Source organism: Nocardioides houyundeii, assembly GCF_002865585.1.
GTDB classification, from domain to species: domain Bacteria; phylum Actinomycetota; class Actinomycetes; order Propionibacteriales; family Nocardioidaceae; genus Nocardioides; species Nocardioides houyundeii.
Window position 1 is genome coordinate 3,726,167 of record NZ_CP025581.1, and the last position, 112,038, is coordinate 3,838,204.

General features: G+C 71.4%; 110 protein-coding genes, 1 tRNA gene, 4 pseudogenes and 3 CRISPR repeat arrays (2 of these 118 only partly in view). Of the genes and pseudogenes, 45 read left to right on the forward strand and 70 right to left on the reverse strand.

Annotation, left to right across the window (positions count from 1 at the left end; translation table 11 throughout):
* Nucleotides 1-594: the 5' portion of a GNAT family N-acetyltransferase gene (locus C0R66_RS17895; protein ID WP_101525847.1), read on the reverse strand. It extends 6 nt beyond the left edge of the window; only the first 594 of its 600 coding nucleotides appear in the window; its start codon is at nt 592-594; its stop codon lies beyond the left edge, outside the window.
* Nucleotides 595-820: 226 nt separating this feature from the next.
* Here C0R66_RS17895 and C0R66_RS17900 point away from each other — a divergent pair, with 226 nt between their 5' ends.
* Entirely contained in the window at nt 821-1,450 is a 630-nt protein-coding gene (locus C0R66_RS17900) for a hypothetical protein (RefSeq protein WP_101525848.1), read from the forward strand.
* Nucleotides 1,451-1,464: 14 nt separating this feature from the next.
* Here C0R66_RS17900 and C0R66_RS17905 read toward each other — a convergent pair.
* Nucleotides 1,465-1,538 (reverse strand) — tRNA-Gly (locus C0R66_RS17905).
* A 119-nt stretch (nt 1,539-1,657) separates the two neighbouring features.
* Here C0R66_RS17905 and C0R66_RS17910 point away from each other — a divergent pair.
* Entirely contained in the window at nt 1,658-2,158 is a 501-nt protein-coding gene (locus C0R66_RS17910) for an SHOCT domain-containing protein (RefSeq protein WP_158648126.1), read from the forward strand.
* A 101-nt stretch (nt 2,159-2,259) separates the two neighbouring features.
* On the opposite strand, the gene C0R66_RS17915 is transcribed toward C0R66_RS17910, so the two are convergent.
* Entirely contained in the window at nt 2,260-3,036 is a 777-nt protein-coding gene (locus tag C0R66_RS17915; RefSeq protein WP_101525849.1) for an MBL fold metallo-hydrolase, read from the reverse strand.
* Nucleotides 3,037-3,082: 46 nt separating this feature from the next.
* Nucleotides 3,083-3,916 carry a helix-turn-helix domain-containing protein gene (locus tag C0R66_RS17920; protein WP_199286740.1) on the reverse strand — a complete coding sequence of 278 codons (834 nt, stop codon included), beginning with the start codon at nt 3,914-3,916 and terminating at the stop codon, nt 3,083-3,085.
* 86 nt (nt 3,917-4,002) lie between these two features.
* On the opposite strand from C0R66_RS17920, the gene C0R66_RS17925 reads away from it, so the two are divergent.
* The 6 genes from C0R66_RS17925 (at nt 4,003) to C0R66_RS17950 (ending at nt 8,429) form a co-directional block, all read left to right on the forward strand.
* The gene (locus tag C0R66_RS17925) at nt 4,003-4,554 is read left to right on the forward strand and encodes a VOC family protein (protein WP_101525851.1); all 552 of its coding nucleotides are present in this window, start codon (nt 4,003-4,005) and stop codon (nt 4,552-4,554) included.
* A gap of 98 nt (nt 4,555-4,652) precedes the next feature.
* Nucleotides 4,653-5,243 carry a hypothetical protein gene (locus C0R66_RS17930; protein ID WP_101525852.1) on the forward strand — a complete coding sequence of 197 codons (591 nt, stop codon included), beginning with the start codon at nt 4,653-4,655 and terminating at the stop codon, nt 5,241-5,243.
* Nucleotides 5,243-5,740, forward strand: coding sequence for an RNA polymerase sigma factor (locus C0R66_RS17935; protein WP_101525853.1), 498 nt, complete (start codon nt 5,243-5,245; stop codon nt 5,738-5,740). Before C0R66_RS17930 ends, C0R66_RS17935 begins: the two co-directional genes overlap by 1 nt.
* 76 nt (nt 5,741-5,816) lie before the next feature.
* Entirely contained in the window at nt 5,817-7,106 is a 1,290-nt protein-coding gene (locus C0R66_RS17940; protein WP_101525854.1) for an HNH endonuclease signature motif containing protein, read from the forward strand.
* A gap of 160 nt (nt 7,107-7,266) precedes the next feature.
* On the forward strand, nt 7,267-7,896 hold the full coding sequence (locus C0R66_RS17945) for a hypothetical protein (protein WP_101525855.1): 630 nt from the start codon (nt 7,267-7,269) through the stop codon (nt 7,894-7,896).
* On the forward strand, nt 7,893-8,429 hold the full coding sequence (locus C0R66_RS17950; protein WP_101525856.1) for an RNA polymerase sigma factor: 537 nt from the start codon (nt 7,893-7,895) through the stop codon (nt 8,427-8,429). Before C0R66_RS17945 ends, C0R66_RS17950 begins: the two co-directional genes overlap by 4 nt.
* A gap of 135 nt (nt 8,430-8,564) precedes the next feature.
* Here the strand turns inward: C0R66_RS17950 and C0R66_RS17955 are convergent, their stop codons facing one another.
* The 4 genes from C0R66_RS17955 to C0R66_RS17970 all read right to left on the reverse strand — a co-directional run bounded on the left by C0R66_RS17955 (nt 8,565) and on the right by C0R66_RS17970 (nt 12,764).
* Entirely contained in the window at nt 8,565-9,119 is a 555-nt protein-coding gene (locus tag C0R66_RS17955; RefSeq protein ID WP_114423552.1) for a DsbA family oxidoreductase, read from the reverse strand.
* Nucleotides 9,116-10,495 (reverse strand): cytochrome P450, encoded by a 1,380-nt coding sequence (locus tag C0R66_RS17960; RefSeq protein WP_240311746.1) that lies wholly within the window; start codon nt 10,493-10,495, stop codon nt 9,116-9,118. Before C0R66_RS17960 ends, C0R66_RS17955 begins: the two co-directional genes overlap by 4 nt.
* Nucleotides 10,496-10,674: 179 nt before the next feature.
* Complete coding sequence (locus C0R66_RS17965) at nt 10,675-12,147, reverse strand: DUF6297 family protein (RefSeq protein ID WP_101525857.1); 1,473 nt, start codon at nt 12,145-12,147, stop codon at nt 10,675-10,677.
* The gene (locus C0R66_RS17970; protein ID WP_101525858.1) at nt 12,144-12,764 is read right to left on the reverse strand and encodes an ABC transporter ATP-binding protein; all 621 of its coding nucleotides are present in this window, start codon (nt 12,762-12,764) and stop codon (nt 12,144-12,146) included. Before C0R66_RS17970 ends, C0R66_RS17965 begins: the two co-directional genes overlap by 4 nt.
* Before the next feature lie 71 nt (nt 12,765-12,835).
* Here C0R66_RS17970 and C0R66_RS17975 point away from each other — a divergent pair, with 71 nt between their 5' ends.
* From C0R66_RS17975 to C0R66_RS17990, 5 genes and pseudogenes are all read left to right on the forward strand, one after another.
* Nucleotides 12,836-13,759 carry an NAD-dependent epimerase/dehydratase family protein gene (locus C0R66_RS17975; protein WP_158648127.1) on the forward strand — a complete coding sequence of 308 codons (924 nt, stop codon included), beginning with the start codon at nt 12,836-12,838 and terminating at the stop codon, nt 13,757-13,759.
* 20 nt (nt 13,760-13,779) lie between these two features.
* The gene (locus C0R66_RS17980; RefSeq protein WP_101525860.1) at nt 13,780-14,796 is read left to right on the forward strand and encodes an LLM class flavin-dependent oxidoreductase; all 1,017 of its coding nucleotides are present in this window, start codon (nt 13,780-13,782) and stop codon (nt 14,794-14,796) included.
* Between the two features lie 420 nt (nt 14,797-15,216).
* Nucleotides 15,217-15,603, forward strand: a pseudogene (locus tag C0R66_RS20365) (HNH endonuclease family protein); the annotation flags it as partial.
* Between the two features lie 299 nt (nt 15,604-15,902).
* A complete protein-coding gene (locus C0R66_RS20370; protein WP_422385620.1) occupies nt 15,903-15,965 on the forward strand; it encodes an excalibur calcium-binding domain-containing protein in 63 nt (20 codons plus the stop codon).
* A 110-nt stretch (nt 15,966-16,075) separates the two neighbouring features.
* Entirely contained in the window at nt 16,076-16,345 is a 270-nt protein-coding gene (locus tag C0R66_RS17990; RefSeq protein WP_101525861.1) for an excalibur calcium-binding domain-containing protein, read from the forward strand.
* Between the two features lie 38 nt (nt 16,346-16,383).
* Here C0R66_RS17990 and C0R66_RS17995 read toward each other — a convergent pair whose 3' ends face one another.
* On the reverse strand, nt 16,384-17,094 hold the full coding sequence (locus C0R66_RS17995) for a hypothetical protein (RefSeq protein WP_101525862.1): 711 nt from the start codon (nt 17,092-17,094) through the stop codon (nt 16,384-16,386).
* 178 nt (nt 17,095-17,272) lie between these two features.
* Between C0R66_RS17995 and C0R66_RS18000 the strand changes: the two genes are divergently transcribed.
* Nucleotides 17,273-17,674 carry a hypothetical protein gene (locus C0R66_RS18000; protein WP_101525863.1) on the forward strand — a complete coding sequence of 134 codons (402 nt, stop codon included), beginning with the start codon at nt 17,273-17,275 and terminating at the stop codon, nt 17,672-17,674.
* A 6-nt stretch (nt 17,675-17,680) separates the two neighbouring features.
* On the opposite strand, the gene C0R66_RS18005 is transcribed toward C0R66_RS18000, so the two are convergent.
* The 7 genes from C0R66_RS18005 to dctP form a co-directional block, all read right to left on the reverse strand.
* Nucleotides 17,681-18,508 (reverse strand): hypothetical protein, encoded by an 828-nt coding sequence (locus tag C0R66_RS18005; RefSeq protein ID WP_158648128.1) that lies wholly within the window; start codon nt 18,506-18,508, stop codon nt 17,681-17,683.
* 101 nt (nt 18,509-18,609) lie between these two features.
* On the reverse strand, nt 18,610-19,509 hold the full coding sequence (locus C0R66_RS18010; protein ID WP_101525865.1) for an alpha/beta hydrolase: 900 nt from the start codon (nt 19,507-19,509) through the stop codon (nt 18,610-18,612).
* Nucleotides 19,510-19,573: 64 nt separating this feature from the next.
* The gene (locus C0R66_RS18015; protein WP_241901512.1) at nt 19,574-20,443 is read right to left on the reverse strand and encodes a GNAT family N-acetyltransferase; all 870 of its coding nucleotides are present in this window, start codon (nt 20,441-20,443) and stop codon (nt 19,574-19,576) included.
* 110 nt (nt 20,444-20,553) lie between these two features.
* Nucleotides 20,554-21,600 (reverse strand): NAD(P)-dependent alcohol dehydrogenase, encoded by a 1,047-nt coding sequence (locus C0R66_RS18020; RefSeq protein WP_101525866.1) that lies wholly within the window; start codon nt 21,598-21,600, stop codon nt 20,554-20,556.
* Nucleotides 21,601-21,706: 106 nt separating this feature from the next.
* A complete protein-coding gene (locus C0R66_RS18025; protein ID WP_101525867.1) occupies nt 21,707-23,182 on the reverse strand; it encodes a TRAP transporter large permease in 1,476 nt (491 codons plus the stop codon).
* Nucleotides 23,182-23,826, reverse strand: a complete 645-nt coding sequence (locus C0R66_RS18030) for a TRAP transporter small permease (RefSeq protein ID WP_101525868.1) — start codon at nt 23,824-23,826, stop codon at nt 23,182-23,184. The genes C0R66_RS18025 and C0R66_RS18030 overlap by 1 nt, the downstream gene beginning before the upstream one ends.
* Nucleotides 23,827-23,849: 23 nt before the next feature.
* Nucleotides 23,850-25,112 (reverse strand): TRAP transporter substrate-binding protein DctP, encoded by a 1,263-nt coding sequence (gene dctP, locus C0R66_RS18035; RefSeq protein ID WP_101525869.1) that lies wholly within the window; start codon nt 25,110-25,112, stop codon nt 23,850-23,852.
* Nucleotides 25,113-25,316: 204 nt separating this feature from the next.
* Between dctP and C0R66_RS18040 the strand changes: the two genes are divergently transcribed.
* Nucleotides 25,317-25,748, forward strand: coding sequence for a nuclear transport factor 2 family protein (locus tag C0R66_RS18040; RefSeq protein WP_101525870.1), 432 nt, complete (start codon nt 25,317-25,319; stop codon nt 25,746-25,748).
* A complete protein-coding gene (locus C0R66_RS18045) occupies nt 25,745-26,518 on the forward strand; it encodes an SDR family NAD(P)-dependent oxidoreductase (RefSeq protein WP_101525871.1) in 774 nt (257 codons plus the stop codon). Before C0R66_RS18040 ends, C0R66_RS18045 begins: the two co-directional genes overlap by 4 nt.
* A gap of 15 nt (nt 26,519-26,533) precedes the next feature.
* On the opposite strand, the gene C0R66_RS18050 is transcribed toward C0R66_RS18045, so the two are convergent.
* Entirely contained in the window at nt 26,534-27,061 is a 528-nt protein-coding gene (locus C0R66_RS18050) for a DinB family protein (RefSeq protein WP_101525872.1), read from the reverse strand.
* A 10-nt stretch (nt 27,062-27,071) separates the two neighbouring features.
* On the reverse strand, nt 27,072-27,638 hold the full coding sequence (locus tag C0R66_RS20035; RefSeq protein ID WP_101525873.1) for a GNAT family N-acetyltransferase: 567 nt from the start codon (nt 27,636-27,638) through the stop codon (nt 27,072-27,074).
* Between the two features lie 53 nt (nt 27,639-27,691).
* Between C0R66_RS20035 and C0R66_RS18060 the strand changes: the two genes are divergently transcribed.
* A complete protein-coding gene (locus C0R66_RS18060; RefSeq protein WP_101525874.1) occupies nt 27,692-28,636 on the forward strand; it encodes a methylenetetrahydrofolate reductase in 945 nt (314 codons plus the stop codon).
* On the opposite strand, the gene C0R66_RS18065 is transcribed toward C0R66_RS18060, so the two are convergent.
* The 3 genes from C0R66_RS18065 to C0R66_RS18075 are packed head-to-tail and all read right to left on the reverse strand — an operon-like array spanning nt 28,633 to nt 31,909.
* Nucleotides 28,633-29,442, reverse strand: coding sequence for a hypothetical protein (locus tag C0R66_RS18065; protein WP_158648129.1), 810 nt, complete (start codon nt 29,440-29,442; stop codon nt 28,633-28,635). The genes C0R66_RS18060 and C0R66_RS18065 overlap by 4 nt on opposite strands.
* Entirely contained in the window at nt 29,439-30,650 is a 1,212-nt protein-coding gene (locus tag C0R66_RS18070; RefSeq protein ID WP_101525876.1) for a hypothetical protein, read from the reverse strand. Before C0R66_RS18070 ends, C0R66_RS18065 begins: the two co-directional genes overlap by 4 nt.
* Nucleotides 30,647-31,909 (reverse strand): hypothetical protein, encoded by a 1,263-nt coding sequence (locus C0R66_RS18075; protein ID WP_101525877.1) that lies wholly within the window; start codon nt 31,907-31,909, stop codon nt 30,647-30,649. Before C0R66_RS18075 ends, C0R66_RS18070 begins: the two co-directional genes overlap by 4 nt.
* 130 nt (nt 31,910-32,039) lie before the next feature.
* Here C0R66_RS18075 and C0R66_RS18080 point away from each other — a divergent pair, with 130 nt between their 5' ends.
* The 3 genes from C0R66_RS18080 to C0R66_RS18090 all read left to right on the forward strand — a co-directional run bounded on the left by C0R66_RS18080 (nt 32,040) and on the right by C0R66_RS18090 (nt 34,035).
* Entirely contained in the window at nt 32,040-32,531 is a 492-nt protein-coding gene (locus tag C0R66_RS18080) for an FBP domain-containing protein (protein ID WP_101526364.1), read from the forward strand.
* Between the two features lie 83 nt (nt 32,532-32,614).
* On the forward strand, nt 32,615-33,076 hold the full coding sequence (locus C0R66_RS18085) for a VOC family protein (protein ID WP_101525878.1): 462 nt from the start codon (nt 32,615-32,617) through the stop codon (nt 33,074-33,076).
* 32 nt (nt 33,077-33,108) lie between these two features.
* A complete protein-coding gene (locus C0R66_RS18090) occupies nt 33,109-34,035 on the forward strand; it encodes a YitT family protein (protein ID WP_101525879.1) in 927 nt (308 codons plus the stop codon).
* A 73-nt stretch (nt 34,036-34,108) separates the two neighbouring features.
* Here C0R66_RS18090 and C0R66_RS18095 read toward each other — a convergent pair whose 3' ends face one another.
* The 3 genes from C0R66_RS18095 to C0R66_RS18105 all read right to left on the reverse strand — a co-directional run bounded on the left by C0R66_RS18095 (nt 34,109) and on the right by C0R66_RS18105 (nt 36,284).
* Nucleotides 34,109-34,345, reverse strand: a complete 237-nt coding sequence (locus C0R66_RS18095) for a hypothetical protein (protein WP_101525880.1) — start codon at nt 34,343-34,345, stop codon at nt 34,109-34,111.
* Nucleotides 34,342-35,229 (reverse strand): sigma-70 family RNA polymerase sigma factor, encoded by an 888-nt coding sequence (locus tag C0R66_RS18100; RefSeq protein ID WP_101525881.1) that lies wholly within the window; start codon nt 35,227-35,229, stop codon nt 34,342-34,344. The genes C0R66_RS18095 and C0R66_RS18100 overlap by 4 nt, the downstream gene beginning before the upstream one ends.
* Nucleotides 35,230-35,357: 128 nt before the next feature.
* Nucleotides 35,358-36,284, reverse strand: coding sequence for a DUF6910 family protein (locus C0R66_RS18105; RefSeq protein ID WP_101525882.1), 927 nt, complete (start codon nt 36,282-36,284; stop codon nt 35,358-35,360).
* 122 nt (nt 36,285-36,406) lie between these two features.
* On the opposite strand from C0R66_RS18105, the gene C0R66_RS18110 reads away from it, so the two are divergent.
* Nucleotides 36,407-37,306: a GNAT family N-acetyltransferase gene (locus C0R66_RS18110; RefSeq protein ID WP_101525883.1), complete on the forward strand. Its 900-nt coding sequence runs from the start codon at nt 36,407-36,409 to the stop codon at nt 37,304-37,306.
* 7 nt (nt 37,307-37,313) lie between these two features.
* Here the strand turns inward: C0R66_RS18110 and C0R66_RS18115 are convergent, their stop codons facing one another.
* Nucleotides 37,314-38,132, reverse strand: a complete 819-nt coding sequence (locus tag C0R66_RS18115) for a GTPase domain-containing protein (protein ID WP_199286741.1) — start codon at nt 38,130-38,132, stop codon at nt 37,314-37,316.
* A 110-nt stretch (nt 38,133-38,242) separates the two neighbouring features.
* Between C0R66_RS18115 and C0R66_RS18120 the strand changes: the two genes are divergently transcribed.
* The gene (locus tag C0R66_RS18120) at nt 38,243-38,932 is read left to right on the forward strand and encodes a response regulator transcription factor (RefSeq protein WP_101525884.1); all 690 of its coding nucleotides are present in this window, start codon (nt 38,243-38,245) and stop codon (nt 38,930-38,932) included.
* A gap of 3 nt (nt 38,933-38,935) precedes the next feature.
* The gene (locus C0R66_RS18125; RefSeq protein WP_101525885.1) at nt 38,936-39,592 is read left to right on the forward strand and encodes a sensor histidine kinase; all 657 of its coding nucleotides are present in this window, start codon (nt 38,936-38,938) and stop codon (nt 39,590-39,592) included.
* A 33-nt stretch (nt 39,593-39,625) separates the two neighbouring features.
* On the opposite strand, the gene C0R66_RS18130 is transcribed toward C0R66_RS18125, so the two are convergent.
* The 6 genes from C0R66_RS18130 to C0R66_RS18155 form a co-directional block, all read right to left on the reverse strand.
* Complete coding sequence (locus tag C0R66_RS18130) at nt 39,626-39,922, reverse strand: hypothetical protein (protein WP_101525886.1); 297 nt, start codon at nt 39,920-39,922, stop codon at nt 39,626-39,628.
* A 34-nt stretch (nt 39,923-39,956) separates the two neighbouring features.
* Entirely contained in the window at nt 39,957-40,331 is a 375-nt protein-coding gene (locus tag C0R66_RS19170) for a hypothetical protein (RefSeq protein ID WP_101525887.1), read from the reverse strand.
* A gap of 212 nt (nt 40,332-40,543) precedes the next feature.
* Complete coding sequence (locus C0R66_RS18140) at nt 40,544-41,335, reverse strand: SRPBCC family protein (protein ID WP_101525888.1); 792 nt, start codon at nt 41,333-41,335, stop codon at nt 40,544-40,546.
* A complete protein-coding gene (locus tag C0R66_RS18145) occupies nt 41,332-41,910 on the reverse strand; it encodes an ArsR/SmtB family transcription factor (protein WP_101525889.1) in 579 nt (192 codons plus the stop codon). The genes C0R66_RS18140 and C0R66_RS18145 overlap by 4 nt, the downstream gene beginning before the upstream one ends.
* A 107-nt stretch (nt 41,911-42,017) precedes the next feature.
* Complete coding sequence (locus tag C0R66_RS18150; protein ID WP_101525890.1) at nt 42,018-44,852, reverse strand: amidase; 2,835 nt, start codon at nt 44,850-44,852, stop codon at nt 42,018-42,020.
* A 146-nt stretch (nt 44,853-44,998) separates the two neighbouring features.
* A complete protein-coding gene (locus C0R66_RS18155) occupies nt 44,999-45,829 on the reverse strand; it encodes a sulfurtransferase (protein ID WP_101526366.1) in 831 nt (276 codons plus the stop codon).
* A 111-nt stretch (nt 45,830-45,940) separates the two neighbouring features.
* On the opposite strand from C0R66_RS18155, the pseudogene C0R66_RS20375 reads away from it, so the two are divergent.
* The 3 genes and pseudogenes from C0R66_RS20375 to C0R66_RS18165 form a co-directional block, all read left to right on the forward strand.
* Nucleotides 45,941-46,261: pseudogene (locus C0R66_RS20375) on the forward strand (class II glutamine amidotransferase); the annotation flags it as partial.
* Nucleotides 46,262-46,319: 58 nt separating this feature from the next.
* On the forward strand, nt 46,320-46,772 hold the full coding sequence (locus tag C0R66_RS19765; RefSeq protein ID WP_241901514.1) for a class II glutamine amidotransferase: 453 nt from the start codon (nt 46,320-46,322) through the stop codon (nt 46,770-46,772).
* Nucleotides 46,773-46,846: 74 nt separating this feature from the next.
* Complete coding sequence (locus tag C0R66_RS18165) at nt 46,847-47,461, forward strand: hypothetical protein (protein ID WP_158648131.1); 615 nt, start codon at nt 46,847-46,849, stop codon at nt 47,459-47,461.
* A gap of 166 nt (nt 47,462-47,627) precedes the next feature.
* On the opposite strand, the gene C0R66_RS18170 is transcribed toward C0R66_RS18165, so the two are convergent.
* The 7 genes from C0R66_RS18170 to C0R66_RS18200 form a co-directional block, all read right to left on the reverse strand.
* A complete protein-coding gene (locus tag C0R66_RS18170) occupies nt 47,628-48,065 on the reverse strand; it encodes a hypothetical protein (protein ID WP_101525892.1) in 438 nt (145 codons plus the stop codon).
* A gap of 78 nt (nt 48,066-48,143) precedes the next feature.
* The gene (locus tag C0R66_RS18175) at nt 48,144-48,716 is read right to left on the reverse strand and encodes an MOSC domain-containing protein (protein WP_101525893.1); all 573 of its coding nucleotides are present in this window, start codon (nt 48,714-48,716) and stop codon (nt 48,144-48,146) included.
* A 31-nt stretch (nt 48,717-48,747) separates the two neighbouring features.
* The gene (locus tag C0R66_RS18180) at nt 48,748-49,473 is read right to left on the reverse strand and encodes a hypothetical protein (protein WP_101525894.1); all 726 of its coding nucleotides are present in this window, start codon (nt 49,471-49,473) and stop codon (nt 48,748-48,750) included.
* A 17-nt stretch (nt 49,474-49,490) separates the two neighbouring features.
* Nucleotides 49,491-50,759 carry a glutathionylspermidine synthase family protein gene (locus C0R66_RS18185; RefSeq protein ID WP_101525895.1) on the reverse strand — a complete coding sequence of 423 codons (1,269 nt, stop codon included), beginning with the start codon at nt 50,757-50,759 and terminating at the stop codon, nt 49,491-49,493.
* A complete protein-coding gene (locus tag C0R66_RS18190) occupies nt 50,759-51,217 on the reverse strand; it encodes a DUF350 domain-containing protein (protein ID WP_101525896.1) in 459 nt (152 codons plus the stop codon). The genes C0R66_RS18185 and C0R66_RS18190 overlap by 1 nt, the downstream gene beginning before the upstream one ends.
* Before the next feature lie 28 nt (nt 51,218-51,245).
* Entirely contained in the window at nt 51,246-51,638 is a 393-nt protein-coding gene (locus C0R66_RS18195) for a hypothetical protein (protein WP_240311749.1), read from the reverse strand.
* Nucleotides 51,635-53,017, reverse strand: a complete 1,383-nt coding sequence (locus C0R66_RS18200; protein ID WP_101525898.1) for an APC family permease — start codon at nt 53,015-53,017, stop codon at nt 51,635-51,637. Before C0R66_RS18200 ends, C0R66_RS18195 begins: the two co-directional genes overlap by 4 nt.
* A gap of 185 nt (nt 53,018-53,202) precedes the next feature.
* Between C0R66_RS18200 and C0R66_RS18205 the strand changes: the two genes are divergently transcribed.
* On the forward strand, nt 53,203-54,078 hold the full coding sequence (locus C0R66_RS18205; RefSeq protein WP_101525899.1) for an AraC family transcriptional regulator: 876 nt from the start codon (nt 53,203-53,205) through the stop codon (nt 54,076-54,078).
* A 29-nt stretch (nt 54,079-54,107) separates the two neighbouring features.
* On the opposite strand, the gene C0R66_RS18210 is transcribed toward C0R66_RS18205, so the two are convergent.
* From C0R66_RS18210 to C0R66_RS18220, 3 genes are all read right to left on the reverse strand, one after another.
* Nucleotides 54,108-54,785 (reverse strand): superoxide dismutase family protein, encoded by a 678-nt coding sequence (locus C0R66_RS18210; protein WP_101525900.1) that lies wholly within the window; start codon nt 54,783-54,785, stop codon nt 54,108-54,110.
* 279 nt (nt 54,786-55,064) lie between these two features.
* The gene (locus C0R66_RS18215) at nt 55,065-55,709 is read right to left on the reverse strand and encodes an NADPH-dependent F420 reductase (protein WP_101525901.1); all 645 of its coding nucleotides are present in this window, start codon (nt 55,707-55,709) and stop codon (nt 55,065-55,067) included.
* A 103-nt stretch (nt 55,710-55,812) separates the two neighbouring features.
* A complete protein-coding gene (locus C0R66_RS18220) occupies nt 55,813-56,463 on the reverse strand; it encodes a maleylpyruvate isomerase N-terminal domain-containing protein (protein ID WP_101525902.1) in 651 nt (216 codons plus the stop codon).
* Nucleotides 56,464-56,831: 368 nt separating this feature from the next.
* Here C0R66_RS18220 and C0R66_RS18225 point away from each other — a divergent pair, with 368 nt between their 5' ends.
* Entirely contained in the window at nt 56,832-58,073 is a 1,242-nt protein-coding gene (locus C0R66_RS18225; RefSeq protein ID WP_101525903.1) for an oxygenase MpaB family protein, read from the forward strand.
* Here C0R66_RS18225 and C0R66_RS18835 read toward each other — a convergent pair.
* The 14 genes and pseudogenes from C0R66_RS18835 to dnaB all read right to left on the reverse strand — a co-directional run bounded on the left by C0R66_RS18835 (nt 58,070) and on the right by dnaB (nt 75,577).
* Entirely contained in the window at nt 58,070-58,390 is a 321-nt protein-coding gene (locus C0R66_RS18835; protein WP_158648132.1) for a hypothetical protein, read from the reverse strand. The two genes, C0R66_RS18225 and C0R66_RS18835, sit on opposite strands and share 4 nt — an antisense overlap.
* 203 nt (nt 58,391-58,593) lie before the next feature.
* Nucleotides 58,594-59,354: a CRISPR direct-repeat array (repeat unit 29 nt; unit sequence GGAAGCACCCCCGCGTGAGCGGGGAGGAC).
* Nucleotides 59,355-59,523: 169 nt separating this feature from the next.
* Nucleotides 59,524-60,324 (reverse strand): IS21-like element helper ATPase IstB, encoded by an 801-nt coding sequence (gene istB / locus C0R66_RS18230; protein ID WP_101525904.1) that lies wholly within the window; start codon nt 60,322-60,324, stop codon nt 59,524-59,526.
* Nucleotides 60,324-61,550 carry an IS21 family transposase gene (gene istA, locus C0R66_RS18235; protein WP_114422859.1) on the reverse strand — a complete coding sequence of 409 codons (1,227 nt, stop codon included), beginning with the start codon at nt 61,548-61,550 and terminating at the stop codon, nt 60,324-60,326. The genes istB and istA overlap by 1 nt, the downstream gene beginning before the upstream one ends.
* Nucleotides 61,551-61,612: 62 nt before the next feature.
* Nucleotides 61,613-62,678: direct repeats of the CRISPR family, unit length 29 nt; unit sequence GGAAGCACCCCCGCGTGAGCGGGGAGGAC.
* A gap of 91 nt (nt 62,679-62,769) precedes the next feature.
* Nucleotides 62,770-64,022: a CRISPR direct-repeat array (repeat unit 29 nt; unit sequence GGAAGCACCCCCGCGTGAGCGGGGAGGAC).
* Nucleotides 64,023-64,052: 30 nt separating this feature from the next.
* Nucleotides 64,053-64,397: a type I-E CRISPR-associated endoribonuclease Cas2e gene (gene cas2e / locus C0R66_RS18240; RefSeq protein WP_101525905.1), complete on the reverse strand. Its 345-nt coding sequence runs from the start codon at nt 64,395-64,397 to the stop codon at nt 64,053-64,055.
* The gene (gene cas1e, locus C0R66_RS18245) at nt 64,394-65,386 is read right to left on the reverse strand and encodes a type I-E CRISPR-associated endonuclease Cas1e (RefSeq protein ID WP_101525906.1); all 993 of its coding nucleotides are present in this window, start codon (nt 65,384-65,386) and stop codon (nt 64,394-64,396) included. Before cas1e ends, cas2e begins: the two co-directional genes overlap by 4 nt.
* Before the next feature lie 84 nt (nt 65,387-65,470).
* Nucleotides 65,471-66,148, reverse strand: a complete 678-nt coding sequence (locus tag C0R66_RS18250; protein ID WP_101525907.1) for a type I-E CRISPR-associated protein Cas6/Cse3/CasE — start codon at nt 66,146-66,148, stop codon at nt 65,471-65,473.
* Complete coding sequence (locus C0R66_RS18255) at nt 66,121-66,846, reverse strand: type I-E CRISPR-associated protein Cas5/CasD (RefSeq protein ID WP_101525908.1); 726 nt, start codon at nt 66,844-66,846, stop codon at nt 66,121-66,123. Before C0R66_RS18255 ends, C0R66_RS18250 begins: the two co-directional genes overlap by 28 nt.
* A 5-nt stretch (nt 66,847-66,851) precedes the next feature.
* Nucleotides 66,852-67,856, reverse strand: coding sequence for a type I-E CRISPR-associated protein Cas7/Cse4/CasC (locus C0R66_RS18260; protein ID WP_241901686.1), 1,005 nt, complete (start codon nt 67,854-67,856; stop codon nt 66,852-66,854).
* Nucleotides 67,823-67,957, reverse strand: coding sequence for a hypothetical protein (locus C0R66_RS20040; protein WP_277869190.1), 135 nt, complete (start codon nt 67,955-67,957; stop codon nt 67,823-67,825). Before C0R66_RS20040 ends, C0R66_RS18260 begins: the two co-directional genes overlap by 34 nt.
* Nucleotides 67,958-67,983: 26 nt before the next feature.
* Nucleotides 67,984-68,610 (reverse strand): type I-E CRISPR-associated protein Cse2/CasB, encoded by a 627-nt coding sequence (locus tag C0R66_RS18265; RefSeq protein WP_101525910.1) that lies wholly within the window; start codon nt 68,608-68,610, stop codon nt 67,984-67,986.
* The gene (locus tag C0R66_RS18270) at nt 68,607-70,211 is read right to left on the reverse strand and encodes a type I-E CRISPR-associated protein Cse1/CasA (protein ID WP_158648135.1); all 1,605 of its coding nucleotides are present in this window, start codon (nt 70,209-70,211) and stop codon (nt 68,607-68,609) included. The genes C0R66_RS18265 and C0R66_RS18270 overlap by 4 nt, the downstream gene beginning before the upstream one ends.
* Before the next feature lie 95 nt (nt 70,212-70,306).
* Entirely contained in the window at nt 70,307-72,157 is a 1,851-nt protein-coding gene (gene cas3, locus C0R66_RS18275; RefSeq protein ID WP_158648136.1) for a CRISPR-associated helicase Cas3', read from the reverse strand.
* 275 nt (nt 72,158-72,432) lie between these two features.
* A pseudogene (locus C0R66_RS19770) lies at nt 72,433-73,329 on the reverse strand (CRISPR-associated endonuclease Cas3''); the annotation flags it as partial.
* An 817-nt stretch (nt 73,330-74,146) separates the two neighbouring features.
* The gene (dnaB, locus tag C0R66_RS18290; RefSeq protein WP_101525914.1) at nt 74,147-75,577 is read right to left on the reverse strand and encodes a replicative DNA helicase; all 1,431 of its coding nucleotides are present in this window, start codon (nt 75,575-75,577) and stop codon (nt 74,147-74,149) included.
* A gap of 457 nt (nt 75,578-76,034) precedes the next feature.
* On the opposite strand from dnaB, the gene C0R66_RS18295 reads away from it, so the two are divergent.
* Nucleotides 76,035-77,366, forward strand: a complete 1,332-nt coding sequence (locus tag C0R66_RS18295; RefSeq protein WP_101525915.1) for an MATE family efflux transporter — start codon at nt 76,035-76,037, stop codon at nt 77,364-77,366.
* A 161-nt stretch (nt 77,367-77,527) separates the two neighbouring features.
* Here the strand turns inward: C0R66_RS18295 and rplI are convergent, their stop codons facing one another.
* The 4 genes from rplI to rpsF all read right to left on the reverse strand — a co-directional run bounded on the left by rplI (nt 77,528) and on the right by rpsF (nt 79,261).
* Nucleotides 77,528-77,974 carry a 50S ribosomal protein L9 gene (rplI, locus tag C0R66_RS18300; RefSeq protein WP_101525916.1) on the reverse strand — a complete coding sequence of 149 codons (447 nt, stop codon included), beginning with the start codon at nt 77,972-77,974 and terminating at the stop codon, nt 77,528-77,530.
* A 14-nt stretch (nt 77,975-77,988) separates the two neighbouring features.
* Nucleotides 77,989-78,225 carry a 30S ribosomal protein S18 gene (rpsR, locus tag C0R66_RS18305; protein ID WP_101525917.1) on the reverse strand — a complete coding sequence of 79 codons (237 nt, stop codon included), beginning with the start codon at nt 78,223-78,225 and terminating at the stop codon, nt 77,989-77,991.
* 68 nt (nt 78,226-78,293) lie between these two features.
* Nucleotides 78,294-78,869 carry a single-stranded DNA-binding protein gene (locus C0R66_RS18310; RefSeq protein WP_101525918.1) on the reverse strand — a complete coding sequence of 192 codons (576 nt, stop codon included), beginning with the start codon at nt 78,867-78,869 and terminating at the stop codon, nt 78,294-78,296.
* A gap of 101 nt (nt 78,870-78,970) precedes the next feature.
* A complete protein-coding gene (gene rpsF / locus C0R66_RS18315; protein ID WP_101526367.1) occupies nt 78,971-79,261 on the reverse strand; it encodes a 30S ribosomal protein S6 in 291 nt (96 codons plus the stop codon).
* A 226-nt stretch (nt 79,262-79,487) separates the two neighbouring features.
* Here rpsF and C0R66_RS18320 point away from each other — a divergent pair, with 226 nt between their 5' ends.
* Nucleotides 79,488-80,405, forward strand: a complete 918-nt coding sequence (locus C0R66_RS18320) for a serine/threonine-protein kinase (RefSeq protein ID WP_158648138.1) — start codon at nt 79,488-79,490, stop codon at nt 80,403-80,405.
* A gap of 48 nt (nt 80,406-80,453) precedes the next feature.
* Complete coding sequence (locus tag C0R66_RS18325) at nt 80,454-81,260, forward strand: deoxyribonuclease IV (RefSeq protein ID WP_101525920.1); 807 nt, start codon at nt 80,454-80,456, stop codon at nt 81,258-81,260.
* A gap of 13 nt (nt 81,261-81,273) precedes the next feature.
* Here the strand turns inward: C0R66_RS18325 and phoA are convergent, their stop codons facing one another.
* Nucleotides 81,274-82,746 carry an alkaline phosphatase gene (phoA, locus tag C0R66_RS18330; RefSeq protein WP_101525921.1) on the reverse strand — a complete coding sequence of 491 codons (1,473 nt, stop codon included), beginning with the start codon at nt 82,744-82,746 and terminating at the stop codon, nt 81,274-81,276.
* A 194-nt stretch (nt 82,747-82,940) separates the two neighbouring features.
* Here phoA and C0R66_RS18335 point away from each other — a divergent pair, with 194 nt between their 5' ends.
* Nucleotides 82,941-84,122 carry a lipid II:glycine glycyltransferase FemX gene (locus C0R66_RS18335; protein WP_277869141.1) on the forward strand — a complete coding sequence of 394 codons (1,182 nt, stop codon included), beginning with the start codon at nt 82,941-82,943 and terminating at the stop codon, nt 84,120-84,122.
* Nucleotides 84,119-85,180, forward strand: coding sequence for an alanine racemase (locus C0R66_RS18340; RefSeq protein ID WP_101525922.1), 1,062 nt, complete (start codon nt 84,119-84,121; stop codon nt 85,178-85,180). Before C0R66_RS18335 ends, C0R66_RS18340 begins: the two co-directional genes overlap by 4 nt.
* Nucleotides 85,181-85,511: 331 nt before the next feature.
* On the opposite strand, the pseudogene C0R66_RS19775 reads toward C0R66_RS18340, so the two are convergent.
* Nucleotides 85,512-86,627 (reverse strand): annotated as a pseudogene (locus C0R66_RS19775) (glycosyltransferase family 87 protein); the annotation flags it as partial.
* Nucleotide 86,628: 1 nt separating this feature from the next.
* Complete coding sequence (locus C0R66_RS18350) at nt 86,629-88,884, reverse strand: transglycosylase domain-containing protein (RefSeq protein WP_101525923.1); 2,256 nt, start codon at nt 88,882-88,884, stop codon at nt 86,629-86,631.
* 138 nt (nt 88,885-89,022) lie between these two features.
* Between C0R66_RS18350 and C0R66_RS18355 the strand changes: the two genes are divergently transcribed.
* Nucleotides 89,023-89,598, forward strand: a complete 576-nt coding sequence (locus C0R66_RS18355) for a PadR family transcriptional regulator (protein ID WP_101525924.1) — start codon at nt 89,023-89,025, stop codon at nt 89,596-89,598.
* A 44-nt stretch (nt 89,599-89,642) separates the two neighbouring features.
* Nucleotides 89,643-90,728 (forward strand): inositol-3-phosphate synthase, encoded by a 1,086-nt coding sequence (locus C0R66_RS18360; RefSeq protein WP_101525925.1) that lies wholly within the window; start codon nt 89,643-89,645, stop codon nt 90,726-90,728.
* Nucleotides 90,729-90,790: 62 nt separating this feature from the next.
* Here C0R66_RS18360 and C0R66_RS18365 read toward each other — a convergent pair whose 3' ends face one another.
* A complete protein-coding gene (locus tag C0R66_RS18365; RefSeq protein ID WP_199286744.1) occupies nt 90,791-91,672 on the reverse strand; it encodes a 1-aminocyclopropane-1-carboxylate deaminase/D-cysteine desulfhydrase in 882 nt (293 codons plus the stop codon).
* Nucleotides 91,673-91,799: 127 nt separating this feature from the next.
* Nucleotides 91,800-92,282, reverse strand: coding sequence for an SRPBCC family protein (locus tag C0R66_RS18370; RefSeq protein WP_101526369.1), 483 nt, complete (start codon nt 92,280-92,282; stop codon nt 91,800-91,802).
* Nucleotides 92,283-92,427: 145 nt separating this feature from the next.
* On the opposite strand from C0R66_RS18370, the gene mgtA reads away from it, so the two are divergent.
* Nucleotides 92,428-95,076, forward strand: coding sequence for a magnesium-translocating P-type ATPase (mgtA, locus tag C0R66_RS18375; RefSeq protein WP_101525926.1), 2,649 nt, complete (start codon nt 92,428-92,430; stop codon nt 95,074-95,076).
* A gap of 175 nt (nt 95,077-95,251) precedes the next feature.
* Here mgtA and C0R66_RS18380 read toward each other — a convergent pair whose 3' ends face one another.
* Entirely contained in the window at nt 95,252-96,673 is a 1,422-nt protein-coding gene (locus tag C0R66_RS18380; RefSeq protein WP_101525927.1) for a CCA tRNA nucleotidyltransferase, read from the reverse strand.
* An 86-nt stretch (nt 96,674-96,759) separates the two neighbouring features.
* Here C0R66_RS18380 and C0R66_RS18385 point away from each other — a divergent pair, with 86 nt between their 5' ends.
* From C0R66_RS18385 to trxA, 7 genes are all read left to right on the forward strand, one after another.
* On the forward strand, nt 96,760-98,988 hold the full coding sequence (locus tag C0R66_RS18385) for a DUF6049 family protein (protein WP_158648139.1): 2,229 nt from the start codon (nt 96,760-96,762) through the stop codon (nt 98,986-98,988).
* Nucleotides 98,985-100,703, forward strand: a complete 1,719-nt coding sequence (gene murJ, locus C0R66_RS18390; RefSeq protein WP_240311751.1) for a murein biosynthesis integral membrane protein MurJ — start codon at nt 98,985-98,987, stop codon at nt 100,701-100,703. The genes C0R66_RS18385 and murJ overlap by 4 nt, the downstream gene beginning before the upstream one ends.
* A 70-nt stretch (nt 100,704-100,773) precedes the next feature.
* Nucleotides 100,774-102,645 (forward strand): protein kinase family protein, encoded by a 1,872-nt coding sequence (locus C0R66_RS18395; RefSeq protein ID WP_101525929.1) that lies wholly within the window; start codon nt 100,774-100,776, stop codon nt 102,643-102,645.
* Nucleotides 102,642-103,385, forward strand: coding sequence for an RNA polymerase sigma factor SigM (sigM, locus tag C0R66_RS18400; protein ID WP_101525930.1), 744 nt, complete (start codon nt 102,642-102,644; stop codon nt 103,383-103,385). The genes C0R66_RS18395 and sigM overlap by 4 nt, the downstream gene beginning before the upstream one ends.
* Nucleotides 103,382-104,176: a hypothetical protein gene (locus C0R66_RS18405; protein ID WP_101525931.1), complete on the forward strand. Its 795-nt coding sequence runs from the start codon at nt 103,382-103,384 to the stop codon at nt 104,174-104,176. Before sigM ends, C0R66_RS18405 begins: the two co-directional genes overlap by 4 nt.
* A 108-nt stretch (nt 104,177-104,284) precedes the next feature.
* Nucleotides 104,285-105,295 carry a thioredoxin-disulfide reductase gene (gene trxB / locus C0R66_RS18410; RefSeq protein ID WP_101525932.1) on the forward strand — a complete coding sequence of 337 codons (1,011 nt, stop codon included), beginning with the start codon at nt 104,285-104,287 and terminating at the stop codon, nt 105,293-105,295.
* Between the two features lie 86 nt (nt 105,296-105,381).
* Nucleotides 105,382-105,705: a thioredoxin gene (gene trxA, locus C0R66_RS18415; protein WP_101525933.1), complete on the forward strand. Its 324-nt coding sequence runs from the start codon at nt 105,382-105,384 to the stop codon at nt 105,703-105,705.
* Here trxA and C0R66_RS18420 read toward each other — a convergent pair.
* Nucleotides 105,680-106,339, reverse strand: coding sequence for a GNAT family N-acetyltransferase (locus C0R66_RS18420; protein WP_101525934.1), 660 nt, complete (start codon nt 106,337-106,339; stop codon nt 105,680-105,682). The genes trxA and C0R66_RS18420 overlap by 26 nt on opposite strands.
* Before the next feature lie 88 nt (nt 106,340-106,427).
* On the opposite strand from C0R66_RS18420, the gene C0R66_RS18425 reads away from it, so the two are divergent.
* On the forward strand, nt 106,428-107,570 hold the full coding sequence (locus C0R66_RS18425; RefSeq protein ID WP_277869142.1) for a pyridoxal phosphate-dependent aminotransferase: 1,143 nt from the start codon (nt 106,428-106,430) through the stop codon (nt 107,568-107,570).
* Nucleotides 107,571-107,696: 126 nt separating this feature from the next.
* Nucleotides 107,697-108,482 (forward strand): lysophospholipid acyltransferase family protein, encoded by a 786-nt coding sequence (locus C0R66_RS18430; RefSeq protein ID WP_101525935.1) that lies wholly within the window; start codon nt 107,697-107,699, stop codon nt 108,480-108,482.
* A gap of 293 nt (nt 108,483-108,775) precedes the next feature.
* Here the strand turns inward: C0R66_RS18430 and C0R66_RS18435 are convergent, their stop codons facing one another.
* From C0R66_RS18435 to C0R66_RS18450, 4 genes are all read right to left on the reverse strand, one after another.
* The gene (locus C0R66_RS18435) at nt 108,776-109,684 is read right to left on the reverse strand and encodes a ParB/RepB/Spo0J family partition protein (RefSeq protein WP_241901515.1); all 909 of its coding nucleotides are present in this window, start codon (nt 109,682-109,684) and stop codon (nt 108,776-108,778) included.
* Nucleotides 109,685-109,849: 165 nt separating this feature from the next.
* Entirely contained in the window at nt 109,850-110,848 is a 999-nt protein-coding gene (locus C0R66_RS18440; RefSeq protein WP_420818791.1) for a ParA family protein, read from the reverse strand.
* Nucleotides 110,849-111,247: 399 nt separating this feature from the next.
* The gene (gene rsmG, locus C0R66_RS18445) at nt 111,248-111,943 is read right to left on the reverse strand and encodes a 16S rRNA (guanine(527)-N(7))-methyltransferase RsmG (protein WP_101525937.1); all 696 of its coding nucleotides are present in this window, start codon (nt 111,941-111,943) and stop codon (nt 111,248-111,250) included.
* 79 nt (nt 111,944-112,022) lie between these two features.
* Nucleotides 112,023-112,038: the final stretch of a Jag family protein gene (locus C0R66_RS18450; RefSeq protein WP_158648140.1), read on the reverse strand. It continues 539 nt past the right edge of the window; only the last 16 of its 555 coding nucleotides appear in the window; its start codon lies beyond the right edge, outside the window; it ends in the stop codon at nt 112,023-112,025.

The following is a 112,038-nucleotide window of genomic DNA, read 5'->3' on the forward strand; positions in this document are numbered from 1 at the left end:
GTCGATGCGCATCACGACGCGGCGGGGTGTGGGTCTGCTGACCTCTCGGAGCCCGGCGGCAGCGAACGTGTCGTAGGTGCCGACGTGGAGCTCTTCCGCGATAGCGCCGGCAGTGGTGCGAACCGGATAGCTCTCGAGGGCCCGGGCGCCGCCTGCTCGGGCGAAGTCCACGGCGGCTCGGGCCAACGCGCGGCTCACCCCACGGCGTCGGCACCCGGCCCGAGTGAAGAGACAGGTCACCGCCCACACATGCTCGTCGTCGGGATCCTCCGAGCGACCAAGCCACGGCACCTTGTAGGCGCGCGCCAAGCCGTCGTACCTGGAGCGCGGCTCGACCGCGCACCAGCCGACCGGCTCGTCGGCGAGGTAGGCCACCAGACCACTGGTCGCGCTGGATCCAGGGTCACCGCAGTTGGTCTGCTCACGCAGACGATCCGCGCGCACTTCGGCCGGCACCGAGGCGAACGACTCGCGCGGCGCGAGCTTGTACCGCTGGCACTGGCACCGCGACGCCGCGCCTCGCGTTCCGAAGACCGCCTCCAGGTCCTCGCAGCGTGCTTCGTTGGCGGGCACTACGGCAACGTCGGCGTCCACCCTGGCAATCCTGTCACCGCTCAGCGCGCCCCGCCATCGTCAGTGCGTCGGTCAGCACAGGGACTTCACGATCGGGGCCCCTACGTTCAGTCGGGCTGAGCGTCAGGACGCCGTGGAACGTGATGATGCCTTCGGATCCGCCTTCATCGACAAGCCTGCACATCGGATGCAACCCTCCTCGACGTAGGTGCGTCCAGGCAATGACAACTACCTACGGGGGCAGAACATGAACGCCAGCACCACCTTGATGGGCACGTCCTTCGCCGCGGCCGCACTGCTCGCGGTCACGCTCGTGCCGGCCGCCACGGCGGGTGCCGCCACGGCCGTCGGGAGCGAGGAGCGGGGCGCCGTGGCGCGGACCAAGCTCACGTTCACGGTCGAGGACTGCGAGGGCTGCGAGCTCCAGCTGAGCAGCGCGCTCGGCACCATCGCCCAGGCCAACGCCGGCAAGGTCGACATCTGGAGCTCCAAGACCCGCACCGTCTCTGACGGCTCGGTCACCCTCAACGTCGCCACCAAGCGCACCCGGGGCCTGTCGGTCGCGGTCCGCGCGCCGTGGGAGGGGTTCACCGGCTACCGCACGACCGTGGCCTGGCGCTACGGCGGCATGGCGCAGGGCGACCCGGTCACCCTGGAGCAGGCCGTCACCAAGAAGAGGGCCTCCGCCTGCTGGGAGGGCGTGCGGAGCCGCAAGGTCACCGTGCCGCTGGTCGTGGCGAAGGTCCGCGTCGACGGAGTGAAGAAGAGAGTTAACGGCAGCATCGCGTTCGTGCCGACCACGCAGAGCTGGCTGCGTCCGATGCGCGAGGTCTGGGACGGAGTCCTGGGCTCCCAGGACGTCAACATCTGCCACTGAGCCGGGAGGCTGGCTGGAGCGGACGCGAGGATTTGAACCTCGACCCCTTCCCTGGAAGGGAAGCGTGCTGCAACTACACCACGTCCGCGAAGCCAGCCTCTGACGAGCCCGGCGCACCAAAGTATGGACCAACCTCGGGCCGCCCGGGCGTCAGGGGCCCCGGGGACGATCCTCGTCACCGGGTGCCGAGATCGCTACTGTCCTCGCATGGCGATTCGTGGGCGCGTGCTGGCCGGTCAGTACGTGGACGCCACGATCACGCTCAGCCTCAAGGGTGACCTCGGGCTCCACCTGGGCCTGCGGAGGCTGCCGAGGCTGACCTCGGCCGAGGTGGCTCGGTGGGAGCGCATCGAGCGCGACCGGCAGCCACGGCCGGGATACGACGTACTGCCGGACTGGGTCCGCAGCTGCGCGCTCGCGGTGCGGGACGCCGCCCGCGGCCAGCGGCACACCGTCCGGGTCGAGTGGAACGAGGGCGAGCCGTCGATCATCGAGCTGCCCACCAGGTTCTTCATCCACTTCGCGGTGCTGCTCCAGGACCGCGAGGTCGGCTCCGCGGCGCGGCCCACCAGCGCCGTGGTCACCGGCTCGGCGCCGCCGCTCGACCCGGTGGCGCAGATCGAGCGGCTGGCCACGCTCCGCGACCAGGGCGTCCTGACCGAGGCGGAGTTCGTCGCGAAGAAGACCGAGCTGCTGGCCCGGGTCTGAGCCTCACACCCGCTCGAGCAACCGCTCCGACTCCACGACCGCCATCGACAGCGTCCGATAGCCGAAGTACCTCTCCGCGGCCGCCAGCAGCTCGTCGCCCGTCACAGCGTCACGGTCTGACCACGTCGTACCGTCTGCACCCGGTCGCCGTACCCCGCCTGCTGGGTACGCCGTTCGAAGTCCGCCAGCGGGGAGCGGAAGACCCCGTAGTCGTCGTAGTGCACCGGGATCGCCGTCTTCGGCTGCACCCGCTGCAGGAAGTCCATCCCCTGCACGTCGTCCATGGTCACGGTGTGGAACAGCACCCGGGTGCCGCCCAGGTGGACGACGGCGACGTCGATCTCGGGATGCCGACGGGCGATCTCGCTCAGGTGGTCCCCGGTGAGGGTGTCGCCGCTGACGTAGACCCGGCGGCTCACCTCGCCGCCGACCCGGTGGGTGAGCAGGCTGCCCATCACCGGCGGCAGCAGCGCCCCCATCACCCCGCGGGCGTGGATCCCGGGCAGCGACTCCACCGTGAGGGTCTCCCCGTCGCGGGTCAGGGTCTGGGACTCCCAGGTGCGCAGCCCGCGGGCGTCGAAGTCCCAGCTACGCAGCTTGCGCGCCGCCTTCTCGGTGGTCAGCACCGGCTGCGTCCGGGCCAGCTCGTGCCGCGCGATCCGGTCGAAGTGGTCCCCGTGCAGGTGCGAGAGGACCACCGCGTCCAGCGGCGGCAGGTCGCCGGGCTGCATCGTCGGCTCCGTGAGGCGCTTGCTCCATAGGCCCTTGCCCAGGTAGGCGCGCTGCCCCTGGTGCAGGAAGTTGGGGTCGGTGAGCAGGGTGAAGGAGCCGAGCCGGATCAGGGTGGTGGCGGTGCCGATGAACGTCAGCGTGTCCATGGCGCGCCCCGTACCCAGCAACGCGCCCGGCATGACCTCGGCGGGCCTAGGAATCTGGTGACCTCTCCCGGTGCTGGCTGCGATAGGCGCTCGGGGTGAAGCCGAGCACGGAGCGGAAGTCGCCGGCCAGGTGAGCCTGGTCGGCATACCCGAGGTCGGCGGCGACCGCGGCGAGGTCGGTAGTCGGCTCGCTGCGCAGCAGCTCGACGGCCTCCTGGAGGCGGCGCCGCCGGATCATCGCGGCCGGCGACAGGCCGACGTACTGGACGGCGAGGCGCTGCGCGGTGCGCACCGAGACCCCCAGGTGCTCGGCCACCTGCTCCACCCGCACCACCTCGGGGTCGGAGTCGATGAGGTCCGTCATCGCGTTGGCCAGCAGCGCCGCCTCGTCGGTCCCCGCCAGGCTCGGTCCCCGGTCGACCAGCCAGCCGGTGAAGGCGGCGACCGCGCGATCGCGTCGGTCCTCGGGCGGCTGGCCGCTGATCATGGCGGCGACCACGGGCGCGTGCAGGTCCGGCAGGTCCAGCCTCAGGTAGTCGTCGCGCACGGCTCCCGGAGCGTCCGTGACCAGTCGTACGGCGGCCGGCCGCAGCAGCGCCCCCACCGCCCAGCCGCGGCCGGTCAGGTCGCGGTGGGAGGCGCGCGTGGTGGGACCCGCGAGCGCCACGAACCCCGGCTCGACCACCAGGTTGCTGGCGGGGAACGAGATCACGTGCTGCCGCGAGCTCCGACCCGGCGCCAGGTCCCACTCGGGGATCCAGAACCACCGCACCAGGTGTGCCACGCTCTCCGGCGGCGACAGCCGGTGGAACGACGGCAGGGACGCCGGATACAGCACTCCCCGGCCGTCGTGCTGCGGGTCCTCCACAGGCTTTTCCACAGCTCTGAGCCTAGGGCGTCTCTCGAGAGACCCGTTGTCGCAAATCTCCAAGCCGGAGAGGGTGGGGCGTCCCTAGCGTCGGGGGCATGACTTCCAGTGACCAGACCCAGCAGGACACCACACCCCGGGCTGCGCACGGCACGCACACCGACCACGGGATCCCGCACGGCTCGACCAGCATCACGCCGTTCCTCTGCGTCCCGGACGCTCGCGGGGCCATCGACTTCTACCGTGACGTCTTCGGCGCCCGCGTCGTGGACGTGACCGAGATGGGCGGCCAGGTCGCGCACGCGGTCCTCGACTTCGGCCACGGCATGCTGCAGCTCGGCGAGCCGGCACCGGACTACCACCTGGTGGCACCGCCCGAGGGCGACGACGACTGCTACTCGATGGGGCTCTACTGCGCCGACGTCGACGCCGTGGTCGCCCGGGCCGAGGCCGCCGGCGCGGTGCTCCGTGAGCCGCTGAGCACCTTCGTCTCCGGCGACCGGTTCGCCAGCATCCGGGACCCGTTCGGGGTGCGGTGGTCGGTGCTGACCCGGGTAGAGGACCTCTCCGAGGACGAGAGCGCGGCGCGGGTTGCGGAGTGGGCGGCGCAGCAGGCGAGGGGAAGTGAAAGCACCGTTTCATCGGCTTGATGGGTGCGTTCACATCCCGCCACGTGGCTCGGTTGGACGTTCGGGCACCCTCGGTACATGTACGTGGTGATCACCCCCACCACAGCGAAGGACCCACCATGACGCCATTCGACGAGCGACTCGCCCGTTCCGCACCCCAGCTGCCTGCCGACACGACAGAGCTCGACCGCGAGCTCGGGCTGGTCATCGCGGCGGCCGAGGAGCAAGCGACCCGGCGCCGCACCCGGCGTACCTGGGTGGGGGTCGCCGCCTTGGTGGCTGTCGGAGCGACCGGCGTCGGCGGGGCGGCCGCGGCCGGCAACCTGACGTGGTTCGACGGAGCCTGGTCTCGTGGCACGGTGACCACGTCGACGGGCGCGGAGTGCGACGTGATGTTCGACGCCAAGCCGCTGGTGGACCCCGCCCACCCAGTCGCAGCCCCGGCCCGGGCTGCCGCTGTGACCGCGGCGCGGGACTTCCTCGCCGCGCTGGACCTGGCGAGCATCGACCTCGAGGCGGCGATCCGCGACCTGCCGCCCAGGAGCACGGTCGACGCCGAGGCGGGCTCGGCGCAGAGCGTCGAGGACCACGAGACCCTGGCACTGATGGCCGCGGTCGAGGAGCGGGTCACGACGGAGCTCGTCCGTCAGGAGCTGCCCGCGCATGCCGTCAGCATCTGGATGGGCTCCGCCTGCGCGGACGGCGAGTGATGCGTGCCGCTGAGACCGCCGCGGCACGGGCCGCACTGCGGGACGCATCCAAGGACCTCCTGGCCTACTTCGTGCGCAGGGTGACGACGCCCGAGGACGCCGCCGACCTCCTCGGCGAGACGATGCTGACCGCCTGGAGCCGCATCGACAAGCTGCCCGAGACACCCGAACGGCAGCGCATGTGGTTGTTCGTGATCGCAGCGCACACCCTGAGCAACCACCGCCGCACGGCTCAACGCCGACTCGGGCTCACCGAGCGGCTGCGCACGGTGCTGTCCACCGCGGCCGGCCCCGCGGACACCGAGGGGTCGTACGCCGTTCGTGACGCCGTGCTCCGCCTGCACGAGGCGCAGCGGGAGCTGGTGATGCTGGTGCACTGGGAAGGGTTCACGCTCGTGGAGGCTGCCGAGCTGCTCGGGCTCAACGCCTCAACCGCGCGCAGTCGCTACGCGGCCGCGCGCGCCGCGCTCCGGGAGGCGCTCGTGGAGGCGTTCTGAGAAGTTCCCCAATTTGTGTGAACATGTGTTCGAATAGGCGCCTAGAACTGTCGGTGGCTGACTCTAGGTTTGAGTCATGACCTGGTCCGCGACCCCCACCGAGACCCATCCGGTGCTGGGCTGCGCGGCGGTGGTGACCCGGGCCGTGGAGTCCGTCGCGGACGTCGAGCCGGTCTTCATGAGCACCGGCGACAAGGAGCGGGCGCTGGTCGAGCTGGCCCGGGCGCGCGACCTGGTGGATGCGCTCTGGCTCCGAGTGGTCGACTCCGCCGACGACGTCGCCGAGCTCTCCGGCGCCAAGGACGTCGCTGCGTGGCTGGCCGCCAACGCGAAGGTCGACCGCGGGGTCGCCGTGGGCGCCCAGCGGCTCGCGGCCTCCCTGGACGGGGACTGGCGGGCCACCGGTACGGCGGTGCATGCGGGCCGGGTCTCCGTCGCACAGGCCCGAGTGATCACCCGGTGTCTCGACGACCTGGTGGCCGCGGGGCGGGAGCACCCCGAGTGCGCCGTGTCGTCCGAGGTGCTGCACCGGGCGGAGGCCACACTGGTCGAGCTGGCACGGGACCACTCCCCTTCCGAGCTGCGCCGACTCGGGGAGAAGATCCTCTCCGTCGTAGCACCCGAGGTCGCGGACGAGGCTGAACGACGTCAGCTCGAGGCTGCGGAGCGGAAGGCCTCGTCGGCGACCCGGTTCTTCGTCCGCCGCCGCGGCGACGGGTCCTCCGACGTCTCGGCCCGGATCCCCGACGCCGTCGCGGCCCGGCTGAAGACCTACCTCGACGCGTTCACCTCCCCCCGCACCGACCAAGGGCCCCGCAGCGCGGTGCTCGATCCGGCGACCGGCACCAAGCTGCCGTTCGACCGGCTCCAGGGGGAGGCGTTCTGCGCCCTGCCGGAGTGCCTGCCCGCCGACGTGATGCCGCTGCACGGGGGATCGGCCACGTCGGTGGTGGTGACCATCGACTTCGAGAAGCTGCGCGACGGCGTCGGCGAGGGCGTGACCCTGGACGGCACCCGGGTCACCGCCGAGCACGCCCGCAAGCTGGCCTGCAACGCCGGCATCATCCCGGCGGTCCTCGGGACGGACTCCGAGGTGCTGGACCTGGGTCGGCGCAGCCGGTTCTTCACCAAGGCGCAGCGCCTCAAGGAGGCACTGGAGCACCCCAGCTGCCGGGCCGACGGCTGCTCGGTCCCCGCGACGTTCTGCGAGGCGCACCACTGGCGCACCCCGTGGAGCAAGGGCGGCACCAGCGACCGCGGCGACATCAAGCTGCTCTGTCCCTGGCACCACCATCGGGCGCACGACACCAGCTACCTGACCAAGCACCACCCCGACGGCAGTGTCCGGTTCCACAAGCGGCGGTAGGCCGGACCAACCGAGGCCAGCCGGACTCATGCCCCGGCCCATTCCCCGCCGGCCCCCAGCGGAGAAGCCCCAGCCGGTGAAGCTTGGCATTCCGGAGATCCGATGGACAGTAGGTGCTCTGCTGGACACGTAGGGGTTGAAACCCACCGAAGGAGACCCCGTGGACCTCGACGACCTGCTTGCCCGTGCGGCACCTCCCCTGGCAGCGCGCACCCCAGCCCTCGATGACGACCTGCGCGGGCTCGTGCGCGAGAGCGAGCCGCGGGCACGTGCGACCAGGCGGCTCCGCCTGGCGGTCAGCGCGGGCGTGGCAGCGAGCGTCATCGGCATCGGGGTCGCCGGCGCGGCCGTGGCGATGAACCACGGAGCGCTGTGGTTCACCACCACCAGCTCCGGAGACGCCTGCGAGATGGAGTTCGACGTGCAGCCGGTGGGCCCGCAAGAGTCCGCCAGTGGCGAGCCCGCCACCATCCTCCAGGGGCGAACGGCGTGGCCGAGCCAAGCGGAGCAGGAGCGGGTCGCCGAGGAAGCCCGCGCCTTCCTGTCCTCCTACGACTTCGACGCCGTCGACCGTGAGGCCGCGATGAAGGAGTTCGACGCCGAGCAACGGCGCATCATCGCGCGGGCCGCTCCCGGCGAGGCCCAGCCTTTGCTGATCGGGGACGACCTCGAGATGCATGCGGTGTCGCGCGGGGTTCTCCAGGACCTGGGCGCTCATCTCGAAGGTCTGGGGCTGGACCCGTTCGTCGTGAACGTCGGCGTCGGCAGCTCCATCGGGTGCACCGAATGAGCGCCGACTCCCTGCGAGCGGCACTCGAGGCGACCGCCGCGGACCTGTTGGCCTACTTCGAGCGCCGGGTGCTGGTCCGGGAGGACGCGGCCGACCTCCTGGCCGAGGTCATGCTGCAGGCGTGGAGGCGGGTCGACCAGCTGCCCGAGGCCGCGGAGCGACGGCGGATGTGGCTGTTCACCATCGCCGCCCACGTGCTTTCCAACCAACGCCGGGCGTCACGGCGTCGTACCGCGCTCGCCGAACGGGTGAGGCACCACCTGACGGAGTCGCACGTCCCGGACCACGCCGAGGCGCTCTCAGTGCAAGCCGCCGTGCGTGACCTGGCGGTCGCGCATCGGGAGCTGATCATGCTGGTCCACTGGGACGGGCTGTCCCTGGCCCAGGCGGCTGAGCTGCTCGGCCTGAACCCGTCCACGGCCCGCAGCCGGTATTCGGCTGCTCGGTCGACACTGCGTGAGGCGCTGGCAGAGACTGCCGAGGGCGCCGCCGTCGCCGCGCCAGCGGTGGCCCGGGGCACCGCCGCTGGCTGATCGATGCGCCCGGGGATGCGACCAAGGGACGCGACGAGGGGATGCGACCATGGGCCGATGCGCGTCGCGCGCCTCGATCACGTCAGGTCTCGCGGTCAGGCCCCGTGGTCAGGCCCCGTGGTCAGGCCCCGTGGGTCAGGCGCCGCACCCGCACGAGCCGCAGGCGCCGCCGCACGCCGAGGCGGTGCGCTCCTCGGGCGTCTCGTTCTCGTGGTCGCGCGCGTAGTTGAGCGCGGAGAGGTAGACCGCCGTCGGCTGCGCGCCGCCCACGCCGTACTTGCGGTCGATCACCAGGTACGGCGCCTCGGCGAAGCCGATCTGCGCGGCCGTGGCCTCGTCCACGCGTACGTCGTACCCGTGCTCGTCGGAGTCGAGCAGGGCCTCGGCGGCCGCCGGGTCCAGCCCCGCCTCACCCGCCAGGCGCAGCAGCACGGCCCGGTCGGTGGAGGACTCCTCCTCGGTGACGAAGGACTTCATCATCAGCTCGCGGGCGACGTCGCCGCGGCCGGTCGTGCCGGCGAGGTGCAGCAGCCGGTGCGCGTCGTACGTGCTGGGCCGGTCCACCTGGTAGGAGTGCCAGACGATCTGCACGTCGTCGGAGTGCTCCCACTCCGCCAGCGCGGACTCCCAGGCGACCTTGGCGAGATAGCTGTCGAGATGGGCCACGTCGGCCCAGATGTCGATGATCACCCCAGAACGGTACGCCGGACCTCCTCGTCGGGGCTGATCGAAGCCGGCTGCAGCCGCACCGGCAGGCGCGAGTAGCCGCGCAGGATGCGGGTGGTGCGGCGCCGGGCGCCCGGTACGACGGCCAGGTCGGGGAACCGGTCGAACAGCACCCGCAGCCCGACCTCGCCCTCCATCCGGGCCAGGGTCGCGCCCAGGCAGTGGTGCCGGCCGGAGGAGAACGACTGGTGCTCCCGGGCGTTGGCGCGCGCGACGTCGAACCGATCGGGGTCCTCGAAGATCTTGGGGTCGCGGTTGGCGCCGGCGAGCAGGGTGGTGACCAGGGTGCCCGAGCGGATCCGGCGGCCCGCGATCTCGGTGTCCTCGGCGGCCTGCCGGGCGGTGAGCAGCACCGGCGGGTCCAGTCGCAGCACCTCCTCGACCGTGTTGGGCCACAGCTCCGGTTCGCGTCGCAGCCGCTCCAGCTGGTCGGGGTTCTCGTGCAGCAGCCGCACCCCGTTGCCGAGCAGGTTGACCGTGGTCTCGAAGCCAGCCACCAGGACCAGGCCGGCGGTGGCGCGCAGCTCCTCCTCGCTCAGCCCGACGCCGTCCTCCTGGGCCCGGAGCAGCTGGCTCATCAGGTCCTGGCCGGGGTGACGCCGCAGCTCGGCCAGGTGGCTGGTGAGCCAGGCGTCGAACTCCCGCAGCGCCTTGTCGACCGTGCGGAACTCGTGCCAGGACAGACCCAGGTCGAGGCTGGCGGCGGCCGCGGAGCCAAGCTCCAGCACCCGCGGGCGGTCCGCCTCGGGGACGCCGAGCACCTCGCTGATCACCGTCACCGGCAGCTGGCTGCAGTAGGCCGGGACCAGGTCGACGGGCCGGGTCGGGTCGAGCTGGTCGAGCAGGCCGTGGGCGATCTGCTCCACCCGGCCGCGCAGCTGCTCCACCGCGCGCCCGGTGAAGACCCGGGTGACCAGCCGGCGGTAGCGGGTGTGGTCGGGCGGCTCGGTCACCAGCAGCGAGGGCGGCCGGACCGGGTGCATCACGTCGGGGGTGGACCACACCAGCAGCTTGCGGAGCGGGCCGCGGGACGGCTCGGGCAGGCCGGTGACGAAGTACCGGCTGGTCAGCACCTCCTTGACCACGGCGTGGTCGGCGGTCATGTGCGCCAGCCCCGCCCGGTGCAGCGGCCCGGAGGCACGCACCTGCTCGATGACGTCCCAGAGCTCGTCCTCGCCCTGCTCGGCGCCGGCCACCACCAGCTGGCCCTGCAGGTCGCCGCGACGGGCCGCCGTCCGCATCACGAAGCGCGGCAGCCCGTGGGCGACCGCCCAGTGCACGGGGGTCCGCACCCGGTTCAGCACGGGGGTCCGCACCCGATCCAGCACGGGGGTCCGCACCCGATCTAGCACTGTGGTCCTGGCCCGATCCAGCACAGCTGCTCCTGGGGATGTCGTGTGGCGCTTCCATCGCGAGAGTACGCCGCCAGGTAGGTCGCGGACAGACCCCACGCGCCGTGTCTCACGCCAGGCTCAGGCGCTGACCCAGGCGTTGACTCAGGCGCTGACTAGGCACTGCCTCAGCGCTCGCGGCTGGCTTGCCACGCCAGGGTCGCCGCGGCCAGCGCCAGGACCGTCGGGTCCGGCCAGACCACCATCAGCACCGCGAGGCCCAGGGCGAGGTCCGGCCCGTGCAGCGCGGCCGCGACGAGGCCGAACGGGAGCGCCCCCATCGGGGTGGAGACCACCACTCCGGGCTCCTGCTTCGGCACGTCGCCGGCGCGCAGCGTGGCGGCGAGGCCGGCGATCGCCAGGTGGGCGCCCGCCCAGGCCGGGGCATCGACCAGCAGCATCGTGGGCACCGCGACGAGGGCGGCGGCCACCGCGGGGACCGGGGTCAGGGCGAGGGTGACGCTCACCGGGGAGAGCGGCACCATGCGGCGCAGGCCGGGAGAGCCCACCCAGGTCCGCAGCCCCTGCCCGGCCCGGCGCGCAGACCAGGCGCTCAGCAGCGCGGCGCTGAGCACCGCGGCGCCGTACCCGAACCCCTCACCGGCGACCAGGCACAGCGGTACGGCGACCACGATGCTGACCAGCACCGAACGCCACCGCCGCCGGGTCTGGACCAGGTCGGCGGCGAAGAACGCCGTGGCGCCCCGGCCGTGACCGCGCCGGGAGGCGAAGCGGCCGGCGCCCCGGTCGCGGCGGCGACGCTGTAGCTGCACCACCAGGGTGTCGTCCATCATCAGTGCCGAGCCGGACACGGCGTCGACCACCTCGCGGCCGCGGGCCAGCTGGACGTCGCTCAGGTCCCCCAGCCGGCCCAGCGCCCGGTGCAGCAGCACTGCGTCGAGCAGCACCAGCGCGACCGGCAGCAGCCACCAGAGGTCGGCGACGCCGCCAGCGGCGCCGGGCTCGGGCATCCCGGCCGCGCCCAGCAGCACCCAGGTGAGGACGACCAGGCCGAGCGCGACCAGCGTGCGGCCCAGCGTCCGTCCCGGTTCCCGGACGCCGCGCGTCTCGGCTCGCTGCCGGACAAGAAGCAGCAGCGGTACTCCCGCTCCGACGGTCGCGCCGGTGGCCAGGGCGAACAGCTGCGCGGTCCCGGTAGGGCTCCCCGCGGCCGACCCCACCACCACCAGGAGCCCGGCCACGGCCCCAACCGCGGCGCCGCCGGAGACGACACCCAGCAGCGGGCCGCGCAGCAGCACCCCACGGTCGGCGGTGGTGCCGAGCAGCCAGCGAGCCACGGGCCGCTCCGCCGAGACCGGGCCGACCGCACCGAACAGCAGCACCAGGGCGCCGAGGGCCAGCAGCGCGGTGGCCAGGGCGGCGTACGTCGGGTGCTCCTGCAGGGCGCAGGCGCGGGCGCAGTTGCGGCCCAGGAAGGTCTCACGGGCGAAGGAGAGCACCCAGACCGAGATCAGCACGGTGCTGAACGCGGTCACGTAGAGGTCGGTGAAGCGCTCGCCATCCTCGCGGGACGCCGAGCGCACCGCGCGCAGCCGCCGCAGCGCGTCGCGGGCGGCGACGTCGTCCCCGCCCCAGCTCACGCCGGTTCCACCACGACGACGCGGGCGCCGCTGCTGGTGACCAGGTCGCCCTGGTGGCACGCCATCACCACCGAGCGTCCCTCCGCGGCCTGCTCGGCCAGCCACTCCCCCAGCCAGGCCCGACCGGCGGCGTCGAGACGCTGCTCGGGCTCGTCGACCAGCAGCAGCCGCCAGGGCCGGACCAGGGCCACGGCCAGCGAGAGCCGCTGGCGCTGCCCGGAGCTCAGCGTCCCCGGCACCTGGTCGGCCACCGCGGTGAGCCCGAGCTCGACGAGGGCGTCGCGGACCACCGCCGCGGGCTCCTCGACGCTGTCGGCCCGGGCCAGCAGGTCCAGGTGCTCGGCCACGGTGAGGTCGGCGAACCAGGCGGTGTCATCCAGCAGGGCGAGCACCTCGCCGCGGACGTCGGCGTCGCGGGTGTCCAGCGGGTGGTCGTCGAGGGTGATCTCACCCGCGTCGAGCGCCTCGGCCCCGACCAGGCAGCGCAGCAGAGTGGTCTTGCCGGCGCCGTTGGGGCCCACCAGGGCCACCACCTCGCCGGCGGCGACCGTCAGCTCGAAGCCGGACAGCACGGTTCGTCCCCCGAAGGACTTGGTCAGGCCCGACACCTTCAGCACGGGTCGATCCTGTCACCTCGCGCACTCGGCGGCGCTGGGAGGCATGCAGCGGGGTTCCGTAGGCTCACCGCATGGAGCAACCCCAGCCGCCCGCCGCCCCTGGGCAGCACCGCGGTGACGTGCTGCTGGTCGGCTGCGGCGACCTCGGGGCCGACGTCGGCCTGCGGCTGGCCCGGCAAGGACATCGGGTGCTGGCGCTGCGCCGCCGGGCCGAGCTGGTGCCCGCGCCGCTGGTCGGGCTGGGCGTCGACCTGACCCGGGAGACGCCGACGCTGCCGTCCCCGGACTCGATGGACCTGCGGCTGCTGGTGGTGGCGCTGACCGCACGCCCGCGGACCGAGGAGGCCTACCGGGCGACGTACGTCGACGGGATGGCGCGCGCTCTCGACGCGCTGGACGCGGCCGGGCAGCGCGTGGCGCGCGCGGTGCTGGTCTCCTCCACCGGGGTGTACGGCGACGCACCGGGGACGGGCGCCGCTGGTGAGCTCGTCGACGAGGAGGTGCCCGCGCGGCCGGCGGACGGACCGGCGCGGATGCTGCTGGCGGCGGAGGAGCTGTTCGCGGCCCGGGTCCCGGGCGGCACGGTGCTGCGGCTCTCGGGGCTCTACGGGCGCGGGAGCGCGCGACTGCTGGAGCAGGTGCGCAGCGGCTCCGTCGGCGACCCGGACCGCTGGACCAACCGGATCCACCGCGAGGACGCCGCCGCGGCCGTGGTGCACCTGCTCGCCCGGGCCCAGCAGCCCGACCCGTTGTACGTCGGCACCGACGACGAGCCCGCGCTGCTCGGCGACGTCGCGGCGTACCTGGCCTCGCTGCTCGGCGTGCCCGCGCCGGCTGGAGTCGCCACCGCCGTCGCGCCGGGCACCAGGCGGCGGGGCAGGCGGCCGGGCAGGGGGCGGGGCAAGCGGCTGAGCAACGCCCGGCTGCGGGCCACGGGGTGGGAGCCGGCGTACCCGACCTATCGCGAGGGGTACGCGGCGGGAAGCCTTCAGTGACGTCCGGTGTTGGTTGAACCATGAAGAACATCGGATTCCTCTCGTTCGGTCACTGGACCCCGTCGCCGCACTCCCAGACGCGCTCCGCGGCCGACGCCCTGCTGCAGTCGATCGACCTGGCCGTGGCGGCCGAGGAGCTGGGCGCCGACGGCGCCTACTTCCGGGTGCACCACTTCGCCCGCCAGCTCGCCTCGCCGTTCCCGCTGCTGGCGGCCGCGGGTGCGAAGACCAGTCGGATCGAGCTCGGCACCGGCGTGATCGACATGCGCTACGAGAACCCGCTCTACATGGCCGAGGACGCGGGCGCCGCCGACCTGATCTCGGGCGGGCGACTCCAGCTCGGCATCAGCCGGGGATCACCGGAGCAGGTGATCGACGGCTACAAGTACTTCGGCTACACCCCCGAGGGCGATGACCACGCAGGCATGGCCCGCCGGCACACCGAGGTGCTGCTGGAGGTCCTGAAGGGCGACGGCTTCGCCCAGCCCAACCCGCGGCCGATGTTCCCCAACCCGCCCGGGCTGCTGGGGATCGAGCCGCACTCCCCGGGCCTGCGCGAGCGCATCTGGTGGGGCGCCGGGTCCCGGGCCACCGCCCAGTGGGCCGGCGAGATGGGGATGAACCTGATGAGCTCGACCCTGCTCACCGAGGACACCGGGGTGCCGTTCCACCAGCTCCAGGCCGAGCAGATCCAGATGTTCCGCGACTCCTGGAAGGCCGCCGGGCACGCCCACGAGCCGCGGGTCTCGGTGAGCCGCAGCATCTTCGCCCTGGTCAACGACCAGGACCGGGCCTACTTCGGGCAGGAGGGCACCGGCCAGGACCAGGTCGGCAACCTCGAGGGCGGCCGGGCCCGCTTCGGCAAGTCCTACGCCGCGGAGCCCGACGTGCTCGTCGAGCAGCTGGCCGAGGACGAGGCGATCGCCGCGGCGGACACCCTGCTGCTCACCGTGCCCAACCAGCTGGGGGTGGACTACAACGCGCACGTGCTGGAGAGCATCCTGAAGTACGTCGCTCCGGGGCTCGGCTGGCGCTGACGCCCAGTCAGGGGACGGCGTACCCGATTAGATTCTGCGGCCGTTGACGCGCGACATTGCCCGATGTCCGGCGAAAGGGGCGCTCGCCGGGTGATCATGCCGGGTGATCATGTCGGCAGCGGTCGAGCCGCGGAGCAAGTCGTGAAGCTGAGAGGCGTCGTCGTCGGCGTCGTCGCCCTTGTGGCGCTGGGCCAGTGCCTGGCCGACCCGGAGACCGAGACGGGGCCCGGTCCCGGGCCCGAGTCCGGCGCCACGCCGAGCTCGACGCCGACCCCCTCGGCGAGCCCCACCCCCAGTCCCTCGCCCACCGCCTCGCCCACCGCCTCGCCCACCCAGTCGCCGACCGCGTCCCCGACCGGCGTACCCCAGGGCTCGGCGGCGGCCGCGCTGGCCCTGCTCCCGGTGAAGGGGCGGGCCCCGATGACCGGCTACGAGCGGGACCGGTTCGGGCCGTCCTGGCTGGACGCTGACCGCAACGGGTGCAACACCCGCAACGACGTGCTGGCCGAGCACCTGGTCGAGGTCGTGCTCGAGGCCAACGGCTGCACGGTGACGGCCGGCCGCTATGCCGAGCCCTACACCGGACGACAGGTCGACTTCGTGCGAGGACCGGGGACGCTGCTGGACATCGACCACGTGGTCGCGATGGGCAACTCCTGGGCCACCGGCGCCTTCGCCTGGGACATCAAGAAGCGGGCGGCGTTCGCCAACGACCCGCTCAACCTGCTGCCGGCCGACGCCAGCGCCAACCGGAGCAAGGGCGACGGCGACGCGGCGACCTGGCTCCCGGCGTACAAGCCGTTCCGGTGCGAGTACGTCGCCCGGCAGGTGGCGGTGAAGGCCAAGTACGGGTTGTGGGTCACCGCCCCGAGCGCGAGGCCATCTCCCGGGTGCTGGGCTCCTGCCCGGGCCAGGGCGTGGTGCCCGACGTGTGGGCAGCGCCCACGGCCGTGGACCACGACATCTCCGAGCCTGCCGCACCTGCCAGCCCAGCACCTGCCAGCCCGAAGCCCGCCAGCCCGAAGCCGGTCGGCCCGAAGGCGCCTGTCCCGGTGTGGTTCCAGAACTGCGACGCCGCTCGCGCCGCCGGCGCTGCGCCGGTCCTGGTGGGAGACCCGGGCTACGGCCGGCACCTGGACCGGGACGGCGACGGCAGCGGGTGCGAGTGACCGGACTGGACCGCGTGGCGCCGGGGACGACGAGTCCTGCCATTCCACCCACGGCGAGCCCCGCCCAGCCCTAGCCTGAGCCGAATTCCACCTTCGTGAAGAGGACTCTCATGCTCGTTCGCACCCTTGCCGCCACTGCCGCGATGTCCGCCCTGAGCCTGGGCTTCGCCGTGCTGCCCGCCGAGGCCGCACCGCCGGCGCGCACCTTCAAGAACTGCACCGAGCTCAACAAGGTCTACAAGCACGGCGTCGGCAAGCCGGGTGCCCGCGACCGGTCGAGCGGCAAGTCGGTCAGCACCTTCGTGCGCTCGCTGGCGCTCTACAACGCCAACGCGAAGTCGGACCGCGACAAGGACGGCGTCGCCTGCGAGAAGGCGTGATCGACTGACCTGCCCGCAGGCATCTGCCCCGGTGCTGTCTAGAGGTTGACCGCCTTGCGCAGCCAGCCCCGGGGACGGGCCACCGGCACCGAGACCCCCGCCTCGGCAGGGTCCTCCTGGAGCCGGCGAGCGGTGTCGATGGCGACCTCGAGCAGCTCCCGCAACGGCTGGTCGCAGTCCTCCGACGCGGCGCTGACGCCCTTGACCGCGCACCGCATGACCGTGGGCGCGATCCGGGCGCGGAACGACTTCTCGCTGATGGTCCGGCTGTTGCCGAACTTGCGGGCCCACCGGGTCTCCCCCGGCACCAGGGCCAGCACCTCGTCGATCTCCTCGACGCTGAGGCACGCCCCACGCAGGTCCTCGGGCACGGGACCGAGGGTCTCCATCATCCGCTGCGTCGAGAGCAGCCCCGCCGCCAACGCGCGTTGGGAGGCCTGGGGGACCCGGGTGATGGCGTGGGAGGCGACCGCGGCGGTCACCGCAGCCTCCCAGCGCAGTCCGGTGCCTCGTAGCCCCACCACCGACGGGACCAGGATGGCGAGGTCGGAGCGATGGCGGTCGCTGCTGTTGTCGTTGACCAGCCGGGCCAGCTCCGCGAGCAGCGGATGCGTGCACTGGGGATGGTCGCTCCAGCGCTCGCCGGCGAGGTGCGACGCCATCTCCATGAAGCACGCCCCCTTGCTCGGCCTGCGGTGGCTTCCTCGGGAGAGGATCGGCATGCTGTCGGGTGTCTTCATCGCGCTCATGGGCATTCCTCCTGAAAATCCAGCGTGCGCCCGATCGGCCAGCGGATCAAGGGCCAGAGGACCCGGTTTCGCCTGCCGCACTCGCGAGTTCCAGCTGACCAACCAGTACGGCGACCTGCACAGGATCTCCACGGGATCTCCGCCGCTCCCGACCACGCCGAGCCCTAGCGTCGAGGACATGGAACTCAACGGCATGAATCTCCCGGGCCTGAGCACGGCACGGGGCTGCTACCGGCTGGGGCTGACGCTGACGGTGCTGACCGCGCTCTTCCTGGTCCTGGCCATCGGCGCGCTGGGCCTGATCGGCGCGGGCGGGGAGGCGGACCGGCCCTACCTCGCGGTGCTCGCGGTCGGCGTGGTGGGCGCGGTGCTCTCCCGGCTGCGGGCCTCCGGCATGGCGCTGACCGTGGCGGCGATGGCCCTGGTGCAGGTCGGCGTACCGGTGGTGGCATACCTGGTCGGCGACACCGACGGGCTCTCCCGGGGCCAGAAGCTCGACGTCGTCGCGCTCACCGCGATGTACGTCGTCCTCTTCGGCGCCGCGGCGTGGCTGTTCCGGCGTGCCGCCGAGCTGGCCTGAGCGACGTCAGGGGGTAGGGACGACTTCCAGGGGGGCGGGTGCCGGGGCCACGGGGACCGACTCCGTCGGCGGCGCGGTCGGCGTGGGGGCCGGAGCCTCTTCGACGGTCTCCGACGGGGTCGCGCTCGGCGACGGGGTGGGGGTCGGCGTGGCCTCGTCGGTGGCCGGGGCGCTGGGGCTGGCCTCCTCGCTCGGGGTCGAGGTGCTGGTGGGCGCCTCGGACGGTCGGGGAGCCTCCCGCTCCTGCTTGCCGCCGCCGTCGTTGGTGACGCTGCCGATCGAGGTGCGGCCGTCGCCGCCCCCGGTGCGCGAGGCGACGCTGCGTCCGGTCACGACCTCGAAGGCGGTGATCGCGACCAGCACCGCGATGAAGAGCGCGACCGCGGTGATCCCGATCCGCTTCCAGGGCAGCTCCGCCAGCCGAGCGCTGAGCGGCGCGGGGCCGGGTTCGGCAACCGTCGCGTCCAGCCGGGTCTTGGCCTCCTGGAGGCGCCGGTCGGCGGCGTGCAGGTGGGCCTCGACGGCCGTGTCGTCACCGGCACGGCGACCGGCCCGACGTACCTCTGCCTGGGCGACGCCGACCTTGCCCAGCGTGACCTGCTGCGCCTTCGCCACGGTTTCCTTGCTGCGGGCCAGGCCCGCGGAGTAGAGCGCGGTGCCGATGGTCGCCGCGATGCTGCCGAGAGCCGCGCCGATGATCGTCCCTGCCGCACCGAGGGTCGAGAGAAGGACGGAAGTCGTGACTGCGGCCAGGGCGCCGGCCACGGTCTTCAGCCAGTCGATGTCGAGCTTGTTCGCGGGTGCTGGGCGTGCGGGCAGTTCAGTGTCAGGCATCCCCTCCACCATGCCAGCGGAGAACAACCGGGTTGAGCCTGGCCCCGGTCGGCGCGTGAGGTATCTCTCGGCGTCCCGGAGGGCCGGGGACGCGCTCGCGCTCAGCGCTCCCGGGCGACCTGGAACGACGTACGCACGTGGGCGGCGATGTCGTCCCGCGCCCGTCGTCCCTCGGGCACCGGCAGCAGCGCGTAGACGTGCAGCGCCCCCTCGAGCTCGGTGTAGCGGAAGGACGGCTCACCCGACATCCGGTCACGCACCAGGCGGCAGTCGGGCAGCGTGATGTCGCGGGTGCCGACCCACAGGGCCAGGGGCGGCAGCGCCGAGAAGTCTCCGTGCAGTGGGCTGACGGCGGGATCCTGCAGCGGCGTCCCGGCGGCCCAGGCCGCCGCGATCGGGACCAGCCCGGCGCGGCTCAGCCACGGGTCGACCCGCTCCACGACCGGGATCTGGGGGTTGGCCATCGCCAGGTCGAGCCAGGGCGCCAGGGCGGTGACGCCGACGAGCGCGGACCGGGTCGCGGGTGCTGCGTGCTGGGCGGCCAGCAGCGCGAGGCCGCCGCCGGCGGAGTCCCCGACCAGGTGGACCAGCGACCCGGCCTGGGCGAGCTCGGCCACCACGGCGCTCGCCAAGGCCAGCGCCTGGGCCGCGTCGTGCTCGGGCGCCAGCCCGTAGATCGGGACGTGCACCGGGCAGCCGGTCCGGTCCGCCAGGTGGGCGACGAACTGCCACTGCTGGGACACGATCTCGCCGACGTAGGCACCGCCGTGCAGGTAGACCACCGCGCCTGCCTGGCTGCTCGTGCGGGGATGGACCACGTGGACGGTGAACCCGGAGACCTCGTACCGCTCCAGCAGCCGGCCGGAGCGCAGCGACCTCGGCGGCTCGGCCGAGCCCTTGGCGCGCGCCAGCCGAGCGCGCCCCGCCTCCTGCGTGGCGAGGTGCGGCTTGAACACCACGGAGAACAGGATCGCGAGTCCGCGCATCTGCCAGCTGGCCATGCCCGGACTGTACGGGTGGTACGCCGCCACAACCGGGCATCTGCACCCGCGAGGCGGCGCGAGCTCAGATGCTCCCGAGCCCCTGGCGCTGCAGTCCGTCGGAGTCGAAGTTGGCCGGGTCCAGCCAGCGCTCGTGCCGCGCCCGGATCGCGGGCCACTCGGAGTCGAGGATGGAGAACCAGTCGGTGTCGCGGGTGCGGCCCTTGATGACCATGTGCTGGCGGAAGCGCCCCTCGTAGGTGAACCCGAAGCGCGCGGCCGCCCGGCGGGACGGCGCGTTGAGGGTGTCGCACTTCCACTCCACGCGGCGGTAGCCCAGGTCGTCGAAGACGTGCCGGAGCAGGAGGTGGATGGCCTCGGTAGCAGCGGCGGTGCGCTGCATCCCCCGGCCGAACAGGACGCCGGAGATCTCCACGACCCCGGAGGAGGGGACGCAGGGGAAGAACGTCGCCAGGCCGGACGCGATGCCGCCGACGGGGACGAAGACCTGGGTGACGCTGTCGGTCCTGGCGGCCAGGGCCCGCACCAGCTCCTCTTCGACCTCGGCCCTCGACGTGGGGAACGGGACCGGCCGGTAGGTCCACAGGGACTCGTCGCCGGGTCGGCACAGCGAGGCGTAGAGGGCGTCGGTGTGCCGCTGGTCGATCGGCTCCGCGGTGACGTAGCGGCCGGCGAGCTCGACCCGCTCGGGCATCGGGCGTGGCGACCACTCGGGGACGAGAGCGCCGACGGACTGGCCGTGCGCGTTGGTCTCCACGACCGCGACGGTAGCGGGCTGCGTGCCGGGTGCGCTGCTGAAGGCTCCGTAGCGGGACGTCTTCTCGCCGGGGTCGGCCGCGGTGACAGCGCCGGCCAGGGCTGAGCCCGCCGCGCCGTCGGTCCAGCCGCCCCTGCGGGTGTCGAGCGCCTTGAGGACGCCGACGTACCTCCTCATCGCTTCACCGCGGCGAGGAGCGCGGCCGGGTAGAGCGGGCACAGGGGCATGGGTCGGACCCTAGAGCGCCCAGCACCCGCTCTACCTAAATTTGATGAGATTGCTCAGATTCAGGACAACGTGGAGGTATCGATCACGACGCGGTAGTGGACGTCGCCCGCCACCACCCGCTCGTACGCCGCGTCCACCTCGTCTGCCGAGATGGTCTCGATGGTGGCCCCGATGCCGTGCTCCGCGCAGAAGTCGAGCATCTCCTGGGTGGCGGGGATGCCCCCGATGTTGGAGCCGGCCAGCGCGCGGCTGCCACCGACCAGGGCGCCGGGCGGCACCTCGAAGGCCGACGGCGGGAGACCGACGTTGACCAGCGTGCCCATCGGCTTGAGCAGGCCCAGGTAGGTGCGGATCGGCAGGTCGGCGCTGACGGTGTTGACGATCACGTCGAAGCTGTTGCGCAGCCCCTTGAGGACCGCCGGGTCGCCCGTGGCGGCGTACGACGTGGCGCCCAGCTCGCGGGCGTCCTCGCGCTTGGCGTCGGTCCGGCTCAGCACCGTGACGTCGGCGCCCAGGGCAGCGGCGAGCTTGACGGCCATGTGGCCCAGCCCGCCGAGGCCGACCACCGCGACCTTGGAGCCGGGGCCCACGCCGTAGCGGCGCAGCGGCGTCCAGGTGGTGATGCCGGCGCACAACAGGGGTGCGGCCTCGTCGAGACCGATGCCCTCGGGGATCCGCACCGCGAACCGCTCGGAGACGACCACGCGCTTGGCGTAGCCGCCCTTGGTCTCCTCGCCGTCGTAGCCGCGGCCGTTGTAGGTCATCACCGCACCCTTGGTGCAGAACTGCTCCTCGCCGTCCTTGCAGTACTCGCACTCGCCGCAGCTGTCGACCATGCAGCCGACACCGACGCGGTCGCCGACCTTGTGGCCGGTGACGCCCGCCCCGACCGCGGCGACCGTGCCGGCGATCTCGTGTCCGGGGACCATGGGGAAGATCGCGGGCCCCCACTCCTCACGGACCTGGTGGATGTCGCTGTGGCAGATGCCTGCGAAGGCGATGTCGATCAGGATGTCGTCGTCGCGCAGCTCGCGGTGCTCGACGGTGCGGGTCTCGAACGGCGCGCCGGCGGAGGGCGCGACCAGGGCACGGGTGGTCGTCGTCATGCCCTTAGTGAACCCGGTGCCCGGTAGCAGTGCTGATGCCGGTCGGGTGTCGGAAAGGCAGGAAGCCCCGGCCGAGCGGCCGGGGCTTCCTGTTCTCAACGACTTCTCACTTCATCAGACCGGGCAACCACAGCACGTAGTCCGGGAAGAACACGATCGTCAGCGCGAAGGCGATGGTGATCGGGTAGAACCAGGCGATGCCCTGGATGACCTCGCCCAGCGTCATCGGGACGCCGGCGTCCTTGGCGATCCGATGGACGATGTAGAGCAGGATCCCCACCGGCGGGGTGAGCACGGCCAGCTCGCCCATCAGGACCGCGAACACTCCGAACACCATCGGGTCCACATCGAGCGTCATGGCGATGGGAAGCAGGATCGGCACCGTGATGAGCATCATCGGCACCGGGTCCATGAAGGTGCCGAGCACCAGGTAGAGCACCAGCACGAGCAGCATGAACCCGACGGCGCCGACGTTGGCGTCCTGCAGGTACTCGGTGAAGACCTTGGGGATCCCGCTCAGCGCCATGAAACGGCCGAAGATGGAGCCGCCGATGATGATGAGGAAGATGCTGCCCGAGGTGACGACGGTGCTGTGGATGGCGCCGCCGACCGAGCTGCGCAGCATGCCGAAGCCCTTGGTGGACAGCACCATGAGCGCGGCCGCGACGGCACCGAACGCGCCGGCCTCGGTCGGGGTGAAGGTGCCGGAGTAGAGCCCACCGAGCACCACGCCGACCAGGACCACCACCGGCCAGATCCCGGCGCTCTCCCGCAGCCGCTCCTTCCAGGGCTGACGCTCGCCACCCCGCGGTGGGGCCAGCCTCGGGATGGTCAGCACGATCGCGACCATGGCCACCGCGTAGAGCACGTGCAGCAGGATGCCCGGAAGCATGCCCGCCATCAGCTGCTGGCCGACCGGCACCTGGGCGATGCCGGCGTAGATCACCAGCAGGATGCTCGGCGGGATGAGCTGCCCGCCGGTGCCGGCCATCAGCACCGCGCCGGCGGCGAAGCGGCGGTCGTAGCCCGCCTTCACCATTTCCGGGATGCCGGTGCGGCCCAGCGAGTAGACGATGCCCACGGTGGACCCGCTGGCCGCACCCATCGCTGCTCCGGCGAAGTTGGTGCTCACCGCCAGACCGGCCGGCGTCCGGCCGACCATGGCCCGGACGGCGCGGTAGATGTCGGCGCCCAGTCCGCTGCGCTCGAGCAGGATGCCCATCAGCACGAACATCGGGATCACGCTCAGAGTCCAGCTGTTGGCGCTGGACCACGCCACGTCGTGCAGGCTGTTGATCGCCCCGTTGGTGCTGCCGGTGACCGCCCACAGACCGAGCAGCCCCACGCCACCCAGGGCCATGCCGACCGGCACCCGCAGGAACATCAGCCAGAGCAGGGCGACCAGGGCCGCGGCACCGATGTTGAGCGGGGTGGCCCCGCTGAACATCACGAACACGCAGTAGGCCAGGACCACGGGGCTGGTCAAGGCGAAGACGGCCGCGGCGCGGCCGCCCCGTCCGATCCGTCCCGGCGCCTTTCCCACGACCTCGGGCCCGGAGTCGGGACCAGCGAGCAGGGTCATCAGATGCTCCTCGTGTCGGGGGCGATCGGCGCCGAGGCGTCGTCGCTGATCGCGGCGAGCTCACGGTCGACCTCGGAGACCGGCGACTCCGACGGGTCTGCCCGCAGGGTCTCGATCGCGGAGAGCAGGCAGGCCAGGGTGAAGCCGGCGAAGCCGAGCGGGACCATGAAGCGCAGAGGCCACAGCGGGAGGTCCCCGATCGGGGCGTACTCCCCGGCTTCCATCTGCTCCAGGGCTTCGAGCCACCCGAACCAGGCGAAGAGCGCCCCGACCACGGCGACGGCCACCAGCACCAGCGCGTCCACCGCCTGGCGCAGGCGCCCGGGGACCGCATCCATCACGAAGTCGACCTGGATGCGGCCACCGGTCCGCTGCGCGAGGGCGATGCCGGTGAAGGCGATCGTGGTCATGAACCACGACGCCACGAGGTCGTTGCTGCCGGTGATGCCCGCGCCCACCACGGTACGCAGCACCACGTCGAGCACGACCACGACGAGGAGCGCCATGAGACCCACGCCGCCGAGCACGGCGTAGCCGGTCCACAGCGCGTCCGCGCTACGGCCCAGCCGGGTGCGCCGCGCCGGGTCGGTGCCCGGTTCGGGCGGGGACCAGGCCGCGTGCCGGGGCTGGCTGACTGAGCTCATGTCGACTCCTTCGCGGTCCTGGATCAGGACTTCTCGAGGTCGAAGGCCTCGGCCATCACCCGGTCCAGCCACGGGTCCAGGTCGATCTCGGGCGCCTTCGAGGGGTCGTCGAGGGAGTCGACGAAGCCCTGCAGGTCGGTGTAGTCGGTGTCGAAGCCGAGGTCCTCGACGATGCCGAGCCACTTGTCGTGGGCGGCCTCGTACTCCTCGAGCAGGCCGGCGGGGTCCTCCACCGAGTCAGGCGCGGTGTCCACCATGTCGGTGAGCACCTTGTCGTGGAACTGGTCGATCTCCTGCTGGACGCCCGCGTCCACGGAGTCGAACTTCACGCCGTGCTCCCCGGCCTGGGTCGCAAAGGTCCAGAACTGCTCGAGCTGGTCCTCCACGAAGCTCTTGATCCAAGCCCGCACGCCGCCGTACATCTCCTGCTGCTGGTCTTCGTCCAACGAGTCCCAGGCGGTGTTGGAGATGGTGACGCCGTCCTGGTTCCAGCCGTTGAACTGCAGCGGCACGTAGTGGCCGCCGAGCTCCCAGAGCCCGGAGAGGACGTAGTGCGAGGGGTAGGTCATCACGCAGTCGACGACGCCTCGCTGGTAGCCCTCGTAGATCTCCTCGGGCAGCAGGGTGACCGGCGTGCCGCCGAGCTCCTCGACCGCCTCCGCCCAGGCCTGGCCGGCGATGCGGATCTTGAGGCCCTTGAAGTCCGAGAGGTCCTCGACGGGGTCCTTGCACAGCAGGTCGTACTGCTGGACCAGGGCCAGGGGGGCGACGTAGCGGATGCCCTGCTTGTCCAGGTCGGCGTCCAGGGCGCCGCTGTCGACCGCGAACTCCAGGTGCGCGCCGATCTTCTGCAGCAGGCCCGCCGGGAAGGCCGAGGAGTTGAGGAACGAGGCCGAGCTCAGCCAGTTGACGACGGGGAAGTCCGCGGGGCTGGTCGGCGGCTGGACGCGGCCCATGTCGAGCAGGCCGTCGTTCATGGCGCTGGCCAGCTCGTTGGTCGGCGCCACGCTGTTGGACCAGAAGAACTCGAAGTCCACCTCGCCGTCCGTGGCCTTCGTGACCGCGTCGCCGTAGGCCTGGCTCGCGTCGGCGAAGGCGTTGCCCGGGGCGTAGATGTCCTGGAACTTCAGCGTCGTGGAGTCCTTGGCGGTGTCGGACGACCCACCCCCGGCGCAGGCCCCCAGCAGGGCGAGCGATGCCAGGCTGGCGGTCAGGACGCCGGCCCGGCGACGGGTTCGGGAGGAGGTGCTCCGGGGCCGGCGGGGGCCAGACGTCACGGGGTTCATGAGGAGCCTTTCAGCGGCGAGAGGGGGGCGAGAGGGAGCAGGGCGCTGCGGGGGACGCAGGTCACACTGTGGCGATAACCATACGCATCATTCTCCTCGTTACCGGACCGGGGTAGCCGCCGTTCCGCGGGCTGGGGCGGCGGTCGCTTGGCTCGTTAACCATGCTTATGATTCGCCTTTAAGTGGTAGTGAGAGGAGCTCACGGTGGAAGCCGACCAGAGCAGGAGCGAGCTGCTGACACGGGTGCAGCAGTGGTACGCCGAGTACGCCGGAGCCGTGGACCGCGGTGATCTCGAGGCCCTGGCGGGCCTGGTCACCGAGGACGTGACGATCGCCCGTCCCGGGGCCACCGAGCAGGGCAAGGAGGCGTTCCTGGACGTCTACCGCGGCCACGTCGCGCAGGGAATCCCGCTGTGCCAGCACGCGGTGACCAACGTCGAGGCGACCGTCGGCGAGCGGGGCATCGAGGCCCGGGCCTACTTCCGCGCCTTCTTCTTCGAGGACCAGGGCACGCGTCTGGTCGTCGGCCAGTACGACGACCTGCTGGTGGAGAGCCACGGTCGGCTGCGCGCCGCCCACAAGGGCAACGTGGTGCAGCGGATCCTCCGCCTTCCCGCCGCCGAGGTCGTCCAGTGACCGCGCAGGGACCGGCCGCGGTGCGAGGCGCTCGCGGGGTCGTCGTCACCGGAGCTGCCCGTGGCCTGGGGCGCGGGATCGTGGAGGTGCTCGCCGAGGCCGGCTATGCGGTCGTGGCCGTGGACCTGCTGCCCGACGTGGCGGAGACCGCCGCGTCGCTGGGAGAGGGACATGAGGCGGTCGTCGGCGACGTTACCGACCCCGACGTCATCCGGTCCGCCGCCGAGCGCGCGGCCGCGCTCGGTGACGGGCTGCTCGCGGCCGTCTTCAACGCCGGGGTGGCCTCGCCGGGCGACAGCGTCTCCTACCCCCTCACGGAGTGGGACCGGGTGCTCGACGTCAACCTCCGGGGAGTCTTCGTGGGAGCGCGGACGGTCCGACCGCTGCTCGCGCCCGGTGGAAGCATGGTGATGCTCTCCTCGATCGCCGCGTCCCAGGGCTTCGCCGCCCGGGCGGCGTACTGCAGCTCGAAGGCGGGCGTCGAAGGCCTGGTCCGATCCCTGTCGATGGAGTGGGGACCCGAGGGCATCCGCGTCAACGCGGTGGCACCGGGGACGATCGAGACCGAGATGCAGCGGCGGATGATCGAGGCGGGCCGGCTCTCGAGCGAGAGCGCCCTGCAGCGGATCCCGATGGGCCGGATCGGGCACCCGCACGACATCGGGAACGCGGTCGAGTTCCTGGTCTCCCCGCGGGCGGCCTACGTCAGCGGCGTGGTGCTCCCGGTGGACGGCGGCTGGGCCGGAGGTGGCCTCCCGGCCACGGTCTGACCGCTCAGCGCGGACTCAGCTGGTGCTGTCACGCTCGGCCAGGACCTGCTCGCGCAGGATGTCGGCGTGCCCGCAGTGCTGGGCGAGCTCGCGCAGCATGTGGAGGTAGATCCAGCGCATCGGCAGGGGTCCCCGGCGGTTGCCGGGGGCGAGGTCGTCGAGCCCCAGCCCGGCCGCGGCGGCGCGCGATGCGGCGCAGGTGTCCAGGTACGCCGTACGCACCGACTCGATGGTGTCCTCGGGCGCCAGCTGGAACGACTCCTCAGGGTCCGCCGCGCACCCGATGGCGTCCCGGGAGCGCCCGGTGATCGCCTCGTTGAACCACACCAGCTCGACGAAGGTGGCGTGCTTGACCAGGCCGAGCAGCGTGGTGCTCGAGGGCACCAGCTGACGGCGCGCCTCGTCCTCGGTCAGGCCGTCGAGGCAGTGCGCGAGCCCGTCGCGGTGTTGGTCGAGGAACGTCTCGACCTGGATCCGCAGCGGGGCGTCGAACTGCTCGTGCTGGTGCTGGTGCTCGTGCTGGTGCTTGGGCTGCGCTGGCATGGCGCTGACGCTACCCATGCTCCTCAGCAGGCAGCACCATCACGTGCACGTCCGGGCCCTCCTCGCCCGCGGCCTCACGCAGCCAGTCGGGACGGAAGCGGTGCACGACTCGCCACCCGCTCGCCAGGTAGAGCGACATCGCGCCCGGGTGCACCGGCAGCACCTCCAGGCACGGGTGCCGGCCAGCGGCCCGGATGTCGTCGACCACCGCCGCCAGCAGCAGCCGTCCGATCCCCAGTCCGCGGGCCTCGGTGGCGACGAACAGACCACTGACCCAGGCGAGCTCGGCTGGCTGGCAGGCGTGGGCCCGCGCGCAGACCTGGTCGAGCAGGGCGGCGGTGTCGAAGTGCCGCGCACCGCCCGTGCGACACACGTGCCCGACGGGCTGGCCGGCGAGCTCGGCGGTCCAGGCGCCGGCGCGTCGTGGGCGTGCAGGAACTCCGCAACCGGGACCGGCAGCGGATCCCGGAACGGATACCGGGTCTGAGGCTGCTGGGCGAGCAGAGCACTGCCCAGCGCCGGCAGGTCCGCCGGTCGACGGGCACGGACGTACGGCTCCCCCGAGGTCATCCCGCACTCTTGCACGCCGGACATCGTGGCGTTGGGCTCCGGGTCCGTTACGGTCTCGACGTGGAACTGCAGCAGCGCATCGTCGACGGCAAGGGTGAGTTCCTGCTGTTCGCCCTGACCCCGCCCCGGCAGGCCACCCCGCCCGAGCGGGCCCGGGAGATCGCGCAGGTGACCCTGGAGCGGCTCAGCCCCTTGGGCCTGGACGGACTGGTGCTCTACGACATCGACGACGAGTCCGACCGCAACCCCGAGGAGCGGCCGTTCCCGTTCCTGCCCACGATGGACCCGGCTCGCTACCTGGCCGACTACCTCGCCGACCACCTGGCCGACCACCGGGCGGAGCTGGACGTCCCGGTGGTGGTGTACCGCGCCGTGGGCAAGTACGACGAGCCCGACCTGCGCTCGTGGTTGGACTCCCAGGACCCGGACCGCACCCTGTCGGTCTTCGTCGGCGCCTCCTCGCGCGACAAGCCCGTCTCCACCACCCTGGCCCGGGCCCAGTCGCTGCGCACCGAGACCAGCCCCGAGCTGCTGCTGGGTGGCGTCGCCATCCCGGAGCGGCACACCCGAGGCGGCACCGAGCACCTGCGCCTGCTGGCCAAGCAGGAGGCGGGCTGCGCGTTCTTCGTCACCCAGGTCGTGTACGACGTCAACGCCGCCAAGAGCCTGGTCTCGGACTACCGCTACGAGTGCCGGGACCGGGGCCTCGCGCCGGTGCCGATCGTGTTCACCTTCTCCGTCTGCGGCTCCATGAAGACGCTGGAGTTCCTCAGCTGGCTCGGCGTCGACGTGCCGCGCTGGATCCAGAACGACCTGAGGCACGCCGACGACACCCTCGACGCGTCCTTCGAGCTCGCGCTCACCACGGCACTGGAGCTGATCGGCTACTGCCGTCGCCTCGGTGTCCCGTTCGGGATCAACGTCGAGAGCGTCTCCATCCGCCGTGAGGAGATCGAGGCGTCGGTCCGGCTCGCCGCCCGGCTCCGCGAGGAGCTGGACCGCTAGACCGGGCGGTTGCGGAACCGGCGTCCGGTGAGCAGCCGGCCGACCCCGATCAGCAGCCACGCACCGAGCACCACGGGCAGGCCGTAGAGCAGCCCGATGAAGGTGCCGCCGGACCGGCCGCCGTAGTAGTCCCAGTCCCGCGGCTCGATCGGGTCGTCGGGGAGCTGGTCCAGCCACTCGGGGATCCGCAGCGCGGCGTCGCCGAGGTACTCCGGCTCGCCGGCCGGCCTCTCCCAGCTCGTCGCGTCCTCGCGCATCGAGTAGCCCTCGGAGACCTGGGTGGTGCTGTCGTCCGGGCCCTGCCACAGCACCAGCACCGCCGGCTCGTCGAGGTGGTGCAGCACCTGCTCCGCCGCCTGGATGTAGTGGTCGTAGCCGGCGAACCAGCTGTTCTGCCAGACCAGGACGTGGACCGGGAGGTCCCGCTCCGCGATGGTGGCGGCGATGGCTGCCTCGCCCGCCTCGTCGAGCATGGCTCGGCCGTCCTCGGTGACGTGCACGTGGTCCTCGCGCAGGGCCGCCACGGCGGCCGTCACCCGGTCCCCGGCGGCGTACTCCTGGTCGGCGCTGGAGCCGAGGCGATGGTCGACCACCAGCGCGGCCCCGGCGCCCAGCACCAGGGCGGCGACGGCGTGCACCACGTGCGCCCGAGTCAGCTGGTCCATCGTGAACCCGCCGAGCAGCACCCCACCCAGCGTCACCGGGCCCTCCGCACCTGCGGCCCTGGCGGCGTCCCGGTTGCGCTTGCTCCGGGTGACACGGCCCTTGCTTCCCCGAGCCGACCCGCCCCGACCCGCCCCGCTCATCGCGCGCTCCGGAGCTCGGTGGCCACGTGGTCCCACAGGTCGTCGACGAAGGCGCCGTAGCCGGTGCGCGCCCACACGGTGTCGAGCTCGTACCAGGGACGTTCCCGACCCAGCAGGCCGCCGGGGAGGAGCATCGGACGGGGCGCCTGATCATGAGCCTGGCTGCCGGTCTGCCCGCAGGTCCCGCACGCCGGCACCGTCAGCTCCCGGTCGCCGACGGGCACCGTGCGCTCGCGGACCCCCTCGCCGTGCCGGGGGTCGAAGAAGCACGGCCGGTACGGCGTGGTCCGCCGGCGCCGAGCCGTCAGGGCGCGACCTGCCACGCGGGCGAGCACCAGCGCGCCCACCAGGTCGTCGAGGTCCTCCGCGTTGCTCCCGGTGCGCTCCAGCACGGCCCGCGCGGTGTCGTAGGACCCGTCGACCAGCACCCGTACGTCGTCCGGCTGGGCGGTTCCGGCGTTGGCGGCCAGCTGCTGGGCGAGGTCGTCGAGCTCGGCCTCCGCCCGCGCCCGCACCTGCGCCGGCCCCTCGCCTCTGGGGGCAGGGCCCGTCGCGAGGCCGGGTTGCCGGGTCTTCTCGGGGGCTGTCTCCCGCCACCGGGCCAGGTTGCGGAGCACCAGCCAGGCGCACCCCGCGACCGCCACGAAGGCCATCGTGGTGAACACCGCGTAGGCGCCCGTGGTCGGGACCTCGTACTCCTGGTCCCACTCGGGCGGGTCCCGCCACACGGCCTGCTCGGCGTAGGTCTCGAACTGCTGTTGCGAGACGGGCACGCCGGCGTCGAGGGCCGCCACCAGATCGAGCTCGCGGGCCACCACACCGGCGGCGCTGAGGTCCGCGTCGGCGCCGCCGTCGGGATAGAGCCCCAGCTCGATCCCGAAGCGTTCCGAGGGGTCCGGCACGGCACCGAAGCCGGCCAGCGTCTCGCCGTAGCCGACCGGGTCGGTCATCACCGCATAGAGGCCGGCGCCCCCGATCTCCTCGTGCAGCAGCGTGGCCAGCTCGCGGTCGGGGTCGTTGGCCGAGAGCCCGGGCGGCCGCGGCACCATCACGACGTACGCCGGGAAGCCGAGGCCGTCGACCACGTCGCCGAGCGCCTCGTGCACCTCGTCGGTGCGGCCGTTGCCGAAGACCGGGTCGACCAGCACGGGGTCCTCGCGCAGCGCCTCGGCGAGCTGGTCGACGATCTCTCCCAGGGCGTCGCTCATCGGGTCCCCCGCTGCACCCGGCCGACGAGATCGACCTCGAGGGCGCCGAACCCGGTCGAGGCCCACGGCTCCCGGTCGGTCTCGAAGTAGTGCCTGGGCCTGCCGTGCACGACGACGTCGAGGATGTCGGGGCGACGGCCGGCCTCCAGGTCGCGACGACAGGTGCGGCAGATCGGGGCCTTGGTCTCGCCGCCCCCGTGCTCCAGGGTCCGGTCGCCGTCGGCCACCCCGTGCAGGGGATTGAGGAAGCAGGGCCGGCTCGGGCTGAAGGTCCGGCCCCGACGGGCGGCGGCGAGCGCCTCCCGGCCCCGCCCGGCCAGGACGAGCGCGCCGACGGCCGCGAGGGAGTCGACGGCACCGCTCGGCGGGATCAGGCGACCGGCCGCCTCGTAGTGGTCCAGCGCGGCGGCCCAGGCGGTGCTGCCGGAGCCGGACATCTCGGCGGCGTCGATGCTCTCGCCCAGCGCCAGCACCTCGGCCCGGGCCCGGCGCTCGAGCTCGGCGTCCTCGGCCGCCCGGACCCGGTCCAGCACCGACTCGGGCAGCACGAACGCGCGCGGGGCCGCCGTCTGGCGACGGCGACGCACCCAGGCCACCCCGGCCGCGAGGGCGACCACGGCCAGGAGCACCAGGACCACCCCGGTGACGACGGAGCCGGAGTCCCCCGAGTCACGCTCGGGCGTGGCGGGCGAGGTGGAGGTGCCGCTCCCGCCCTCCTCCCGCTCCTCGCGGCTGGCGGCCAGCCGGACGTCGAGGCCCTCGTCGGCGGCGGTCACCAGGTCGGCGAAGGTGCCCTCGGCCAGGCTCTCCACCACCCGCACCAGACCCTCCCCGAACGGGTAGGCCTCCCCGGGACCGTTGGCGTAGGAGAGCACGTGCTCCACGTCCCGCGTCAGGTCGCTGCTCCCGCCGACGTCCCCCCACTGCCGGAGCGCGAGGTCGAGCTGCCCGCCCCGGACGGTGGGGTCGTTGGGCGGGCCGTCCTCGTGGTTCCGGGCCCCCAGGTGGTTGACGCCGATGTAGAGGCCGTCGGGGCCACCGGCGTCGTGCACCCGCACCAGCAGGTCGTCGCCGAAGTAGAGATCGCCGTGCTCGGGCGGCACCACGAGCACCAGGTGGACCGGCAGGTCGGCCGCCTCGGCCGCGGCGGACACCGCCGCCAGCTGGGCGTCGTCGATCCACCCCTGGGTCCCCGGACCCAGGTGGCTGCCGGACTCGGCCAGCTCGGCGGCGATCTCCTCGACGTCGGGGTTCGCCACGGGTTTGCGCTCCTTCGGGAGTCATCGCTGGTCAGGTGCAGACGCACCGTACTTCGTGACCGGCGCCACTCCTCATTCGCTCGCCGGGGCGCAGCACCCGATTCGACAGGCCCATGACATCGTGACCGGCATGGAACCCCTGACGCCGGAGGTGATCCGGAGCTCGTTCGTCAACTGCTCCAAGGGCGAGGCGGCGCGACTGCCGCTGCCCGCGAAGCTGCCGAGCACCCGCTGGGAGGAGCTGGACTTCCTGGGCTGGAGCGACCCGGGAGCCCCGGGGGCGGCATACCTGGTGACGCCGTGGCGCGGGGAGCTCCGCGGCCTGGTGCTGCGGGTGGGCAACGCAGCCGGGCGAGGTGGGCGCAAGAACATGTGCACCCTGTGCCTGACCACCCACTCCAGCACGGACGTGACGCTGATGGTGGCGCGCAGGCCCGGCGCCGCGGGACGCAACGGCAACACGGTCGGGACCTACCTGTGCACCGACCTGGCGTGCTCGCTGTACGCCCGCGGGCTCAAGCGCCCCGCCCGTGCCCAGCCGGCCGAGACGCTGAGCGAGGAGCAGAAGGTCGAGCGGCTGCTGGAGAACCTCGACACCTTCGTACGCCGGGTGGTCACCTGATTCCTGGTCACCTGATTGAGGTCGGCACCTGTCCGCAACGGGTGTCAGGGTGGCAGCACCAGCCCCCCACACGAGGAGCCCCGATGAGCCGACAGGTCCAGATCACCTTCGACGCCCACGACCCCGTTGCCCTCTCGGGCTTCTGGCGCGAGGCGCTGGGCTACGTCTTCCCGCCGCCGCCCGGGGTCGACGTACCGCCGGGAGGGGACGCGCTGGCCGCCTGGGACGACTTCCTGGCCCGCGCCGGAGTGCCCGTCGAGCAGCGCAACAGCCGGTCGGCGGTCGAGGACCCCGACGGGACGGGCCCGAGGCTGTTCTTCCAGCGGGTCGCGGAGGACAAGGTGGCGAAGAACCGGGTCCACCTCGACGTCCGGGTCGCGCCCGGGCTCGAGGGCGAGGCACGGATGGCGGCGCTGGAGGCGGAGTGCTCCCGGCTCGTCGCCCTCGGCGCCACCCGAGTACGGCGTCACGACCCTGAGCCGCCGCTGGCGGCGGGACATCTGGTCATGGCCGACCCCGAGGGCAACGAGTTCTGCCTGGACTGAGGGCTGCGCGCCGGCCGTGGGATCGTCACCCCATGACTTCCGCAGCCGCGCCCCCCAGGACCAACCGCGAAGCCATGGCCCATCGGGCCAAGAAGCACCCGGTGGCCTCCGAGATCTACAAGATCACCTCGATCGTCGTCGGTGCCTTCGTGTTCGCGATCGGGCTCGAGGGCTTCCTGATCCCCAACGACTTCCTCGACGGCGGCGTCGTCGGCGTCTCGATCATCACCGCCCGCTTCGTCGACGTGCCGATCGGTGTCTTCATCGGCCTGCTGAACATCCCGTTCGTGGCTCTCGCCTGGGTGATGATCGGCCGGCGCAGCGCGGTGCGCTCGGGCATCGGGATCGGCACCCTGTCGATCGCGACCATCCTGCTCCACCACATGCACCCGATCACCGAGCAGTCCTGGCTGGCGCTGATCTGCGGCGGGGCGATGATCGCCGTCGGCATCGGCGTCGCCCTGCGCCACGGTGGTGCGCTGGACGGCACCGAGGTGCTGGCCACCATCCTGGCCAGCCGGACCAAGTTCACCGTCGGCCAGCTCATCCTCTACCTGAACCTCGCGGTCTTCACCGTGGCGGGGTTCGTGATCTCGTGGGAGGCGGCCCTGCTCTCCGCGGTGCTGTTCTACGTGGTGGTCAAGGACCTCGTCGACCAGATCGCCCACGGTGAGTCCGGAGCCCGCCAGGTGCGGGTGACCACTGAGCGCTACGAGGAGGTGGCCCGGATGGTCTCCGCGCACACCAACCGCCCGGTGCTGGTCAGCAAGCAGCAGCGCTTCTACGCCGACATCGGCCTGGCCGAGGAGGTGTGGGTGCTGTCGTTCGCCACCACCCGGCTCGAGGAGGTGGCCATCGCCGAGGAGATCGAGGAGGTCGACCCGGAGGCCAACATCACCTTCTCCGACATCGCCAACCTGCACGGGCCGATGTACGAGTCGATGACCAACGCGCACTGACCAACGCGCCCTGACCAACGTGGCCTGACCCCCGACCCGCGCTGGCCGCACTGCGACAGCGCGGTGGGCCCGCTCAGCTCTCCGGCAGCTCGGCGAAGGCCCGCTTCATGTCCCGGTACCAGCCCAGCGACTGCTTGGGGTGGCGCCAGCGGCCCTTCATCGCGTCGCGCGCCTCCTGGTGGGTGGCGTCACCGGCCTTCTCCGCCTCCTTGAGGTGGCGGTCCTGGGCGTTGATCACGTCGTCCGCGGTCTGGCCCCGGTGCGCAAGCTCGCGGGGGCCTCCCAGCTGGCGGCAAGTCATGGTCTTCATGGTCGTTTCCTCTCGGTGGGTTTCCGTTGTGTCGCTTCTCTGCGGGCCACCTGGGCCAGCACCTCCGGCTCGGCCCGGAAGGTGATGCGGGCGACGAGCCCGCCGAGGACGGTGAAGTCGAAGAGCACCGCGGCCGCACCCCGGTGGAACCAGGCGGCACCGGGGCGGTCGCCGACGTAGACCGGGAGCGCGGCCTGCGCGCTGCCGTTGAAGAACTCCGCGATCGCCCGCCTGCCCCGGATGCTGGCCGGAGTGCCGGCCAGCAGCGCCGCGTCGTCCGCGGTCACCTCCGCGTCGGGGGCGAGCAGGCGGAGCAGCCGGTCGAAGTCCGCCTCCCGGGCGGCGGCCATGAAGGCGTCGACGACCTCCCAGTCGGCCAGGGCGTCCTCAGGGGCCGGCTGGGTGACCTTGGCGCGGGCGCGGGAAGCCAGCTTGCGGGCCGCGGCCGGGGTGGTGTCGAGCACGGCGGCGATGGTGGCGAACTCGAAGCCGAAGGTGTCGTGCAGCACGAACGCCACCCGCTCCCCCGGGGTGAGCCGGTCCAGCACGACCTGGAGCGCGACCCCGACCGAGTCCGCGAGCGCCACCTGGTCCGCGGGGTCCGGGGCCGTCTCGACGACGTCGATCTCCTCGACCGGCACCGGCGTCCGCGCGCGCAGCCGGTCCAGGCACAGCCGCGTGGTGACCGTGGTGAGCCACGCGGGGAGGCTGTCGATCTCGGTGTCGGTGCCGTGCAGGCGCAGCCATGCCTGCTGCACCACGTCCTCGGCCTCACTGGCGTCCGCGAGCACCCGGCTCGCGAGTGCGACCAGCCGCGGGCGCTCGCTCTCGAACTCGCCCTGGAACGCCGCCTCGCCGGGCTCGACCGGTCTCCTCGCGTCCACGTCCCACCCCTCTCCCGTTCGTCCTCATCCTGTCTGACGACCGGGACGCTGGGAATGTGACGTGCACTGAAGAAAGGCACTGAAGAAGGGCAGGACCGGACGGCTCGAGCCGCGCGTGGGGACTGGCCTCAGTGGTGCACCAGCAGCCGCATCGCGACCGACGGGGTGGCCGGGTCGTCGGCGTCCGCGACGGCCAGCAGCCGAGTCTGCCTCGCTTCGCCGTCCAGCACCATGAGTCCCTCGACCTTGGGGACCGCGCCCGCAACCAGGGGCAAAGCGGTGACGTCCACGACCTCCGAGCCGTGCACCATCGCCAGGGCGGCACCGACCACGGGCCCGTCGTCGCGTGGGTCGGGGCTGTCCTCGGCGGCCGTGCTGAGCAGCGCCGAGCCACCGGGCAGGGTCACCGCGTCGGTGATCGCGAGACCCACCCCGTCGACCGAGCCGAACTCGTAGCGGCGCGGGTTGCGCACCGGCACCTGCTCGGACCGGGCGCGACCCAGCACTGCGTCGAGGGCTGCGGCCAGGTCCAGGTCGACGCTGCCGGGTGCCAGACCCGCGGACGGCAGTCCCCGGTGGTACCAGCGCAGGGACGACCCGACGACGTGCGCCCCTTCCAGGTTGAGCACGTCGCGGGGAACGCCCAGGACGGCCGCGACCACGTCGTACAGCCCGGCCATGTCCATCACCCGGCTCCGCGGCCGGTCTCCGTCCAGGCGCAGCAGCGACCACCGCAGCCGCGCGGGGGAAGAGCCGGAGCCGAGCAGCAGCAGCCCCGAACCGTGCGGCAGGTCCACCGGGCAGGCTGCCTCCAGGTCGGGCTTGAGGTGCTTGGTGCCCGCGGCGCTCTCGAAGGTCTCCATCCCGGCCACGGCCGGCAGCAGCCGGACCGGACTCCCGCCCGCGGCGACCCCGTCCCGGAACCACGCCGCGTGGGTGGCGTCGTCCTGGACCACCAGGAACCCCTCGCCCAGCGGGGCCACCGCCGAGGCGGAGCGCACCGGCGTCCCGTCGGCGAAGCGCAGCCGGGCCACGTGCTCGAGCTCGATCCTCACCGGGACACCTCGGCGTCATCCCTGGCTGTCATCGCTGGCTGGCCCATCCCTCGACTCTAGGGCCGCGCGGCGCCTCGGAATTGCGGACGACAGGTCGCGGGAGGTCGCGCAAGAATGCTGGCATGGAACTGCCTCCCGGGCTCACCAGCCGCCCGCTGCGCATGGACGACGCGCGCGCCGTCTTCGAGCTGATGGCAGCCCAGGAGCTGGTCGACCTCGGCTCGGTGGAGATCGAGGAGGCCGACATCGTGGCCGACTGGTCCCGCCCCAGCTACGACGTCGGCACGTCGGCGCTGGGGGTCTTCGCCGGTGACCGGATGGTCGGCTACGTCGAGGTCTCCGGCGGGGACCGGGGGGATGCCGCCGTGCACCCGGGGCTCCGGGGACGCGGGATCGGCACGGCGCTGGCGCAGCGGATGCAGCAGCTGGCCCGGGACCGTGGCGCCACGGTGGTGGGGATGCCCGTGCCGGTGGGCTCCCCCGGCGACCAGCTGCTGGAGTCCCTGGGCTACCGGGTGCGCTGGACCTCGTGGCTGCTGGAGCTGCCGCACCGGGCCGAGGTCCCGCCCCGCCCCCTCCCCGAGGGCTACCTGATCAGCGAGGCCACGCCCGAGCAGCACCGCGATGCCTGGACCGTCGTGGAGGACGCCTTCTTGGAGTGGTCGGAACGCGAGCGGCAGAGCTATGAGGACTTCGCCGCCACGGTGCAGGGCCGGCCGGGGTTCGCGCCGTGGCACCTGCGTGCCGCCCTGGACCCGGACGGCCGGGTCGCGGGCGTCTCCCACCTCAGCGTGAGCGACGAAGAGTTCTGCTTCGTGCTCAGGCTCGCGGTCCGGCGCGACCAGCGCCACCGGGGGCTGGCCCAGGCGCTGCTCGCCGACTCCTTCCGCGCCGGACGCGAGCACGGGGCCAGCCGCTTCCAGCTCTCCACCGACAGCCGGACCGGGGCGCTGGGGCTCTACGAGAAGGTCGGGATGGAGGTCGCCAGCACCTGGGTCAACCGGGCGATCGACCTGCGCTGAGCCGACCTCAGACGTGGCCGCTGAGCTGAGCCAGACGGGTCGCCAGAGCGTCGACCAGCTCGCCGGCCCGCTTGGTGGAGATCGCGGACTTTCGGTCCCCGCCCTGGCTGGAGACCGGGAGCACGTCGACCGAGAGCTTCGCCCCTCCGGCGAGCGCGCGGAGCTCGTCGACCTTGTCGCCGAACGGCGACCCGCTGCCGGGTGAGTAGTAGCGCACCACCTCGTCCAGCTCGTCGGCGAACAGGTCGGCCTTGGTCACCGCGATGACCACCCACACCGGCCTGTCCCGGCGTACCGCCATGGCGGCGATGCGGTGCGCGGTGATGGTCCAGTCCTCCAGCTCCGCAGCGAGCTGCTGCTCCCGGGTGGCGCTCGCCCGGCCGGTGGTGCCCGCCGTACGCCGGGGCGTGGCGTGGCCGTGGGCCACCACGTGGATCACCCCGTCCACCGGCTCGTCGTGGAACACCTCGTCGAGCGCCCCGAGCCGGGTGGCGGCGTTGTCGCCCGGCACCACCAGGAACCGGAAGCCCTGCAGGCGCCGCCCGCGGCGGGTACGGCGCTCCATCACCGCCGACCCGACCTCCGCGGCCCCCTCGGCGGAGGTGCGTCGGGAGAGCCGGTCGGCCAGCTGGGTCTTGCCGACCCCGGTCATCCCGGTCACCGCGACTACCGGGAAGCGCCGGCGGAACACCCTGCCGACTCGTTCCGGCGTCGCGGCGAGCCCGGTCAGGAGACCCCCGGCGATGCCGGCGCCCAGGGCGGAGCGGCCGGGGCCGGGCAGGACCGTGCGGAGGCGGCTGGCGGTGCGGGAGACGGGGTGCGGCACGGGGGCTCCTCGGGCACAGGCGGAACGGTCGCGGAGTGCGGCGTCAGGCGAGCCTACGGTCCGATGCTCGGGGGGCGCGGACGACGTCTCGCCCTGTTACCGTCGAAGACGTGGTGCAGGTGCTCATCATCGAGGACGACGACCGCATCCGTCCGCTGCTGATGCGGACGCTGGGGCAGCGCGGGTACGCCGTCGCCTCGGCCGCGTCCGGGATGGCGGGGCTGAGCCTGGCCGTGGAGCACCGGCCCGACGTCGTCGTCCTCGACCTGTGCCTGCCCGACGTGGACGGCACCCAGGTGCTGCGGATGCTGCGCGCGGTCAGCGACGTCCCGGTCATCGTCTCCAGCGCCCGCGACGACGACCCCTCGCTCATCGGCTGCCTGGACGACGGAGCCGACGACTACGTGGTCAAGCCCTACAGCACCGGGCTGCTGGACGCCCGGATCCGGGCCGTGCTGCGGCGCGCGCAGGCAGATCCCGGCTCCCCCGGCCAGGTGCTGCACGTCGGCGGGCTGGACATCGACGTCCTCGGCCGCCGGGCCTCGCTCGACGGCGCCGCGGTGGACCTGTCGCCACGCGAGTTCGACCTCCTCACCCACCTCGCCGAGCACGCCGGCGAGGTGGTCACCAAGGGCCGGCTGCTCACCGACGTGTGGCACCAGGCGTGGGGCGGGTCGGAGAAGACCGTCGACGTGCACCTGTCGTGGTTGCGCCGCAAGCTCGGGGAAAGCGCCTCCGAGCCGCGCTACCTGCACACCGTGCGCGGGGTCGGGGTCCGCCTCGCCGCCCCGGAGGGCTGAGACGTGCGGCACCCCGAGCACCCCGCCGCCCCCGAGCCCCGACCGGCGGCGGCCGCCGACCTCTCGCACCGCCTGCGCACCCCGCTGACGGCGTTGCGGCTGCGGATCGACGGGCTCACCGACCCCGAGGAGCGGCTGCGGCTCTCCGCCGATCTCGACGAGCTGGAGGCGGTGGTGGAGCACGTGCTGCGCCAGTCCCGGCACACCCGGGGCGATGCCGCGGGCGCCGCCTGTGACGCCTGCGCCGTGGTGGCCACGCGGGCCCGCTTCTGGGAGCCGCTCGCCGAGGACCAGGGGCGGGGCTTCGAGCTGCGCGTCGACTCCGGCACGGCGCTGGTCGCCACCGCCGCCGAGGACCTGAGCGCGTTGGTGGACGTGCTGCTGGACAACGTGTTCACCCACACCGCCGAGCAGACGGGGTTCCGGGTGGAGTGCCGCCACCGACCCGGGGGCGGGGCGATGCTGGTCGTGGCCGACGCGGGCCCGGGCTTCCCGAGCGGGCTGGACGTGGTGGGCCGGGGCACCTCGGGCGCCGGCTCCACCGGGCTGGGGCTGGCCATCGCCGAGGCGACCGCCGCGGAGTCCGGGGGCGTGCTCACCGTGGGCGCCGCCGTGGCGGGCGGAGCCCGGGTCGTGGTGGAGCTGGGCCCTCCCGGTTGAGGCTCACCCGGTTGCGGCCCACCCCGATTGAGCTCAGCGCACGCTCACCCTCGCGCCGCACTGCTGCGAGCCGTCGATCCGCCGCGCGGTGAACGCGAAGGTGTCCCTGCCACGCTTGTTGCGCGCGACGCGCTCGACCTCCAGGTCGCCCTCCCGGTCGGGCGCCACCTCGTAGCGGGGCCCCTCGCGGTCCACCGAGAGCTCGTACCTGCCGGCCCCGCACGCGCCGCGCCGCTCGGTGTCCGCACTGGCGGGGCCGCTGGCGGCGACCAGGGCGGTGGCCGGCAGGGCGAGCAGGATGGCGGTCGCGATCGTCTTCCTGACACTCATCCGGGCTGCCTCTCTCGTTGCCTCAGCTGTTGCCTCAGCTGTTGATGGACGCCACGCACGGCTGTCCGGCGGCGGGCGTGGCCGTCACCACGAACTCGTCCCACTGGTCCTCCCGCGCCATGGCCTCGACCTCGATCTCGGAGCCGTCGTCGGTGACGCGCGAGCTCTGCAGGAGCGGTTGACCGTCCTGCTCGATCACCACGTCCCACACCGCCCCCGGGTCGCTGGTCTGGAGCTCGAAGGTGACCTGGAGGCCGCCGTCCTCCTCCTCGACGGTGAGCTCGTAGGTGTTGCCCTCGCACTCGCCGGTGACGGTGTCGCTGTCGTCACCGCCCCAGGTGAGCCAGGCGGCGACCGCGACGACCACGATCACCACGACGACCAGCACGGCCAGGAGCGCTCTGTTCATCTTTCGTTCCCCGATCTCGCCGCACCCGAGGTGGCGCCGCAACTCTTCGCAGCCTCACCCGCGCGCGGTTAAGCGCGAACCAGCGGAGGGCTAAGGCGGGGCAAAGGGGGCGATCCGGTCGCAGCCCTCCAGGCCGAGCTGCCACCACGGGCGGGTGGCCCAGATGTGGTCCATGAGCTGACGCTGGCAACGCCTCCGGTAGCGCCTGGGGTTCAGGCTGAGACGGGGAGCTCCTTGAGCCAGGCCTGCCAGCCCGGCTCCTCACGGCGTACGTAGTCGGCGGCGTCGGCGGAGAACAGGTACGCCCGGACGCCCACCGTCGACTTCCCTTCGCCCTCGGCGAAGGCGAAGACGTTGAGGATCCCCGGCACCGGCGCGGTGAGCCGGACCAGGGTCTGACTCTGGGCGATCCGCTCGACGGTGCCGGTGGCACCGCGCACGTCGACCTCCGACCCTTCCTCTCCCAGCCCCAGCGCGGCGCGCAGGGTCGACAGGAGGGACTGCGGATCACCCGGATGGGAAGCGGCGGCCTCCAGGAGCGTGGCCTCCTGGCCGGTGAAGTGGGCGAGGTAGAGGCGCAGGTTGTCGAAGAAGGGGATCCAGTTGGGCCCCATGGTGTCCCAGAACTCCGACTCCCACTCGGCGCCGGTCCCGAAGCCGCTGCTGGTCACGCGCACCACGCAGGTGCCGCCGGACTGCGCCTCGACGACGAACTCCGAGGTCAGCGGGCTGAGCGCGTCCGGCTCCTTGCCCATCAGGGCGGCCCAGTCCTCCTCGTAGACGAGGCGGCGAGGCGGGTCCCAGCCGGTGACGCGGCCCTCGGAGCCCATGTCCGGGCCCATCTGGAAGTACAGGGAGCCGCCCTCGCGCTCCTCCATCTCGGTGGGGGTGAACCAGGCGCTCATGCCCTTGGCGGTGGCGATGGCCTGCCACACCTGCTCGGGGGTGCCCGGTACCTCGACGGTGAACTCCAGGCGGTACGGGACGTTCGTGGTGGTGCTCATGGGCTCTCCTCCGGTAGTGGGTGTGCGGCAACGACGAGCCGGTGCGGGCGCCCGTCGTCGTGGTGGTAGCGAGCGGCCAGGTCGAGCACCGCGGCGGTCAGGTCGTCGGCGAAGGCGGCGCGGTCGGCGGCGGATCGGAACCCGATCTCGGTGTCGATGGTCAAGGTGGGCAAGCGCTTTCCAGAGGCGCCGGCGCGACGCGCCAGGGCACCGACCTCGCGCACCAGCCGACCGGCCAGGGCGACGAGGTAGCCGGCCGAGAGGTGGTCGGCGTTGGCGTCCGGGTCGGCCGCCGACGCGCTGACCGCGGCGGGCGAGACGACGTACGAGGCGGCGGAGGCCTGCAGCACCCGCTCGGTGATGCCCCCGTGCCGGCGCTGCTCGGACAGCTCCACCAGGCCGTGGGTCTCCAGCGCCTTGAGGTGGTAGTTGACCTTCTGGCGGGTGATGCCCACCCGGGCGGCGAGCCCGGCGGCGGAGGCCGGGACGGCCAGCTCGGCGAGCAAGCGGGCCCGGACCGGGTCCAGCGCGGCGGCGGCGGCCGGCACGCTCTCGATGACTTCGATGTCCTGCATGCACTCCAGCGTGCCCTTGACAAAAAGTCTTGTCAAGGGTGTCGGAGCATGGACGCAACAGCGCCCGCCCCGATTGCTCGGGACGGGCGCCGCGTTTCAGCTTCGGGTCAGCGTCGGACCCAGATCTTGCGCACCACAGCGGGCTTGACTCCCGCACCGCGGATCTTCAGCTTCATCCGCTTGGTCCGTCGGACGTCGGGCGTGGCCACCTTGAGCTTGACCACGCCGCTCTTCCAGACCTTCTTGGTGATCCGCTTGCCGTTGAAGACCACGGTGACCTTCTTGCCCGGCTTGGCGCCCCGCAGGGTGATGCGGAGCTTCTTCCCGCCCTTGACCTTCTTGGGCGTCCACACCTTGACCTTGGCGTGACCCGGGACCGGCGTGGGGACCACGGTCGGCGTACCGGGCGTCGGCGTCGGCGTACCGGGCGTGGGGGTCGGCGTACCCGGGGTGGGCGTCGGCGTGCCTGCGCCGGTCTTCACCTTCAGGGCCGGAGCCGTGTCCGGGGCGACGTGGCCGTCGACCAGCTGCTCCATCGCGTAGGCGTAGCCGACGATCTCCGCGTCGTCCCAGGCGCGGCCCATGAACTGCAGGCTCACCGGATCGCCGTTGGCGTCGGTGCCGACGGGGAACGCCACGGTCGGCACCCCCGAGGAGCCGGACGGGGTGTCCCGGCGGCCGAAGCTCGACCGGTTGCCGCCGCCGTCGTTGAGCGAGATCTCCGAGAGCAGTGCCGGGTAGACCACCGCGTCCAGGTTGTTGGCGTCCATCCAGGCGTCGATGTTCTCCTGGTAGTCCGTGCGGTACTTCCGCCAGGCCGTCTCCTCCGCGGGGGTCATCCGGACCGTGGAGGCGCAGTACGACGGGTCGTAGGTCGTGTACGGCAGCTTCAGCTGGGAGCAGACGACCTCGGCGGGCGAGGACATGCCGAGCTCGGGGTGGGACTCCAGGTAGCGGGCCCAGCCCTCCCAGTTGACGTTGACGTTGGGCCGGGTCGGGGCGACGGGGCTGTCGGCGACCTCCACGAGGGTGGCGCCCGCCGCCTGGACCTGCGTCCGCGCCGCTACCGAGGCGTCGACGACGGCCGTGGTGCCGTACGGGTCGGTCCAGGTGCTGGGGATGTAGCCGATGCGCTTGCCGCGCAGGGCGTCGGCGTCCAGCACGCTCTGCCAGTCCGCGGGCCGGTGCGCGTCAGCCTCCGCCGTCTCGGGGTTGAGCGGGTCGGTGCCCGAGACCACGTTGAGGATGTCGGCCAGGTCGGAGACCGAGCGCGTCATCGCACCGGCGTAGTCCTGGAGCCAGGACAGCGGCATGACGCCGCGGTCGGACTGCATGCCGTCGGTGCCGCGCAGGGTGACCAGGCTGGCCGCGGCGGCCGGGGCGTAGAGCGAGTCGCCGGTCTGGGACCCCAGCGCCGCAGCGGTGAGGCTGGTGGCGGTGGCCACGGCGGAGCCGCCCGAGGAGGCGAGCGCCGACCGGGACGGGTCGAAGGCGTTCCAGACGGTGCCGAAGGCGTTGTCGGAGTAGGAGCCGGAGGTGGCGTACTCCTCCATGGCGGCCTTGCCGATGATGATGGCGCCGGCCTCTCGCAGCTTGGCGATCTGGTAGGCGTCCTGGGCCGGGTAGAAGTCCTTGAACGTGAGCGAGCCGTTCGTGGTCGGCATGTCCGCGGTGTCGTAGAGGTCCTTGGCGGCGATCGGGATCCCGAGCAGCGCACCGGTGCGACCCGCTGCGCGGGCGGCGTCCGCCTCGGCGGCGCGCACGAGCGCGTCGCTGGCCACGGCGTTGAACGCGTTGAAGGCGAACGGCCCCTCGTCGTACGCCGCGATCCGGTCCAGGTAGGCCCTCGTGATCTCCACCGACGTGGTCACCCCGGCGGTCATGTCGGCCTGGAGCTCGGCGATCGTCTTGTCCACCACGTCGTAGCCGACCGAGGTCACCTGCTCCGGCTCCACGGCCGGGGCCGGCTGCGGGACGGTGGCAGCGCCGGTCGCCCCGGGCACGTCGAAGTTGACGATGGAGGAGACCTCCAGGGCGCTGAGCCCGGCGAGGTCGGGGTTCGCGGCGAGCTCGGCGGCCTGGGCCGCCACTGCCGCCCGCTCGCTCGCCGCGGTGGCCGCGGTGACCCGGCTGCCCACCACGACGTAGCGCAGCAGGGACGCGCTCTTGCCGGGCGCCAGGGTGAGCCGGTTGACGTACGCCGGGTAGTTCCGGTCGTGACCCACCGCGGAGTAGCCCTGGGTGAAGGTGTCCCGGAGCCAGTTGCCGCTGCGGTCGAAGGACCCCGCCACGGTGCCGGTCGGGCCCTGCCAGGTGCTGCCGCCGCTGCCGGACTCCGAGACCGTCCAGACGTCGGAGGCGTCGAGCGCGGCGTCGCCGGAGGAGCTGGCGACCACGGAGCTGGCGTTGGTGCCGCTGGTGCCGTAGCCCGTCTGGCCGCCGAAGGCCACCTCGACGGTGACGGGGGCGTCGGTGCTGTTGGTCAACGTGTCGAGCCAGCGGCCGTAGCCGTCGGGCCGCGACACGTCGACCTTGCGGGTCATCCGGATGCCGGAGAGGTCCACGGACTTGGTGGACTCGAAACGACCGGTCTCCTGCTCGGTGAGACCGAAGCCGCGCATCAGCGCACCGTCGAAGCGGTGCGGCGCCGGGGTGTCGACGTGCACCCGGATGCCCCCGTAGCCGTTGAGCATGGTGGAGTACGGCGCCTGCACGCCGGTCCCCTCCTGCGTGGCCCGGATGGATCCGGTGTCGGCGCCCGGTGCCGCGGCGTCCTGGATGCCCCAGGCGGTGCCGGCCGCGTCGGTGACGTAGGTGAAGGCGTTCGCGCCGACGGGGATGGCGAGGGAGACGGCGGCCAGCGAGACCGACAGCCCGGCGGCGGCCAGCAGGGGCCGGCGCCGGTGGGAGGACCCGCGGGCCCGGTGAGTGGTGAAGGACATGGAAGTACCTCGGTTCAGGAGAGCCCCCTTGGTCACGGGGGATGACACCCACCTCACCTGCCACAGATTTCACCGGGTTGCCGTGGTGTTGCCCGCGTGTTAATTCAGCGGTCGCCTTCGTCGGTGGCGGCCCAGCATCCCTAGGCTCAGCGCTCCAGGGGGCGATCGGGGTCCGCGGTCCAGGCGTTCATCGACCCGTCGTACACCGCGACGTCGTCCCGGCCGACCTCGGCCAGCGCGAGCGCCGCCGCCGTGGCCGCGATGCCGCCGCCGCAGTAGGTCACCGGGCGGCGGCCCGGGTCCAGGGCACCGACGGCCGCGAACAGCTCCCGCAGCTCCTGGACCGGACGCAGCCGACCGTCCGCCCCGACGAGCTCGCCGAACGGGACGTTCACGCTCCCGGGGATGTGCCCACGCGCGAAGTCCTCGCGACCCAGTGCGTTGATCAGCAGCACGCTCGGGTCCTCGACCGCGGCCTCCACCTCGGCAGTGGACCGGATCCGCTCCGGGCGCCGGCGCGCGGTCAACGTGGCGGGCGGGTAGGTCTGCACACCGGTGGCGGTCTCCAGCCCCGCGGCCTGCCAGGCGGCGAGCCCGCCATCGAGGACGGAGGCACGGTCGAAGCCCTCCAGTCCGAGCTGCCACCACAGGCGGGTGGCCCAGATGCCGTTCTCGGAGTCGTAGACCACGACGTGATGCTCGTCGCCGACCCCGGCCTCGCCGAGCAGCCGGGCGAACCGCGCGGAGTCGACCGCGGCGAACGGCGCCTCTCCATCGGGGTCGCTGAGACCGGTCAGCAGGTCGACGAAGGCGGCGCCCGGGAGGTGCTGCTCCTCATAGCTGGCGCGGCCCGAGGTCACGTACGCCCCGGTCTCGTCGAAACGCAGGTGCACCGTGGCGTCCAGGATCCGGAGCAACGGGTCGTCCTGGTGGTCCAGGAGCCACTCGACACTGACCTGACGCGGGATCTCGACCATGTCCCGACCGTACAGCCGCAGCGGTGCCGGCCAGCGACGTGCCGACCCGGCCCACGACGCCCTGGGCATCGTCTGGGCGGACACCTATCCTGAGCAGGAGAGGAGGCAGCCATGTGTCGCTGGCTCGCGTACTCGGGCTCGCCGATCCTTCTCGAGGACCTCCTCTTCAAGCCCGACAACTCCCTGGTGGTGCAGAGCAAGCACTCACGGCTGGGGGCGGAGTCGGTGAACGGCGACGGCTTCGGCATCGGCTGGTACGGCGCCCGGGGCACCCCCGGGCGCTACCGCAGCACCGAGCCGGCCTGGAACGACCTCAACCTGCGAGAGCTCTCCGCCCAGGTGCTTTCCGACCGGATCTTCGCCCACGTCCGCGCCACCACGGGGTCTCCGGTGCAGCAGACGAACTGCCACCCCTTCCGCCACGGTCGCTGGCTGTGGATGCACAACCGGGGGGATCGCGGAGTTCCCGGCGGTCAAGCGCGACCTGAGCATGGCGGTCGACCCGGCGCTCTTCCCGCTGGTCCAGGGCTCGACGGACTCGGAGTACTTCTTCTACCTCGCCCTCACCTACGGGCTGGAGTACGACCCGCTCACCGCGGTGGCGCGCGCCGTGGGGCTGATCGAGGAGACGGGACAGCGCCACGGTGTCGCGTCCCCGCTCCAGATGACGGTGGCCACGACCGACGGTGAGTCCACCTGGGCCTTCCGCTACTCCAGCGTGGGTGACTCGCGGACGTTGTTCCACAACACCGAGATCGCCACCCTGAAGGCGCAGCACCCCGACCACCCGGTCCTGCACGACCTGTCCGAGGACACCATGGTCGTGGTCTCCGAACCCTTCGGAGACCTGGCCGGCGCCTGGCGCGAGATCCCGGAGTCCACCTGCCTGGTGGTCCGCGGCGGACGCGCAGAGGAGAGTGCGTTCCGCCCGATCTCCCCGTGACGCAACCCTGTCCACGAGGCGCCTCTCCGCCTAGCATGCTGCCGACCAGTCACCCGGGGGAACGGACCATGGACATGCGCAGGACCAGAAGCACCGCCGTACTTGCAGCCCTCTCTGTCGTGCTGAGCGCCGGCAGCGTCGTCGCCGCCTCCTCCGCCTCGGCAGATCCGACCGCGCTCTACCCGCTGACCGCCGGCAGCCTGGGCAACTACAGCTATGACGTGCAGATCGGCCCCGGCGTGGGCTACGACAACGGCCCCGCCCTGTGCACCCGGGTGGTGATGACGCACGTGACCCGGCCCGAGGCGGACCCGATCGAGTCCTGCCGTGACATGACCTCCGACAAGCTGGTCGGCGATCGGCGCGTGCTCAAGATCGAGGGCCACTTCAGTGCCGTGGGCACGGACCCGATCTTCGGGGTCGACATGTACGGGACCACCCCGAAGGCGCAGCGCCTGCGGATCAAGGTCTCCGGACGCAAGGTCGTGACCCTCAAGCGGTCCAGCAGCAAGATCCTGCGGATCGACGGCGAGCGGGTCCGCTTCTTCTACGTCGCGACGGTCCAGGCGGACCCGCGCAAGGCGGACTCGGTCAAGGCCCAGCTGAAGAAGTGCCGCAAGGTGAAGGGGAAGAGCAGGAAGAAGTGCTCTTGGAAGACGGTCGCGGACCAGGACTACTTCCTACTTTGAGCCAGCACCGCGCGTCCCGGCACACCCTGGTAGGAAATAGCAGACGCTGCAGGCGTCTCGGGTCACCTGCAGCGTCTGGCAGAGATTCTGTCGTGCCTCACCGAGTCGTGTCCCGGAGTTCGAAGAATCTCCTCGACAGGAATCTCCCGGTTACGGCGTCCGGGGGCTAGCGCCGGCGGAGCAGTGACCACCACAGCGGCGCCGAGACCAGCGCGAGGATCGCAGAGCCAGCCGCCCACTCGTCCGCCACCGGGTGTGGCGGTCCCGAGGGCATGATCAGCTGCAGCACCCCGAGGGCACTGCCGATGAGCAGCAACGTCACCCAGGTCCCGAAGGCCAGCACGGGGGCGCCCAACAGCGGCAGGAGCGCCACGGTCGACGGGTCGCGGACCGGCGGGGCGTCGGCCTTGCCGCTCATCCCCAGCCCCTGACTCCGTAGCAGCGCCCACACCACCAGCGCTGGCGGAACCAGCGAGAGCACCAGCAGCGGCGAGCCGGCCGGAAGCAGGAACAACGAGCCCAGCCAGACGCCGAAGACGACCGGCAGCGAGAGGGCGACGACCAGGATGCGCGGGGCGCTGGTGGCGAGCGAGGTCCGGAGCATGACGGCATCCTGCCCCGGACCGACCCCGGACGCCTGAGCATTCAGGCTTATCCTCGGCGCCCACCTGGGCACACCTGGTCAGACCGGAATCAGTGGCGTGCCGGGGCCCTCGGGCAGGGTGACCGTGATCGGCTGCCCCGGCACCACCTCCCCACCGCGCTCCACCACGGCCATCACCCCGGCCTTCCGGATCACCGAGGCGCTCTCGGCCCGGGGCGAGGCTGTCGGCGTACCGTCCGGGCGGGCGAGCACCACCTTGAGCAGCCCGGGCCGGAACCTGTCGATCTGCACGCACGGGTTGCGCAGCCCCGTCAGGCGTACGACGGGCCCGCCGAGGTCGAGCAGCGTCTCGGTCGGCAGCCCGAGCAGGTCGAGGTCGGCGGTGAGCACGTTCTCGCCCAGGTCGCCCGGGCCCAGCTCGTAGCCCAGCACGCGGGCGTCGTCGAAGAGCTCGGCGTGGATCAGGTGGACCTGGCGCAGGTTGAGCTGGTTGGGGTCGCGGCGCACCCGCGAGCGGTGCTGGACCAGGGTGCCGGCGTGCGCGTCACCGAGCACCCCGAGCCCAGCGACCAGGGTGATCGACTCGGCCGGCACCTTGCTGAAGCGGTGGGTCTCGTCGCGGCTCACAGCCACGACACGGGGTGGGGGCATGACGACATCCTGGCACCGCTGGCCCTCAGCATCACTCCGCCGCGGGCGACGCGGAGCGCCGCACCTCTCTCCACTTGCCGGCTGCGAGGGAGCCCCACAGCAGGGTCAGGATCCAGCCGTTCCAGCTGCCGTCGGGAGGGAGGGCCATGATGACGGCGGGCAGGGTCATAGCTGAATAGCCCCACGCCTGTCGACGGGTTCGGTTGCGCTTGTCCACCGGGAACTGCGCGGCGTAGTCCTCGGGGCGCCCGAACTCCTCCTGCAGCGGGGAACCCGCTTCCACCGCGTGCCCCTGCGCCTCGGCCACGATGGTGCGCACCCGCTGCTCTGGCATCTCCGCGCGCAGGCGCAGCACGCCGGCCAGCACCCCGAGCCACTCGTCGTCGTCCCGCGGAGTGCGCCAGGTGGGGAGCTTCTTCTCGGGGAGCAGGGTGTCGAGGACCTTGCCCGCCAGTGCACAGGCCGGCACCAGCAAGCCGAGGTGCCACGCGCCGGCTTGAGGGCCGCGGTAGCCGATGCACCAGATCACCGGGCTCGCCATGATGAAGGCCCCGCCGACCACAACGGCGGCAGTGGCCGCGATGGCGACGCCGAGCGGACGCCGAGACAGGGTCTTCTCCCAGACAGTGTGGGCAGTCGCCGGAAGCAGCCCCAACCCGACCGGGAATGCGAGAAGTTCGAGCCGGTACTCCATCTCCCAACCCTCCGTGACCAGGAGCAGGACGAGGAAGACCGCCGCCGTAAAGCCGAGGCCCACCTGAGCGCTCGTCCGCCCTAGCGGTTCGGCGTCGGGGCGCTCGGTCCGACTCGCTCGGCCAGCCACGCCTGGCGCTGCGCGTCGTCCGGGGAGAGGGCGTCGGAGATGACGTGCGGGCAGACCCGGCCGTAGTAGTCGGTGATCGGACCGTCGGACTCGCGCACCAGCATCCCCGCGGCCTCGCCGTCGATCACCCACGAGCCGATCACCACGTAGTTGCCGTCGAAGACCGGCACGTCGGTGAAGGCCTGGTAGACGAACCCCTCCGCGCCGTAGGACCCCGGCATCTCGATGTCCTCCAGGGCATCGGCGAGGTGGATGCGGATGTTGTCACCCTCCCGGCCGTGCAGCGGCTTGGCGACCCAGTTCTCGAGGTCGCCGGGGTCGTCGAAGTAGGCGGGGAGCAGCAGCCGGTGGCCCGGGTTGCGCTCCCACAGCACCGGGAGGAGCGCCTTGGTCGACAGCATCGCCTTCCAGGCGGGCTCGAACCAGTTGACCGGACGCGCCTCGCGCTCCTCGACGACGTGCCGCCCGAACGGCTCGGCGAGCATCTGCTCCCAGGCGTAGAGCTTGAAGGCGTTGCGGACGCGGTAGTCGTTGGCGTCGCGGAACTCGTGGGCGTCCGGGTTCCACCCGACCTCCGCCATCGGGTGGGCGAGGGTGGCGAACCCGGCCTGGACGGCGGTGTCCATCAGGTAGTGGGCGGTCATCTCCATCTCGCCGTCGTCGTAGCTGTCGCCCTCGCCGAGGTCGTAGAAGAAGTGCAGCTCGTCGCCATCGGTGGCGCCGGAGGTGCGCAGCCGCTGCCAGCCGGCGACCAGCCGCTCGTGGACGCTGTTCCACTGGTCGAGCTCGGGCATCAGGTCCTCGAGCCAGCGCCACTGGGCGACCCCGGTCTCCACCAGCCCGGTGGGGGTGTCGCCGTTGATCTCCAGCATCTTGATGGAGGCGTCGGCGCCGTAGACGAGGTCGAATCGCGAGTAGAGCGAGGGGTCCTGCCGGGCGATGGAGCGGCGTACGACGTCCATCGTGCCCGGCGGCAGCCCGAGACGCTGGTCGGACATCGTCGCAGCCATGTGCCCGGCGGCGTCGACGCACATCGCCCACAGCTCCTCGGTGGCGGCCTCCAGGGCGTCGACCTCGTCGCCGGTCACCTCATACCAGGCGGACTCGTTCCAGTAGGGCCGCGAGGTGCCGTCGGGCAGCTCGGTGACCGGGAAGACGAGGCCCTGCTCGGTGACGATCCGCTCCCAGTCGGGGCGCGGCTTGATCGCGTGACGCCACATCAGGCGATGCTGGCGCAGACGATGGCCGCCACCGAGAGCGCCGAGGCGGCGGCCAACCAGGCCAGCGGCCGGACCGGGCCCGGCTCCGTGACGATCTGGCGCAGGTTGCCCGGCGTCACCGCGTCGATGGCGAAGAGCATGGCGGCGTTGAGCGCGACGCCGAGGACGGCGAACGAGACCGTCCAGGCCAACGGCCATCCCAGGTCGGTCGCGCCGTTGGTCCAGATCGCGGTGAAGAGCACCAGGGCGTTGGAGACCATCCACGACGAGGCGACCAGGCCCGCGGAGCGGGACTGGAGGTGGACCGAGGCCTTCCCGGACTCGTCGGTGCCGTGCAGGTGGCTGCCCAGGTGGCCGGGGGTCACCAGGTCGAGGACGTAGTAGGCGGCGATCAGGATCACCCCCGACACCAGCGCGTAGACGACGGCGTGGAAGACGGCGTTCAGCAGGTCGGTCACGGGTTCTCCTGGTCGGGGGTGGGGCAGGTCAGGACGAGAAGCCGCGGTTGGAACCGCCGAACCCGCCCTTGGTGGTCGTGGACTTCACGGTGGAGCCGCCGGTGGTCGGGAGCCCGCCGCGCTGGACGGTCCCGTTGAGCCCGCTGCCGCGCCAGGTGCCGCCGGTGGCGAACCCGCCGATCGGGGGCACCCGGGAGCTGGCACCCAGGTAGTACCAGAAGAACCCCGTGGCGACGCCGTTGTAGTCGCGGCTGGTGTCGCAGTTGTCGTCATCCACCCGCTCCTGGGTGTCGGGGTCGACGCAGACCGCGGCATAGTCGGCGGAGGTGGTGGCGCAGCCGGTCAGCCCGGACGCCGCGAGGGCCGTGACGCCGAGCACGACCGAGGCCGAGCGCATGCGTCGCCGTGGCGTAGTGGTCATCGGTCCTGCCTCTGCTGGGAGTGACGGGTCAGGCTGGGGTAGGCGAGCCCGGTGCCGAGGACCAGCGCGGCGGCGACCAGGGAGGTCGTCGAGCTGTCCCGCACGCTCAGGACCAGGGCTGCGCCGAACGTACCCACTGCGGCCAGCGGAACAACCCTGCGCCGCACAGGGCGCTCAGCGCTGCCGCGTCGTCCGAAGTAGAAGGGGACGGCCGCGCAGGTCAGCGCGTAGTACGCCGAGACGAGCAGCGCGGTGGCGGCGACCGAGTCGGCCAGGACCGCCTCGCTGGTGCCGACCAGGACGGCGTACGCGCCGGCGGCGAGGCCGGTGAAGACCCAGGTCGCCCGCGCCGGGGAGCCGAGCCCGGTGACCCGGGAGAGCGTGGACGGCAGGTCGCCGCGGCGCGACATCGAGAACATCGCCCGGGCCGAGGGGAGGATGGTGGTCTGGGCGCTGGCCAGGGCGGAGACGAGGACGGCGCCGGCGAGGACCGTTCCCCCGGTCGAGCCCATCAGGCTGGTGGCGAACTCGGCCAGGACGTCCCCCTCGCCGACCGCGACCAGCCGGTCGACCCCCGCGTAGGCGGTGACGGCCCAGGCGAACCCGGCGTAGAGGACGACCAGCACGCCCATCGCGATCAGGGCCGCGCGGACCGGGGTGCCGGCCGGGTCCGCGGACTCCTCGTTGACCGCGAAGGAGGAGTCCCAGCCCCAGTAGAGGAAGACCGCGACCAGGAAGCCGGCGACCACGCTCGAGGTGCTGAGGTCCGCGATCGTCGTCCCGGTCGTAGGCGAAAGTGGAGCCGGGAGGGGAGTCGCCAGGGCGGCCCGGACGGCGAAGGCGAGCAGCAGCAGCGCCTCGACTGCGAAGAGGACCACCTGGGTGCGGGCGGCCAGGGTGATGCCACGCGCGGCCAGGGCCGCCATCACGACCAGCAGGACGATCCCGGCACCCGCCTGGGCGAGCCGGGAGTCAGCCAGCCCTTCGAGCCCGACGACCGTGTAGCCGTAGATCGCGGCCGCCTGCATCAGGTTGGTCATCACCAGCACGCAGGCGGCGATCACCACCCACCCCGTCAGGAAGCCGACCCGTCGGCCGAACGGCTTGGTGGTCCAGGCGTAGCAGGTGCCGCAGTCGGGCTCGGCGGCGTTGAGCTCGCCGAAGCAGAGGACGACGAGCACCACCGGGATGGCGGAGACGGCGAGCAGCAGCGGCGCCGCGTCGCCGACCAGCGCGGCGAGCAGCCCGACGGTGACGGCCAGGGAGTACGCCGGCGCAGTGGAGGCGAGCGAGAAGACCGTCGAGACCGAGAGACCGACCGACCCGCGAGCCAGCGGACGCTGCTGCGGGGCAGCGGCCGCCGGGAGGGACTCGGGCATCGGGTGTCCTTGCTTCTCGACCGGGCTGCTGCGGCGCTCGGCGCTGTGGGTCAGCAGCGGTGGTCAGCGTAGTCCAGGGCCCGGCCGCCGGAACGCCCCGAGGGTGACCGCATCCGCCCGGAAAGATCGGGCGCGGAGGGCGCCGCGTCCCTCAGGCTGAGGAGCACAAGGAGGGACTTCCACCCATGATCGCCGCTCTCAACCACGCCGTCGACGAGATCGAGTCTCACCTGGCGGCGGACCCGTCCGCCTCGGTGGACGTCGGCGGCCTCGCCACGCGACTCGGCACCACCGAGCACCACCTGCGCCGCATGTTCTCCTCCCTGGCGGCCATGCCGCTCTCGGAGTACGTACGCCGGCGGCGGATGTCGCTGGCCGCCGCCGACCTCACGGAGCCGAACGACGACCTGCTGACGGTCGCGGTCCGGTACGGCTACGGCTCGGCGGAGGCGTTCGGGCGCGCGTTCCGTGCGGTGCACGGCGCCAGCCCTGGCGACGTACGGCGTTGCGGAGGTCCCCTACGCACACAACCACGGATCAGGTTCCACCTGACAGTCGAAGGGAGCATCCCCATGGACACCCGCATCATCCTGCTGCCTGCCCTCCGGCTCGTCGGTCACGCCACGCGCGTGCCGTTGACCCACCAAGGCGTCAACCCGCACATCGCCGAGCACGTCGCTGCCATCCCGGCGGAGGAGACCATGCGGCTCAAGGCGCTCAACGACACCGAGCCCGCCGGGGTGCTGGCCGTCAGCGACGACCTCGACCCCGACCGTGCCGAGGGCAGCGAGCTCACCTATCTGCACGGCGTGGCGACGACCGGCACCCCGCCCGACGGGCTCGACGTCATCGACGTGCCTGTCGGCACCTGGGCCGTCTTCCGCACCGAGGGGCCGCACCCGCAGGCGCTGCAGGACGCGTGGGCGGCGACGGCCACGACGTGGTTCCCCTCACAGCCGTGGCGGCTGCGTCCCGGGCCCGAGATCGTCGCGATGCTCGCCTTCGATGCCGACGCCGGTACGGCGACCTGCGAGCTCTGGCTGCCGGTGGAGCCGCAGTAGCCGCCGGCCCGGGCGCCGCACCGAGGCGTTCAGTCGATAACCCCGCACGCGACGCGGGTGCCGGCGTCGCCGGTGGCGAGCGTGGTCGCGTCCGGCCCCGGCACGCCGCCGGCGGCGTAGCGGTCGGGGATGTTGGCGAAGTTGTCGCGCCCGCTGTGCACCATCACTGCGGAGCCGTCGTCGTCGCGCAGCTCGTCAAGGGTGAACCGGTCGGTCACGAAGCTGCTCCACGCGCGACCGTCGTCGGTCACCAGCAGCGGGGGCAGGTCACCGGCGTGGTCGCCGTGCTCGGGGCTGTCGCCGGCGTAGTGGCCGCCCGCCGTGGTGAAGGGTCCGTCCGGGGCGTCGGCCTCGCACAGTCCGGTGCCGTGGACGTGCAACCCGTGGAAGCCCGGGGTGAGCCCCTGGGCCATGACGTCGACCTGCACGTGGCCGTGCTTCTCGCGCAGCGTCGCCAAGCCGATCCGGGCGCCGTCGACGCCGCTGAGCGCGACCCGCTCGACCCCGGCGCGGTGGTGGTGGCCGTGGCCGGGGTGACCCCAGCCGGGGTAGTCGCCGTGATGGCCCCCGTGCCTGCCGCCGTGCTTGCCGGGCGACCGGCTGTCGTCGCCGCTCGCGGTCCCGCTGGCCACGGCGGTCCCGCCGACGAGGACCAGCGCTGCCGCACTTGCCAAGGTGAGCCTGAGTGCCGTGAAGCCTTCCCGCATCTTCCTCACACCTTCCCGAGGGTCTGGTCTGATCGGACCTTCTCCACGGTGGCTGCTCCGGCCCGGCGGCGCAACGGCCGGATCGCTCACCGCACGGCCCGGCGCCCAGCGAGGCCGCTGTCTCGGTGTGAGACCGGCCAGGTCGTGTCCCGGCGGCTGATCAACCGGTTCTGACCAACGCCGGATCCGGAGGGGTGAGCCCGTGCCGGCGGATCACCCGTTCCCGCTGCTCGGGAGTCGCGAGGACGGCGAGGTCCTCCAGCAGCATGGCCTGCTGCGCTAGACGGCGCCGCGCTTGGCCTGCGCGAGCAGCTCGGTGAGACCGGCGGTGTCGACCTCCGCGCCGTACGCCGGCTGGTCGCGGTCGAAGCGCCAGCCCTCGGAGAGCGGCCCGACGTCGACCACGTCATAGCCGATCTCGTCGGTGAGCGCGGTGACCGTCGCCTTCGCCGACGCGTCGTCACCGGCCATCGGCAGGGCACGACGACCGGGGGTGCCGGCGGGGACGCCCTTGGTGGCGAGGTGGCCGGCCTGGATGGCGTTGAAGAGCTTCACCACCTGCGACTGCGGCAGGTGGGCGGCGAGGATCTCGCTCGGCGTGGTCTCGCCGGCGTCGATCTCGGCGACGTGGCCGTCGCGCTCGAAGTAGTAGTTGTTGGTGTCGATGACGACCTTGCCGGCCAGCGGCGCGACCGGCACCTGGTCGACGGCCAGGAACGGCACCGACACGACGACGACCTCCCCGGCCTGGGCCGCCTCCTCGGCGGTGGCGGCTCGGGCGCGCTCACCGATCTCCGAGACGAGGTCCGCGAGCGTCTCGGGCCCGCGCGAGTTGCTGACGACGACGTCATGACCCTGGGCCGCGAAGAGCCTGGCCAGGGTGCCGCCGATGTTGCCGCTGCCGATGAAGCCGATGTTTGTCATAGAGGGCGAACGGCCTACGCCGACGCATTGTTCCGCCGGGTGAAGGATGCCAACGGGTTCTGCCTGGTCCCGACGGGTTGCTGCCCCCGACAGCAGGCCTGCGTCAAAACGCGGAGACGGACCCCGAGGAACGCTCAGCGCGGGACAGCGCCCGCACCACCTGGAACCCGTGTCGACGCAGCGACAACGAGGCCAGCAGGGCCGCGACCACTTCGTCGACCTCGTCGCCGAAGACCGGCGTGGGTCGACCCACACTGGTGGCCAGGTCGTCGGCGTGCACCACGAGCTCCATGAGACGGACGGCCAGGAAGTCGTCGAGCGCCAGGGCGCACCCCTGCCACGGCACGTACGTCGTGGGACCGGCCGCGGCGATGGCGGCGGGCAGGTCGTCCCGGGACCGGTCGAGCACCGCGACGGAGTCGGCGTGTCCGGCCTGGGCCATGGCGTTGAAGTCGTCACGGATGGAGGTGTTCTCCACGGCGTCCACAGGCGCGCCGAGCCAGTCCACCCGATCGAAGTAGTCCTTCAGGGACAGCGGGTTTGCGTCGCGAGGCGTCTCAGCCCGAAGGAACTCCACGGCGCACTCCGGCTGGCTGACCAGGTGTCTGGCCACCCCGCCCACGGTCATCCCGGGAAGGGCGGACTCCAGGTGCCAGGCGTTCTCGACCTCGGGGGCCCGCACCAGAGGCGCCAGCGCGTCGGCGGCGCGCGGCACCAGCGAGCGATCGAGCGTCCCGGCGAAGGAGAGTGGCATCCGCCGACGGTAGCGGCGCCGATCGGGCCGGCGTCAAGAGCCGCTCACCCACTGAGGGCGACCCAGGAGATACCGCGGAACCGCTCGTGGTCCAGGTCTAGGGACTGTTCCGTGCCTTCCGGCGCTTGCGCCAGTCGAGAAGGGCGTTGACGGCACGGGCGATCCCGTAGCCCTGGCCACCCATCCAGCTCTCCCGGGCGACATGCATGGGCGCGTCCGCGTCAGGTACGGGGTTGCGTTGGCCAGGGATGCGCTTGGGCTGCTGAACCATGGCTCAATATGGCACGCTGCGGACTTGCACGCCCGCGCAATCGGTATGGGTTCGGACGGGAACGTCATCGGAACGCCGATGAGCATAGGCTGCCAATGTGACCCAGAGCACAGCGCGCAACCCTCGGCCGCCGCTGCCCAGCAGCGTGCGCTTCGCCGACCGGGCCACCGCCCGCTTCCCTGACCTCGCACCGACGTACTTCGACGCCATGTGGGACGGCGACCCCCACGCCGACGCCTTCGTCGCCGACTTCGCCACCATCGGCCACGGCCGTGCCATGAAGATTCTCCGCGCCGCCTGCCGGGACGGGATCTCCTCGGTCACCGACGCCCCCGAGTCGCTCCGGGCGCTCTTCGCTGAGCTCGACGCCGTACCGGACTGGGTGGACCTGGCCGAGATCGACGCCTCCGCCAAGCACCTGGGTCGCTACACCCGACAGGCCGGGGTCGTCCTGGGCGCCGCCTCGCTGGTCAGCGGCTACGCCAACTCCGCAGCCTCACGTCCGCTGGAGCTGACCGGGCGCTACCTCGACAACGCGGGAGCGCGCACCATCGAGGTCGGCTCCTGGCTGGTCGAGTCCACGACCCCGGGCGGTCTGCACCGGTTCGCCCCCGGCTTCGAGCTGACCGTGCGGGTGCGGATCATCCATGCCCTGGTCCGGCATGCCCTCTCCGGCGACGACCGCTGGGACCTCCAGGCCTGGGGCGTGCCGATCAGCCAGGCGTTCATGGCCTACACCCTCATCGAGTTCTGCCTGATCCCCCTGCGCGGGATGAGCGCGATCGGCGCCCCCTACCTGCCCGGCGAGGTGGCCGGCTACTACGCGCGCTGGCGCTACATCGGACACCTGCTGGGCATCGACGCCGAGCTGCTGCCTCGTGATCGCGAGGAGCAGGAGGCCCTGGAGGAGATCTACCTGCTCACCCGGCCGGAGGTCGACGACTACTGCCGACGGCTGGTGGGCTCCATCAACTCCGAGTTCCTGGTGCCCGAGATCGAGCAGCTCCTCCCCCACCGACGGCTGTACGGCGTCGCCCCACCCGTGGTGCACGGCTTGGAGCGCGTCTTCCTGGGCGACGAGATCGCCGATGAGCTGGGCGTGCCCAACACCCGGGTGAAGCACCTGATCCGGGCGGTGGGTCCGGTGCTGGGCTCGGCCAACCGGGTCATCGACCGGATCCCGGGGACGCTCGGACCGCGCACCGGCTGGGGCGATCGATACCGGCTCAAGCAGGACGCCCGGCTCCGAGCGCGGTACTCGGTGCACCACGACCTGGTCGACGCCGCACCCGACGGGCAGGCGCACCCGGCCAGAGGGACCGCGGGCGAGGATTCCTAGTCCGGGACGGAGGACGAGTCGTTCAGGTCCCGCCCGACCAACCAGATCAATCCGCGCCCACAGCCGGGGTTCGTCTGCTCGGCCAAGGCGTCGTCGTGCACGAGCGCAACCCCGTACGCCAGGTCAGAACCCGCCTCCGCAGCGGCCCAGTCGATCACCTTCATCACATCTCCACCGATCACGTCGTACGTGGCCGTGGAATGTGAAAGACGGGGGCCTCCTTTCGTCTGCAGATATACACGGAACCGAGGTGTCGTCGATTCCCAGTGACTGTCCCGTTCATCGACGAGGACGATCTGCATATCCCGCTCTTCCATGTCGCCCAGCGTCCCACGCATAGTGAGCTTGGTCGCCGCCGAGCGTGAGCCGGCGCCATGACGAAATGGACGCCCCTGGGGCACGAGGCAGAGGACAAGATGCAGCCATGACCGCCGACCCGCGACGACTGCAGGCGCTCAATGACCTGGTGAGCCACCGCATCGGCGTGGCGGAGGCGCGGAGCCGCCTGGCCGGCCAACACGGAAGCACCCCCGCGTGAGCGGGGAGCACAGGTCACCACGACCGGTGGTCGACCTGGGCACGGAAGCACCCCCGCGTGAGCGGGGAGGACGGCGGGGTGCTGTGCCTGTCCATCCAGGCTGAGGAAGCACCCCCGCGTGAGCGGGGAGGACAGCTGGCCGATCTGCCACGCCTGCATGGGCTCGGAAGCACCCCCGCGTGAGCGGGGAGGACACCCCGTACCAGTTGCCGGGGTGCACGAAGTCGGAAGCACCCCCGCGTGAGCGGGGATGACCGATGGGCGAGCCATGCCTTGCCGTCGTGGAAGGAAGCACCCCCGCGTGAGCGGGGAGGACTGGCGCTGCTCGTTCGTCAGATCCTTGAGGGAGGAAGCACCCCCGCGTGAGCGGGGAGGACGAGACCTTCGTCCAGGCGAACGCCTTCTCCAGGGAAGCACCCCCGCGTGAGCGGGGAGGACGACAGGAAGTCGTCGTCGGGAGTCAGGTCCATGGAAGCACCCCCGCGTGAGCGGGGAGGACGACGTGCCGCGCTCCCAGACGTTATTGATGAAGGAAGCACCCCCGCGTGAGCGGGGAGGACCGCAGGCGTGGGCTGAGAACACCGCCCTGAGCGGAAGCACCCCCGCGTGAGCGGGGAGGACGCCTCAATCGACAACTTCGCCTGGTCCGCAACGGAAGCACCCCCGCGTGAGCGGGGAGGACTTTGAAAGAACTCGTCCCGATTCCCGCCGAACGGAAGCACCCCCGCGTGAGCGGGGAGGACAGGTTCTGCCCGTGGGTGACCTGGTGCTCTATGGAAGCACCCCGCGTGAGCGGGGAGGACGAGCCGACACAGCCACGCGAGCCAGGGTCCACGGAAGCACCCCCGTGTCGGCAACGCTCGGATCTGGGGCCGATCCGACGGTGGAAAACGAGGCCACCGGTTGTGGGTTCTAGTCTGCCGTGTCTTGGGTTCTGATGCTGGGCAGGGTGTCGATGCCGCGGTTGCGTAGTCGGTAGCTGGCGCCCTTCAGGGTCAGGACGTCGGCGTGGTGCACGACGCGGTCGATCATCGCGGCGGCGACGGCTTGGTCGCCGAAGACGCCGCCCCAGCCGCTGAAGGGCAGGTTGGATGTGAGGATCAGCGAGGCGTGCTCGTAGCGACTGGACACGAGCTGGAAGAACAGGTTCGCGGCGTCTTGTTCGAAGGGCAGGTAGCCGACCTCGTCGACGATGATCAGCCCGTAGCGGCGTAGCCGGGTGAGCTCTTGGGGTAGCCGGCCGGCGCGGTGGGCGTCGGTGAGTCGGGTGATCCACTCGGTGGCGGTGGCGAACAGGACCCGGTGGCCGTGGTGCGCGGCGGCGATGCCCAGGCCGGTGGCTAGGTGGGTCTTTCCGGTGCCGGGCGGTCCGAGCAGCACGATGTTGCGGGCCTCGGTCAGGAACCCGCCGGACGCCAGGGCGGCGACCTGCTGCCGGACTCCTGGTTGGGCGTCCCAGTCGAACTCCTCGAGCGTCTTCCGGGCACCGAACCCGGCAGCACGGATCCGCAGCTGGGCCCCGGATGCGTTGCGGGCGGCGACCTCGCGGTCCAGGACTGCGGCCAGGTACTCCTCATGGGTCCACCCGGAGTCGCGGGCGTGGTCGGCCAACCGGGCAGCGGACTCGGTGATCCGGGGCGCCTTCAACGCACTGGCCAGGTAGGTGAGCTGCTTGAGCGCCTCACCAGTGGCCGGCTTCTTCGCCGCGCCCATCAGGCCACATCCTCATCGCTGCCGTGGGTGAGTCCGAAGGCGCGGTCGTAGTCGGCCAGGTCCCGCACCAGCGGGTCGTCTGGTTCGGCGGTGGCAGGGACGGGTGTCAGGTACTGCTCGCGCAGGACCTTTGCGGCCGCGACATGGGCCGGGTCGGTGATCGTCTGCCCGCGTGCCCAGACCCGGTCGTGCCGTGCCACGACCCGCCCATCGTGGCTGACCTGGACCTGGCGCAGGTCAGCGGTGACGTCGACGAACCGGCCGATCAGTGCCGGGTCGACGGAGTAGTCCGATGAGTCCAGGCGCACGTAGTAGTCGCGTCCCAACCGGACCCGGTTGGTCCAGCCCACCACCGGTGCCACCGGCGGCAGGGGCAGCATCGCGGCCTTGTCGACCTCGACCAGATCGACCGGGCGGGCCTTGATCGTGCGGACCGTCCGGGCGTTCGCGATCGTCAGCCACTCAGCCAACTGGGTGTTGAAGTCCGCTGGCGACGCGAACGTCCGACCGGGCATGAAGGAGGTCTCGAAGAACTGGTTGCGTCGCTCCACGATCCCCTTGGACTCCGGATCCCGGGGCCGCAGCCGGTGCAGGCTGGTGGCCAGCGTGCCGGTGAACGCCGCGACCCCTTCGGCGTGACGCTTGCCGCGGCCGATGCCGGGCTCGTTGTCCCAGATCAACCGTCGCGGCACCCGCCCCAACTCCTGCACCAGTTCCCAGGTCGCGGTCAGCAGGTCCTCGGTCCGACGGGTAGGGATCATCCGACCCAGGACGAACCGGGAGTGCGCGGCGGTGATCACCAGCACCGGCAACAACACCTTCGTGCCGTCCTCGAGCGGGATCTTCCTCGGCGGGAACCACAAGTCGCACTGCGCCGCATCCCCGGCCGCCCAGACCAACCGGTCCGCAGGGTCGACCGGCCGATGCTCGGGACGAAGCCGCCGAACGTGGTCACGGAACCAGGTGATCGACCCGGTCCATCCCACCCGTTCGGCCAGCACGGTGGCCGGCATGTCCGGGGTGTCCTTCAACAGCTGACGCACCCGAGCCTCGTAGGGATCGAACGACGTCGGGACCGCCGGCCGCTCGTACTTCGGTGGCCGATCCGAGGCCACCGCCCGCGCCACCGTCGACCGTCCGACCCCCAAATCCCGCGCGACCTGCCGCTGCGGAACCCCGTCCGCGACCAGCCGCCGAATCAGAGCCCAATCCTCCACTGAGATCACCCACCCAATCTGTCGGGGTGGCCTCGTTTTCGCCCGTCGCTATGGCCTCATTTTCGAGCGTCGTCGACACCCCCGCGTGAGCGGGGAGGACCTTCTGCTGCTCGGGGCCGTAGAGGTAGGCGAGGAAGCACCCCCGCGTGAGCGGGGAGGACTCTACGGATCCGACGACTTCCACTGGGGGATGGGAAGCACCCCCGCGTGAGCGGGGAGGACCGAGTCGTGCGGGTCAAGGTTGTGCGGGGCTTGGAAGCACCCCCGCGTGAGCGGGGAGGACCCGTCCACCTGCACGGTGATGTAGGTGCGGGCGGAAGCACCCCCGCGTGAGCGGGGAGGACTGCGCAACGACCCGCTCCCCCCGGCCTCCATCGGAAGCACCCCCGCGTGAGCGGGGAGGACCTCGACAGGAGCCCCACCATGAACGAAGACCAGGAAGCACCCCCGCGTGAGCGGGGAGGACAAGCTCGCGCCTGACATCCGGGTCGGCGAGAAGGAAGCACCCCCGCGTGAGCGGGGAGGACGCCTTGATCGGCTTGCCCTCCGACAGCAGCCGGGAAGCACCCCCGCGTGAGCGGGGAGGACGGTCGCGCGTGCCGGTGGTCTCTCGCGGCTTCAGAAGCACCCCCGCGTGAGCGGGGAGGACCGGGGCGCCACCAGCGGGAACCTGTTCTCGGCGGAAGCACCCCCGCGTGAGCGGGGAGGACATCAGCTTGCTCACTTCTTCTTACCCGCCTTCGGAAGCACCCCCGCGTGAGCGGGGAGGACGATGATCCGCTCCATCGACGCGCCTCGCTCCGGGAAGCACCCCCGCGTGAGCGGGGAGGACCTGTGCAGACGCCTGATCCTTCCGCATTCACCGGAAGCACCCCCGCGTGAGCGGGGAGGACGAGCGGTAGTCCCCGCCCGGGCTGGCAGTCACGGAAGCACCCCCGCGTGAGCGGGGAGGACACGTAGGTGATCGGCGGCATCGCGGCGAACATGGAAGCACCCCCGCGTGAGCGGGGAGGACCCCACGACCACCAAGCGCTTCCTCGGCCCTCAGGAAGCACCCCCGCGTGAGCGGGGAGGACTCAATACGACATGGAGCCCGGGAGCCATCTCGGAAGCACCCCCGCGTGAGCGGGGAGGACGCGTACACCGAGACCGTGGGTTACCTCGGGGCGGAAGCACCCCGCGTGAGCGGGGAGGACGCGGTCGCCGGCGCCGCCGCGGCCTGGAAAGCGGAAGCACCCCCGCGTGAGCGGGGAGGACAGATCAACGTGCTGGCCGTCGACTGGCTCGACGGAAGCACCCCCGCGTGAGCGGGGAGGACCCCTCCGCGTTCCCGCACTCACGCCCCGCCGCGGAAGCACCCCCGCGTGAGCGGGGAGGACCCCAGCCGCCGCGCGTCTTGCGCGCTGCGATCGGAAGCACCCCCGCGTGAGCGGGGAGGACGGCGTCCTCATCGGCTGGGCGCTCACCTCCGCGGAAGCACCCCCGCGTGAGCGGGGAGGACCCGTATACAACAACTCCGTGGGCTCCTCCGGCGGAAGCACCCCCGCGTGAGCGGGGAGGACACCAGAACGAGGTCGGCGGCGCGTATGGCTTCGGAAGCACCCCCGCGTGAGCGGGGAGGACCCGCACTTGCCAGACGTCCCGCGCTCGAAGACGGAAGCACCCCCGCGTGAGCGGGGAGGACGAACATGGACGGCCCGCACCACTTCCCCGATGGGAAGCACCCCCGCGTGAGCGGGGAGGACCCTTTCAGTGTGTGTCAGCGGGTGAATGCGCCGGAAGCACCCCCGCGTGAGCGGGGAGGACTCGACGGGTTCGCCATCGCCCCGTGGATTCCCGGAAGCACCCCCGCGTGAGCGGGGAGGACGTGTCGGGCTCCCAGCGCATGATGCCGCGGTCGGAAGCACCCCCGCGTGAGCGGGGAGGACAATGCGGCCCATCCCGTCGCAGAGTCGCACGAGTCGAGAAGCACCCCCGCGTGAGCGGGGAGGACGTGATCTCTCCGGCGCCGACGTGGACTGAGCAGGAAGCACCCCCGCGTGAGCGGGGAGGACAGCCGTAGCATCCTCCAGCCCAGCACGCCCCGGGAAGCACCCCCGCGTGAGCGGGGAGGACCAAGCCGCACACCGCATCTGCAACCGCGTGAAGGAAGCACCCCCGCGTGAGCGGGGAGGACTGACGAACCGCTACCTCACCGACCTGGCCGACGGAAGCACCCCCGCGTGAGCGGGGAGGACTCCTCGCCCGCTCCATCGCCATCACCCGGCCCGGAAGCACCCCCGCGTGAGCGGGGAGGACGGCCCGACGTGGGGCGAGGCAGGGCTGTGGAAGGAAGCACCCCCGCGTGAGCGGGGAGGACCGCACCATCACCGACCCCACTGCGCCCAACTGGGAAGCACCCCCGCGTGAGCGGGGAGGACGCGCCACCGGCGTCGGCAGAGGCCCGCTCGACGGAAGCACCCCCGCGTGAGCGGGGAGGACCCTTGCTGACCTGCGATGATGGTCTCGGCATCACCAGGTCGGGTCGGGAAGGTCCTGTAGAAAGCCTGCTGACGCCTCCTTGTGCTGCCGGGACACTAGCTGGAGGCCGTGAAGGTGTACTACCTCGTAGGCGTGGGTTCCGACGGTTCTGATCTCGAACCCTTGCTCGGTGGCGGCTGATTCGATCATCGCTGCGTAGACGGCCGGGTCTGCCCTGTCCCGCACCCAGTCGCTGATAGCGGACCAGACTTCGTCACGGATCCTCTTGCTGACGGTGCCGACGTACACCCCGGGCAGGACCTCGATGAACCACTTGTTCAGCGCGCCCCGCATGCCCTCCGGCAAGGATGAAGAGATCAGCGTTGCGTAGCTCACGGCATCAGGTCGCTTGCGTCCAGGCCACGCCCGTAGTTGGTGTTCGCTCGAACCAGCTTCCCGTCTGCCGCCCACAGGCTGAGCGCATCCACGGACCAGTCGTCTTCCTCGGTCTCAACGCCCAGGAGCGCATGGATGTCGTCGACGACCTGCGGTAGCAGACGCAGGAGCCTGAACTCCTTGCGGAGCGCGGCCATCACCTCCGCGCCCGGGTCCTTGCTGGAATGCAGGGAGAAGCAGAGCGGGATGGTGTGACGGCCCTTGTAAAGGTCAGCGATGTCGAGCACGAACGCTTGCCGATTGCCGGCGTGTACGAATCCCAGACCGGGTGAGAGGCCCAGCGACTGGACTACTGCGTTGACCAGCCCGTAGAGCGCGGTGTTGGCGTAATTCAGGGCTTCGTTGACGGGGTCGAGCGGTCCCAGGGCTCCCGTGTTGCGGCGCCACCCGGCTAGGCGATGCTTGCTGGCGAGGGACTTGTAGATGGCCTTCATCCGTGCGCCTTCTAGCCCGCGCAGCTGCTCGATGCTGGCTGTCGCGATCATGTTCCGGCCGGTCTCCGGGAATCGCATCAGGAGTGCCTCTCGAGCGATCTCGGTGCGCTTGTCGTCGTCGGCGAAGATCCGCGCCTGAGCCTCCAGGAGTCGCGTCGGGGAGTAGGGAGACAGGAAGGCTCCGTACGAGCGCACGACGCCGGATCCCACGAAGCAAACCCCGGTCCCGGCCGCAGCACACGCCGCCGCAGCCGGCTGGGTGATCGAGGTCCCCGGGCCCAGCATGATGGAGGTCAGGGAGGAGATGGGGATGTAGGTCGTCTTGCTGGTCACCCCGGCCGGCATGTCCTCGGGGTTCGCTGCCTCGATCTTGGCGTGCACCCCGTTGTCGTCGCGCTCGATCCGGCAACGATCGAGGTACAGGTAGCTCAGGCGGTCGCTGATACGGGTGAGAATCATGGCGTTGGGCCGAGCCAGGGCGGGATGAGTGGTCATCGAGTTGGGCCCCCGTCCGGACAGGGAAGGAGCTCCGACTGATCCGCTGATGAGGCGTGCTTCGGAGCTATGCGCCGACCCATGTCAGTCCCTCATCGCCGGGCGTGCGGTGATCAGGCCGCACCCGTAGGCCTTGCTGCGGCCGAGCCCTTCTCGCCGCACCGCGTCGAGGAGCCGTGCATCGGAAACGGTCGCGATCGCGTCGACGGTGTCGATGACCAGAGACCTCTTAGCGCCCTTCGGGCCGAAGCGGTAGGTATCGCGGTAGTGGTTGACGACCTCCAGGTCGGTCACTGCGCCGGCCAGCTTCGCTGAGAGCCATGCCGAGATCCCTTCGGCCGGCACGACGCCTCGCGTGACGTCCTTCTTCGGGACTCCGGGAAGCGCCTGGGACTTGCCCCGGATAATCGGGTTTACTGCCACTCGGAGCGCGATCAGGTCCCCGTTCCTGTTCTCCCACCCTCGGCCGGTGACGGTCATGGTCCGCCCCTCGATGGGCACCGACTCCGGCGGGACGGAGGACTGAACGAGGACCGTGGGGACCCCTCCGATGTTGTCGACCCGGAAGAGGATGCCGGCGGTGGCCCTACGTTCTACCGGGGCCCCGGGGAGGGTGGTGGGGAACAGCCGCATGACAGCACGGTGTGCGGCGGCGAGGTCTGACCAGTCCGCCTGCACGGAGCCCGCCGGGAAAGTGGTCCAGTAGACAGGGCTCTCCCGGTCCACCTCGGGCGTTACCTGCTCAGGTGTCGTGACAGCCATGACAGTTGCTCCTCTCGCGATGCCGGGGTCGGTGAGACGTGGGAGATCAGACGGTGCTCGTGGCGGGCGTGGTCGCCGGTCACCTCGTACAGCCGCAGGCTGACGTCTTCCTTCTCGCCGCGCCGGGGGACGTGTGGGAGCTCCGACAGCACCTGCACCGGTGTCCCGTGGCCGACTCCGAGGACGAACGGGAAGGCAGGGGCGTTCGCACGCCGGCCGAGGTAGGGCATGTAGACCGGGTCGGTCGCTCCTGCCAGCCACCTCTCGACGAGCTCGGCCTGCGCGGTGATGGCGCAGATGAACTCGGCGTGCGGGAGGAAGTCCCGGTTCACCAGGGCCGTTCCCGGTGTGTTCTTGGGCCCGACAGCGCCGGTGCGGTCCCTGTGGTGGGCGTGCGCCCGGGCTGTGCCTGTCCGGAACTTCTCGGCCCTGTCCACTGCCGCGTGCACCGCGTCCGGCAGCGGGACGAGGACCTGGAGGTCTTCGGCGGCCGCGTTCGTCCGGTCGACGCGCACATGCAGGTCGAACTCCGTGACGAGCTCATGGAGGTCGCGGCGGCCCACGAATGCCCCGAGGAGACCGGCGACCGCTGACTTCCTGGGCATCGGCGCCGTCGCGACCGGGTAGTTGTTGGGGAGGAGGCGGTACCCGGCGTACGACTGCACCGGGCCCGCCATCCTCAGCAGGAGCGAAGGCATCGAGCTCAGGCCCCGTAGACCGCGTCGACGATGGTGGCCACGATGTCGTCGAGTGTCTCCACCTGCTCAGCAGCGAAGTCGAGGTCGCCGACCTCCCCGGCCACGACGGCGGGACCGAAGTTGTTGGGGTCGAAGCGGAGCGCGGAGCGCCGCTTCGCGGCCAGTGCGACCAGCGTGGGGGCCTTGTAGCCGCGGCCGTCGGCCTCGATCGGCTCGTCGAAGTCGTAGGCGCAGCGGCTGCGCTGCTGCTCGACGAGCACGACCGCGGGCAGGGTGTGCGGGTTGGAGTTGGAGACCCGACCCGACGGAAGGGCCGTGATCAGCGCCCGCACCAGGCAGGACAGCTCGTCGCGGGAACCCTCGGCACCGAACCGGGACCAGGACCGACGCAGCTGCGCAAGGTCGATGGTGAAGGTCCGGTAGTAGGTGCCGGAGGTGTAGTACGTCATGCCTATGTGGCCGGCACCGCCGTGCCCGTCCTGAGCGTCGTCGACGGCTGAGAAGTAGTCGGCGGTCAGCGCGAAGGGGTGGGTGGTCGCAGAGTGCGAGACGGCCACCGCCGCGTGGGTTCCCAGGTCGTGGGCGGCGGCGAACATGCGGCCGAAGGCGGCGACGTCGAGGCTGGCCGACCGGGCGTCCTGGATGCAGTCCGTGGACGACAGCGTCGCGCCGTCGGCCTGAGCCTCGACGGCTGCGACCGCGAGTGTCTGGAGCTCGGAGGTGGCGAAGAAGAGGATGTTGTCGCCCTGGACGTCGCTGTCCTCGGTCTCAGCGTTGGCGTCGTCCTTGTCCTTCGCGGCCTTGGCGAGCCCGTCGACGACCTTCTTGATCGCCGCGCGTCCCGCCTTCTCGTCGAAGTCGAGGCCCTTGGTGGCGGCGTACTCGACCGCGTGCTTCAGCGCGACTCCGACACCGTCACGGGTGCGCACCGACGCCTCGGGGACGTCGCTGAGGAACGCGACGCGCGCCGCGCGCTTCAGCGCTTGAGCGGAGATCCGGCCGCGCTGGATCCCCCGTCGAACTGCGACTTGGGCAGACCCGACTGGTCGCGGTTCATGTTGTGCAAGGGCAGCGCGGTCACCGTGTGGACGGTGATGAACTTGTGAGACATGGAGGTTCCTTCGCTCGGAGTGGTGGTTACTGGGCCGCGGCGGGTGTGGTGTGGTCGCGTCGGTCACTGAGGCCGTAGAAGTCCTGCACGACCTTGGCTCGGTGCGACCGCGACTTGGAGCTGAGCCCGTCACCCCAGAAGGTCAAGGTGGTGGCCAGGGACGCGAAGTCGACCGGGATCCCGTGCTGGGCGCACCTTCCGACCAGGCCGCTGATGACTTGGGAGGCGTTGTCGACGTCGAGCAGCGGTAGGGAGTCGATCGACATGGACATCGCGGTGCGCTTCGGGACGCTCTTGCCGTCGACGTCCCCGGGCCAGGAGCTGTGAGCCTTGGCGTGCAGGCTGCGCAGCGTCGTCCCGATGGGGGTGGATCTCTCGCTCGTCGCTCGGACGTCGCGGTGGACCGCGATCATGGCGGCCGCGCGGCGCGCGCCGACGCGTTGCGAAGGGCTCAGCCCGGACAGGATGGCTTCGGTGTAGGGGAAGGCGCTGGCCTCGGTCATTGGGTGGATGCCGGAGGCGATGGCGGAGAGGACCCCGCGGCCGCCTCCCGCGGCGCTCACCCTGTCGCGAGTGCCGATGACCCGGTATGCCAGGTTCCTCTCCGGGCGACCGGCAACTGCGGGCGCCGCGTCCTGCTCGTTCTCGATCATGCTCGACCTTCCTTCGTCTTGGTCGTGGACTCGGCCTCGAAGAGGCGAGCGAGTGCGTTCTGGGTCGCGAAGCGGTAGCGGCTCCGGGCGGTCACGACGTTGGGTAGGCCGATGGGCGTGGCGAACGGCTCCGTCGCGGCGTCGAAGACGACGAGAGCTGCCTTCCTCATCCGCCCGGCGACCGCCTGGGCGTCGAATGAGTCGGTGGCCCTGGCGTCGAGTGAGGACGCGATGTCCTCCTCTAGGGCCGCGAGCAGCGCTCGCTCCGTCTGGGCCCGCAGGGCGGGAGCTCCCTCGGCGCGACCGCGGCCCTCCGACGCGATGCGCAACGGCCCGTTGAGCGCCTTGCGGAACTCCGAGGCCACCTCCAGGAGGCGGACCGGGCCGTGTCGTCCGTCATCCATGACGGCGGGGGCTTCGAGCCGGCGGCGGGGGACGAAGGCGTAGTCGAGCCACTTCCGGTTGCCCTGCGTGTCGCAGATCTCGGCGAAGGCTCCGATCATCCAGGCCTCAGAGTCGTCGATTGGCAGGAAGGGCCGCACCCTGTCACGCCACACCTTCAGCGACCCGGCGAGGTCGTTGAGATACCAGCGCATGTACCCCTCGGTCGAGGAGAGGCGCACGTCGGGCGCCGAGACCGGCTTGGCGAGAACGGTGCCGCCCTTCTGCTTCGTCTCCACGAAGAGGCGGGACGGGTCCTGAGAGTGCATGGCCTTCAGCGACTCCCCCTCGGTGGGGGCGATCATCGGGACCCGCTTGGTTGATGGGCCCAGGACGTAACCGGTGGGTACCGGGACGTTCTGGGTGTCGTCCCAGTGCAGCAGTGGCGTGTTGCGGGCGCAGGTGGTGCGCCACAGGTCGAGCGGTTCTCGGGCCAGCTCCTCATCCGATGGCCCACCGTCCTGGTCCAGGTAGGCGGGAAGCGAGCCCGAATCCAGCCACTGCTCAGGGACGTTGGCCATGAGGGTCTTGGCCAGGGAGTCGCGGTGGGTCATGTAGGCGCCGAGCGTCCGCACCGCCACGTCTCCGGGGGCGCCGTACTCGAACTTGCGGCCGTATCCGTCGCGGGCGTTCGAGTGCTTGGTGTGCCACCAGGTGGTCACGACCAGCCTGGTCAGCCGTGCCGGGTCGGCGGCGATCGAGGCGGCCTTGCTCTCGGTGCTTCCGGCGGTGGTGCCCCACTGGCTCGAAGACGAGCCGGGGGTCTGCGGGTCCAGGAAGGCGAGACTGCGGATCGCCTTGTTGGTGTCGTCCTGGGCCAGCTCCCACTCCTGGCAGAAGGGGCGGGAGTGGTGGCGGAGCCAGAAGTGGTCGGAGAAGGTGTCCGTGAGCGTCTTGACCCCCGCAGCTGGGATGTCGGCCAAGTCGCCGGCTTCAACGTCCCCGAGGCGCAGCGCCAGTCCGGTGAGGCTGATGAGGAGGCGGGTCGTGGCGTCTCGTTCCAGCGGGGACATCCCGGACCCGAGCCCGACGTAGTCGTCCGCCCCGACGAGGATGTCGCAGGGGCTGGCGATCGCCTGCCGGCCACCGGGAAGCGTGACCGGGATCCAGGGGTCATGGAGGGCATTGAAGACGCCGTCTTCCACCGCGGTCTGGTTCACAGAGCATGCCTTTCGGTCGTGCACCGGCACGGTCGGCGACCGCACTCCGTGTCTCTCTTGTGCCACTTGTGGCTCGTCGGGTAGCGGGGCATGGCTCAGGCCCATCCGAGAAGATCGTCGAAGGCACCCATTGGGTCCTTGGCGCCATCGGCCTGGCGAGCCCGGGCGGCTACGTCCCGCAGGGCAAGGTCGACCGGAAGCTGCCGCTCCAGGACCGCTGCCTTGGGCTTCCACTCCTCGATTCCGAGGCTGGCGAGGGTGGCGGCGTGCAGCGCGAGGAGGTCGTCACGGTGACGTCCGGACGCTGGAAGGGTCGCCTGCTGCCACGCCCGCACCTGGTTGCCGGTGGCGGCCCGCATGATGTTCGCGGGCACCGGCCCTGCGGTGACGAACTCGGACGGGTCCTTGCCGGAGTCGAAGACGATGAACGTGGAGCCCGGGACGTCGATGTAGCGGGTGCGCATCGCATCCTCGTCGTCCGGCAGACGGGTCAGCGACATGAGGGCGCCGTAGGTAAGCGTCGGCGACGCGATCACGTCCTTCAGGAGCTTGGCCTTGGAGACGTTCGCGCTGGCGACCATCTGCATCTTCGCCCCGAAATCCCTCTGGACCTCGGCTGCCCATGCGACGTCGGCGTTCAGGTCCTCGATGGTGACCCGGCCGTCGTCGACGAACGACTGCACATCGTCGGGGATCCTCAGCAGGGGGCGTTTGGTGACCAGGTCGTGCACCTTGCGGAGCTCCGCGGACGAGTAGGGGAACATCCCGCGAGCCGACAGCGAGCCATCCTTGTTCGTCGCCACGAAGACCGTCATAGTGCGCGACGGGCCCGCGGCCCCGTGCCGGCGCACCCGATGGACCTCGTCCCGGAACCGCCACAATCGGCCGGCCCGCTGGACCAGGGAGGGGCTCGGGGCTAGGTCGGACCCCATGATGTCGAAGTCCAGGTCGAGGGACGCCTCGATGATCTGGGTCGCCACGACCACCACCGGCGGGGCAGTGGTGTAGCCGGCTAGCTCCGATTCGTAGGCGGCGACCGCCTCGTCCGAGGCGTCCGCGCCCGGATGCCGGGGCGGCGGGCCCAGGCGGCTGCGCAGGTGCGACTCCACCTTCGACCTCTGCGACCTGGTCATGCGGGAGTGCAGGACGATCAGCTCTCTGCCGTCGGGGAGGGACGCGGCGATGGCCCGGGCGGTCTCCACGGTCGGGTCGACCTGGTTGCACACCACCGCCACGTGGCACTTGGGGTGCTCGGCCATCTGCTGGAGAGCCCATCCGGCGCGCGTCTTCGCCACCTCGGTCGAGGTGACGGTGACGAATCCGACGGGCTCGACCGGGGCCGAGAGAGGGACATCTGCTTCGACCTCGTCGCGCAGCTCGCCGTCCTCTGCCACGTCGATGAGCGAGTGCCCGGGGTAGCGGGACTCGTACGGGACCACAACCTTCCGCTTCCGGTCCCGGGTGAGCCCGTGCACGTAGGCGTTGCGGTAGTCGACTGCGTCCTGGTGGGGGATGCTCGCTGAGAGAAGGGTGACCCGGGCCCTGGTGGCTCCCAGCCAGGCGAGCAGCTCGACGAGGAGCTCGCGCTGGTAGGCGTCGAAGGTGTGCACCTCGTCGAAGACGACGTGGTGGTTGGCGACCGCGAGCAGGCGCAAGTGGGTCGACTTCTGGTTGAGGGCCGCGCTGAGGACCTGGTCGCAGGTGGTGACCGCGATCGGGGCCACCAGACGCCTGGCCGAGGTCGTGAACCAGTGGTCGGCGTAGAGCCGGGCGTCCTCAGGGGTCACGCTGTCGAGCTGCGAGAAGGATGCGTGCTGGTGCGACTTGATGACCAGGTTCCCGGTCGGGTGGAAGTCCCGGCGCAGCGTCTCAGCCATCGCGTCGGTCGTCGCCATGGTCGGCAGCGCGAACAGCAGGTGCTCGTCGGGGCGCTGGATGTGGCGCAACTGCGCGGCCTTCGTCTTCCCCTCCCCGTCGGGAACGCCACCATCCACAGCCCGTCGTCGGGCCCGATGTCGATGGCTGCCTGCTGGAGCGGCCGGGGCGGGTGGCCGCCCAGGATGACCTCCTCGGCGCTGTCGAGAGACGTCAAAGAGCCCACCGTTCGTGCGACGTGCGCGTCCATCCCCTCCTGGCGCGCCTGCATCCACTGCTCGGTGTCCGTGATCGGGTCCAGTCCCCCCGCGATGAGCCGCTTGCCGGCCGCGACGAAGCCGTCGTCGGAGGCGACCCAGTCGGCAAGGATCAGGAGCCCTGAAACGAGGACGAGCGCGGGACCGGAACGAACCCCAGTCAACGGCGGAATGTCGTCGAGCCGAACTCCGATTGCCTGCTCGATGAGCCGCCGCTGGTGGTCGAGAGTCTCCGCCCAGCAATCGCCGGCGGTGGCACGGAGCAGGGTCTCGTCACGGCGGTCCATCGACTCCAGCGCGCTCTCAGGGGCCCGCCAGCGTCCGTGGTGGCCACTGACCGCGGTGGGGATCCAGGCCTCGCTGGCGGACTCGCGCTCGGTGAAGTTCCGCCGACCCCGCAAGGCGAAGGCGCCCACGTACTCGTGGCGCGTCGCCACCGAACCGCCGTGCCCCTTCGGCTCGCCGAGTCGAGAGGTGCGAGCGAGATCCATCAGCGCGCCGGACGGCAACGGGAGCCCCAGTTCGGTCAGGCGTGCCGAGAGCGGTACCCGCCAGGCCGGCTTCCCGAAGGCGAACGGCTGGGCCTGGAAGAAGGGGTTGACCTTGCCGACGTCGTGGAGTCCCGCGAGCAGCTGCAAGGCCCGCACCGAGGACGACTCGTCGCCCGGGTAGAGCGCCGCCGTGAGGAGGTCCCGCAGGCCCGGCCGGAGCCAGGTCCGCCACAGCGACTCGATCGCGACAGCCGTGTCCAGGAGGTGCGGGGTCGGCGCGTACGGCGGAAGCCCCGCGGCCACGTCGTCCGGGTCCTTTGCCCACAGCTCGTACAGCGCCTCGTGGCAGGAGCAGTCAAGCTTGGGCGCTGTCACGTGGAGGCGGGGCATCAATCCCACGGTGTCTCCTCGGGCGACGGGGATGTCAGCACCGATCTTGGCGGACCGATAGCCGCCGTGCTGCGGGTTGCGCCAATTGGGAGGGCTAAGACCCATATTGACGATCCTGGCGATGCGACCCTCAGCCAGCCGCTGGCGGATTAGGAGCAGCGAGTCGGCCGCTGGGCACACGACGCCACCCGGCTACGGGGAGAGAGTTCTGGCGTCCGTACCCAGCCGCGGAACGCGGTGTCTGAAGCATCTGCAGATTGGAACGATCCGCTGCCGAATCTGTAACGCCTTGACGGGCCGAATCGAAACGCGGCGGTCGGCTCAATCCGGGCCGAGTGAGCGAATCTGCCGAAGCGCGGACGCTAGTACTTGGCTCCGCCCAGTTCTGCGAGCAGGCTGTCCCGGTCACCGTCCGGGAGCGACTCGGCGATGAAGATCGTGTACGACTCCTTGTCGAAGCGGACGCCTACGACTTCATCAGGCGAGTACCCCTCGAAGGACCAGACGGGGAATGCCCTCTGGGGCGTCAGCGAAGTAGGAGCCTGAGGCCTCCCGGCTGGTGTCATCGCAACTGGCGCGCTCCGCATCTCCCAGCGGCTGGGCGTCCCTCTTCGTGACTGACCAACCGGTGTAGACGACGCCATCGAGGCGGACCTGCTCAGCGCAATCGGCTTCCGTATCACCGTCCCCCCGAGCAACCAGCGAGCGCAGCCAGCACAGCGCCGGCCGACAGCAGCAGGAGGCGGGGGGCTCTCATGTCGAGAGTATGGCCCCGCATCGGGACGGTGTGTGGACACCGCGAGCATCTGGACTGCCGCGACAAGCGCACTCCGGCCAGAAAGAGGCGCGCGGACGACGAACTGAAAACTGTCAGATTCGAGGCCGCGTTTTCAGGTTCGACCCTTGTCGGCAGCCAGTCCGGTCAGTGCGCCATGTCCACGAAGCGCGAGTAGTGACCCTGGAAGGCCACGGTGATGTCGCGGGTGGGGCCGTTTCGGTGCTTGGCGATGATCAGGTCGGCCTCGCCGGGGCGGGTCGACTCCTTCTCGTAGACGTCCTCGCGGTGCAGCAGGATCACCATGTCGGCGTCCTGCTCCAGCGAGCCGGACTCACGCAGGTCGCTCATCATCGGCTTCTTGTCGCCACGCTGCTCGGGACCACGGTTGAGCTGCGAGAGCGCGATGATCGGGACCTCGAGCTCCTTGGCCAGCAGCTTGATCTGGCGGGAGAACTCCGAGACCTCGAGCTGGCGGGACTCCACCTTCTTGCCCGAGCTCATCAGCTGCATGTAGTCGATGACGATCAGGCGCAGGTCGTGCTTCTGCTTCAGCCGCCGGGCCTTGGCCCGGATCTCCATCATCGTCATGTTGGGCGAGTCGTCGATGTACATCGGCGCCGCGGAGACCTCGCCCATCTTCTTGGCGAGCTTGTCCCAGTCGTCTTCCTGCATGTTGCCGTTGCGGATGTGGTTCAGCGCGATCTTCGCCTCCGCGGAGAGCAGGCGCATCACGATCTCCGAGCGCGTCATCTCCAGGCTGAAGAAGACCGAGGCCATGTTGTTGTGGATCGAGGCCGCCCGGCAGAAGTCCAGGGCGAGCGTCGACTTTCCCATGGCGGGTCGCGCCGCGACGATGATCATCTGGCCCGAGTGCAGACCGTTGGTCAGCTCGTCCAGGTCCGCGAAGCCGGTGGGCACGCCGTAGAGCCCGGCCTCCCGGTTGCTGATCGCCTCGATCTCGTCCAGGACGCCGTTCATGATGTCGCTCAGCGGCGCGTAGTCCTCCGCGGCCCGCTTGTCGGTGACCTTGTAGACCTCGGCCTGGGCCTGGTCGACCACGTCGTCGACCTGGCCCTCTCCGGCGTACCCGATCTGCACGATCTTGGTGCCGGCCTCCACCAGGCGGCGCAGGATCGCCTTCTCGCGGACGATCTCCCCGTAGTACGAGGCGTTGGCCGCGATCGGCACGTTGGCCGAGAGGGTGTGCAGGTACGGCGCGCCACCGACGCGCTGGAGCTCGCCGCGACGCTGCAGCTCGGCCGAGACGGTGACCGGGTCGGCGGGCTCGCCGCGACCGAACAGGTCGATGATCGCGTCGTGGATCAGCTCGTGCGCCGGGCGGTAGAAGTCGATGCCCCGGACCACCTCGGAGACGTCGGCGATCGCGTCCTTGGAGATCAGCATCGAGCCGAGCACGCTCTGCTCGGCGGCGTTGTCCTGGGGCGGCGTCCGGTCGTTGGCCGAGCGCGGCGCCTCACCCGGGGCGTACGCCGCGGGGCCGTCACCCCAGGCGTTGTAGTCCTCCTCGTACGACGGCTCCGACGGCGCCGGGGAGTGGTGCTCGGCGACGCTCATGGAACCTCCAGGGGAGAAGCAGGTCGATGACCGGGACCCGGTGCTCAGGAGGCTATGAGTGACCACCCACATTCCTGCGACTCGCGAAACGTACGCGCTGTGGAAGCGCAAAGACAGCGCCTTATCCACAGGCCCTGTGCATAACTGGGCCTAGCCAGTGCACGAACCCCCAGCATCTGTGCACCGACTGGGGGTCCTCCTGTGCATAACTTGGGCACAACCAATGTCACACCCGCTCTGACCTGCACAAACACGGTCCCAAGCCTGTGGATAGAAACTTTGCCCAAAGTCTCTTGTCCCCAAGGTTCGGTATGTGAGAGTGGCCGGTTTCTTTGTCGACAAGCGCCTGCGCCACGCCGAACAGCTGTGCTATCCCACGGATGTCCACAGGCTGACTCCCAGGCGTCAGGGCACCGGGCGGGTCAGGGCCGGCGCCCTGCTCCCTAGACTCGCGCACGTGCAGAAGGCCGATCGGGAGATCCTCCGCCTCGCGGTCCCGGCGTTCTTCGCCCTGGTCGCCGAGCCGCTCTTCCTGCTCGCCGACTCCGCCTTCGTGGGCCACCTCGGTACCGCGGAGCTCGCCGGTCTCGGCATCGCCGCGGTGGTGCTGCAGACGGTGGTGGGGCTCTGCGTCTTCCTGGCCTACGGGACCACCGCGGGGGTGGCCCGGCACCTGGGCGCGGGCGACCTGCGGGCCGCCCTGGCCCAAGGCATCGACGGCCTCTGGCTGGCCGTCCTCATCGGCACCGTGGCCACGGTGGCCGGCGTGGCGCTCACCGGACCGCTGGTGGCGGCGTTCGGGACCGGTCCCGAGGTCAGCGAGCACGCCCGGGACTACCTTCGCATCGCCTTCCTCGGCGTCACCCCGCTGCTGGTCATGCTGGCCACCACCGGCGTGCTCCGCGGCCTCCAGGACACCAGGACACCCCTGGTGGTCGCGGTGGTCGGCAACGGGGTCAACATCGCGGCCAACGCGGTCCTGGTCTTCGGGTTCGGCCCGGTCCCCGCGTTGGGGATCGCGGGCTCGGCCATCGGCTCCGTCGTCGCCCAGGTCGGCTCGGCCGCGGCCCTGACCTTCGTGGTGGTCCGCGCCGCGCGCGCCCAGGGCGCACCGTTGACCCCGGACCGGGCGGGCATCCTCGGCGCCGCCCACGCGGCCATCGGCCTGGTGATCCGCACCCTGGCGCTGCGCGCCTCGCTGCTGGTCGGCACGTACGCGGTCGCTGCCGGCGCATCCGAGAGCGGGGTGGAGGTCGCGGCCCACCAGGTGGCCTTCACGGTGTGGACCTTCCTGGCCTTCGCCCTGGACGCCATCGCCATCGCCGCCCAGGCGCTGACCGGGCGCTCCCTGGGTGCCGGTGACCTCCCGGGCACCCGGGCCCTGACCCGGCGCATGGTGTGGTGGGGCGTCTGGTCGGGACTGGTCACCGCCGTCGCTCTGGCGGCGGTGGCGCCGGCGCTCGGTCACCTGTTCACCGGCGACGCGGCCGTCCGGGACCTGCTGGTCCCGGTGCTGCTGGTCGCCGCAGCGGGGCAGCCCGTGGCCGGCGTGGTCTTCGTCCTGGACGGGGTGCTGATCGGCGCCGGGGACGGCAACTACCTGGCGCTGGCCAGCGTGGTCACCCTGGTGGCCTACCTGCCCGCCGCCCTCCTGGGGGCGCACCTGGGGGACACCGTGGGCGTCTGGTGCGCCTTCGTGCTGGTCTTCCTGGGCAGCCGTGCGGTGGTGCTCCTGCACCGGGCGTCAGGCACCCGGTGGATGGTGACCGGCGCGCAGGGTCGCTCCTAGGCCGCCCAGCTCATCAAGAGGGCAGTCGGGGGCCGCCAAGGGCCGCCGAGGGCCGCCGAGGGCCGCCGGCGTGAGGGAGGGCAGCACCGATCCCGGAGATGCGGAACGGCCCGCCTGCATCCTCGCGGGGCAGACGGGCCGAACTGCGTGTGTTGCGTGTGTCAGGCGGGGATCACGTTGAGCGTCACCTTGGCGGTGACCTCGTCGTGCAGCTTGACGGACACCTCGTGGGTGCCCAGCGCCTTGATCGGGTTGCCGAGCACAAGCGTGCGCTTGTCCACGGTCTCGCCCGACGCGGCGCTCAGCGCCTCGGCGATGTCGGCAGCGGTGACCGCTCCGAAGAGACGACCGCCCTCACCGGAGCGCACCTTGAGCGCGACCGGGTTGCCCTGGAGCTTGTTCTTGATCTCGACCGCGTGGTCGTTGTCGCGCACCGCGCGCGAGGCGCGGGCGGACTTGATCGACTCGATGGTCTTCTCGCCGCCACGGGTCCAGCGGATCGCCTCGCCACGGGGCACGAGGTAGTTACGGCCGTAGCCGTCCTTGACCTCGACCACGTCGCCGGGAGCGCCGAGGCCGGTCACTTCCTGGGTCAGGATGAGCTTCATGTGTCCAGCTCCTTTCAGCGACCGGTGGAGGTGTAGGGCAGCAGGGCGACCTCGCGGGCGTTCTTGACCGCCATGGCGACGTCGCGCTGGTGCTGGACGCAGTTGCCGGTCACGCGACGCGCACGGATCTTGCCGCGGTCGGAGATGAACTTGCGAAGGAGCGTGGTGTCCTTGTAATCGACACCAGTCGCCTTCTCCTTGCAGAACTGGCAAACCTTCTTCTTGGGCTTGCGAATCACTGCCTTGGCCATTGTGGTGCTTCCTTTCTAGAAGCCCGGCCGATCAGGGCCGGAATGGTTGAGGGTGTATTCGGACTGGATCAGAACGGGGGCTCGTCGGAGCCCACGCCGGGGGCGCCCCACGGGTCAGGCTGTCCGCCACCCTGGCCGCCGCCCTGAGAAGCACCGCCGCCGTAGCCGCCGCCACCCTGTGCGGGCTGCGACGGAGCCGGAGTGCTCCACGGGTCGTTGGCCGGAGCGGAGTTGCCGCCACCGCCACCGCCACCGAAGTTGCCGCCGCCGCCGCCCTGACGGGTGGTGCGGGTGACCTTCGCGGTGGCGTACTTCAAGGACGGGCCGATCTCCTCGACCTCGATCTCGAAGACGGTGCGCTTCTCGCCCTCACGGGTTTCGTACTGACGGGACTTGAGCCGTCCCTGCACCACGACACGCATCCCCTTCTGGAGCGTCTCGGCGACGTTCTCCGCCGCCTGGCGCCAGATAGAGCAGGAGAGGAACAGCGCGTCGCCGTCCTTCCACTCGTTGGAGTTCTTGTCGAAGGTCCGCGGCGTGGACGCGATCCGGAAGTTCGCCACGGGTGCACCCGAGGGGGTGAAGCGCAGCTCCGGGTCGTCGACCATGTTGCCGACCACGGTGATGACGGTCTCGCCTGCCATGTCAGGACTCCCTCATTGATCCATCTTGTGATGTGTTGCGAATGTCTGCCGAGGACATCGTCGCCGATGCCACCGACAAGGTCGTGGACTTCTCCACAACCTCAGCGCTTGCCGGGCTTGATGACCTTCGTGCGCAGGATGGACTCGTTGAGGGTGAGCTGACGGTCGAACTCCTTGACCGTGGCAGGCTCGGCCGACAGCGAGATGACGGCGTAGATGCCCTCAGCGTTCTTCTTGATCTCGTAGGCAAGGCGACGACGTCCCCAGACGTCGACGTTGTCCACGGTGCCACCGTCGGTACGGATGACGTTGAGGTACTTGTCGAGCGACGGCTCGATGGTGCGCTCTTCAAGGCTGGGGTCGAGGATGACCATTACTTCATACTTACGCAAAGCGGTCTCCACCTCCTCTGGACTCGGGCGGCCACGGACTTTCCGTGGCAGGAGGGCTTGCGTGCGCGGCGTGCGGATCGCCCCGAGGGACGGCCTGCGGCCGCGGCTCCCTGGCGAGACTCCTACTGAGGAGCCCACACAGAGAACAACGGGACGTTACCAGCGCGGCCGCCCACCCTGTGAATCGTTGTCCGTGCCCGCACCGCACCTCGCTAGCGTGGCGTCGGTGCCCGCACCCCCAGCCGCCGCGTGCCTCGCCGGGCGCTACGTGCTGCTGGACCAGATCGGCGCCGGCGGCATGGGCTCGGTGTGGCGGGCCCGGGACCTGCGCTCGGGCCAGCTGGTCGCCGTCAAGGTGCTCGGCCAGCACAACGGCGCGCTGCTGGCCCGGTTCCTGCGCGAGCAGGGCATCCGGCTGCGCCACCCCCACGTGCTGGCGCCCACCGGCTGGGCCGCCGAGGACGACGTGGTGCTGCTGACCATGGACCTGGTCCGCGGCGGCTCGGTGCAGACGCTGCTCGCCGAGCACGGGCCGCTGCCGGAGGGCTGCGTGGCGACGATCCTGGCCCAGACGCTGCGCGCCCTGTCCGCGGTGCATGCCGCTGGGCTGGTGCACCGCGACGTCAAGCCGGCCAACCTGCTGCTGGAGGCCACCGCCGACGGCAGCCTGCACGTCCGGCTCGCCGACTTCGGGGTCGCGGTGACTTTGACGGGCGAACGGCTCACCACCTCGCCGGCCGCCATCGGCACCGAGGGCTACATGTCGCCCGACCAGGCCCGGGGAGATGCTCCGGAGCCCCGCCAGGACCTGTACGCCGTGGGGGTGCTCGGCGTGCACCTGCTCACCGGGCGCCGGCCCCGTGCCGAGGTGCCGTTGCCCCCGGGTCGGCTGCGACCGCTGCTGGAGCGGCTGCTGGCCGACGACCCGCAGGCGCGCCCGGCCGGTGCGGAGCAGGCGCTGGCCCTGCTGGGCCGTCTCGACGTGCCGCCGGAGCCGGGGGTGTGGGTCCGCGACCGGCTGGGCCCCGCCCCCGACGAGCGGCCCGGACGCCGTCGGCTGCCCTGGGGACCGCTCGCGGTGATGGCGACCTCGCTGGCGGTGACCGGGGGCTGCGTGGCCGCGATCGTCCGGATGCTCGGATGACGCACGGCACGCCGCCGCTTGTCGGTGACTCTTCCTAGACTGCTCGTCATGAGTCCGGCCAGCACCCTGTCCATCGGCGCCCACGTCGACCAGACCGACCCGATCGCCGAGGCCCGGGCCCGCGGGATGGGGCTGGTGCAGTTCTTCCTCGGCGACCCGCAGGGCTACAAGGGCCCCGAGGTTCGGTACGCCGGAGGTGCGGCCGCGCTGCGTGCCGACGCGGAGGCCGCCGGAATCGACCTCTACGTGCACGCGCCGTACATCATCAACGTCGCCACGACGAACAACCGGATCCGGATCCCCAGCCGCAAGCTGCTCAAGCAGCACATGGACGCGGCCGCGGAGATCGGCGCCAAGGGCCTGATCGTGCACGGCGGTCACGTCAACAAGGCCGACGACCCCGCGGTCGGCTTCGACAACTGGCGCAAGGCGGTCGAGGCCACCGACCTCAAGGTGCCGCTGCTGATCGAGAACACCGCCGGGGGCGAGAACGCGATGACCCGCTACCTGGAGCGGATCTCGGGCGTCTTCGCCGCGATCGAGTCCACCGAGGGGGCCGACATGGTCGGCTTCTGCCTCGACACCTGCCACGCCCATGCCGGAGGCAACGCGCTGGAGACCGTGGTGGCCGACGTCCTGGCCATCACCGGCCGGATCGACCTGGTGCACTGCAACGACAGCCGCGACGAGTTCGACTCCGGCGCCGACCGGCACGCCAACATCGGGGCCGGCCGGATCGACCCCGACCTGATCGCCTCCGTGGTGCGCGAGGCGGGTGCCCCGGTGGTGCTGGAGACACCGGGCGGCGCCGACGAGCACGTCGCCGACGCCGCCTCGGTGCGCTCGCGGCTCTGACCGGCGAACGGGTCTAGCGGTTGGCGCGGGTCCAGGCCGCCATGGAGTCACGCATGGTGAAGAACAGGTCGGTCTGGTCGATGAGGCCCACGACGTTGGCCGCGCCGGGGCCGTAGCCGGCGACCCGGACCTGGGAGCCGGTGTGCTGCATGCCGCCGGCAGTGGCCGACGTGCCGTAGGCGACGACCATCTCGGCGCCGTCGGCCGTGCGCACCCGGGCGTCGAGGCCGGGCGTGGCGCCGTCGACGATCTGCGAGGTGTGCGCGTGGTCGGCGGTGACGATCACCAGGGTGTTCTTGTCCGCGCGGGCGAACTCGAGCGCCTTCGTCACCGCCTCGTCGAGCTGCTGGGTCTCCCCGATCTGGCCGCACAGGTCGGCGGCGTGGTCCTTCTTGTCGATCGAGGCCGACTCGACCTGGAGGAAGAAGCCGTTCTTCTTGCCCGTCCTGCTCTTCGACAGCAGCTCGATGGCCTTGCCGGTCATCTCCCGCAGCGAGGGCACCTGGGCCGACGTGGGCTCCGGCTGGCAGGTGGCGGCGGGGAGGTCCGCGCCGCCCCTGGTCGCCACCAGGGGCGCGAACCGCACCGGCATGTTGCCCGGGGAGAAGAGGCCGAGCACCGGCTTATCCTGGTCGGCGCGCTTCAGCGAGGCCAGCCCCGCCTTGTCGGTGAGGTACTGGAAGCCGCGTGCCCGCGCCTGGTCCGCCAGGGTCTGACCCGCCCACTGGCCGGCCTTGGCCACCTCGGTGAAGGTGGCGGAGCCGCCCCCGAAGGTCAGGTCGGGGCGGGTGTCGAGCAGCTGCTCGCTGATCGAGCCCAGTCCGCCGTTCTCCTTCGCGTTCTCCGGGCAGCTCGCAGTCGTGGCCACCGGTCCGTAGCAGCGGCGCAGGCTGACGTGCGAGACCTGGACCGCCGGGGTGGCGTCCTGGATCTCGGAGGTGCTGACGTTGCCGGTGGCCCGGCCGCCCTTCTTGGCCAGCTGCAGGACGGTCTGCTGCGGCGTGCCGTTGCGGTCCACGCTGACCGCGTTGTCGTAGGTCTTGGTCCCGGTGGCCCAGGCGGTGCCGGTCGCGGCCGAGTCGGGGGTGTAGTCGGGGAGTCCGGTCTCCCGCTCGACGCTGTAGTGGGTCAGCTGGCCGGTGAGCGGGAGGGCGTCGATGCCGGGGAAGAACCCGCCGGCCCCCTTGAGGTAGTTGCGGGCCACGGTGATCTCGGAGTCGCCCATGCCGTCGCCGATGACCAGGATGACGTTCTTGGCGGCGGAGCCCTTGACGGCGTCCGCGATCAGCTGGGTCTGGTCCCGGGTGATCCGCCGGGCCCCTCCGTGCTGGTCGACCGGGCCGGCTGCGGCCCGCTCGATCAGCGGCGAGGCCGAGGCGCGCCGGGGGTGGTTGTGGGCGTCGGCGCCGGTGGCGACCAGTGCCACCGGGAGCGAGAGTGCCGCGGCGCCCAGTGCGAGGTTGCGCAGGGTGGAGTGGGACGACATGGTGTGGCCCTTCTGTCAGGTCGCTGGCGGGGCCTGGAGGACACCCGCCTCAGGGACGGCGCCGGAGGGCGCTGACCTCGAGCCAACCGAGTGCCCGTGGCCCGTGCACCCCCAGCGCGGTGGCCATCGGGTGAACGCTCGGTGACCTGTTGCCGTGTGCAGGCTGCGGGACCGTTCGCGGGTAGCCTCGGGTCGTGCCCACCGAGACGACAGACCTGACGTTGCGCCTCATCAGCCCCGGTCAGCACCTGGACTTCCTCCGCACCCAGCGGTCCGCCTCGTTCCTCCAGACCCCGGCCTGGGGCCGGGTGAAGGCGGAGTGGCGGCACGAGTCCGTGGGTTGGTTTCACGGGGAACGGCTGGTCGGCGCGGCCCTGGTGCTCTACCGCCAGCTGCCCAAGGTCAAGCGCTACCTGGCCTACCTGCCCGAGGGCCCGGTCATCGACTGGGACGGCTGCTGCCAGGAGGACACCGGCACGCTGGGTGCCTGGCTGGCACCGCTGACCGCGCACCTGGGCAGGTCCGGCGCGTTCGGCGTACGGATGGGCCCGCCCGTGGTCACCCGCCGCTGGTCCGCGGCCCAGATCAAGGACGGCATCGCCGATCCCGCCGTACGCCGGCTCGACGACGTGGCGCCGTTGGAGCGCAACCAGACCGGAGCCTGCATCGTCTCCCAGCTGCACGAGCTGGGCTGGCGTCCCCAGGCCGTCGAGGGCGGCTTCGCGGCCGGTCAGCCGCAGTACAACTTCCACCTCCCGCTGGTCGACGCCGACGGCAAGCCGCGGTCGGAGGCCGACCTGCTCGCCGGGATGAACCAGCAGTGGCGGCGCAACATCAAGAAGGCCGACAAGTCCGGGGTGGAGGTCACCGCCGTCACCGGCTCGGCCCAGGAGCTGGCCCAGGATCTGGCCGCCTTCCACGACCTCTACGTGCACACCGCGGAGCGCGACCACTTCACGCCGCGTCCGCTGGCCTACTTCCAGACGATGTTCGACGCCCTCTCCGCCGAGGAGCCCGACCGCATCGTGCTGCACCTGGCCCGGCACGAGGGCGACCTGGTGGCCGCCACCATCTCGATCCGGGTGGGCGCCCACGCCTGGTACTCCTACGGCGCGTCCTCGACCGAGAAGCGCGAGGTCCGGGGCTCGAACGCGGTGCAGTGGGCGATGATTCGCGGTGCGCTCGCCGCCGGCGCCGAGGTCTACGACATGCGCGGCATCACCGACACCCTGGACGGCGACGACCCCCACGTCGGCCTCGTCCAGTTCAAGGTCGGCACCGGCGGCCAGGCCGTGGAGTACGCCGGCGAGTGGGACCTCCCGCTCAACCGGGTCCTCTACAAGGCGTTCGACGTCTACATGAGCAGGCGCGGATGAGCCTGACCCTGACCGTCGACGGCGAGCGTTGGCGCACCCACCTGGGAGCGCTGACCGAGCGCACCCCCGGGCTGGTGCCGGTGGCCAAGGGCAACGGCTACGGCTTCGGGCTGGGCCGGTTGGCCCGCAAGACCCAGTGGCTCCGCGACCAGGGGCTGGGCGCCGACACCCTGGCGGTCGGCACCTACCACGAGCTCGCCGAGGTGGCCTCGCGCTTCACCGGTGACCTGCTGGTCCTCACGCCGTGGCGGCCCTTCGGGGCGGCGCTCGACGTGGACCCCGCCCTGGCGGGGCGGGTCATCCACACCGTCAGCCGACCCGAGGACCTGGCAGCGCTGCTGACCCACGACCCGGGGGCGCGCTACGTCCTGGAGCTGGTCACCTCGATGCTGCGGCACGGCATGACGCCGCGTGGGCTGCGCAGTCTCGGCGGTCTCACCGACCGCGGGCGGCTCGAGGGCGTGGCCCTGCACCTGCCCCTGGCCCAGGGCTCGCACCTGAGCCAGGTCCAGCGGCTGCTCACCGACGTGGTGGCCGCCGGGCTGCCCACCCGCACCATCTGGGTCAGCCACCTCACCCCCGAGGAGCTGGAACGGCTCCGGGCGTCGTACGCCGACTTCGAGATCCGGCCGCGGATCGGCACCGACCTGTGGCTCGGCGACCGCCAGGCGCTGACGGTGACCGCGACCGTGCTCGACGTGCACGCGGTGGAGCGCGGAGACGTGTTCGGCTACCGCTCGCGGACCGCCCCCAAGTCCGGCCACCTGCTGGTGGTCAGCGGCGGCACCGCCCACGGCATCGGCCTGGAGGCGCCGACGGGCGACCAGTCCTTGAAGTCGCGGGCCGCAACCTTGGCGCGAGGCGGTCTCGACGCGGTCGGCTTCGTGCGCTCCCCGTACTCCATCGACGGCAAGCAGCGGCTCTTCGCCGAGCCGCCGCACATGCAGGCGTCGATGCTCTTCCTGCCGTCCGGGGCCCGGGTGCCCTCGGTGGGTGACGAGATCGAGGTGCGGGTGCGCTACACCGCCACGACGTTCGACCGCGTCGTCGTGGCCTGAGGCTCGCCGGACTCGGGAGGTCCGGCAGGTCCCACGGGTCCCGGTCCACCGGGTCGTGCTCGGGCCGCAGCACGTCGCGTACCACGAGCACCACCAGGTAGAGCTCGGCGAGCATCCGCAGCCCGATGGCGATCCAGTAGAAGACCACCGGGCCGCCGTCACCGGGGGCGAGGAAGTCCCCGAGGTACCACCAGACCGAGGCGAAGTAGAGCAGCTCGCCGGCCTGCCAGATCAGCAGGTCGCGCCACCGGGGGCGGGCCATCACCGCGAGCGGGAGCAGCCACAGCACGTACTGCGGTGAGTAGACCTTGTTGATGAGCAGGAAGCCGGCCACCACCAGGAAGCCCAGCTGCGCCAGCCGGGGAGCCTGCGGGGCCTTGAGCCCGATCACCAGCACGGCCAGGCACCACACCAGCAGGAACAGCCAGGAGAACTGGTTGATGGTGTCGGCGGTGAAGAAGTGGTCCACCCGCTCGCTGACCCCGGTGGCCGGGTTGAGCTGGGTGTCAGCCAGCGGCCCCTGCTGCAGGAACAGCCACACCGAGCCCAGGTCGGCGGTCCGCTCGGAGTTGAAGGTCCAGAAGAGCTTCCACTGCTCGGGGCCGGTCAAGAGCGCCGGGATGTTGGCCACCACCCAGGCCAGCACCGCGCCGCTGGTCGTGGCGACCAGCTGGGCCCAACGTCGACGCCGCAGGCAGAGCACGAAGATGCCGCCGAGCAGCAGCAGCGGGAACAGCTTCACCGCCGTGCCCAGCCCGATCATCACCCCGGTGAGCACCGGGCGCTCCCGGGCCCAGGCCCAGAGCGCACCGGCGACGAAGACCACGGCCAGCAGGTCCCAGTTCACCAGGCCGGTCAGGGCCAGGGCCGGGGCGAGCGCGAAGCCCGCCGCGTCCCAGGGCCGGCGGCGGTTGACCCCGGCCAGCAGCACGGTGGACAGCAGCGCCACCAGGGCCAGCCCGATCGCGTTGACGGCGACGTAGAACGTGCCCTCCGCGACCCGGTCGCGGCCGGGATCGTCGAGGTCCGGTGAGCCGCTCAGCCAGTGGGTGACGTACGCGGTGCCCCAGGCCCAGTAGGAGATGCCCACCGGGTACTCCATCACCTCGTACTGGGCGCGGATCTCGGCGTCGTCGGTGTAGGGCCAGGCCAGGTCCGCCAGGCCGCGACCCTGGTAGAGGTAGGGCATGTCGGAGTAGCACATGTGGGAGAAGCGCTCGGTGTTGTCCTGCCAGTCCGACTCCACGCAGGAGACCTTCGTGACCATCCCGAGGGCGAAGGTGACGGCGGTGAGCAGCAGCAGCACCCGGACCGGGGTCCACCACCAGTGGCGGCCGGCACGCGAGCCCATCGGACCGCCGACCACCTCGGACAGGGCCGCGACCGTGCCGTCGTCCAAGGTGGGATGCACCTGCTCCCCCCGCTCCACCTGCTCCCCCCGCAGCATGTCAGCCCCCGGGCGTGGGGGTCGGCACCGGCGGCAGGGTCACGACCGGGGTCGGTGTCGGCGGCGGGGGCGGCGGCGGCGGCGGCGGAGTGGGGACCACCACCGTCGGCGTCGGGACCAGCGTCGGGGTGGGCACCAGGGTCGGCACCTCGGTGGGCTCCTCGCTCGGGGTCGGCTCCTCGGTCGGCCGCGGCTCCTGGCTGATCGTGGGCTTCGGCGGCGCCTTGGTGGGCCGCGGCGGCGGGGGCGGCGGCGGCACGTACTCGTGGCCGTCGGACGGCGCGTCGCCGTCGACGTACGCCGGGTCCGGGAAGTCCTCAACGTCCATGCCATCCATCACGCGCTCCATGATGGCGGTCCAGGTCTGGGCTGGATAGGTCCCGCCGTAATACGACGGCAGCCAGTCGTCGAGAGCGTCGTCCCCGTCCCCGCGGACGTACATCACCGCGGTGGAGAGCTGGGGAGTGAAACCGACGAACCAGGCCGAGGAGACGTGGGTCTCCTCGGGGTCCTTGGGGTTGGGCGCCGTCGCGGTGCCGGTCTTGCCTGCCGCCGGGCGGTCCAGGGCGAGCGCGGCCGTGCCGGAGCCGGAGGTGACGACCTGCTCCAGGGCGTAGGTGGTGTCCGCGGCGATGTCCTCCTCGAGCACCCGCCGGGTCTGGGCCTGCCGGGAGAACGTCGTCTCGCCGTCCGCGTCGACCACCTTCTCCACCACGTGCACGTCCGCGCGCTCGCCGGCGTTGGCGAGCGTGCCGTAGGCGTTGGCCATGTTGATCGGGCTCACCCGGGCCTTGCCGAGGGTGATGAGGGTGTCGTCGGGGGTCAGGTCGATCGAGCGCGACGGGATGCCGGGGTACTTCTTCTGCGGCTCCGACGGAGGCAGCCCGGCCTTGATGGCGTTCTGGTAGATCTTCTTCGGCCCGTCCTCCATCGCGTCGCTCATGTCGACGAACGCGGTGTTGGTGGAGTTGGCGGTCGCGGTCGTCATCGAGACCGAGGAGCCCATGTCGTGCGCGCCCTCGCCGGCGTTGTAGACCTCCAGGCCGTCGGGGTAGGTGTACGGCGAGTTGCCCTGGAAGGAGTCGCGCAGCGAGAAGCCCTCCTGCAGGGCGGTGGCGACGGTGAAGGCCTTCATCGTGGAGCCGGCCATGCCACCGGTCGCCGCCCAGTTGATCTGGGAGTCCAGGTAGTCCTGGCCGCCGTAGAACGCCTTGAGCGCCCCGGTCCCCGGCTCGACGGTGGCCGCGCCGATGTGCAGCTCCTTGTCGCCGAAGCCCTCGGGCCGCTGCTCGATCACCGACTCCTGGAGGTCGGTCATCATCTTCTTGTCGAAGGTGGTGGTGACCCGCAGGCCACCGCCGTCGATCTCCGCCTCGCTGTAGCCCAGGCGCAGCAGCTCGTCCCGGACCAGCTTGAGCATGTGGCCGCGCTGGCCGCCGTACGTGCTCTCGCCCTGGATCTTGGGGAACTTGGGCAGCTTCTTCTGCGCCTTCTCGGCCTTCGTCTCGCTGATCATGCCGTCGTTGGCCATCCGGCCGAGCGTGTAGTTGTAGCGGCGGGTCAGGCCGATCTCGGCCTCGGCGCCGTTCGCCGGGTCGTAGGCGGTGGGGTTGTTCAGCACGCTGGCCAGCACCGCGGCCTCGCGGAGCTTGAGGTCCCCGACGTCCTTGCCGAAGTAGGCCTGCGCGGCCGCCTGGACGCCGTACGCACCGCGGCCGAAGTAGATGGTGTTGAGGTAGCCCTCGAGGATCTCCCGCTTGCTCCGCTCACGCTGGATCTTCAGCGACAGGATCGCTTCCTTGATCTTGCGGGAGAGCCGGCGCTCGCTGCTCAGGTAGAGGATCTTCACGTACTGCTGGGTGATGGTCGAGGCACCCTGGGTGCTGTCGCTGGTGGCGTTGGAGAACGCCGCCCGCACGATGCCCTTGGGGTCGATGCCGTTGTCGGTCCAGAAGGACTTGTTCTCGGCCGCGACCACCGCGTCCTGGATGTTGTCCGGGATCTTGTCCAGCGGGACGTTGACGCGGTTCTGCTTCGCGTACCGCCCGACCTCGCTCTCCCCGTCGGCGTAGTAGACGAACGAGGTCTGGGTCTTGAACTCCTCGTTCTCGTCCGGGATCTCGATGCTCTGGTAGAGGAAGACGAAGGCGCCCACCGCCACCAGAGCGACGACGACGCCGACCACCGAGAGCGCGAGCGCGACCTTGCGCAGCCTCTGCTTGGTGGTCAACTTCTGCTTGGCGGGCCGCTTCTTCACGGCCGGCCCGGGGCTCTGCGGGACTGACTCACGCCGGTAAGGGTAGTGGCCGCCCCCACCGCCCCCGATTTCCTCGACCGCGGCGCCGCGACAGCACCGCTGTTCCCGTCCAGCGGATATATCGCTACGATAGGTCTCATGGCACGCCGTAGTGAGACCATCGAGCTCGCAGTCCTCGGACTGCTGCACGAGGGACCCATGCACGGCTACGAGCTGCGCAAGCGGCTGAACCTGATGCTCGGGTGGGGCCGGGTGCTGTCCTACGGCTCGCTCTACCCCGCGCTCAAGAAGATGCTGCGCTCTTCGCTGATCGAGGAGGTCGACACCGTCCCCGCGCCGGTGACCCGACGTCCTCGGATCGTCTACCGGGTCACCGAGGCCGGTCACGTCGAGTTCGAGCGCCTGATGTCGGAGGTCGGCCCCACCGCCTGGGAGGACGACACCTTCGACATCCGTTTCGCCTTCTTCTCCTCCACCGACATGGAGATCCGCCTGCGCGTCCTCGAGGGACGTCGCACCCGGCTCCAGGAACGACTGGAGAGGGTCCAGACAGACCTGACCCGCACCCAGAAGGAGGTCGACCGGTACGCCGCGGAGCTTCAGCGCCACGGTGTCGAGTCGGTCGAGCGAGAGGTCCGCTGGCTCTCGGACCTGATCAAGGCAGAACGAGAGGCCGGGCCTGTCAGCCAGCCCGCCAATCCCGACCAGCGGTAACGCTGCAAACACTGCGAAGCACAAGCACAGAAGAGGAGAGCCCCATGGGTTCGGTACGAGTTGGAATCGTCGGCGTCGGGAACTGCGCCTCGTCCCTGGTTCAGGGTGTGGAGTACTACAAGGACGCTGACCCGCAGGGCACCGTCCCGGGTCTCATGCACGTGGTCTTCGGTGACTACCACGTCAAGGACGTCGAGTTCGTCGCCGCGTTCGACGTCGACGCCAAGAAGGTCGGCTTCGACCTGTCCGAGGCCATCGTCGCCTCGGAGAACAACACCATCAAGATCGCCGACGTGCCGCCCACCGGCGTCACCGTCCAGCGCGGCCCGACGCACGACGGTCTCGGCAAGTACTACTCGCTGACCATCGACGAGTCCGACGCCGAGCCGGTCGACGTGGTCCAGGCACTCAAGGACGCCGAGGTCGACGTCCTGGTCTCCTACCTGCCCGTGGGCTCGGAGGTCGCCGACAAGTTCTACGCCCAGTGCGCCATCGACGCCGGCGTGGCCTTCGTCAACGCCCTGCCCGTCTTCATCGCCTCCGACCCCGAGTGGGCCAAGAAGTTCGAGGACGCCGGTGTCCCGATCGTCGGTGACGACATCAAGAGCCAGGTCGGTGCCACCATCACCCACCGCGTGATGGCGAAGCTGTTCGAGGACCGCGGCGTGACGCTGGACCGCACCTACCAGCTCAACGTCGGCGGCAACATGGACTTCAAGAACATGCTCGAGCGTGAGCGCCTGGAGTCCAAGAAGGTCTCCAAGACCCAGGCCGTGACCTCCAACCTCACCGGCTCGCTCGCCGGCAAGGGCGCGGACGACCGCAACGTGCACATCGGCCCGTCGGACTACGTCGCCTGGCTGGACGACCGCAAGTGGGCCTACGTGCGCCTCGAGGGTCGCGCGTTCGGCGACGTCCCGCTCAACCTGGAGTACAAGCTCGAGGTCTGGGACTCCCCGAACTCGGCCGGCATCATCATCGACGCCGTCCGTGCCGCCAAGATCGCCCTGGACCGGGGCATCGGCGGCCCGATCATCTCCGCCTCGACCTACCTGATGAAGTCGCCCCCGGTGCAGATGCCGGACGACCTCGGTCGCATCGAGCTGGAGAAGTTCATCCGCGGCGAGTGATCCCTGCTCGACTCGAGAAGCCCGTCCCCTCCGGGGGCGGGCTTCTTCGCGTCAGAACCACCTCAGCGCGGCCCGTGGGTGTTCAGCCAGAGCACCGGTCCGGGCAGGGAGGTGCCGAGCTCCGCGACCGCGGCCAGGGCCTTGCCGGTGTAGACGGGCTCCAGCTCCAGGCCCGCGGCGGCCGCCGCGGTGACCATCCGCACCGAGGCCGGCGTCGGGTCGCCGTACGTCGCGCCCAGCCAGTCGCTGCGGGAGGTGAGGTCGGGTGCAGTCAGCCGGGGCACGTCGGTCGCCCCACGCTCGCGGAGCAGGTCGCCGGTGGCGTTCGCCAGCGCTGCCAGGGCCTCCGCGTCGAGGGGCATCGAGTCGTTGACGACCGCGCCGAAGACCCGGGTGGGCAGGCCCGCGATCGCGAAACCGAGCGCCAGGCCGGCGGCTGTGCCGCCCGATCCGACGGGAACCACGACCGTGCCGGGCTCCGGCAGCTCGCCGGCCCGGACCTGCGCGGCGATCTCCAGCGCGGTCTCGACGTACCCCAGGGTGCCGACCGGGTTGGACCCACCGGCGGGCAGGTACCAGGGCAGCCGGGGCCGGCCGCTGCCCGGACCAGCACCGTCCAGGCTGGCGCGTGCCATCAGGAAGGGAACCGCGGCGCGGCGTCGCCTCCCGGTGGCGAACCGGTGGATCCGCGCCGGCGAGGCATGCAGTCGGGCCAGCTGCTCCCGGACGTGGTCGTCGACCGGCTGGTCCACCAGCCCCAGGACGGTGCGGAGGCCGTGCTCGGCGCCGTACCGGGCGCAGGCCAGGCCCCAGTGGGTGCCGATGCCGCCGACGGTGAAGAGCGTCCGGACCCCTCGGCGCTTCGCCTCCGGGATGATCCACTCCAGCTTGCGGACCTTGTTGCCCGCCCAGGAGCCGTCCCGAACGCGTCCTCGGACTTGCACCACACGCCGTCCGGCACGCCCGGGATCTCCAGCTCGAGCACCGGAGTCGGCGTCTGGCCCAGCGGCACGCGCCCCAGGTCCAGCCCGGGCCAGCGGCGATGCAGGTGGCTCGCCGGTTCCGCGGGCATCAGGGTCGCTCGGCCTCGGCCTTGATCCGGGTCAGCGTCTGGCGCATCCCCTCGCGCAGCTCGTCCTGGAAGGTCCGCTGTCCGCCCAGCACCCGGTCGGTCAGGCGCAGGGAGAGGGCGCTGATGCCGTCCGGTGCCTCCCGCCGCTGCACGATGCGAGTGCCGCTGGCGGTGGGCTCTAGGGTGAACGACCAGGTGGACTGGTTCTCCCGGATCTTGAAGGCCACCACCCGCTCGGGCTCCAGACGAACCACCTTCGCCTGCGTCGGCCACACCAGCAGGCCCCGGCGGTTGAGGTTGATCATCCTGGTGCCGAGCCGGACCGGCCGACCACCGCGCAGGTGGGTGCGCACCACCTGGGGACTCCACTCCGCCAGTCGCGGGAGGTCGCTGACCAGCGCCCAGACCCGGGACACCGGGGCCTCGACGTCGATCGTCTGCTCGATCAGGGGCTCGACCAGGTCTGCGCTCGGCGAAGTCATCTGCGCAATGTAGAGCACGCCGGGTACAAGACGCCGGTGTCGGCCGCGGAACCGGACTCTCGGCGGTACCGCGAGCGCGGAGTCCGGCGTACGTTGGCTGGGACGAGGCAGCTGCGCTGGCGGTACGACGACGGGCGGGCCGGAGATGATCGACGCCGACGGATCGCAGGGGGACGTGTCCCAGGCCGACAAGCTCCAGGCGGAGGCGCCCCCGGCCTACTGGGCACTGCCCGCCGCCGAGGTGCTGCGCCGCGCGGGAACCACCGAGGCCGGCCTCGGTGCCGAGGAGGCCGCACGCCGGCTTGACTCGTTCGGGCCGAACCGGCTGGCACCCACGCACCGGGCGTCGTGGCTGCGGGCCCTGGTCAAGCAGTTCACCGAGCCCATCATCCTCATCCTGATCGCCGCGAGCGTGGTGTCGATGGTGCTGCGCGACGTCACCGACGCGGTCATCATCCTGGCGATCGTGGGCCTCAGCGGGCTGCTCAGCTTCTGGCAGGAGCACCGCGCGTCACTGGAGGTGCAGCGGCTGCTGGACCTGGTCCAGGTGCACGCGGACCTGCGACGCGACGGTACGGCGGTCGAGGTCCCGCTGGAGCAGGTGGTGCCGGGCGACATCGTGGACCTCAACGCCGGCGACGTGGTGCCGGGCGACTGCCGGGTGATCAGCGCCGACGCGCTCCAGGTGGACCAGGCTGCGCTGACCGGTGAGACCTTCCCCGTCCACAAGCATCCCGACCCCGCCGGGGCGGACGCCCAGCTCGGCGAGCGGCACAGCGCGCTCTTCCTCGGCTCGCACGTGGTCAGCGGGCGGGGCCTGGCCGTCGTAGTGGCCACGGGGTCGCGGACCGAGCTCGGCCAGCTCTCGCGGCGCCTGGAGCAGGAGGCGCCCGCGACCGGGTTCCAGCAGGGGATCCGCCAGTTCGGCATGCTGCTGGCCCGGGTCACCGGGGTGCTGGCGGTGGCGATCATGGCGCTGAACCTGCTGCTGGAGCGCCCCTTCGCGGAGTCGCTGCTCTTCTCCCTCTCTCTCGCCGTCGGGCTGACCCCGCAGATGCTCCCGGCGATCGTCGCGGTCAGCCTGTCGCGCGGAGCACGCCGGATGGCGGGCGAGCAGGTGATCGTGCGTCGCCTGGACGCGATCCAGGACTTCGGCGCCATGGACGTGCTGTGCACCGACAAGACCGGCACCCTCACCGAGGGCGCCGTCCGGCTGCACGCCGCCGTGGACCCCACCGGCGCCCCGAGTCCGCTGGTGCAGGCGCTGGCGGCGGCGAACGCGGGGCTGCAGACCGGCTTCACCAACCCCATCGACGCCGCCATCCTGGCCGCGCACCCGCTGGACCCGGCGTACCGCCCGGTCGCGGAGCTGCCCTACGACTTCAGCCGCAAGCGGCTCAGCGTGCTGGCCGACGGGCCAGACGGACGACAGCTGATCTGCAAGGGCGCCTACGACTCGGTCGTCGACGTCTGCCTCACGACCGACCGCGCCGCGCTGGACGCACACTTCGCCCGGCTGAGCCAGGAGGGCTACCGGGTGCTGGGCATCGCGCGGCGGAGCCTGCCCGAGGTGGAGGCGGTGACGCCTGCCGACGAGGACGGCCTGGAGTTCCTGGGCTTCCTCGCCTTCGCCGACCCCGCCAAGGCGGGCGCGCGTGAGGCGCTCGGCGACCTGCGGGCGGCCGGGATCAGCGTCCGGATGATCACCGGTGACAACCGGCTCGCCGCGGCCCACATCGCCGGCGAGGTCGGGATGGACGCGGGCACCGTGCTGACCGGGCGCGACCTCGATGCCCTGGACCCCGAGCAGCTGGTACGCCGGGTGCAGGAGGTCGAGGTCTTCGCCGAGGTGGACCCGCTGCGCAAGGAGCGGATCATCTCCGCGCTGCGCGAGTCCGGAGCGACCGTGGGCTACCTGGGCGACGGGATCAACGACGCCGCCGCCCTCCACCTCGCCGACGTCGGCATCTCGGTCGACACGGCGGTCGACGTGGCCAAGAGCGCGGCCGCGATCGTGCTGCTGGACAAGGACCTGGCCGTGCTGGGCCACGGCGTACGGCTGGGTCGGCAGACGTTCGCCAACACCCTGAAGTACGTCTTCACCACGGTCAGCGCCAACTTCGGCAACGTGGCCAGCATGGTGATCGCCTCGGCCTTCCTGCCCTTCCTGCCGCTGCTGCCCCGGCAGCTGCTCCTGCTCAACTTCCTCTCCGACATCCCGAGCACCACCATCGCGGTCGACAACGTCGACGCCGAGCAGGTGCAGCGTCCCCAGCACTGGGACCTCCGCTTCGTCCGCGACTTCATGGTGGTCTTCGGGCTGCTGAGCAGCCTGTTCGACCTGCTGACCTTCGCGGTGCTGCTGCACGTCTTCGACGCCGACTCGACCCTGTTCCGGTCTGCCTGGTTCGTCGGGTCCACCCTGACCGAGCTGGCCGTACTGATGGTGCTCCGCACCCGGCGACCCGCGATCCGCAGCCGGCCCGGGACGGGCCTGCTGTGGACCTCCATCACGGTGGCCGCGGTCACCCTGGCGCTGCCCTTCGTGCCCGAGCTGTCCCGGCTGCTGGGCCTCGACGCCCTGCCGGCCAAGGTGGTGGCGGCGCTGCTGCTGATCACCCTCGGCTACGTGCTGGCGGCCGAGGCGCTCAAGCTGCGCTTCTACCGGTCCGCGCAGACGCCTCGCCCCCACGTACGGCGGCCCGGGCGGGAACGGCTCGCGCACGTCATCCGGGAGCACGGGGGTGCGGCGCCCGGCCGGCGTACCCGGGCCCGTCGCGGCGGGGGTTCGTGACCCCTTCCCCGGGTTAGAGGGGCATGCATGCCCCCCTAGGCGCAGGGAACCCCGGCTAGGCGGGGATCACTGCCACCCGAGGCGAGGTTCGTGACCCTTCCCCCGGGTTAGAGGGGCATGCATGCCCCTCTAAGCGCAGGGAACCCCGGCTAGGCGGGGATCCCTGCCACCCGCATCAGCCCTGGCGGGCGGCCCACCACTCCCGCAGCGCAGCCTCGGCCGCCTCCTCGGACATCGGGCCCTCGTCCATCCGCAGCTCCAGCAGGAACTTGTAGGCCTCGCCCACCTCGCGACTGGGGCCGATGCCCAGGATCTCCATGATCTGGGTGCCGTCGAGGTCGGGCCGGATCGAGGCCAGCTCCTCCTCCTCCGACAGCTTGGCGATCCGGGCCTCGAGGTCGTCGTAGGTACGGCGCAGCCGCGCGGCCTTGCGCGCGTTGCGGGTGGTGCAGTCGGCTCGGGTGAGCACGTGCAGGCGCTCCAGCTGGTCGCCGGCGTCGCGGACGTAGCGGCGCACCGCGGAGTCGGTCCACTCGCCCGAGCCGTAGCCGTGGAAGCGCAGGTGCAGCTCGACCAGCTTGGTGACGGCCTCGATCTGGTCGTTGGAGAAGCGCAGCGCCTTCATCCGCTTGCGGGTGATCTTGGCGCCCACCACGTCGTGGTGGTGGAAGGTGACGGTGCCGTCACCGACGAACTTGCGGGTCCGCGGCTTGCCGACGTCGTGCATGAGGGCGGCGAACCGGGAGACGAAGTCGGGCTCGCCGCCGAGCCGGTCCTCCATCTCGATCGCCTGCTCCAGCACGGTCAGCGTGTGCTCGTAGACGTCCTTGTGCCGGTGGTGCTCGTCACGCTCCAGGGCGAGCGCGGGCAGCTCGGGCAGCACGTGCTCGGCCAGCCCGGTCTCCACCAGCAGGCTCAGCCCCCGGCGCGGGTACGGCGCACAGATCAGCTTGACGAGCTCGTCGCGGACCCGCTCGGCGGAGATGATCTCGATCCGCCCCGCCATGGCGCGCATCGCCTCGAGCACCTCGGGGGCCACGGTGAACCCGAGCTGGGCGGTGAAGCGGGCGGCCCGCATCATCCGCAGCGGGTCGTCGGAGAAGGAGTCCTCCGGTGTGCCGGGAGTGCGCAGCACCCGGTTGGCCAGGTCGACCACGCCGCCGTACGGGTCCTCGAAGTCGCGCCCCGGCAGTGCCACGGCCATCGCGTTGACGGTGAAGTCGCGTCGTCCCAGGTCACCGATCAGGGAGTCGCCGAAGTCGACCGAAGGTTTGCGCGAGTCCGGGTCGTAGCGCTCGGCCCGGTAGGTGGTGATCTCGATCTGCCACGGGCCCTTGCGACAGCCGATGGTGCCGAAGTCCCGTCCCATGTCCCACATCGCGTCGGCCCAGCCCTTGAGCAGCTTCTCGGTCTGCTCGGGACGGGCGTCGGTGGTCAGGTCCAGGTCGTTCTGGAGACGGCCCAGCATGGCGTCGCGCACCGGTCCGCCGACCAGGTGGAGCTGGTGACCCGCGTCCGCGAAGCGGGATCCGAGCTCGTCGATGACCGCACCGATCCGGTCCAGCTCGGCGGCGACGGTCTGCTGGACCTCGACCATGCTGAGGGGCGGGAGAACGGGAGCGTCGGACACGGGGAGCCAGTCTAGGCCCAGCAGTCCCGACCCTCGGCGACTAGAGTCGACTCGTGCCCCGCCGTTCCTCGCTGAGTCCTGCCCTTGCGGCGCTCGCGACGCTGGGCGTGCTCGTGGGCCTGCTCACCGCGACGCCGGCGAGCGCCGCACCGACGCCCGCACCGCAGGAGTCCGAGGCGCTGCGCCTGGAGCTGGAGTCCCTCACGCCGTCGGTGCTGACCGACGCCCGGGAGGTGCGGATGTCGGGCAGCATCACCAACGACAGCGACGAGACCTGGACCTCGATCAACGTGATGCCGTTCCGGTCCCTGACCCCCATCACGGACGGCGGCACGCTGTCGGCGGCCGCCGACGTGCCGGTGGACGAGATCGTCGGCGAGCGGATCCTGACCGAGGGCGCCTACGACAACGTGGAGGTCCTGGAGCCGGGTGAGTCCGAGCAGTTCGAGGTCACCATCCCGGCGGGCCAGCTCGACTACGGCGACGGGGTCTACTGGGTGGGCGTGCACGCCAGCGGTGAGACCGAGACCCAGCCCCGCGACGACTACACCGACGGCCGAGCCCGCACCTTCCTGCCGGTGGTGAGCTCTCCGAAGCGATCACTGCCGGCGGCCCTGGTGCTGCCGCTGCGCAGCTCCCTGCACCACGACGCCCAGGGCCGCGTCGCGAACCCGGCCGCCTGGGCCCGGCGGCTGTCACCGGGCGGACGGCTGCACAACCTGCTGCTGGCCGGCCGCGAGGCGGGCGCCCGGCCCGTCACCTGGCTCGTCGACCCGGCCATCCCGCTGGCGGCCTCTCGGCTGGCCCAGGGCAACCCGCCCACCAGCATCACGCCCTCCCAGACGGCTGAGGAGGAGTCCGGCACGCCGACGCCTGCGCCGTCGGCCCCGGCCGAGGCTGATCCCGACGAGGAGCCCACCGAGGCCGAGCAGGCTGCCGCGATGGCGGCTGAGGAGTGGCTGCGGATGTTCAGCGAGGAGATGGGCAGCCACCCGGTGCTCGCGCTGCCGTACGGCGACGTCGACGCGTCCGCGCTGCAACGCACCGACCCGGAGATGCTCGAGCAGGCCGTGGCCCGCTCCGCCGAGGTGATGTCCGTCCTGGGGGTCGTCTCCACCCCTGTGCTCGCCTCCCCCGACGGCTTCCTGTCCCCCGCCACCGTGAGCGCGGCCGGTGAGGACACGCTGGTCCTGCTCAACGACAAGGCGCTGGACCCCGCCGTCATCGGTGGGGCGGTGCCCAGCACCGGGGAGATCCTGGGTCACACCTTCGCCACCACCTCCTCCGGAGTCGCCGACGGCGGCCCCGGTCCGGAGTCCCCCTCCGGGCCCATCGCGGTCCGTCAGCGGGTGGTCAGCGAGGCAGCGCTGCGTCTCATCAACGACGACCGGTCACCGCTGGTGATCGCGCCGCCTCCCAACTGGGACCCGGCCACCGGCTCCGCCGAGCTCTACTCCACCTTCGACGACGGCCTGATGCGGCTGCGCCCCCTGGGCGAGCTGGTGCGCAAGGGCACCTCCCCGGGCCGCAGCGGAACCGGCAGGTCGCTGGCTCCCGACCCGTCGGTCCCCGACGACGCCCTGGTGTACGGCGAGGCGCAGCGCAGGGCCGAGCTGCCGACCACCAACGTCCACGCCGCCGCCCGGATGGTGGAGACCAGCAAGCTGCTGGAGAGCGTCCTGACGCGCGATTCGACCGTGGTCTCCCAGACCCGGGACGTGGCGGACGCCGACATGTCCTACTTCGCGCGTCGTCGCCCGGCGGTCTACCGGTCCCGCAGCACCCAGGGCCGGGAGCACCTCAAGCGGCTGCTCGGCTCGGTGCGGATCGACGGCCCGCCCGACGTCATCCTGTCCAGCAACAACGGACAGGTCGGGGTCTCGCTGGTCAACGACCTGCCGGTGCCGGTCACGGTCCGCATCGAGGCCCGCTCCACCGGGACGATGAAGGTGAGCGAGCAGCCGCCGGTCACCCTGGCTCCCACGTCGCGTCAGCAGCTGAGGTACTCCGTGAGCGCCGCGGACCAGGGCATCGAGTCCCTCACCCTCCGGCTCACCGACGCCGACGGCGTCCCCATCGGGTCGTCCACCACCTTCCCGGTGCGCACCAGCCAGGTCAGCGGCATCCTCTGGGTGCTGATGGCCGGCGGTGCGCTGCTGCTGTTCGGGGCGATCGGGGTCCGGCTGCTGCGCCGGGTGCTGAGGTCCCGCCGCGACCCCGCGCCGGAGACCGACGTACAGCCCGAGCACGACGACATCCTGGAGCCGGAGCCCGCCGAGTGAACGCCGACCCGCGCACCCCCACCAGCGAGCCCACCGGCGCGCCGACCGACGAGGTGGCTCCCGAGGACGCCGCCCGCGCCATCCGCGCCAACAGCGTGGTGATGGCGGTCGGGACCGTCTTCTCCCGACTCTCCGGCTTCATCCGGGCCGCCCTGCTGGTCACCGCCCTGGGCGCAGGGGTACGTGCGGACGTCTTCGCCCTGGGCAACACCATCCCGAACGCGATCTACATCCTGCTCGCCGGCGGCATCTTCAACGCCGTCCTGGTGCCCCAGCTGGTGCGGGCCCTGAAGAACGACGAGGACGGCGGCGAGGGTTACACCAACCGCATCATCACCCTGGCCGCACTGTTCCTGGGCGCGGTGACCCTGGCGCTGGTGGCGGCCGCGCCGTGGGTGATGGAGCTGTACCTCTCCGCCAAGTACGACACTGCGGCCCTGGCCGAGCACAAGGACTCCGCGATCGCGCTGGCGCGGTACTGCCTGCCCCAGGTCTTCTTCTACGGCATGTTCGTGCTGGTCGGACAGGTGCTCAACGCCCGGGGCACGTTCGGGCCGATGATGTGGGCGCCGATCGCGAACAACGTGATCGCGGTCGCCGTCCTGGTCGCCTACCTGGTCCTCTACGGACGGGCCGGGGAGGTCGCGGCCCAGGGGGCGCTCTCTCCGGGCCAGGAGGTGCTGCTCGGCGTCGGCTCCACCCTCGGCATCGTGGCGCAGTTCCTCATCCTGCTGCCGTTCCTGCGTCGCTCGGGCTTCCTGTACCGGCCGCGCTTCGACTTCCGCGGCACCGGGCTGGGCCACACCCTGCGCCTGGGCAGCTGGACCGTGCTCTTCGTGGTGGTCAACCAGATCGCCTGGACGGTCGTGGTGAACCTGGCCTCCAGCGGGCCGGTCAGCGGCGAGGGCGGCACCGGGTTCGCGGTCTACTCCTACTCGATGCTGATCGTCATGCTGCCGCACGCCATCGTCACCGTCTCCCTGGCGACCGCGGCGCTGCCCCGGCTCTCGTCGTACGCCGCGGACGGCCGGCCCGACCTCCTGGCGCGCTCGCTGACCTCGACCCTGCGCACCTGCCTGGTGGTGGTGGTCCCGTTCGCGGCCCTGGTGCCGGTGCTCGCCTGGGACATCGCCAACGTCGTCTACGGGTTCAGCGACGACCCCGAGACGGTGGGCAGCTTCGTGCCCTCGTTGCGGCTCTTCGGCATCGGTCTGGTCCTGTTCACCGTCCACTACCTGATGCTGCGGGGGTTCTACGCGCTGGAGCGGACCCGCACCGTCTTCTTCATCCAGTGCGCGGTGGCGGGCACCAACGTGGTCGCGGCGGTCCTCCTCGTGCGCGAGGCCTCCGCGGTCGACACCTCCCCGGCGCTGGTGATCGCCTACGCAACGGCGTACCTGGTGGGGTCGGTGGTCAGCTATGCGGTGCTGCGCCGCACCCTGGGTGGTCTGGACAGCACGCGCATGCTGAGGTTCGCGATCCGTCTGGTGGCCGTGGTGGCCCTGTCCACGGCACTGGCCTGGCTGGTCTCCCTCGGCCTGGACGCCCTGGGCCAGCAGCCCAACCCGCTGGTCTCCCTGGGTCGCGGCGCCGTCGTGGGGACCGTGGACCTGGTGGCCCTGGTGCTGCTCGCCAGACTCTTCCGGCTCGGCGAGGTCGGCGAGCTGGTCGATCCCGTGCTGGACACGGTTCGTCGCCGCCTGCCGAGACGTTGACAGCGCCGTACCATGATCGCCCAGAAGCAACCCCGCGACTCACGACCACTACCCCTGCGACTGGAGGACCGTGCCCGCGTCGATCCACGCCGGTGACCTCCTCGCCGGCCGCTACCGGATGGTCGACCTGCTCAACGAGACCGAGGGCGGGTGGTTCTGGTGCGCCCACGACGAGGTGCTGCAGCGCCAGGTGGCGGTGCACCTGATCGCGGCCGGGGACGACCGCGAGCCGGCGCTGATGGACGCGGCACGTCGCTCCGCGGCGCTGGTGGACCGGCGCAACCTGCGGGTGCTGGACGCCGACCGGGACGACCGGGTCTGCTTCGTGGTCAACGAGTGGGGATCGGGTGAGTCCCTGGACAACATGCTCGCCCAGCAGGGCCCGCTCTCGCCGCGACGAGCCGCCTGGCTGGTGGCCGAGGTGGCCGACACCCTGGCCGTGGCTCACGCCGCGGGCAAGGCCCACGGTCGGCTGATCCCCGAGAACGTCCTGGTCGACGAGAACGGACAGGTCCGGGTGATCGGCTTCGCCGTCGACGCCGCCCTGCACGCCCTGCCGCCGCACCGCATCGCCGAGGACGTCACCGACCTCGCAGCCCTGCTGTACGCCGCCCTGACCGGCAAGTGGCCCAGTCGTACGCCGACCCGCGTGGACCCCGCGCCGCAGGTGGCCGGACACCCCCTGCGCCCCCGCCAGGTGCGCGCCGGGATCCCCCGTCCCCTCGACGTGCTGTGCGACGTGGTGCTGTCGTCGGCGGACGACGGGCGCCCGAGCGGACTGACCGCGGGCCTGAGCGGTCTCGGGCACCGGGGCACCCACGACCTGACCAGCGCGGCCGGGATCCGCGACGCGCTGGAGGAGTTCCTCGGCGCAGCAGCGACCGGCACCCTGCCGGTGACCGGTCTCGCGCCGCAGCCGGCGCAGGACCAGTCCCCGGGCCCGGCTGTGCCCCAGCGACCGGAGCACACCACCACGGGCCCGTCGACCAACGGCGCCGCGTCTCCCCAGCCCCCGCCGCCCGTCGGCATCACCGAGCTCCCGACCGAGGCCGGGATGCCGGTCTTCCACGAGGGGGACGAGGACGTGGAGTGGCTCCGGGCTCGCGCCCACCGCCCCGCGCCGCCTCCTCCTTTCGACACCCCCGCCGAGCGTCCCCTCTTCGCGCCGGACCCGGAAGAGGGCGAGCCCGCCCGGCGCCCCCGCGCACCGCGCCCCGCTCCCGAGGGCGGGCACTACTGGCCCTGGGACACCTCCGCGGGCCACGGCACGGGTCACGGCACGGGCCACGGGCTGACCGGGAGCGGTTCCGGCGTGCTGCGCCCGGTCCCACCGGCCGAGGTGCCCGGTCGGGGCTGGCTACGACTCGCCATGCTGGTCGGCTTCGCGGCACTGGTGCTGCTGATCGTGGTGGCGGCCTACCAGCTGGGAGGCATGAGCGGCCTGGGTGGGGGCGACGGTGGGTCGGACGACGACTCGACCGCGAAGCAGGAGACCTCCCTGTCCCCGCTGACCGGTCTGGTCGCCGACGACTTCGACCCCCAGGGCGATCCCCAGGAGGAGTACCCCGAGCTCGCGCCCCTGGCCGTCGACGGTGACCCCGCCACCCGGTGGCGCACCAGCACCTACGACCAGCAGTTCGGGCCCGGGGGGCTCAAGAGTGGTGTGGGACTGGTCCTGGACCTCGGCAAGCCGCAGCCGGTGGGCGAGGTGGCGATCAGCGTGGTCGGTGGCAGCACCGACGCCCAGGTCTACGTCACCGACACCGCCCCCACCTCCCTCGAGGGCCTCGCACCGGCTGGGACGGGGTCGGACCCCGAGACCATCACCATCACCCTCGACCCCGAGGTGACCGGACAGTTCGTGACCGTGTGGCTCACCGCGCTTCCGGAGGCGGCGGGCGGGTTCCGCGGGGAGATCGCCGAGGTCGAGGTCCGGGGATGACGTCCCGGAGCGGCAGCCGCCGCTCGGACTCCGACCTGCTGGCAGCTCACGTGGCCGGGGACCCGGACGCCTTCGGTGAGCTCTTCGCCCGGCACCGGGACCGACTCTGGGCGGTCGCACTGAGGACCATGGGCAACCCCACCGACGCCGCGGACGGGCTGCAGGACGGCATGGTCGCGGCGTTCCGCCGGGCGGCCTCCTTCCGGGGCGAGGCCGCGGTGACCACCTGGTTGCACCGCGTCGTGGTCAACGCCTGCCTGGACCGGATCCGGGCGGCCAAGGTGCGGGCCACCACCGCGCTGCCCGACGACCTGGAGGAGCACGCGGCACGAGGGAGCCTGGCCTCGGCCCACGCGGTGGACCCGGTGGACTCCGTCCTTGAGCAGGAACGGCGGCAGCTGGTCCTGGATGCCCTGGCCCAGCTCCACCAGGACCAGCGGGCCGCCCTGGTCCTGGTGGACATGGAGGGGTTCGGGACCTCGGAGGTCGCGCTGATCCTGGGCTGCGCGGAGGGGACGGTGAAGTCCCGCTGCTCACGAGGCCGGGCCAGGCTGGCCACGCTGCTCGGCCCTCTCCTGGGGCCGGGAGGCCCACCGACGGGGGACGGCCAGGAACCCAGGGGCACCGCCCGGCGTCCCACTCCGGGGGCGCGGGCGCCCGACGCGCCGTCCACCCCAGCGTCCACCCCAGCCGACCACCCGAGCCAGAGCCGATCAGGACCCGAGGAGGTGCACCCATGACCGACGATCCCGACCCCCAGGCCCGCCCCGTCCCCGACGACGACGGCGAGCACGACGCCGTTCGACGGCTGCTCGCCGCCTCACGGGTGACGTCGGGGACCCCGGACGCGGTCACGACCCGGCTGGATCAGGCACTGGCCGCACTGCTGGCCGAGCGGAGCTCGACCGAGGGGCACCGCGGCAGCGAGCCCGACGACGGGCCCTCGCACGGGCCCTCGCAGGTGCCCTCGCAGGTGCCCTCGCAGGTGCCCTCGCAGGCTGTGGTTGTCCCCCTGCCGGTACGCCGGCGTCGGGTGCTGGGCTGGTCCGTGGCCGCGGCGGCCGCGGTCGTGATCGGTGGCCTGGCGGTGGGCTCCGGGCTGGGCTCCGGGCTGCCCTCCCCCGGCGACCAGGACGACACGGCGTTCTCCGACGCCCAGGGACCAGTCGATGCCGGACCAGAGCAAGTCGAGCCCGAGACAGGACCGCAGGCGGGCCAGGACCAGCGCGGCGACTCCCCTGGCCCCGGCCGCTCCCCTGCCCCGCTCGACGGCGCCGTCGCCCTGAGCAGGGACTCCCTGGAGCGCGACCTGGTGCTGCTGCGTGCCGCGGGGCCGGAGCCGGAGCCGACGCGCCGGCTGGCGGACGCCGGCTGCCTCCCACCGGTGCGCGGCGAACGGTTCAGCGTGCGGCTGGACGGGCGTGCCGCAGTGGTGGTGCTCGGACCGGTCCGGGCCGATCGCCAGCGGGCGCGGGTCTACCTGTGCGGGGCGGAGCGCCCGGTCGCCTCGGCCCTGCTTCCCGCCCCCTGAGCCGGGCCGCGGTGGGAACAACCCTGACCTACCATCGGTTCCACATCACGTGGGACGCCCGGCGCCCCAGGATCCTGAACTCCGACCCTTGAGGGAGTGCACCGCGCAATGAGCGACACCCAGACCCGCAACGTCATCATCATCGGCTCCGGCCCGTCCGGCTACACCGCAGCCGTGTACGCCGCCCGGGCTGCCTTGGAGCCGCTCGTCCTGGAGGGCTCCGTGACCGCCGGGGGCGCTCTGATGAACACCACCGAGGTGGAGAACTTCCCCGGGTTCCGCGACGGCATCATGGGTCCGGCGCTGATGGACGAGATGCGGGCCCAGGCCGAGCGCTTCGGCGCCGAGCTGATCCCTGACGACGCGATCGAGGTGGACCTCACCGGTGACGTCAAGGTCGTGAAGACGGCCGAGGCCACCTACACCGCCCGCTCGGTGATCCTCGCCACCGGCTCCGGCTACCGCAAGCTCGGCCTTTCCCGTGAGGAGGAGCTCTCGGGCCGCGGCGTCTCCTGGTGCGCGACCTGCGACGGCTTCTTCTTCCGTGACCAGGCCATCGCCGTGGTCGGGGGCGGCGACTCCGCGATCGAGGAGGCGACCTTCCTCACCCGGTTCGCCTCGAAGGTCTACCTGATCCACCGCCGCGACGAGCTGCGTGCCTCCAAGATCATGCAGGAGCGCGCGCTGGCCGACCCCAAGCTCGAGATGGTCTGGAACTCCGAGATCGCCGAGATCAACGGCGAGGACCGGCTCGAGTCGGTCACGCTGCGGGACACCGTCACCGGGGAGCAGCGCCCGCTGGAGGTCACCGGCCTGTTCATCGCGATCGGTCACGACCCCCGTTCGGAGCTGCTGACCGGCCAGGTGGACCTCGACGACGACGGCTACGTGGTGGTGAACCACCCGTTCACCGCGACCAACGTGCCCGGAGTGTTCGCCGCCGGCGACCTGGTCGACCACCACTACCGCCAGGCCATCACCGCGGCCGGCACCGGCTGCGCGGCGGCACTGGACGCCGAGCGGTACATCGCCATGCTGGACCACGCCGCCTCCACCGCCGGCTCCGTCGAGGAGACCGTCGAGGTGGTCAACGAGGAGATCCAGCCCGCTGGCGCCTGAGCCGCCAGGGGAACATCTGTCCCCCCTCTCGTGTTCACTTCACCAGAGCATCCCTGCACCATCCTCCGCCCGGAAGGAACCACCACATGTCCAACATGCCAGCCGTGACCGACGCCGAGTTCGAGACCCAGGTCCTCAAGTCCGACAAGCCCGTCCTGGTGGACTTCTGGGCGGAGTGGTGCGGCCCGTGCCGCCAGGTCGGTCCCATCCTGGACGAGATCGCCGGTGCCCACGGCGACAAGATGACCTTCCTGAAGATGAACGTCGACGAGAACCCCGTCACCCCGGCCAGCTACCGCGTGACCGGCATCCCGACGATCAACGTCTACCAGGGTGGCGAGGTCGTGAAGTCCATCGTGGGCGCGCGACCCAAGGCCGCGATCCTCAAGGAGCTCGCGGACCTGATCTGAGGCTTCCCTTCGCCTGAGGCTTCAGCCTCTGCGGCGACAACGCCGGGCGCACGGCACCGTACAGGCGCTCCACGGCCAGCTCGACCTCGCTCTTCCAGGTCCGGGTGGTTCGGAGCTCCATCCGCATCCGCGGCACGGTGCGGTGCGCCCGCTGCGTCTTGAAGCCCACCGCTCCCAGGAACTCCACGGGCAGCAGGCACGAGCCCGGTTGGGGCCAGTTCCGGCCGAAGGCCTCCACCGCCACGGTTTCGCGGAGCACCAGGTCCCGGGCCATGCCCTGGATCAACATCCGGCCCAGGCCCTGCCCCCGGAACGCCTCCGCGACGTACAGCTTGGCCAGCACCACCGCATCCTGCGAAGGCGGCGCCGTGGGCAGGGCAGCCAGCCCCGGCAAGTACCACGGCGGGGCGTAGACGGCCGCTCCCACCGGTACGCCGTCCACCAGGACGGTGCGCCCGCACGAGCCCCACTCCCGCAGCACGCCGGAGAGCCACGCCTCCACCTCGGCCGCCTCCTGCCCGGGCTCGACGCGGGAGATCGCCACGGCGTCGAGCTGCCAGCGCAGGCAGGTGCGCAGGTGCTCGTCGAGCTGGGCGAGGTGGTCCACCGTCAGCCGGACGACCTTGCGAGACATCGCTTCTGCTCCCTTCCGCCGCACTCTGCCCGACCGAGCCTCGACATATCCATGCTAGGGGTGGTGGGCCCGGTGAGAGGATGCACGCGTGCGCCCCATCAAACAGAGCAAGAAGCTCCGCGGAGTCCGGTACGACGTGCGAGGCCCGATCCTCGTGGAGGCCCAGCGCCTGGAGGCTGAGGGTCACCGGATCCTCAAGCTCAACATCGGCAACACCGCGCCCTTCGGCTTCGAGGCGCCCGAGGCGATCCTGGCCGACATGATCCACCACCTGCCGGACGCCCAGGGCTACAGCGACAGCCAGGGCATCTACTCCGCGCGGACCGCGGTGATGAACTACTACCAGTCCCACGGACTGCGTGACGTCGGGGTCGAGGACATCTTCATCGGCAACGGTGTCTCCGAGCTGATCTCGATGGTGCTGCAGGCGTTCGTCGACGACGGCAACGAGATCCTGGTGCCCGCCCCGGACTATCCGCTGTGGACGGGCGCGGTCACCCTGGCCGGCGGTACGCCGGTGCACTACCGGTGCGACGAGGAGAACGACTGGAACCCCGATCTGGCCGACATGGAGGCCAAGATCACCGAGAACACGTTCGGGATGGTCATCATCAACCCGAACAACCCCACCGGTGCGGTCTACACCGAGGAGACGGTCAAGGCGATGGTCGACATCGCCCGCCGGCACGAGCTGGTGATCTTCTCCGACGAGATCTACGAGAAGATCCTCTTCGAGGACGCCGTCCACCACCACACCGCGACGTACGCCGGCAACGACGTGCTGACACTGACCTTCAGCGGCCTCTCCAAGGCCTACCGGGTCTGCGGCTACCGCGCCGGCTGGGTGATGATCTCGGGTCCCAAGGAGCTCGCCTCGGACTTCCTCGAAGGCCTCACCCTGATCGCCAACATGCGGATGTGCGCCAACGTGCCGGCCCAGCACGCGATCCAGACCGCCCTGGGCGGCTATCAGTCGATCGAGGAGCTCATCGGTCCCGGTGGGCGGTTCTACGAGCAGTCGATGCTGGCCCACCGCCTCCTCAACGAGATCCCCGGGGTGAGCAACGTGAAGCCGCGGGGGCGCTGTACTGCTTCCCCCGGCTGGACCCCGAGGTCTACGACATTCAGGACGACGAGCAGTTCGTCATCGACCTGCTCCGAGCCAAGAAGATCCTGGTCACCCACGGCAGCGGGTTCAACTGGCCCACCCCCGACCACTTCCGGCTGGTGACCCTGCCCGACACCGACGTGCTGGAAGAGGCCATCGGGCGCATTGCCGACTTCCTCGCCACCCGTCGCTGACACCCCTGCTCTAGGCTGCTGCAGCCCTTCCACTCGACCCCAGGAGCCCTCCCACATGCGGGACATCAGCTATCCCCCGATCATCATGACCGCCAAGGCCGGTTTCCGCCTGCTGGGCCAGTCGTTCGACATCAAGGGGACCGAGCACATCCCGGCCGAGGGAGGGGCGCTGCTGGCCTACAACCACATCGGCTACCTCGACTTCATCTACGGTGGCTTGGCCGCCCACATGGCCGAGCGCAGCCGGCTGGTGCGGTTCATGGCGAAGAAGGAGGTCTTCGACCATCCCGTGGGCGGGCCGGTGATGCGCTCGATGCACCACATCGCGGTGGACCGTGGCGAGGGCATCTCCTCCTTCCGGGAGGCGGTCCGCTACCTCGAGGCCGGTGAGCTGGTCGGGATCTTCCCGGAGGCCACCATCTCCCGTGCGCTGGAGCTCAAGGAGTTCAAGAACGGCGCGGTGCGGATCGCCGCGGAGGCCGGAGTGCCGCTCGTGCCGATCACGCTGTGGGGCACCCAGCGCATCTTCACCAAGGACCACCCGCGAGACTTCACCCGGGGACGCAGCATCACCATCACGGTCGGCGAGCCGCTGCACCCCACCGGCGCGGACCCCGCGGCGGAGACCGCCGAGCTGCACGCGGTGATGTCGGCACTGCTCGATGAGACGATCGCTCGCCATCCGGCCGAGGAGCAGCCCCCCGGCTCCTGGTGGCTGCCGGCCCGCCACGGCGGCTCCGCTCCCACCCTGGAACGGGCGGCGGAGCTGGACGAGCAGGAGAAGCGGGAGCGGGCCCAGCGCCGGGCTGCCGCTCGCAAGGCATCCGGGTCCAAGAAGTAGCCAAGCCGATTCACTGATAAAGCGTTTTGTCGACAAAGTGCTTTACATCTTTGTCGGGTGATGTCCCTCAAACCAGGCTCTTTTGCCGCTCTGAGGGTCTCCAGAGGGCAATTCTCAGCGCTCCTGAGGGATCTGAGCGGGGCCAGGAGCAGCCTGACTCGGCTCAGAATCGTTCTGGGAGAACTCCCACAGGGTTCTGACGCCCCCAGGATCGGGCTGGGCGGCTCACCCAACGCCCCGACGACCTCACGACGGCGTCGGGGCCGACCCAAAGGCCGGGTGGGCGGGCGGGCTCAGATGGGGCGATCGTCCCGGTTGCGCGGATCCATCACGTCGACGATGCGGCGCAGGTCCTCCATGGACGCGAACTCCACGGTGATCTTGCCCTTGGACTTGCCCAGGTCGACCTTCACCCTGGTCTCGAACCGGTCGCCGAGGCGACTCGCCAGCTCGGTCAAACCGGGGGCGACCGGACGGTTGCGCCGCGGAGCACGCTCGGGGCGGGTGGGATCGCCCAGGGACACGATCTCCTCGAGGGCCCGGACACTGATCCCCTCGGCCACCACCCGCTGGGCGAGGCGGTCCTGCTGCTCACCGTCGTGCACGCCCAGCAGCGCACGTGCGTGCCCGGCTGACAGCACCCCGGCCGCCACACGGCGCTGCACCGCGGGACTCAGGTTGAGCAACCGCAACGTGTTGCTGATCTGCGGGCGGGACCGACCGATGCGCTGGGCAAGCTCCTCGTGGGTGCAGCCGAAGTCCTCCAGGAGCTGGCCGTAGGCGGCCGCCTCCTCCAAGGGGTTGAGCTGGGAGCGGTGCAAGTTCTCCAGGAGGGCATCTCGGAGCATGTCCGAGTCGTCGGTCTCCCGCACGATCGCCGGAAGGAGCTCCAGACCGGCCTGTTGAGCCGCGCGCCAGCGGCGTTCGCCCATGATGAGCTCGTACGAGCCGGGCTCGGTCTCGCGGACCACCACCGGCTGGAGCAGGCCGACCTCGGTGATCGAGTGGACCAGCTCCGCCAGAGCCTCTTCCTCGAAGACCTGGCGTGGCTGCCACTGGTTGGGGCGCACGGCCCCGATCGGCAGCTCCTTGAAGTAGGCACCCGAGGCGGCCAGGGGAGCCTCCCCGGACGTCGAGGCGGGGGAGGGGTGGCCAGCCGAGACCGGATGCTCGGCAGCGCTGCCCTCAACCTCGTCTGCCAACTCCGGCGCTGCACCCGAAGCATGCGAAATCGGGGCCTCAGCGAGCGATTGCGCGCCGCGAGCGGTCTCGAAGTCGCGCTCGGAAGGCTGGGGGGCCGCAGGAGCCGTGGGAATCAAGGCCCCCAGACCACGACCAAGACCACGGCGGGGGACTTCGGGGGTTGCTCATGCGGTGGGTGCTCCCTTGACGGCGATCTCGCGGGCGGCCTCCAGATAGCTGAGGGCGCCCGGTGAACCCGGATCGTAGGTCATCACCGTCTGACCGTACGACGGCGCCTCGGACACCCGGACCGAGCGCGGCACCATCGTCTTCAGCACGGTACTCCCGAAGTGCTCCCGCACCTCCTCGGCCACGCCCGCGGCGAGTCGCGTGCGGGCGTCGTACATCGTGATCAGGATCGTGGTGACGTCGAGCCGCGGGTTGAGGTGCGCCTTGACCATCGCCACCGTCTCAAGGAGCTGTCCCAGCCCTTCCAGCGCGTAGTACTCGGCCTGGATCGGGATCATCATTTCCGCGCCTGCGACCAGGGCGTTGAGAGTCAGCAGGCCGAGCGACGGCGGGCAGTCGATGAAGACGTAGTCGAAGCGCTCCTCGCCGATCGTGCTGTCTCCTACCAGCGGATGAGCCTGGATCGCCTTGTGCAGCCGGTTCTCGCGCGCCACCACGCTGACCAGCTCGATCTCCGCCCCGGCGAGATCGATCGTGGCCGGACAGACCACCAAGTTGGGCAGCTCGGGACAAGGCGTGGTGATGTCTGCCAGGGCGGCGCCGTCCACCAGGAGGTCGTACGTCGACGGCACCCCCCGGTGGTGATCGATGTTGAGCGCGGTCGAGGCGTTGCCCTGGGGATCTAGGTCGATCACCAGCACGCGTTGCCCCAGCTGGGCCATCGCCGCGGCTAGGTTCACGGTGCTGGTGGTCTTGCCGACCCCGCCCTTCTGGTTCGCCACCACCATGACGCGGGTGTGGTCCGGGCGGGCGGGCTGCTGACGACCCAGCGCTCCCTGCCGCGCCATCACCACGTGCTCGGCCGCGCGGGCCAGGGGGGTGCTGTTGTCGTAGTCCCTGGTGTCCTGCTCCGCGATCTGAGCCGCGGTGCGGAAGCCCGTTCCACGTGAAACATTCGATGCGGTCGTCGCGGAGGGTTCGTTGGACGAGGTCACTGGCGAAGAGCTCCCGGTTTCTGAGGGGTGGGGCTGGGTGGGCGAGGTGCTGAGCAGCACGTCGACCAGGTGGTTCGACGTTTCACGTGAAACTGGGGTCTGGTCCGAGAACCTCGACGAGGAAGTCGGAACGGGCGAGAGTGAGGTTTCACGTGAAACACGGGCAGACGTGACGGCGCCGCGTTCCTCCCCAACATCCCCAGAGAAATCCCCAGCCTGTGGATAACTCTGGCCGATCTGTGGAGAGTCAGGCTCAGGGGACCCTCCTGGACCGGTGGATAACTCTGGCCGGCTTCCAGCCGTCAGGTCACCATCGTTCACGCCAGACCCCTTCGCACTGCTTGTCCAGCGGCACCGCGTCCGCCTTCACTTCACTGTCTCCACCCGGGCGGAGCTGACTCACGAGCCGCCGCGCGACCCGGGTCGCCGAGATCGAGTGTTCTTCCGCTTACCCGGCTTGCCGGCGTGACGAGCCGGGCGCAACGTTAGCGTGCCGGGATCCGCCCACGAAACCCGTACCGCGAAGGTCGGCGGGCTGTCCCCGACCCCGGGGAGGTGGAGCACCTCCGGCTCCGCGCAGCCGAACGCCGCCAGAGTCGGGGCGGCGGCAAGGACCTCGTCCGCCACGGAGGACCCCTTGAGCGCCAGCAGGCTTCCCTCAGCAGCCACGAGCGGCATCGACCACTCCAGGAGCCGCCCCAGCGGCGCCACCGCCCGGGAGGTCACCAGGTCGAAGGACCGCGACCCGTGCAGGGCATCCGCCCGGGCACGCACCACCTCCACATTCTCCAGGCTCAGCTCGTCCACGACCTCGGACAAGAAGGTGGTCCGGCGCAGCAGGGGCTCGACGAGGGTGACCACCAGCTCCGGGCGCTGGATGGCCAGCACCAGGCCGGGGAGGCCGGCGCCAGAGCCGATGTCACACACAGTGCGCACCTGTGGCTCCACGGCGCTGCTGAGCACGGCCGAGTTCAGCAGGTGCCGGTCCCAGAGGCGCGGCACCTCACGGGGCCCGATCAGTCCCCGGACCACGCCGTCCGTGGCGAGGCGACCGGCGTAAGCCTGCAACAGTGGCAGTCGCTCGGACGCGAACACCCCCGAGCCACCTCGGGCATCGGGGGCAAGGGGGGTGGCTCCGCGGACGAGGCCGCGGTTTCACGTGAAACGGAGTCGTTCACTCGGGGAGGATC

Coding starts and splice junctions, on each gene's coding strand:
- C0R66_RS17900 (WP_101525848.1), top strand. CDS start 821: ATGAACGCCAGCACCACCTTGATGGGCACGTCCTTCGCCGCGGCCGCA.
- C0R66_RS17910 (WP_158648126.1), top strand. CDS start 1,658: ATGGCGATTCGTGGGCGCGTGCTGGCCGGTCAGTACGTGGACGCCACG.
- C0R66_RS17915 (WP_101525849.1), bottom strand. CDS start 3,036: ATGGACACGCTGACGTTCATCGGCACCGCCACCACCCTGATCCGGCTC.
- C0R66_RS17925 (WP_101525851.1), top strand. CDS start 4,003: ATGACTTCCAGTGACCAGACCCAGCAGGACACCACACCCCGGGCTGCG.
- C0R66_RS17930 (WP_101525852.1), top strand. CDS start 4,653: ATGACGCCATTCGACGAGCGACTCGCCCGTTCCGCACCCCAGCTGCCT.
- C0R66_RS17935 (WP_101525853.1), top strand. CDS start 5,243: ATGCGTGCCGCTGAGACCGCCGCGGCACGGGCCGCACTGCGGGACGCA.
- C0R66_RS17940 (WP_101525854.1), top strand. CDS start 5,817: ATGACCTGGTCCGCGACCCCCACCGAGACCCATCCGGTGCTGGGCTGC.
- C0R66_RS17950 (WP_101525856.1), top strand. CDS start 7,893: ATGAGCGCCGACTCCCTGCGAGCGGCACTCGAGGCGACCGCCGCGGAC.
- C0R66_RS17975 (WP_158648127.1), top strand. CDS start 12,836: ATGGAGCAACCCCAGCCGCCCGCCGCCCCTGGGCAGCACCGCGGTGAC.
- C0R66_RS17980 (WP_101525860.1), top strand. CDS start 13,780: ATGAAGAACATCGGATTCCTCTCGTTCGGTCACTGGACCCCGTCGCCG.
- C0R66_RS17990 (WP_101525861.1), top strand. CDS start 16,076: ATGCTCGTTCGCACCCTTGCCGCCACTGCCGCGATGTCCGCCCTGAGC.
- C0R66_RS17995 (WP_101525862.1), bottom strand. CDS start 17,094: ATGAGCGCGATGAAGACACCCGACAGCATGCCGATCCTCTCCCGAGGA.
- C0R66_RS18000 (WP_101525863.1), top strand. CDS start 17,273: ATGGAACTCAACGGCATGAATCTCCCGGGCCTGAGCACGGCACGGGGC.
- C0R66_RS18005 (WP_158648128.1), bottom strand. CDS start 18,508: ATGCCTGACACTGAACTGCCCGCACGCCCAGCACCCGCGAACAAGCTC.
- C0R66_RS18010 (WP_101525865.1), bottom strand. CDS start 19,509: ATGGCCAGCTGGCAGATGCGCGGACTCGCGATCCTGTTCTCCGTGGTG.
- C0R66_RS18015 (WP_241901512.1), bottom strand. CDS start 20,443: ATGAGGAGGTACGTCGGCGTCCTCAAGGCGCTCGACACCCGCAGGGGC.
- C0R66_RS18020 (WP_101525866.1), bottom strand. CDS start 21,600: ATGACGACGACCACCCGTGCCCTGGTCGCGCCCTCCGCCGGCGCGCCG.
- C0R66_RS18025 (WP_101525867.1), bottom strand. CDS start 23,182: ATGACCCTGCTCGCTGGTCCCGACTCCGGGCCCGAGGTCGTGGGAAAG.
- C0R66_RS18030 (WP_101525868.1), bottom strand. CDS start 23,826: ATGAGCTCAGTCAGCCAGCCCCGGCACGCGGCCTGGTCCCCGCCCGAA.
- dctP (WP_101525869.1), bottom strand. CDS start 25,112: ATGAACCCCGTGACGTCTGGCCCCCGCCGGCCCCGGAGCACCTCCTCC.
- C0R66_RS18050 (WP_101525872.1), bottom strand. CDS start 27,061: ATGCCAGCGCAGCCCAAGCACCAGCACGAGCACCAGCACCAGCACGAG.
- C0R66_RS18065 (WP_158648129.1), bottom strand. CDS start 29,442: ATGAGCGGGGCGGGTCGGGGCGGGTCGGCTCGGGGAAGCAAGGGCCGT.
- C0R66_RS18070 (WP_101525876.1), bottom strand. CDS start 30,650: ATGAGCGACGCCCTGGGAGAGATCGTCGACCAGCTCGCCGAGGCGCTG.
- C0R66_RS18080 (WP_101526364.1), top strand. CDS start 32,040: ATGGAACCCCTGACGCCGGAGGTGATCCGGAGCTCGTTCGTCAACTGC.
- C0R66_RS18085 (WP_101525878.1), top strand. CDS start 32,615: ATGAGCCGACAGGTCCAGATCACCTTCGACGCCCACGACCCCGTTGCC.
- C0R66_RS18090 (WP_101525879.1), top strand. CDS start 33,109: ATGACTTCCGCAGCCGCGCCCCCCAGGACCAACCGCGAAGCCATGGCC.
- C0R66_RS18095 (WP_101525880.1), bottom strand. CDS start 34,345: ATGAAGACCATGACTTGCCGCCAGCTGGGAGGCCCCCGCGAGCTTGCG.
- C0R66_RS18110 (WP_101525883.1), top strand. CDS start 36,407: ATGGAACTGCCTCCCGGGCTCACCAGCCGCCCGCTGCGCATGGACGAC.
- C0R66_RS18130 (WP_101525886.1), bottom strand. CDS start 39,922: ATGAGTGTCAGGAAGACGATCGCGACCGCCATCCTGCTCGCCCTGCCG.
- C0R66_RS19170 (WP_101525887.1), bottom strand. CDS start 40,331: ATGAACAGAGCGCTCCTGGCCGTGCTGGTCGTCGTGGTGATCGTGGTC.
- C0R66_RS18140 (WP_101525888.1), bottom strand. CDS start 41,335: ATGAGCACCACCACGAACGTCCCGTACCGCCTGGAGTTCACCGTCGAG.
- C0R66_RS18145 (WP_101525889.1), bottom strand. CDS start 41,910: ATGCAGGACATCGAAGTCATCGAGAGCGTGCCGGCCGCCGCCGCCGCG.
- C0R66_RS18150 (WP_101525890.1), bottom strand. CDS start 44,852: ATGTCCTTCACCACTCACCGGGCCCGCGGGTCCTCCCACCGGCGCCGG.
- C0R66_RS18155 (WP_101526366.1), bottom strand. CDS start 45,829: ATGGTCGAGATCCCGCGTCAGGTCAGTGTCGAGTGGCTCCTGGACCAC.
- C0R66_RS19765 (WP_241901514.1), top strand. CDS start 46,320: ATGGCGGTCGACCCGGCGCTCTTCCCGCTGGTCCAGGGCTCGACGGAC.
- C0R66_RS18165 (WP_158648131.1), top strand. CDS start 46,847: ATGCGCAGGACCAGAAGCACCGCCGTACTTGCAGCCCTCTCTGTCGTG.
- C0R66_RS18170 (WP_101525892.1), bottom strand. CDS start 48,065: ATGCTCCGGACCTCGCTCGCCACCAGCGCCCCGCGCATCCTGGTCGTC.
- C0R66_RS18175 (WP_101525893.1), bottom strand. CDS start 48,716: ATGCCCCCACCCCGTGTCGTGGCTGTGAGCCGCGACGAGACCCACCGC.
- C0R66_RS18185 (WP_101525895.1), bottom strand. CDS start 50,759: ATGTGGCGTCACGCGATCAAGCCGCGCCCCGACTGGGAGCGGATCGTC.
- C0R66_RS18195 (WP_240311749.1), bottom strand. CDS start 51,638: ATGACCACTACGCCACGGCGACGCATGCGCTCGGCCTCGGTCGTGCTC.
- C0R66_RS18200 (WP_101525898.1), bottom strand. CDS start 53,017: ATGCCCGAGTCCCTCCCGGCGGCCGCTGCCCCGCAGCAGCGTCCGCTG.
- C0R66_RS18205 (WP_101525899.1), top strand. CDS start 53,203: ATGATCGCCGCTCTCAACCACGCCGTCGACGAGATCGAGTCTCACCTG.
- C0R66_RS18210 (WP_101525900.1), bottom strand. CDS start 54,785: ATGCGGGAAGGCTTCACGGCACTCAGGCTCACCTTGGCAAGTGCGGCA.
- C0R66_RS18215 (WP_101525901.1), bottom strand. CDS start 55,709: ATGACAAACATCGGCTTCATCGGCAGCGGCAACATCGGCGGCACCCTG.
- C0R66_RS18220 (WP_101525902.1), bottom strand. CDS start 56,463: ATGCCACTCTCCTTCGCCGGGACGCTCGATCGCTCGCTGGTGCCGCGC.
- C0R66_RS18835 (WP_158648132.1), bottom strand. CDS start 58,390: ATGGAAGAGCGGGATATGCAGATCGTCCTCGTCGATGAACGGGACAGT.
- istB (WP_101525904.1), bottom strand. CDS start 60,324: ATGGGCGCGGCGAAGAAGCCGGCCACTGGTGAGGCGCTCAAGCAGCTC.
- cas1e (WP_101525906.1), bottom strand. CDS start 65,386: ATGACCACTCATCCCGCCCTGGCTCGGCCCAACGCCATGATTCTCACC.
- C0R66_RS18250 (WP_101525907.1), bottom strand. CDS start 66,148: ATGGCTGTCACGACACCTGAGCAGGTAACGCCCGAGGTGGACCGGGAG.
- C0R66_RS18255 (WP_101525908.1), bottom strand. CDS start 66,846: ATGCCTTCGCTCCTGCTGAGGATGGCGGGCCCGGTGCAGTCGTACGCC.
- C0R66_RS20040 (WP_277869190.1), bottom strand. CDS start 67,957: ATGTCTCACAAGTTCATCACCGTCCACACGGTGACCGCGCTGCCCTTG.
- C0R66_RS18265 (WP_101525910.1), bottom strand. CDS start 68,610: ATGATCGAGAACGAGCAGGACGCGGCGCCCGCAGTTGCCGGTCGCCCG.
- dnaB (WP_101525914.1), bottom strand. CDS start 75,577: ATGAGCGTCGCCGAGCACCACTCCCCGGCGCCGTCGGAGCCGTCGTAC.
- rplI (WP_101525916.1), bottom strand. CDS start 77,974: ATGAAGCTCATCCTGACCCAGGAAGTGACCGGCCTCGGCGCTCCCGGC.
- rpsR (WP_101525917.1), bottom strand. CDS start 78,225: ATGGCCAAGGCAGTGATTCGCAAGCCCAAGAAGAAGGTTTGCCAGTTC.
- C0R66_RS18310 (WP_101525918.1), bottom strand. CDS start 78,869: ATGGCAGGCGAGACCGTCATCACCGTGGTCGGCAACATGGTCGACGAC.
- C0R66_RS18325 (WP_101525920.1), top strand. CDS start 80,454: ATGAGTCCGGCCAGCACCCTGTCCATCGGCGCCCACGTCGACCAGACC.
- phoA (WP_101525921.1), bottom strand. CDS start 82,746: ATGTCGTCCCACTCCACCCTGCGCAACCTCGCACTGGGCGCCGCGGCA.
- C0R66_RS18340 (WP_101525922.1), top strand. CDS start 84,119: ATGAGCCTGACCCTGACCGTCGACGGCGAGCGTTGGCGCACCCACCTG.
- C0R66_RS18355 (WP_101525924.1), top strand. CDS start 89,023: ATGGCACGCCGTAGTGAGACCATCGAGCTCGCAGTCCTCGGACTGCTG.
- C0R66_RS18360 (WP_101525925.1), top strand. CDS start 89,643: ATGGGTTCGGTACGAGTTGGAATCGTCGGCGTCGGGAACTGCGCCTCG.
- C0R66_RS18370 (WP_101526369.1), bottom strand. CDS start 92,282: ATGACTTCGCCGAGCGCAGACCTGGTCGAGCCCCTGATCGAGCAGACG.
- mgtA (WP_101525926.1), top strand. CDS start 92,428: ATGATCGACGCCGACGGATCGCAGGGGGACGTGTCCCAGGCCGACAAG.
- C0R66_RS18380 (WP_101525927.1), bottom strand. CDS start 96,673: ATGGTCGAGGTCCAGCAGACCGTCGCCGCCGAGCTGGACCGGATCGGT.
- sigM (WP_101525930.1), top strand. CDS start 102,642: ATGACGTCCCGGAGCGGCAGCCGCCGCTCGGACTCCGACCTGCTGGCA.
- C0R66_RS18405 (WP_101525931.1), top strand. CDS start 103,382: ATGACCGACGATCCCGACCCCCAGGCCCGCCCCGTCCCCGACGACGAC.
- trxB (WP_101525932.1), top strand. CDS start 104,285: ATGAGCGACACCCAGACCCGCAACGTCATCATCATCGGCTCCGGCCCG.
- trxA (WP_101525933.1), top strand. CDS start 105,382: ATGTCCAACATGCCAGCCGTGACCGACGCCGAGTTCGAGACCCAGGTC.
- C0R66_RS18420 (WP_101525934.1), bottom strand. CDS start 106,339: ATGTCTCGCAAGGTCGTCCGGCTGACGGTGGACCACCTCGCCCAGCTC.
- C0R66_RS18430 (WP_101525935.1), top strand. CDS start 107,697: ATGCGGGACATCAGCTATCCCCCGATCATCATGACCGCCAAGGCCGGT.